107 protein-coding genes and 3 pseudogenes (2 of these 110 cut by a window edge) are annotated in these 115,343 nt (G+C 68.6%); 77 read left to right on the plus strand and 33 right to left on the minus strand.

From position 1 onward, the window contains the following. The 24 genes from M2283_RS06860 to M2283_RS06975 form a co-directional block, all read left to right on the plus strand. Window positions 1-874, plus strand: partial view of a hypothetical protein gene (locus M2283_RS06860; RefSeq protein WP_280875182.1) — the 3' portion only. The gene continues 254 nt to the left of window position 1, outside the view; the window shows 874 of its 1,128 coding nt (coding positions 255-1,128); its start codon lies beyond the left edge, outside the window; it ends in the stop codon at window positions 872-874. 229 nt (window positions 875-1,103) lie between these two features. Further along, complete coding sequence (locus M2283_RS06865) at window positions 1,104-1,598, plus strand: NUDIX hydrolase (protein ID WP_280875183.1); 495 nt, start codon at window positions 1,104-1,106, stop codon at window positions 1,596-1,598. A 318-nt stretch (window positions 1,599-1,916) separates the two neighbouring features. Then, entirely contained in the window at window positions 1,917-2,084 is a 168-nt protein-coding gene (locus M2283_RS06870) for an FxLD family lanthipeptide (RefSeq protein ID WP_280875184.1), read from the plus strand. 84 nt (window positions 2,085-2,168) lie between these two features. Beyond that, on the plus strand, window positions 2,169-5,240 hold the full coding sequence (locus tag M2283_RS06875) for a lantibiotic dehydratase (protein ID WP_280875185.1): 3,072 nt from the start codon (window positions 2,169-2,171) through the stop codon (window positions 5,238-5,240). Next, on the plus strand, window positions 5,237-6,511 hold the full coding sequence (locus M2283_RS06880; RefSeq protein ID WP_280875186.1) for a lanthionine synthetase C family protein: 1,275 nt from the start codon (window positions 5,237-5,239) through the stop codon (window positions 6,509-6,511). Before M2283_RS06875 ends, M2283_RS06880 begins: the two co-directional genes overlap by 4 nt. A gap of 24 nt (window positions 6,512-6,535) precedes the next feature. Continuing rightward, on the plus strand, window positions 6,536-8,617 hold the full coding sequence (fxlM, locus tag M2283_RS06885; RefSeq protein WP_280875187.1) for a methyltransferase, FxLD system: 2,082 nt from the start codon (window positions 6,536-6,538) through the stop codon (window positions 8,615-8,617). A 92-nt stretch (window positions 8,618-8,709) separates the two neighbouring features. Further along, window positions 8,710-9,846: a hypothetical protein gene (locus tag M2283_RS06890; protein ID WP_280875188.1), complete on the plus strand. Its 1,137-nt coding sequence runs from the start codon at window positions 8,710-8,712 to the stop codon at window positions 9,844-9,846. Window positions 9,847-9,908: 62 nt separating this feature from the next. Continuing rightward, window positions 9,909-10,577 (plus strand): class I SAM-dependent methyltransferase, encoded by a 669-nt coding sequence (locus M2283_RS06895; RefSeq protein WP_280875189.1) that lies wholly within the window; start codon window positions 9,909-9,911, stop codon window positions 10,575-10,577. Between the two features lie 566 nt (window positions 10,578-11,143). Then, window positions 11,144-11,857, plus strand: a complete 714-nt coding sequence (locus M2283_RS06900) for a restriction endonuclease (protein WP_280875190.1) — start codon at window positions 11,144-11,146, stop codon at window positions 11,855-11,857. Window positions 11,858-11,862: 5 nt separating this feature from the next. Next, the gene (locus M2283_RS06905) at window positions 11,863-12,417 is read left to right on the plus strand and encodes a hypothetical protein (RefSeq protein WP_280875191.1); all 555 of its coding nucleotides are present in this window, start codon (window positions 11,863-11,865) and stop codon (window positions 12,415-12,417) included. A gap of 378 nt (window positions 12,418-12,795) precedes the next feature. Continuing rightward, the gene (locus tag M2283_RS06910) at window positions 12,796-13,731 is read left to right on the plus strand and encodes a hypothetical protein (RefSeq protein ID WP_280875192.1); all 936 of its coding nucleotides are present in this window, start codon (window positions 12,796-12,798) and stop codon (window positions 13,729-13,731) included. A gap of 163 nt (window positions 13,732-13,894) precedes the next feature. Then, window positions 13,895-14,338 carry a DUF6093 family protein gene (locus M2283_RS06915; protein WP_280875193.1) on the plus strand — a complete coding sequence of 148 codons (444 nt, stop codon included), beginning with the start codon at window positions 13,895-13,897 and terminating at the stop codon, window positions 14,336-14,338. Then, the gene (locus tag M2283_RS06920) at window positions 14,335-14,757 is read left to right on the plus strand and encodes a DUF6093 family protein (RefSeq protein ID WP_220648986.1); all 423 of its coding nucleotides are present in this window, start codon (window positions 14,335-14,337) and stop codon (window positions 14,755-14,757) included. Before M2283_RS06915 ends, M2283_RS06920 begins: the two co-directional genes overlap by 4 nt. Before the next feature lie 101 nt (window positions 14,758-14,858). Beyond that, complete coding sequence (locus M2283_RS06925) at window positions 14,859-15,236, plus strand: hypothetical protein (RefSeq protein WP_280875196.1); 378 nt, start codon at window positions 14,859-14,861, stop codon at window positions 15,234-15,236. 4 nt (window positions 15,237-15,240) lie between these two features. Continuing rightward, a complete protein-coding gene (locus M2283_RS06930) occupies window positions 15,241-15,678 on the plus strand; it encodes an HK97 gp10 family phage protein (protein ID WP_280875197.1) in 438 nt (145 codons plus the stop codon). Between the two features lie 58 nt (window positions 15,679-15,736). Beyond that, window positions 15,737-16,171: a hypothetical protein gene (locus M2283_RS06935; RefSeq protein WP_043684336.1), complete on the plus strand. Its 435-nt coding sequence runs from the start codon at window positions 15,737-15,739 to the stop codon at window positions 16,169-16,171. Window positions 16,172-16,303: 132 nt separating this feature from the next. After that, entirely contained in the window at window positions 16,304-16,789 is a 486-nt protein-coding gene (locus tag M2283_RS06940; RefSeq protein ID WP_266856262.1) for a hypothetical protein, read from the plus strand. A 16-nt stretch (window positions 16,790-16,805) separates the two neighbouring features. Continuing rightward, window positions 16,806-17,387 (plus strand): hypothetical protein, encoded by a 582-nt coding sequence (locus tag M2283_RS06945; RefSeq protein WP_280875198.1) that lies wholly within the window; start codon window positions 16,806-16,808, stop codon window positions 17,385-17,387. Window positions 17,388-17,413: 26 nt separating this feature from the next. Beyond that, entirely contained in the window at window positions 17,414-17,719 is a 306-nt protein-coding gene (locus M2283_RS06950; protein WP_043684329.1) for a hypothetical protein, read from the plus strand. Window position 17,720: 1 nt separating this feature from the next. After that, window positions 17,721-22,550: a phage tail tape measure protein gene (locus tag M2283_RS06955; RefSeq protein ID WP_280875199.1), complete on the plus strand. Its 4,830-nt coding sequence runs from the start codon at window positions 17,721-17,723 to the stop codon at window positions 22,548-22,550. After that, complete coding sequence (locus tag M2283_RS06960; RefSeq protein ID WP_280875200.1) at window positions 22,550-23,449, plus strand: phage distal tail protein; 900 nt, start codon at window positions 22,550-22,552, stop codon at window positions 23,447-23,449. Before M2283_RS06955 ends, M2283_RS06960 begins: the two co-directional genes overlap by 1 nt. Before the next feature lie 15 nt (window positions 23,450-23,464). Continuing rightward, window positions 23,465-24,394 carry a hypothetical protein gene (locus M2283_RS06965; RefSeq protein WP_280875201.1) on the plus strand — a complete coding sequence of 310 codons (930 nt, stop codon included), beginning with the start codon at window positions 23,465-23,467 and terminating at the stop codon, window positions 24,392-24,394. Between the two features lie 54 nt (window positions 24,395-24,448). Beyond that, the gene (locus tag M2283_RS06970) at window positions 24,449-25,552 is read left to right on the plus strand and encodes a hypothetical protein (RefSeq protein WP_280875202.1); all 1,104 of its coding nucleotides are present in this window, start codon (window positions 24,449-24,451) and stop codon (window positions 25,550-25,552) included. After that, window positions 25,549-28,698: a hypothetical protein gene (locus M2283_RS06975; RefSeq protein ID WP_280875203.1), complete on the plus strand. Its 3,150-nt coding sequence runs from the start codon at window positions 25,549-25,551 to the stop codon at window positions 28,696-28,698. Before M2283_RS06970 ends, M2283_RS06975 begins: the two co-directional genes overlap by 4 nt. A 205-nt stretch (window positions 28,699-28,903) precedes the next feature. On the opposite strand, the gene M2283_RS06980 is transcribed toward M2283_RS06975, so the two are convergent. Next, entirely contained in the window at window positions 28,904-29,515 is a 612-nt protein-coding gene (locus M2283_RS06980; RefSeq protein WP_280875204.1) for a hypothetical protein, read from the minus strand. A 900-nt stretch (window positions 29,516-30,415) separates the two neighbouring features. Here M2283_RS06980 and M2283_RS06985 point away from each other — a divergent pair. The 29 genes from M2283_RS06985 (at window position 30,416) to M2283_RS07125 (ending at window position 49,055) form a co-directional block, all read left to right on the plus strand. Next, complete coding sequence (locus M2283_RS06985; RefSeq protein ID WP_280875205.1) at window positions 30,416-31,180, plus strand: AAA family ATPase; 765 nt, start codon at window positions 30,416-30,418, stop codon at window positions 31,178-31,180. Between the two features lie 238 nt (window positions 31,181-31,418). Beyond that, entirely contained in the window at window positions 31,419-31,742 is a 324-nt protein-coding gene (locus M2283_RS06990; RefSeq protein ID WP_280875206.1) for a hypothetical protein, read from the plus strand. 40 nt (window positions 31,743-31,782) lie between these two features. Then, window positions 31,783-32,631: a peptidoglycan-binding protein gene (locus tag M2283_RS06995; protein ID WP_280875207.1), complete on the plus strand. Its 849-nt coding sequence runs from the start codon at window positions 31,783-31,785 to the stop codon at window positions 32,629-32,631. 31 nt (window positions 32,632-32,662) lie between these two features. After that, window positions 32,663-32,917, plus strand: a complete 255-nt coding sequence (locus M2283_RS07000; RefSeq protein WP_280875208.1) for a hypothetical protein — start codon at window positions 32,663-32,665, stop codon at window positions 32,915-32,917. Window positions 32,918-33,097: 180 nt separating this feature from the next. After that, window positions 33,098-33,685: a hypothetical protein gene (locus M2283_RS07005; protein WP_266856236.1), complete on the plus strand. Its 588-nt coding sequence runs from the start codon at window positions 33,098-33,100 to the stop codon at window positions 33,683-33,685. A gap of 217 nt (window positions 33,686-33,902) precedes the next feature. Next, window positions 33,903-34,247 (plus strand): hypothetical protein, encoded by a 345-nt coding sequence (locus M2283_RS07010; RefSeq protein ID WP_232838217.1) that lies wholly within the window; start codon window positions 33,903-33,905, stop codon window positions 34,245-34,247. 23 nt (window positions 34,248-34,270) lie between these two features. Beyond that, window positions 34,271-35,362, plus strand: coding sequence for an AAA family ATPase (locus M2283_RS07015; protein WP_280875209.1), 1,092 nt, complete (start codon window positions 34,271-34,273; stop codon window positions 35,360-35,362). A gap of 32 nt (window positions 35,363-35,394) precedes the next feature. Continuing rightward, a complete protein-coding gene (locus M2283_RS07020) occupies window positions 35,395-36,522 on the plus strand; it encodes a PD-(D/E)XK nuclease family protein (protein WP_266856230.1) in 1,128 nt (375 codons plus the stop codon). Window positions 36,523-36,611: 89 nt separating this feature from the next. Beyond that, window positions 36,612-37,592, plus strand: coding sequence for a helix-turn-helix domain-containing protein (locus M2283_RS07025; RefSeq protein WP_280875210.1), 981 nt, complete (start codon window positions 36,612-36,614; stop codon window positions 37,590-37,592). Between the two features lie 104 nt (window positions 37,593-37,696). Then, on the plus strand, window positions 37,697-38,146 hold the full coding sequence (locus M2283_RS07030; protein WP_280875211.1) for a hypothetical protein: 450 nt from the start codon (window positions 37,697-37,699) through the stop codon (window positions 38,144-38,146). A gap of 85 nt (window positions 38,147-38,231) precedes the next feature. Next, window positions 38,232-38,882: a hypothetical protein gene (locus M2283_RS07035; RefSeq protein WP_280875212.1), complete on the plus strand. Its 651-nt coding sequence runs from the start codon at window positions 38,232-38,234 to the stop codon at window positions 38,880-38,882. Then, entirely contained in the window at window positions 38,882-39,100 is a 219-nt protein-coding gene (locus tag M2283_RS07040) for a hypothetical protein (RefSeq protein WP_280875213.1), read from the plus strand. The genes M2283_RS07035 and M2283_RS07040 overlap by 1 nt, the downstream gene beginning before the upstream one ends. Further along, complete coding sequence (locus M2283_RS07045; protein ID WP_266856220.1) at window positions 39,097-39,261, plus strand: hypothetical protein; 165 nt, start codon at window positions 39,097-39,099, stop codon at window positions 39,259-39,261. Before M2283_RS07040 ends, M2283_RS07045 begins: the two co-directional genes overlap by 4 nt. Window positions 39,262-39,319: 58 nt before the next feature. Further along, the gene (locus M2283_RS07050) at window positions 39,320-39,802 is read left to right on the plus strand and encodes a hypothetical protein (protein WP_280875214.1); all 483 of its coding nucleotides are present in this window, start codon (window positions 39,320-39,322) and stop codon (window positions 39,800-39,802) included. A 69-nt stretch (window positions 39,803-39,871) separates the two neighbouring features. Next, the gene (locus M2283_RS07055) at window positions 39,872-41,377 is read left to right on the plus strand and encodes a DNA cytosine methyltransferase (protein ID WP_280875215.1); all 1,506 of its coding nucleotides are present in this window, start codon (window positions 39,872-39,874) and stop codon (window positions 41,375-41,377) included. Further along, entirely contained in the window at window positions 41,374-41,826 is a 453-nt protein-coding gene (locus M2283_RS07060; RefSeq protein ID WP_280875216.1) for a hypothetical protein, read from the plus strand. Before M2283_RS07055 ends, M2283_RS07060 begins: the two co-directional genes overlap by 4 nt. 19 nt (window positions 41,827-41,845) lie before the next feature. Further along, window positions 41,846-42,550 (plus strand): hypothetical protein, encoded by a 705-nt coding sequence (locus M2283_RS07065; protein WP_280875217.1) that lies wholly within the window; start codon window positions 41,846-41,848, stop codon window positions 42,548-42,550. Next, entirely contained in the window at window positions 42,547-42,894 is a 348-nt protein-coding gene (locus M2283_RS07070; RefSeq protein WP_280875218.1) for a hypothetical protein, read from the plus strand. Before M2283_RS07065 ends, M2283_RS07070 begins: the two co-directional genes overlap by 4 nt. Then, window positions 42,891-43,115 carry a hypothetical protein gene (locus M2283_RS07075; RefSeq protein WP_280875219.1) on the plus strand — a complete coding sequence of 75 codons (225 nt, stop codon included), beginning with the start codon at window positions 42,891-42,893 and terminating at the stop codon, window positions 43,113-43,115. Before M2283_RS07070 ends, M2283_RS07075 begins: the two co-directional genes overlap by 4 nt. Then, the gene (locus M2283_RS07080; RefSeq protein WP_280875220.1) at window positions 43,112-43,795 is read left to right on the plus strand and encodes a hypothetical protein; all 684 of its coding nucleotides are present in this window, start codon (window positions 43,112-43,114) and stop codon (window positions 43,793-43,795) included. Before M2283_RS07075 ends, M2283_RS07080 begins: the two co-directional genes overlap by 4 nt. 134 nt (window positions 43,796-43,929) lie before the next feature. Further along, window positions 43,930-44,238, plus strand: coding sequence for a hypothetical protein (locus tag M2283_RS07085; protein WP_280875221.1), 309 nt, complete (start codon window positions 43,930-43,932; stop codon window positions 44,236-44,238). A 15-nt stretch (window positions 44,239-44,253) separates the two neighbouring features. Continuing rightward, window positions 44,254-44,577 (plus strand): hypothetical protein, encoded by a 324-nt coding sequence (locus M2283_RS07090; RefSeq protein ID WP_280875222.1) that lies wholly within the window; start codon window positions 44,254-44,256, stop codon window positions 44,575-44,577. Between the two features lie 72 nt (window positions 44,578-44,649). Beyond that, entirely contained in the window at window positions 44,650-45,054 is a 405-nt protein-coding gene (locus tag M2283_RS07095; RefSeq protein WP_280875223.1) for a hypothetical protein, read from the plus strand. Window positions 45,055-45,216: 162 nt separating this feature from the next. Further along, a complete protein-coding gene (locus M2283_RS07100; RefSeq protein ID WP_280875224.1) occupies window positions 45,217-45,564 on the plus strand; it encodes a hypothetical protein in 348 nt (115 codons plus the stop codon). A gap of 29 nt (window positions 45,565-45,593) precedes the next feature. Next, window positions 45,594-45,878, plus strand: a complete 285-nt coding sequence (locus M2283_RS07105; protein WP_280875225.1) for a hypothetical protein — start codon at window positions 45,594-45,596, stop codon at window positions 45,876-45,878. 17 nt (window positions 45,879-45,895) lie between these two features. After that, window positions 45,896-46,495, plus strand: coding sequence for a hypothetical protein (locus M2283_RS07110; RefSeq protein WP_280875226.1), 600 nt, complete (start codon window positions 45,896-45,898; stop codon window positions 46,493-46,495). Window positions 46,496-46,565: 70 nt separating this feature from the next. Then, window positions 46,566-47,627 (plus strand): hypothetical protein, encoded by a 1,062-nt coding sequence (locus M2283_RS07115; protein ID WP_280875227.1) that lies wholly within the window; start codon window positions 46,566-46,568, stop codon window positions 47,625-47,627. Window positions 47,628-47,931: 304 nt separating this feature from the next. Continuing rightward, window positions 47,932-48,120, plus strand: a complete 189-nt coding sequence (locus M2283_RS07120; protein WP_280875228.1) for a DUF4314 domain-containing protein — start codon at window positions 47,932-47,934, stop codon at window positions 48,118-48,120. Between the two features lie 68 nt (window positions 48,121-48,188). Further along, entirely contained in the window at window positions 48,189-49,055 is an 867-nt protein-coding gene (locus tag M2283_RS07125; RefSeq protein WP_280875229.1) for a hypothetical protein, read from the plus strand. Between the two features lie 468 nt (window positions 49,056-49,523). On the opposite strand, the gene M2283_RS07130 is transcribed toward M2283_RS07125, so the two are convergent. The 4 genes from M2283_RS07130 to M2283_RS07145 form a co-directional block, all read right to left on the minus strand. Next, window positions 49,524-52,085 (minus strand): tetratricopeptide repeat protein, encoded by a 2,562-nt coding sequence (locus M2283_RS07130; protein WP_280875230.1) that lies wholly within the window; start codon window positions 52,083-52,085, stop codon window positions 49,524-49,526. Next, window positions 52,082-52,531 carry a hypothetical protein gene (locus tag M2283_RS07135; protein ID WP_280875231.1) on the minus strand — a complete coding sequence of 150 codons (450 nt, stop codon included), beginning with the start codon at window positions 52,529-52,531 and terminating at the stop codon, window positions 52,082-52,084. The genes M2283_RS07130 and M2283_RS07135 overlap by 4 nt, the downstream gene beginning before the upstream one ends. A 1,212-nt stretch (window positions 52,532-53,743) precedes the next feature. Beyond that, entirely contained in the window at window positions 53,744-54,874 is a 1,131-nt protein-coding gene (locus M2283_RS07140; protein WP_280875232.1) for an ABC transporter substrate-binding protein, read from the minus strand. Window positions 54,875-55,056: 182 nt separating this feature from the next. Beyond that, a complete protein-coding gene (locus M2283_RS07145) occupies window positions 55,057-56,094 on the minus strand; it encodes a LacI family DNA-binding transcriptional regulator (protein ID WP_280875233.1) in 1,038 nt (345 codons plus the stop codon). A 345-nt stretch (window positions 56,095-56,439) separates the two neighbouring features. Between M2283_RS07145 and M2283_RS07150 the strand changes: the two genes are divergently transcribed. The 4 genes from M2283_RS07150 (at window position 56,440) to M2283_RS07165 (ending at window position 62,736) form a co-directional block, all read left to right on the plus strand. Further along, window positions 56,440-57,387, plus strand: a complete 948-nt coding sequence (locus M2283_RS07150) for a carbohydrate ABC transporter permease (protein ID WP_280875234.1) — start codon at window positions 56,440-56,442, stop codon at window positions 57,385-57,387. Next, window positions 57,384-58,205, plus strand: a complete 822-nt coding sequence (locus M2283_RS07155; protein ID WP_280875235.1) for a carbohydrate ABC transporter permease — start codon at window positions 57,384-57,386, stop codon at window positions 58,203-58,205. The genes M2283_RS07150 and M2283_RS07155 overlap by 4 nt, the downstream gene beginning before the upstream one ends. A 55-nt stretch (window positions 58,206-58,260) precedes the next feature. Next, on the plus strand, window positions 58,261-59,526 hold the full coding sequence (locus M2283_RS07160; protein WP_280875236.1) for an ABC transporter substrate-binding protein: 1,266 nt from the start codon (window positions 58,261-58,263) through the stop codon (window positions 59,524-59,526). 153 nt (window positions 59,527-59,679) lie between these two features. Continuing rightward, window positions 59,680-62,736, plus strand: a complete 3,057-nt coding sequence (locus M2283_RS07165; RefSeq protein WP_280875569.1) for an alpha-L-rhamnosidase — start codon at window positions 59,680-59,682, stop codon at window positions 62,734-62,736. Window positions 62,737-64,240: 1,504 nt separating this feature from the next. On the opposite strand, the gene M2283_RS07170 is transcribed toward M2283_RS07165, so the two are convergent. The 3 genes from M2283_RS07170 to M2283_RS07180 are packed head-to-tail and all read right to left on the minus strand — an operon-like array spanning window position 64,241 to window position 67,571. Beyond that, window positions 64,241-65,557, minus strand: a complete 1,317-nt coding sequence (locus M2283_RS07170) for an MFS transporter (protein WP_280875237.1) — start codon at window positions 65,555-65,557, stop codon at window positions 64,241-64,243. A 41-nt stretch (window positions 65,558-65,598) separates the two neighbouring features. After that, window positions 65,599-66,366, minus strand: a complete 768-nt coding sequence (locus tag M2283_RS07175) for an enoyl-CoA hydratase/isomerase family protein (protein WP_280875238.1) — start codon at window positions 66,364-66,366, stop codon at window positions 65,599-65,601. Continuing rightward, window positions 66,363-67,571 (minus strand): CaiB/BaiF CoA transferase family protein, encoded by a 1,209-nt coding sequence (locus tag M2283_RS07180; RefSeq protein ID WP_280875239.1) that lies wholly within the window; start codon window positions 67,569-67,571, stop codon window positions 66,363-66,365. The genes M2283_RS07175 and M2283_RS07180 overlap by 4 nt, the downstream gene beginning before the upstream one ends. Window positions 67,572-67,730: 159 nt before the next feature. On the opposite strand from M2283_RS07180, the gene M2283_RS07185 reads away from it, so the two are divergent. Continuing rightward, window positions 67,731-68,444 (plus strand): FadR/GntR family transcriptional regulator, encoded by a 714-nt coding sequence (locus tag M2283_RS07185; protein ID WP_280875240.1) that lies wholly within the window; start codon window positions 67,731-67,733, stop codon window positions 68,442-68,444. 431 nt (window positions 68,445-68,875) lie between these two features. Then, window positions 68,876-68,974 (plus strand): annotated as a pseudogene (locus M2283_RS07190) (MerR family transcriptional regulator); the annotation flags it as partial. A 317-nt stretch (window positions 68,975-69,291) separates the two neighbouring features. Here the strand turns inward: M2283_RS07190 and M2283_RS07195 are convergent. The 4 genes and pseudogenes from M2283_RS07195 to M2283_RS51605 all read right to left on the minus strand — a co-directional run. Next, a pseudogene (locus tag M2283_RS07195) lies at window positions 69,292-69,483 on the minus strand (YceI family protein); the annotation flags it as partial. A gap of 143 nt (window positions 69,484-69,626) precedes the next feature. Then, a complete protein-coding gene (locus tag M2283_RS07200) occupies window positions 69,627-71,333 on the minus strand; it encodes an LPXTG cell wall anchor domain-containing protein (protein WP_280875241.1) in 1,707 nt (568 codons plus the stop codon). A gap of 438 nt (window positions 71,334-71,771) precedes the next feature. Continuing rightward, window positions 71,772-72,575: a S8 family serine peptidase gene (locus M2283_RS07205; protein WP_280875242.1), complete on the minus strand. Its 804-nt coding sequence runs from the start codon at window positions 72,573-72,575 to the stop codon at window positions 71,772-71,774. Between the two features lie 496 nt (window positions 72,576-73,071). Next, the gene (locus tag M2283_RS51605) at window positions 73,072-73,779 is read right to left on the minus strand and encodes an NAD(P)-binding domain-containing protein (RefSeq protein WP_348538900.1); all 708 of its coding nucleotides are present in this window, start codon (window positions 73,777-73,779) and stop codon (window positions 73,072-73,074) included. Window positions 73,780-74,311: 532 nt separating this feature from the next. On the opposite strand from M2283_RS51605, the gene M2283_RS07215 reads away from it, so the two are divergent. Beyond that, window positions 74,312-75,748, plus strand: a complete 1,437-nt coding sequence (locus tag M2283_RS07215) for a carboxylesterase family protein (RefSeq protein WP_280875243.1) — start codon at window positions 74,312-74,314, stop codon at window positions 75,746-75,748. Between the two features lie 59 nt (window positions 75,749-75,807). Then, window positions 75,808-76,830: an alcohol dehydrogenase catalytic domain-containing protein gene (locus M2283_RS07220; protein WP_280875244.1), complete on the plus strand. Its 1,023-nt coding sequence runs from the start codon at window positions 75,808-75,810 to the stop codon at window positions 76,828-76,830. A gap of 247 nt (window positions 76,831-77,077) precedes the next feature. Here M2283_RS07220 and M2283_RS07225 read toward each other — a convergent pair whose 3' ends face one another. Beyond that, on the minus strand, window positions 77,078-77,695 hold the full coding sequence (locus M2283_RS07225; RefSeq protein ID WP_280875245.1) for a TetR family transcriptional regulator: 618 nt from the start codon (window positions 77,693-77,695) through the stop codon (window positions 77,078-77,080). A gap of 124 nt (window positions 77,696-77,819) precedes the next feature. On the opposite strand from M2283_RS07225, the gene M2283_RS07230 reads away from it, so the two are divergent. Beyond that, on the plus strand, window positions 77,820-78,812 hold the full coding sequence (locus M2283_RS07230; RefSeq protein ID WP_280875246.1) for an aldo/keto reductase: 993 nt from the start codon (window positions 77,820-77,822) through the stop codon (window positions 78,810-78,812). Between the two features lie 246 nt (window positions 78,813-79,058). Next, complete coding sequence (locus M2283_RS07235; RefSeq protein ID WP_280875247.1) at window positions 79,059-79,421, plus strand: cyclophilin-like fold protein; 363 nt, start codon at window positions 79,059-79,061, stop codon at window positions 79,419-79,421. Between the two features lie 28 nt (window positions 79,422-79,449). On the opposite strand, the gene M2283_RS07240 is transcribed toward M2283_RS07235, so the two are convergent. Continuing rightward, on the minus strand, window positions 79,450-80,295 hold the full coding sequence (locus tag M2283_RS07240; RefSeq protein WP_280875248.1) for a helix-turn-helix domain-containing protein: 846 nt from the start codon (window positions 80,293-80,295) through the stop codon (window positions 79,450-79,452). A 237-nt stretch (window positions 80,296-80,532) separates the two neighbouring features. On the opposite strand from M2283_RS07240, the gene M2283_RS07245 reads away from it, so the two are divergent. Further along, complete coding sequence (locus M2283_RS07245) at window positions 80,533-80,928, plus strand: MmcQ/YjbR family DNA-binding protein (protein ID WP_280875249.1); 396 nt, start codon at window positions 80,533-80,535, stop codon at window positions 80,926-80,928. After that, the gene (locus M2283_RS07250) at window positions 80,925-81,293 is read left to right on the plus strand and encodes an MmcQ/YjbR family DNA-binding protein (RefSeq protein ID WP_280875250.1); all 369 of its coding nucleotides are present in this window, start codon (window positions 80,925-80,927) and stop codon (window positions 81,291-81,293) included. Before M2283_RS07245 ends, M2283_RS07250 begins: the two co-directional genes overlap by 4 nt. 822 nt (window positions 81,294-82,115) lie before the next feature. Here the strand turns inward: M2283_RS07250 and M2283_RS07255 are convergent. The 5 genes from M2283_RS07255 to M2283_RS07275 all read right to left on the minus strand — a co-directional run bounded on the left by M2283_RS07255 (window position 82,116) and on the right by M2283_RS07275 (window position 87,259). Then, the gene (locus M2283_RS07255) at window positions 82,116-82,757 is read right to left on the minus strand and encodes a CoA transferase subunit B (protein ID WP_280875251.1); all 642 of its coding nucleotides are present in this window, start codon (window positions 82,755-82,757) and stop codon (window positions 82,116-82,118) included. After that, complete coding sequence (locus M2283_RS07260) at window positions 82,757-83,521, minus strand: CoA transferase subunit A (protein WP_280875570.1); 765 nt, start codon at window positions 83,519-83,521, stop codon at window positions 82,757-82,759. The genes M2283_RS07255 and M2283_RS07260 overlap by 1 nt, the downstream gene beginning before the upstream one ends. A 133-nt stretch (window positions 83,522-83,654) precedes the next feature. Beyond that, window positions 83,655-84,599 carry a fumarylacetoacetate hydrolase family protein gene (locus M2283_RS07265; protein WP_280875252.1) on the minus strand — a complete coding sequence of 315 codons (945 nt, stop codon included), beginning with the start codon at window positions 84,597-84,599 and terminating at the stop codon, window positions 83,655-83,657. Beyond that, a complete protein-coding gene (locus M2283_RS07270; protein WP_280875253.1) occupies window positions 84,596-86,200 on the minus strand; it encodes an MFS transporter in 1,605 nt (534 codons plus the stop codon). The genes M2283_RS07265 and M2283_RS07270 overlap by 4 nt, the downstream gene beginning before the upstream one ends. Window positions 86,201-86,329: 129 nt before the next feature. Further along, complete coding sequence (locus M2283_RS07275) at window positions 86,330-87,259, minus strand: MBL fold metallo-hydrolase (RefSeq protein WP_280875254.1); 930 nt, start codon at window positions 87,257-87,259, stop codon at window positions 86,330-86,332. Between the two features lie 146 nt (window positions 87,260-87,405). On the opposite strand from M2283_RS07275, the gene M2283_RS07280 reads away from it, so the two are divergent. Together M2283_RS07280 and M2283_RS07285 are read left to right on the plus strand one after the other, a co-directional pair. After that, on the plus strand, window positions 87,406-88,044 hold the full coding sequence (locus M2283_RS07280; RefSeq protein ID WP_280875255.1) for a TetR/AcrR family transcriptional regulator: 639 nt from the start codon (window positions 87,406-87,408) through the stop codon (window positions 88,042-88,044). A 27-nt stretch (window positions 88,045-88,071) separates the two neighbouring features. After that, the gene (locus M2283_RS07285) at window positions 88,072-88,434 is read left to right on the plus strand and encodes a hypothetical protein (RefSeq protein WP_280875256.1); all 363 of its coding nucleotides are present in this window, start codon (window positions 88,072-88,074) and stop codon (window positions 88,432-88,434) included. A 25-nt stretch (window positions 88,435-88,459) separates the two neighbouring features. Here M2283_RS07285 and M2283_RS07290 read toward each other — a convergent pair whose 3' ends face one another. The 4 genes from M2283_RS07290 to M2283_RS07305 form a co-directional block, all read right to left on the minus strand. Beyond that, window positions 88,460-88,930 (minus strand): hypothetical protein, encoded by a 471-nt coding sequence (locus tag M2283_RS07290; RefSeq protein ID WP_280875257.1) that lies wholly within the window; start codon window positions 88,928-88,930, stop codon window positions 88,460-88,462. 598 nt (window positions 88,931-89,528) lie between these two features. Beyond that, window positions 89,529-90,041, minus strand: coding sequence for a hypothetical protein (locus M2283_RS07295; protein ID WP_280875258.1), 513 nt, complete (start codon window positions 90,039-90,041; stop codon window positions 89,529-89,531). Beyond that, entirely contained in the window at window positions 90,038-94,474 is a 4,437-nt protein-coding gene (locus M2283_RS07300; protein ID WP_280875259.1) for a DUF6531 domain-containing protein, read from the minus strand. Before M2283_RS07300 ends, M2283_RS07295 begins: the two co-directional genes overlap by 4 nt. A 10-nt stretch (window positions 94,475-94,484) precedes the next feature. Further along, complete coding sequence (locus M2283_RS07305; RefSeq protein ID WP_280875260.1) at window positions 94,485-94,796, minus strand: hypothetical protein; 312 nt, start codon at window positions 94,794-94,796, stop codon at window positions 94,485-94,487. Window positions 94,797-95,025: 229 nt separating this feature from the next. On the opposite strand from M2283_RS07305, the gene M2283_RS07310 reads away from it, so the two are divergent. Together M2283_RS07310 and M2283_RS07315 are read left to right on the plus strand one after the other, a co-directional pair. Beyond that, window positions 95,026-95,469 carry a GNAT family N-acetyltransferase gene (locus M2283_RS07310; protein ID WP_280875261.1) on the plus strand — a complete coding sequence of 148 codons (444 nt, stop codon included), beginning with the start codon at window positions 95,026-95,028 and terminating at the stop codon, window positions 95,467-95,469. Between the two features lie 20 nt (window positions 95,470-95,489). Next, a pseudogene (locus M2283_RS07315) lies at window positions 95,490-96,000 on the plus strand (hypothetical protein). A 27-nt stretch (window positions 96,001-96,027) separates the two neighbouring features. On the opposite strand, the gene M2283_RS07320 reads toward M2283_RS07315, so the two are convergent. Beyond that, window positions 96,028-96,399: a winged helix-turn-helix transcriptional regulator gene (locus M2283_RS07320; protein WP_280875262.1), complete on the minus strand. Its 372-nt coding sequence runs from the start codon at window positions 96,397-96,399 to the stop codon at window positions 96,028-96,030. A gap of 91 nt (window positions 96,400-96,490) precedes the next feature. Here M2283_RS07320 and M2283_RS07325 point away from each other — a divergent pair, with 91 nt between their 5' ends. The 4 genes from M2283_RS07325 (at window position 96,491) to M2283_RS07340 (ending at window position 100,377) form a co-directional block, all read left to right on the plus strand. Beyond that, window positions 96,491-97,330 (plus strand): SDR family oxidoreductase, encoded by an 840-nt coding sequence (locus M2283_RS07325; RefSeq protein WP_280875263.1) that lies wholly within the window; start codon window positions 96,491-96,493, stop codon window positions 97,328-97,330. A gap of 188 nt (window positions 97,331-97,518) precedes the next feature. After that, on the plus strand, window positions 97,519-97,938 hold the full coding sequence (locus tag M2283_RS07330; protein ID WP_280875264.1) for a YciI family protein: 420 nt from the start codon (window positions 97,519-97,521) through the stop codon (window positions 97,936-97,938). Beyond that, entirely contained in the window at window positions 97,935-99,080 is a 1,146-nt protein-coding gene (locus M2283_RS07335) for an RNA polymerase sigma factor (protein WP_280875571.1), read from the plus strand. The genes M2283_RS07330 and M2283_RS07335 overlap by 4 nt, the downstream gene beginning before the upstream one ends. A gap of 91 nt (window positions 99,081-99,171) precedes the next feature. Further along, window positions 99,172-100,377: a 4-hydroxybenzoate 3-monooxygenase gene (locus tag M2283_RS07340; protein ID WP_280875265.1), complete on the plus strand. Its 1,206-nt coding sequence runs from the start codon at window positions 99,172-99,174 to the stop codon at window positions 100,375-100,377. Between the two features lie 27 nt (window positions 100,378-100,404). On the opposite strand, the gene M2283_RS07345 is transcribed toward M2283_RS07340, so the two are convergent. The 5 genes from M2283_RS07345 to M2283_RS07365 all read right to left on the minus strand — a co-directional run bounded on the left by M2283_RS07345 (window position 100,405) and on the right by M2283_RS07365 (window position 107,580). After that, entirely contained in the window at window positions 100,405-102,519 is a 2,115-nt protein-coding gene (locus M2283_RS07345; protein ID WP_280875266.1) for a bifunctional serine/threonine-protein kinase/ABC transporter substrate-binding protein, read from the minus strand. Between the two features lie 5 nt (window positions 102,520-102,524). Beyond that, complete coding sequence (locus tag M2283_RS07350) at window positions 102,525-104,699, minus strand: bifunctional serine/threonine-protein kinase/ABC transporter substrate-binding protein (RefSeq protein ID WP_280875267.1); 2,175 nt, start codon at window positions 104,697-104,699, stop codon at window positions 102,525-102,527. Then, on the minus strand, window positions 104,692-105,552 hold the full coding sequence (locus M2283_RS07355; RefSeq protein ID WP_280875268.1) for a hypothetical protein: 861 nt from the start codon (window positions 105,550-105,552) through the stop codon (window positions 104,692-104,694). The genes M2283_RS07350 and M2283_RS07355 overlap by 8 nt, the downstream gene beginning before the upstream one ends. A gap of 151 nt (window positions 105,553-105,703) precedes the next feature. Then, window positions 105,704-106,480: a polysaccharide lyase family 7 protein gene (locus M2283_RS07360; protein ID WP_280875269.1), complete on the minus strand. Its 777-nt coding sequence runs from the start codon at window positions 106,478-106,480 to the stop codon at window positions 105,704-105,706. A 305-nt stretch (window positions 106,481-106,785) separates the two neighbouring features. Further along, the gene (locus M2283_RS07365; protein ID WP_280875270.1) at window positions 106,786-107,580 is read right to left on the minus strand and encodes an SAM-dependent methyltransferase; all 795 of its coding nucleotides are present in this window, start codon (window positions 107,578-107,580) and stop codon (window positions 106,786-106,788) included. Between the two features lie 111 nt (window positions 107,581-107,691). Between M2283_RS07365 and M2283_RS07370 the strand changes: the two genes are divergently transcribed. The 3 genes from M2283_RS07370 (at window position 107,692) to M2283_RS07380 (ending at window position 110,801) form a co-directional block, all read left to right on the plus strand. Beyond that, complete coding sequence (locus M2283_RS07370) at window positions 107,692-107,928, plus strand: hypothetical protein (RefSeq protein ID WP_280875271.1); 237 nt, start codon at window positions 107,692-107,694, stop codon at window positions 107,926-107,928. A 251-nt stretch (window positions 107,929-108,179) separates the two neighbouring features. Continuing rightward, window positions 108,180-110,165: a discoidin domain-containing protein gene (locus M2283_RS07375; RefSeq protein ID WP_432423039.1), complete on the plus strand. Its 1,986-nt coding sequence runs from the start codon at window positions 108,180-108,182 to the stop codon at window positions 110,163-110,165. A 27-nt stretch (window positions 110,166-110,192) separates the two neighbouring features. Beyond that, window positions 110,193-110,801 (plus strand): TetR/AcrR family transcriptional regulator, encoded by a 609-nt coding sequence (locus tag M2283_RS07380; protein WP_280875273.1) that lies wholly within the window; start codon window positions 110,193-110,195, stop codon window positions 110,799-110,801. A gap of 26 nt (window positions 110,802-110,827) precedes the next feature. Here M2283_RS07380 and M2283_RS07385 read toward each other — a convergent pair whose 3' ends face one another. After that, window positions 110,828-111,304: an RrF2 family transcriptional regulator gene (locus M2283_RS07385; RefSeq protein WP_280875572.1), complete on the minus strand. Its 477-nt coding sequence runs from the start codon at window positions 111,302-111,304 to the stop codon at window positions 110,828-110,830. Window positions 111,305-111,459: 155 nt separating this feature from the next. On the opposite strand from M2283_RS07385, the gene M2283_RS07390 reads away from it, so the two are divergent. After that, window positions 111,460-112,194: an SDR family oxidoreductase gene (locus M2283_RS07390; RefSeq protein ID WP_280875274.1), complete on the plus strand. Its 735-nt coding sequence runs from the start codon at window positions 111,460-111,462 to the stop codon at window positions 112,192-112,194. An 86-nt stretch (window positions 112,195-112,280) separates the two neighbouring features. Here the strand turns inward: M2283_RS07390 and M2283_RS07395 are convergent, their stop codons facing one another. The 3 genes from M2283_RS07395 to M2283_RS07405 form a co-directional block, all read right to left on the minus strand. Next, window positions 112,281-114,350, minus strand: a complete 2,070-nt coding sequence (locus M2283_RS07395) for a SpoIIE family protein phosphatase (RefSeq protein WP_348538896.1) — start codon at window positions 114,348-114,350, stop codon at window positions 112,281-112,283. After that, window positions 114,343-114,792: a hypothetical protein gene (locus M2283_RS07400; protein WP_280875275.1), complete on the minus strand. Its 450-nt coding sequence runs from the start codon at window positions 114,790-114,792 to the stop codon at window positions 114,343-114,345. Before M2283_RS07400 ends, M2283_RS07395 begins: the two co-directional genes overlap by 8 nt. 245 nt (window positions 114,793-115,037) lie before the next feature. Continuing rightward, window positions 115,038-115,343 carry the 3' portion of a flavin reductase family protein gene (locus M2283_RS07405; RefSeq protein WP_280875276.1) on the minus strand. Its footprint extends 195 nt past the window's final position, so the window shows 306 of its 501 coding nt (coding positions 196-501); its start codon lies beyond the right edge, outside the window; it ends in the stop codon at window positions 115,038-115,040.

Here is a 115,343-nt window from a genome sequence, read left to right on the forward strand (position 1 = left end):
GCTGTGCTGGCTGGTCTTCACCCGGACCCTGCTCAGCCGGGTCACCCCCCGACAGCGCCTCCTCCAGCGCGGCGCCGCCGTCCTGGCCGGAGCGGCGGGCATGTATTCAGCCGCGCCGTTCTCCATCGCGCTCGCACAGGTCGTCGGTCACGACGTGTTCGACTGCGTCCTGGCGTGGCTGGCCCTCGAAGTGTGCCGGACGCACCGGGTCTCCTTGCGAACCACCCTGCCCCGTACGGCAGTTGAGCGGTTGCGTGACTGGCAGATCACGATCACGGTCCTCTACGTATGCGTCGGCGGCGGCGTTCTCTCCTTCCTCCTGGTCCACCTCATCCGCTGGACCGGGGCCGGCGTGCCGGTCATGAAGGGCGGCCAGATGGCCACCCTCGGCGTCGACAACTTCGGGACCCTCGCCATCGGACTGGTGTCGACGGTGGCGCTGGAGGACGTGGTGATCGTCGCCACCACGACCGCCCTGCTGACCGCGGTACGCCGGCCCGCGTGGCAGATCTACACCCTGGTCTGCGTACCCGAAGTACTCCTGCACGCCTACCTCGGGCTCCCCGCCATCGGCATGCTCGTGTTCGCCGCCGGCCGTGTCTGGCTGTACCGGCAGTACGGACGCCTTCTCCCCTTCATGGCCGCCCACTTCACCTTCGACCTCGTCGGCGGCGGCCTCATGCTCATGCAGGGGCTCCCCTTCTGGTACCGGCCCGCCCTGGGTCTCCTCTTCAGCCTGGTCGTCTCGTGGGCCGAGAACCGGCTGAAGAAGGCGGCGAAGTCGGCTCGTGCAGATGAACAGCCCCCGCCCGTCACGCCCGACGGTGACACGCCGAGGCCGACGGACCGTCCAGACCCGGTGAGCATCCAATGACCTCCGCCTTCGTGCCGCGTGCGAGGTCTGGCCGCCTCTGCAACCGGATGCGCACTGGTGACTGGGATGCCGAACGGGCCATCAACTCCGGCCCTGCCGCCGAGTGTGAGTCTCTGCGGCAAAAGGCCGGAAGCACCACCGGCGGGCCACCACACCGCGTGAAGCCCGTTGGGCAACGCACGTGCTCCAGCCGGGATTCGAAGATCCACCTCGACCAAGGAGGAGAACCATGACCGCGCGAGACCACTTCACCGATCCGCCCCCGCGCCGCCTCGGGGCGCTGGGCATCATCCGCACCTCCGCCGGTGCAGTACTGATGACCGAGAAGGGGCAGGACGCCCTCAGGGGCGTGGAGCGCAAACCCTGGTTCCACCCGGGCGGCTGCGTGGAGGAGAACGAGCCGATCCTCGACGGCCTGGTACGCACCATCAGCGCGAAGCTCGGCATCACGGTGAAGCCGGGCCGCTTACTGGCCGTGCACCACATGTACGACCAGCAGCACAAGACGCACCTGTCGAAGGAAGGAATCAACTTCCTCTTCGACTGCGGGGTCATCGACGAGGACACGCCGTTCGTGTTCGGCGGCAGTATCCAGGGCGCGCAGTGGATGCTCCCGGACGAGCTGGATGAGCACCTGACTCCGTTCACAGCGGCGCGTACGCACGCGGCGCTGCGGGCGCTGTCCGGCGGCGATGTGGAAGTGCTCGCCGGCCACCCCCTGTAGTGCCGGTCGACCGGCGCTGGTGGTCCGAAGACGACTCACCACCACATCTTCCGCGTCACGCTCGATGGCGACTGCTTCTCGGACGTTCTCAACCAGCAAGTCGCGAAGTTTGCCGCCTAGTTGACGTCCGCTCTGGTGAGCTGGCTGCTTCGAGCCAGGCTCATTGGGGCGGCACGCCGGCCCGAGGTTAGCGGTCCATAGCGCCTCAGGCCGGTGGCCGGGAACTGCCTCCGTGGCGTAGCTGCCTCAATACGCTCCGCACGCAGGCACCCGGTCGTACCACCGTTCACAACTCGCATTCGACGAACAGGAGTTGGCATGAACCCCAACATCAACCACACCACCACGGCGATCCCGGTGACCGCCTCGGACGGTTTCGACCTCGACGTGAGGCTGGTCGAGGTCGGCGACTCCGCCGGTCTGGTCAACCTGACGGACGACGGGTGCGGCGAGACCTGCGGCGCCTGCACCACCAACGTGGCCTGACCTAAGGCACACGGTACCCAGGCCGGTGTCTTTGTGACCCGCAGTGCGAAGGCACCGGCCGCCCGTCTGGACCAGGAGATTGTGATGGCTTCGAGCACCGCGTTCCGTGCTGGTACGACCGCGCTCGTCCGTGCGGTCGCTCGGCCGGAGCTTCCTGTCTCTCCGTGTCCCGACCTCGACGACCTTTCCCCCGATGGCGAGGCAGCCCGGCTCGCATGGTTGCGGGAGGTGTGGTCCGACGAAGACGTAGCCGAGGCACTGGAGCACGCCAGCCCTGTCCTCGCCTCCCGGGTGCTTGCCCTGTGTTCCTCCAGCACTCCCGCCGCGCGTGACGTGCGGCGCGCTGTCTCCTCCGTGGCGCGCTACGTGTTGCGTGCCGAACAACGGGCCACGCCGTTCGGCCTGTTCGCCGGTGTGGCCTCGGCCATGATCGGTCCGCAGGCGCGCGCGAAGTGGGGCTCGGACCATGTTGTCATCGGCCGGGCGAGCGCGGAGTGGCTGAGGGCCGTTGTCGAACGGCTGGAGTCGTGCCCCGAACTCCTGGAGCGCCTTCCGGTGATCGTCAACAACACCGCGACGCGACGCGGTGACCGCCTCATCGTGCCGTACCAGGCCGACGCGCAAAGTGACCGGCGGCGTGCGGTTGAGGCATCCGTGGCGCTGACCGAACCGGTGCGGGCGGTTCTGGAGGCGGCCCGCGAGTCCATTTGCGCCGGAGATCTTGCGGACAAGCTGGTTGCGGACTTCCCCGGAGCAGGCCCGGGAAGGGCACCACGGCTCGTGGAGAGGCTGATCCGGAACGAGGTCCTGATCACCAGCCTGCACGCACCAAGTACCGAGACCGACGCCCTGGACTACCTGTTGGCGCAGCTCAACGCCGTGGAGGCCGACACCGTCACCCAGGTCGTCGATACGATTCGCGAACTCCGGGCTGTCCAGACCGACTTGCGTGGCTGCGGCTCTCGCGGCGGTAGGGGCCGCGCCGCCGCGCGGATGCGGGCTCTGGTTCCTGCCCTGCGCCGTCACCCCCTCGCTCTCGACCTGCGTCTGGACGCCGAGGTAGAGCTGCCGCACGAGGTTGCGCGCGAGGTCGAGCGGGCAGTGGGCGTCCTGGCCCGGGTCGGCGCACTGCCGTACGGGACCGCGGCGTGGAAGGCGTACCAGCGACGCTTCTACGAGCGGTACGGCATCGGCACGATGGTGCCGCTCACCGAAGTCGTCGCCGACAGCGGCACGGGTTTCCCCGACGGGTATCCCGGTGCCCACTCCGACGGACTCCGCTCCCGCCTTTCTGCACGCGACGACACCCTGGTGCGGCTGGCGCAGGCCGCCGTCCTCGACGGCCGCGACGAAGTGGTTCTCACCGATGAACTGATCGCGGCGATGGATCTGGGACCCGAGAACCCCAGGGTGCCGCCGCACCTGGAGGTCGGGGTCCGGGTGCACGCAGCCGGCATCGAAGAACTGCAGCGCGGGCACTTCCGGCTGGAGGTCGCGAGCGTGTCCCGCGGCATCGGGGTCACCACCGGCCGGTTCCTCGCCGTGCTGGCCCCCGAGAACCGCAGTCGCCTGTCGGCGGAACTGGCCGACCTCCCGACCGCGGACGACAACACCGTCCCCGCCCAGCTGTCGTTCCCGCCACTACTGCCCACGAGCGCCCACGTCGCCCGCGCTCCGCAGGTCCTGTCCACCGTGATCAGCGTGCAGGAGCACCGTTCCACCAGCAGCGACGTCCTCACGCCCGACGACCTGGCGGTGGCCTGCGACGGCCGCCGCATGTATCTGGCCGCCCCCGAGCGCGGGCAGCGGATCGAGCCCGTGGGGATGCACGCCCTGAATCTCAAGGACCACACCCCGCCGCTGGTCCGCTTCCTCACCGAACTCCCGCGCGCCCAGTGCGCCCAGGTCACCCAGTTCAACTGGGGCGCCGCGACCGCGATGCCGTTCCTGCCCCGGCTGCGCTACGGCCGTACGATCCTCGCCGCCGCACAGTGGCGCCTGGAAGCCTCCGAACTCCCCGGCCGCGACCGTCCCCAGGCCCTGTGGGACACCGCTCTTGAGGAGTGGCGGACCCGGCGGCGGATGCCTCAGCGGGTCGCCCTGGCCGAGGAGGACCGTCGTCTGCTCCTCGACCTCGACCAGGCCGCCCACCGCACCCTGCTGCGCCAGCACCTCGACCGCACCCGCCTCGCCGTCCTCGTCGAGGGCCCGGACGCCGACGCCTACAGCTGGTGCGAGGGCCGCGCGCACGAGGTCGTCGTCCCCCTCAGGGCCACACGGCCCCCGGCATGGCCGCTCCTGCCGACCCCCGCACCGGCCCGCACGTTCTCTCCAGCGCAGATCCAGACTCCCGGCGTCTCGGCCCTGCTGCTGGCCACCCTGTACGGCGACCGGCGCCGTCAAGACACGCTCCTCGCCCAGCACATCCCCGGCTTGCTGGACCAACTCGGCAGCCCACCATGGTGGTTCATCCGCTTCCGCGACCCCGGCCATCACCTCCGGGTACGCATCGCCCTGCCTGATCCCGGAGCCTTCGCCGCGACCGCCTACGCCGTCGGCACCTGGGCCAACGAACTGCGCACCGCCGGGCTGCTGTCGGACGTGCGCTTCCCCACCTCCTACCGCGAGATGGGCCGTTGGGGCTCCGGCACTGCCTGGGACGCCGCCGAGAATGTGTTCCGCGCTGACTCGCGAGCCGTCGTCACTCAGCTCTCCCAATCCCTCCGGCCGCATCCGCGTGCGCTGGTCGCGGCGCACACCATCTCCATCGCCACCGCGTTCCTCGGTAGCCACGAGGCCGGGATGCGCTGGCTGATCGACCACATTCCGCCCAACGCGCCCGCGCCGGTGGCGCGTCCACAGTTCACCGAGACAGTACGGCTGGCCGACCCGTCCGGCGACTGGGCGGCACTGCGCGACGTTCCCGGTGGACAGGCCATCGTGGAGGCGTGGGCCGAACGGGACGTGGCGCTTGCCGCCTACCACCCCCACCTCCTAGGCCCGGGGACTCAAGGCATCCGCCTGGACGACGTTCTCTCCTCTCTCCTGCACGTCCACTTCGTGCGGCACCTGGCGGTCGACTTCCCCGAGGAAGCGATCTGCCTGTATCTCGCCCGCGCCGCTGCCCTGGCCTGGATCTCTCGGAGGACACGGTGACCCACCCTCCCGCGCTGAAGATGGCGGACGCCGTCGCCGACCTCCTGGCCGCCCCCGCCACAGCCCCATTGAGTCTCCGCACGACCACGGCCGAACGGCAGCAACTCGCTTACGGGCCGCTGGGAATCGCGCTGTTGCACATTGAACGGGCCGCGCGGGGCATCGGACCGTGGCAACGCGCCCACGACTGGCTCACCGCCGCTACTCGGCAACCGTTCACCAGCGGCCCGGACAGCCACCCGTTCTACGGCGCCCCCGCCCTCGCCCACACCGTGGCCTGCGCGGCCGACCACCTCCCCGGTACCTACCAGCGCGCACTGGACACCCTCGACGCGCAGATCGCCAGCGACATCCGCACACGCCTTGACGCCGCGCACCGCCGCATCGACGCCGGCCGCCTGCCGCACCTGGCGGAGTTCGACGCGATCCGTGGACTCACCGGCTACGGGGCCTACCTGCTGCGCCGGGACCCGTCCAGCGCCGACCTGCACGCGGTGCTCGGCTACTGCGTACGTCTCACCGAACCGCTCAGCTCCGGCGGCGAGTCTCTGCCGGGCTGGTGGACGGCCAGCGGGCCATCCGGCCGACTGGACGAGCGGTTTCCCGGCGGGCACGCCAACAGCGGTCTCGCGCACGGAATCAGCGGGGTGCTCGCGCTGCTGGCGCTCGCCGTCCGATACGGTGCCGCGCCCGCCGGACACCACCACGCCATGCGCACCATCCTGGCGTGGCTGGACCGCTGGCAGGAGAAGACCGACCTCGGCGTCGCCTGGCCGTACTGGGTCACGCGCGCCGAACTCGCGGACGGGCACCTCATCCCGTCGGTGCCGCGCCGCCCGTCATGGTGCTACGGCACCGCCGGCCTCGCCCGCGCCCAGCAGCTCGCTGCCTTGGTCCTCGGTGACTCCACCCGCCAAGTCGAGGCGGAGCGCGCGCTCGTGGCAGCCCTCACCGAGCGCACACAGCTCGCGGCCACCACCGACAACGGCCTGTGCCACGGCTTCGCCGGTCTCGCCCACATCGCCGCCCGCACCAGCACGGACGCGTACCCCACGACCGCCGGTCAGCTCCAGTCGACGATCCCGGCACTCCTGGCCGCAGTGTGCCCACCGGGCACCGACCCGGCAAACGCAGCCGCGGCCCTGGTGCGGGACGAGGAAGCCGGGCCCGGATTCCTCAACGGCGCCGCCGGCATAGCCCTCGCGCTCCTCGCCCCCGCCACCACCACACCGCCCCTGTCCGCCTGGGATTCCTGCCTCCTCCTCGCCTGACCCCCTGATCGAAGGACCACCGCCATGCCCCCGGACCGCTGGCACCAGCACAACATCACCTTCGCCGACCGCGCGACCGCGCAGCGCGCCATCGCCGAACGCCTCGGCCCCACCCTGCTCGCAGCCCAGGAAGAGGGCCAGCTCACCGGCTGGTGGTTCATGAATAAGCAGCCCTGGCCCCTGCGATACCGTGCCGCAACACCATCCCCGCTGGTCGAGTCGCTGCTGAGCGAGCTGGCCGACGACGGCACAGTCCGGTCGTGGACGTACGGCATCTACGAGTCGGAAACCACTGCCTTCGGCGGCACGGCGGCCATGGAAGCTGCCCACGGCCTCTTCCACCAGGACAGTCGGTACCTGCTCACCTATCAACCCGGCCCCGACCAACTGGGGCGCCGGGAGACCGCCGTCCTCCTCTTCAGCTCGCTGATGCGGGCCGCCAAGCTCGACTGGTTCGAGCAAGGCGACGTGTGGGCGAAAGCCGCCCTGCTGCGACCGGCAGCCGAGGTTCTCGCCCCGGAGCGGACCGCCGCCCTGATACCGGCCATGCGCACGCTGATGACCGTCGACGCGCGCAGTCTCTGCCGAACGGACGGCCCGCTCGACGGGCACGCCGAGTGGGTGGCCGCCTTCGAGCAAGCCGGTGCCACGCTCGCCCACCTCGCCGCCGGGGGCGGACTCTCGCGCGGACTGCGAGCCGTCATCGCCCACCACGTGATCTTCCACGCCAACCGCGCCGGTCTCCGCCCGGACGACCAAAGCGCCCTGTTCAACACCGCACGAGAGGCAGTCATGGGATCGAGTGACAACACCGCGTCGCCCGCCGAGGGCACGTCGGACACCACTAGCGTCAGGACGGTGAACACCGACACGATCGCCACCCACGGGGCCGAGGCCGAACGACTCCGCAACGCCCTGGTCGACCAGATCCGCGAAGCCGGAGACGCCCGCACACCCGCCGTCGAGACCGCTCTGCGCACCGTGCCCCGCCACCTGTTCGTGCCCGACGCCCCGCTCGCAGACGCGTACGCCAACGCGCCGGTCAACATCAAGTACGACACCGACGGCACGTCGATCTCCTGCGCCTCCCAGCCCGCAATCGTCGCCCTCATGCTCGACCAGCTGGAGGCCCAGCCCGGCGAACGCATCCTCGAACTCGGCGCCGGCACCGGCTACAACGCCGCCCTCCTCGCCCACCTGGTCGGCGAGCGCGGTCACGTGACCACGATCGACGTCGACGACGACCTCGTGGAAGGCGCCCGCGCCCACCTCGACGCGGCAGGGTTCACCAACGTCGAGGCGCTGACCCGGGACGGCGCCGTCGGCCACGCGGAGGGCGCCCCGTACGACCGGATCATCGCCACCGTCGGCGCGCACGGCGTCCCCCACGCCTGGCTCGACCAACTCGCCCCCGGCGGACGGCTCGTCGTTCCCCAGCGACTCAAAGGCAGCGTGTCCCGCTCCATCGCCTACGAGCAGCGCGACGGCCGCTGGACCAGCATCGGCAGCAGGATGAACACCTTCATGCCGCTGCGCCGCGGCATCGCCGACGACGACCGCCGCGTCATCCCCCTCAGCAAGGACGGCACCGTACGGATCCAGGCCCCCGCCGGGCAGCCCATCGACGCCGACGCCCTGACCGGAGTACTGGAGCAGCCCCGCACCGAGGAGTGGACCGGCATGACGGTCCGCGCCATGGAGTCCCCGGAGTGGATGGAGCTGTTCGTCTCCTGCTCCCTGCCCAGCGGCCTGATCCGCATGCTGTTCCCACAGGACGCCAAGGGCACGCTGCTCACCGAGGACCCCTACCCCTCCTCCACCGCGGCCGTCGACAAGGGCGCCGTCACCTACCTCGCCCGCCGCCTCTCGCAGCAGAAGACCCCCGAAGGCGGCAAGCTCTGGGAGTTCGGCGTCATCGGCCACGGTCCCGGCAGCGACGAACTGGCCGCGAAGGTCGCCGAGGCGATCCGCACCTGGGACCGCGACTACCGGGGACGCGAAGCCTCCTTCGCCATCCAGCCTCTCGACGCACCTGCGATCGAGGAGCAGCCCGGCCTCTTCTCTCTCGACACGCCGCTGAATCGCATCGTCGTCGACTGGCGTTGATGCCAGCCCGGACGTGAAAGGGGGTGGAGCCCGTGGGCGTTGCCGACAGGCTCCACCAGTCCCTACCCATACCGTCACTCCCAGGGGGCCCCATGGACCCGCACGGCCCGATAGCAAGGCGCTTCCCACTCGTTGCCCGATTCCGGCCCGCCTGCCTCCCGCTGCCCGACCGGGTACAGGCACTGGCTGACCTGGCCGACCGGGCGCTACAGCAGGGCGAACAAGGACTGGCCTCCACGGTCTTCAACCAGTCCGCGCTCCTGGCCTCCGACCTCGGCCTTCCCGACCTCGCCCGGTCGATGTGCCACCGCCACGCCAACGCCTACCTGCGGGCATGCCCGCTGTCCGCGACGAGCACCATCCGGGGCCTGGAACCCCTGGTCAACCTCGCCCGCTTGCAGATCCGCGCCGGCAACACCGACGACGGCCGCCGTCGGCTCCTGGACCTGTACGAAGCCGTCGGCACCGGAGACGAGGTCACCTTCGAAGGCATCACCGTGCCTGCCGACCTCACCCGCACCAACCAGGACCGGCACGACGTCCGAGCGTGGCTGTGGCGCGTCCTGCTCGCCGACGGCACGCGCACCCTCACGACCACGGGCCGCTGGCGTGAGGCCCTGGCTCACATCGAGGAGCATCGGGGCGTCGGCGCACGCATGCTGGACGGACGCCAAGTCGCCGTCGTCGCGGCCCTTACCGTCGGTGACACAAGACGGGCTATGGGCCTGCTCACCACGACATCGCCGGGTGACCCGTGGGAGCAGGCCGTCACCGACTGCCTGACCGCGATGTGCTGCCGGGCCGCAGGGCAGGATGTGAACGTCCGCCTCGCTGGTCTCGTGAACATGTACCTAGGGCACGATGCCAAGCGAGGGCTGACCATCTTCGACATCCATCTCGGCCTCACTGTCCTCGATGTGATCGACTCTGCCGATCAACCTGCGGCCGGCCTTCTCGTCGAGGATCTGGTCCGACGAACTACGCAAGCCCGCAACGGGTATGCGGCCCGCGAGGTCCTGGCACACCCTCTGTTCCTCGCGTTCGCCACCGATAGCCAGGCACGAGACTGCAAGGACTTGGTTCGGGCCTGTGCGCTCGGCGCGAGGACGTTGCCAGAAGAAGCGTTTCGAGACCTCTCCACCGCGCTGGACCGCAGTGAGACGGTGCTCAACTCCTCGATGACCAGCACGACTCCAAGGGCCCTGTTCCAACCCCGGGAAGTGGATTGATGTCGCAGCTCCCCAGCTCGGACGATCCGGGATCACGCACCGGACGCAATTCCTTGGAGTCCATGAATCGTCAGGCGTGGACGGTCTACGGACGATTCCAGCTCGACCGGGGATTCCGGACTCCAGATCCCGTTCAGATCCACTGGGGCGCACCCGGTGATGCGGGACCGGGCACCGGTGTGCTCGGCGCCATCGCCGGCAAGAGGCTGCTCGACCTCGGCTCCGGTGGCGGCCACTACGCTGCCCACCTTGCCCGCGACCACCGCGCTGTCGTCGACGCCATCGACGTCGCGCCCACTCAGCACCAGCGGGCCCTACTCCAGTACGCCGACGTCCCTGGGGTCCGCTTTCTGCTCGGGGACGCCATCGACCACCTGGACCGATGCGAGCCGTACGACCTGGTCTACTCGGTCCACGGCCTCGGCTACCTCCACCCCCACCGCAGCCTGCCCGCCCTGTACCGCGGGCTGCGGCCAGGCGGACGGCTCGTCTTCTCCGTCCTGCACACCGACCTCCACCGCAGACCGCCTTCCAGCCGACTCGAACCACGACAGCTGAAGGTGCAACTCAAGGGTCTTGAGCCGCAGGACGTCCATCTGTGGGTTCTCACTCCCCAGTTGTGGGAGGACGTGCTCACCGACCACGACTTCACCGTCGAGGCGATCGACGTTCTCCATCGACACGAGGACGACCCGGTCGTCGACCAGCTCATTCAGGCCCGCCGTGCCTGAACAGCCTCCATATCCTGGACGTCGGGCTCGAAGGCACTGCACGAGTCCGGAGTATTTGAGCAGTCTGACTTGGATATTGCAGTAGTTGGGCACAATTAGGCAGCCCTGCGGCGCCGGTATTTGAGCAGCGACTCAGACTGATGGTGCCTGGGCGCCAGGCTCCCGGATTCCGTCCCTACTGGTCGGTCGGCCTGAAGCTCCCTGAGGATGGCTCTGCCCGCAACTCCGCAGCCAGTCTTACCGGGCCTGCCCCGCTGCACGGCGGCCGGTGCCACCATCATGACGTCGCTGCGGCCACCTACCGCCCGATGACGATCTATCGCCCTGGCCACCGTGCGGAGTTCTACAGTGAAGGGCCCACCAAGGGACGCCACTCGAAGGGGAGTGAGCGTCAGCACGAACCGGGAATGGAGGACGCCTTGGCACACGAGAGCGGGTCACACTCCGTATTGATGTGGCACTCGTCGACTGACCGGCCTTGGGCCAAGGAGATCGTTTCCGGTCTGGCCCGACACGGCTTCGCTGTACGGAGAATGGAGCAGTACGTAGGGCCGGGGGAGCAAACGATGGATCTAGGAGAGAGCAAGCAGATGGGGCTCCTTTCGAGTCTCAAAGGTGCTGACTCACTACTCCTTCTGATCTCTCCGGCCGTGCCTCCGAATGATGAGCAACTGCGCAGTCTCGACAGCAGCATGGACCAGCGTGGTGTTGACGTCGTCCCAGCCATTCTTGGGCAAGGGCCAGTGCCTGAACCACTAAGGGGACGCGCCGGGGTGACCATGACGCACGGCGAAGCATCGATCGAGGAACTCAGCCAGAGAATCGAGAACGGGAGGGCGCTTGACCTCCTGGATCTCCGGCCGGTGGATTTCGAGAACTTGGTAGAGGATCTTCTTCGCAGCGAGGGATTCGACGTCATCGCCTTCAGTGGAGCGGGAGACCGTGGATACGATTTCGTAGCGAGCTTGCCCGGAACCGACAACACGCCGCCGATCGAATACGTCGTAGAAGCCAAGGCGTATCGACACTCCCGGGTGTCAGTGGCAAGCGTGCATGAAATCGCACAGAAGGTCGCCAGCGCGGGAGGTGGCCGAGTCGGCATGATCGTGACGAATGGTCAGCTCACTTCAGTGGCAAAGAGCGCGCTTGCGGACCTTGCCTCGCTTCCGGAGTCCCCTGAGATTCGCGTTTTGGACGGCGCCCAAGTCAGGTATCTCCTACTCAAACATCCTGACCTGGTGCGCAAGTACGGGCGATCGCACTACGAACGAGGCCGGTGAGGGCGGTGACCACCCGAGCCGCGCTGACAGCTGCCCAACTGCGTGCTGACCTTGACTCGTGCCCGGCAGGGGCATCCGGGTGGAAGAGGTTTGAGGAAATCGCGCTCGATACACTCAGCTACCTTTTCGTCCCGCCGCTCAGGCCGCCCACCCCCCAGGCCCACACCTACTCCAATGTGGAACGCAGGGATGCCGTCTTCCCCAACCGACACCTCGATCTGTCGAGTAACTGGGGAATCTTCCGACAGGATCTTGACGCTCGCATGATCGCAGTGGAGTTCAAGAACTACGACAAGACAGGGATCGGACGGGAGGAAGTCGATCAGACTGCCAATTATCTGCGCCGGGCCTGGGGGCGCCTTGCCCTGCTTTGCACGAATGTCGAGCCGGGGAAATCGGCGCATATTCGCCGAAATTCAATCTTCAGTGATGACAAGAAAGTCATCCTCTTCATCACCAAGGCCGATCTCAGTGAGATGCTGGACATGAAAGATCGAGGCGAAGACCCCTCAGACTTGATCATGGACATCTATGAGGCATTCCTAATTCAGCACGAGTGATTCCGGGGTGAGGCTGCGGAAAGCGTCGGCGACCTCACTGGGCCGATTCAGAGGATGTCAACGTTGGTGGATCGTCGAGTGCTCGCCTATTGCTGAGATGTGCGCTCGATTGCTGAAGCCGATTGGATCCCCGCAGGCACCTCCCCTTGCCAGCCATCTGTATAAGGTCAGGAGCCGGCGGGTAGGTGGCGGTGGGACCGAAGTCCCATGCCAGGGAAGGATGAGGGCGCGCCATCGAACCTCGACCAACCTCGATCCGACCCGCGGTCTATGGCGGCCCTGGATGCGGTGGGACAGTGCACGAAGACCGTTGGCGTGACGTGGCCGTCAGCACGCCCAGCTGTAGTGCCGGTTGGTCGACACGAGGAGGGGCTCTCGGTGGGGGACGTCGAGCTGCTGGCCGCGCTCACCAAGGCAAGGGTGGCCGTCGACCAATCGATGGCTTTCTGGGTGATGGTGAATGGTCGTTGGGACGAAGAACCCGCGACGGTGATTCTCTGCCAGAACGCAGCGCCGTACGTGAAACCCATCACCTTCAATAGGACGCATGAGGGAATCGTGGGAGCTGACTGGCTGTGGTGGTGGGTGGATCCATCGGGCGTCTGCTTCGGCATGCTGGTCCAGGCAAAGAACCTCAACCGTGAGAGGAACGCATGGTCCATCGGATTCGGGCATGCGAACAGGAGCGGATCGCAATTGCCCGACTTACTCCGGACGGCCGACCATTTCGAGGTGCCTCCGGTCTATGTCCTGTACTGCGGTGACACCTCTTACCGGGCGGGTCTGACCTGCGGCGACGACCACACCGAACCGACCTGCACCCGCTGTACGCGAGCTGGCGTATCGGTCCTCAGCGCCCTGGCTGCACACGAGCTGCTGAGCACGGGCCCGGAATCCGTTGCCGTCGACGCTTTCCACCTCGCCTCGCCCCTCGAAGACCTCGCTGACCCTGAGCTCCCGAGGACTCGTTTCTGGGACCTGAACTTCCCAAACTGCGGCCCTGAACTGCGCCGTCTACTAGTGGCCCCCGAATATGGGGCACCCCAGGTTGCCTCGATTATTTGGAAACAGATGTCACAGCTCCGAACGCGGAGCTATAGCTTGGCTGTTTCCGAAGAGACCGACATCGGGCACTCGAAGATTTTCGAAAATCTCCCCGCAGATCGCGGACACTTCCCGGTACCGTACTTCCCGCACGTCCTGCGCGGACTGCGTTCCGAACTCCCTTCGTATGTCCGGGAGGCCGAGGCTGGGAGAAGCCTCCCGTCGTCCCTGACGGACCGCATTGCGGGGATCGTAATCTTCTACCTGTAGTGCGCGATGGTCATCGAGGGTGCGCCCAACACATCAGGCGGCCCTTGACCCAGATCGCGGGTGGTCAGGGCTCGATGGCACGTGGTCAAGCTCCGCTGACACGGGATCAGACGCAGCCAGCGGAGAACCCGGACTGTCGGTCGACGCGGCTACGCTCGAACATATGAGCACCCCCACTGAAGGATTGACCCTCGGGGCCGTCAGCGCCCTGGTCGAACGCAAGATCCTCACCGACATCGTTCGTATCAGCAGAGCCGGCGAGCCGGTCTTCAACCCGGACACAGGTCAGTACGAGCCCGGCCCGCCCGTCATTATCTACGAAGGGCACGGCGGGGTCTTTCCGAACGGCGATCCGGGGATCGTGCTGCACCTGGAAGGCCAGGCGTACGTCGACGACTCCACGTCGAAGTACAAGTTGATCACGCCTCTGGATGCCCCGGTGGCTTCGCGCGAGGACACGGTGAGCGTCGTCAACGCCGCCGACCCGGCAGCGATCGGCCGCACGTGGCGGGTCCTCGATGTCGGGCAGACCTCCACTCTGGCCGTAGTCCGCACGACGTTCCTGGACCAGAACACCCAGTCGAGCACGTCGGGCAGCACATCGTGAGCACGCCGATCGATACCGAGGCTGAGCGGGAGAAGCTGGAATCGACGCTGTTGGTGGACACGGTGCGGATCACGCGCCCAACGGGAACTCCCCAACTCGACCTCTCGACCGGCCTCCTGGGGTCTGTGCCGGCGGAGTCGGTCTACGAGGGGCCGGGAGCTGTCCTGTCCGGCCATGGTCAGGTCACCGCGCAGCATGTTCTCGGGCGGGAATGGCTGGACGACACGGTCAGCTGGTATCGGCTCCTCACGCCGATCTCGGCGCCCGTTCCCGTGCGGTACGACCGTGTGGAAGTTGTCGCCGCAGCGGGTGAGCACGCGGCGACAGCGAACCGGGTGTGGCAGGTCCTCGATCCGTCGGAGGCGTCCACAGTGGAGATCGTTCGGGTGACCCGTCTCGACGAGATCACCCCTCCGTAGACGCCGGGCGAGCTGGACTGTCAGCGGATACCCGTAACCTCAGATAGGTGCCAACACATCAGAGTAAGGAACCTATCTCTCCCGAGGGTGAGCCCCTGTCGGTGCGCGTCACCGGGCAGGGGCGTACCGCCGTCGTGGAGATCGGCGGTCACGACGTCTCCCGGGACCTCGCTGCCTACTCACTGGCCCACCGCGCGGGCGACATACCGCAGATGGTCATCGAACTCTCCCCGAGATCTACGGCGACCGGTGTGTTCGAGGGCCTGGCGCACGTCGTCATCGGTGACCCGCCGGACCCTGGCCCGGCAGCCGCCGCGTTCCTGTCCGCGATCAGTCCCGCCGAACTGGAGAAGGCGGCGCTCGACCGTCACGACCTCATGGACGGCCGCCCACACGAGCTGACCCGCGCCATGCTCGCCTTGATGCGGGAATGGGCCCTTGGTCAGTGGGGCGAGCCGGAACCGGAAGACGGGCAGTGAGCCAGTGGCTTCCTCGCCGAACCCGCACCCCAACGCCCACCCACTTGCGGGCGCCTACTCCAACGCGTTCCAGATCGCCGCGCAGCTCGACGCCAGGGCGGCGCGCACTCTGCCCGAGGTCACGGCCACCGTCCAGCACTACGCGATGCTGCTGGAGACCAGGATCAAGGCCAAGGCCAGCGGCAGGCCGGGCCCCAACGCGCCCACGGGCGACTACCGGCGCTCCTGGACGCACGAGGTGTCCACGGACGGGCTCTCCGTCACGGCCGTCGTCGGCACGAACAAGCCCCAGGCCCGACGCCTGGAGTACGGCTTCGTCGGCGCAGACAGCCTGGGGCGCATCTACAACCAGCCCCCTTACCCGCACGTCGGGCCAGCTGTCGAGGAAATCCGGCCGCTGTTCATCGCCGCGCTCGGCGACACGATCGACGACGACTCGTGAGCGACCGCCACGCCGCCCGGCGACAGACCACCACCCCCGGAGAAGGAGAGGAGGAGTAGTGCCCGTCTCCGGCAGAGAAGTGTCCCTCGCGATCCAGAAGACACTGGCCACAGCAACCGCCCGAAGCTGCGGGTACGGGACCGCCCCCACGGCATCAAGTACGCCCACCGGCGCCACGATCCCCTACAGCGTCCTCTACCCGCTGGGCGTGACTACGAGCGGCCCGCCGTACGGTGACGGCGACGCTGACGCACGCGTGCTCGTCCAGGTCACCTCGGTCGCCTCAACCGCCGAACAGGTCGAGTGGATGGCCGACAAGGTCCGCACCGCGCTCCTCGCACGCTTGAGCGGGACCTACGTCAACACCATCACCATCACCGGCTACATCGTGATCGACCGCGAGCTGGACAAGGAGGAAGGGATGTCTGTCAGCGGTGGCGTATACAGTTATGTGCAGCGGTACGTCCTCACTGTGACCACTCTCGGGTCCTGACGTTTCCAGCTACCTCACCGCGGAGGCATCTCGCGGACGCCCGGCCACCCGGCACGGGCCGATTCCCCCTTCATGGGGACCGGCCCGGCGTGTGCGCGCTCCGGAACACCGGTTCCCGGAGAGCGAGAATCAGTGTCACAGCAGCGGTTCACCCGTCGCGGCACCACGAAGTTCTTCTTCCTGAAGGACATCGTCTCGAAGGAACTGATCCCGATCCGTCCGGAGCTCGGCGGCACCAACGGGACCGACCTGTCCCCGGCCATCAGCGACATCGAGGGCTTCGCCGTCGAGAACACCCCCATCGACACCCCGGACTTGGCCACCGAGTTCACCGGCAACATCCCCGGTGAGGACAAGGCCGACAACAGCAGCCTCACCTTCTACGAGGACAAGGTCGACAACGCCCTGGAGACGCTCCTCGCCAAGGGGACCGAGGGCTACGTGGTCATCCTCCGCAAGGGCGACATCCCGGCGTCGCAGTCCATGGACATCTTCCCGGTACGCGTCGGCTCCCGGTCGAGCACGTACACGACCGCCTCCGAGCCAGCGAAGTTCAAGGTCAGCTTCAACGTGACCGGCAAGCCCGTCCAGGACGTAGCCGTCCCGGCCGCGGCCTGATCGGCGGGGGTGCCGCATGACTACGACCTTCGTTGAACCGCCGGCCGATGCCGTCGCCCGCGATCCGCACTGGGCGGCCAAGATGGCCCGTCTGCGGGCTCGTCGACTTCCTGAGCGCGCCGTGTCCTTCCTCGACGACCAGGACCTGAAGCAGCGCGTGACCGATGCGGCGCTCGACATGGCCAAGGCCCGCACCAGCGCCGTTGGCCGAGCCTCCGAGATGGAGGTACCAGCCGACGAGCGTGAGAAGTGGGCGCTCGCACAGCCGGAAGTGCTGGCCGCCCAAGCCGCGCTGGACGAGGCCCGGCGAGCCCTGGCAGCCGGGACCCTCACACTCACCTTCCGGGCTCTGCCGCGACCCGCCTGGGAGCAACTGCTTCGCGAGCACGCCCCCACGGAGGAACAGGCGGATCTCGGCCACGAGTACAACGTCGAGACCTTCCCCGCCGCTCTCGTCTCGGCCTCCTCGGTGGACGGCATGAGCGAGGCGGAGGCGCAGGAACTCCTCGACAACTGGAGCGACGCGGACGCCAAGGCCCTGTTCACGGCCGCGCTGCTGGTCAACCAGACCATGAGGGCCGACCTGGGAAAAGGCTGATCGCCGACGCCCAGTTCAGGTCCGAGATGGAGCTGTGCCACGCCTACGGACTCCCGCACTCGCAGTTCACGGGTGCGGGGGACGGCCGGTGGACGGCTTTGGACCGGGCGAAGGCGATGGCCTACCTCGCGTACCAGCGCAGCGTCTGCGAGACCTGCGGGACCCGGGCGGCGGAGTGGGACGAGAGCCAGGGCGGCGACCGCTTCGCCTACGTGGCCGAGCCCTACCGCTGTGTGGGCTGCGAGGTCATCGAGATGGAGCGCGAACACATTCCTGATGGACCAGATGCGCGGGGGCTCAAGATCGGGCTGAGGCCCAGAGAGGCATCCTGACGTGGCTGGTGCCTACACCCTGTACGTCAACCTGCTCGCGTCCACCGGTGGTCTGTCCACCGGTCTGCGGCAGGGAGCCACCCAACTCCGAGCATTTGATGGGCAGTTGGACGGAACGGCCGCCCGGCTAAACCAGGTACGCGTGGCCGGTGACAATCTGGCCCGCGCCCAAGTGGCCGCGTCCGCACAGATGGTTCGCTCCCAGGCGCAGGTGGCTCAGGCCGTGCAGCGGACCACCGTGCTCCAGGAACGCGCCAGCCGCGCACAGGCGGTGGCGGCGACAGCGGCCCGCCGTACAGCAGCGGAACAGGCTGCGGCCGCCGCGACGGGAGAACGAGCCGCACGGGCGCAGGCCCTGGCACAGACGATGAACGCCCGCGCCCAGGCCACGGCGGGCGCCGGGGCCGCAGCCGCCGCACGCACCGCCGCGGCGGCTGACACAGCCGCCGCCCGCGCCGCCCAGGAACACGCCGAAGCCCAACGGCGCGCGGCTGCGGCCCAGGCCACGGCGACGCGCGCCACTGGCCTCGCAGCCTCGGCCGACGCCCGTGCCCTGTCCGCAGTCCGGATGCGGGACGAGGTACAGACCACCGCCGCGCGCAACGCGCAGCGCCAAGCACAGCAAGTCGCGCGGGCCGAAGCCCAGTTGGCCGCCGCGCGGAGCGCCCAGGCTGCGCGGACCGCGAAGAACGGCCTGCTCATCGGTGCCGCTCTCGGTGTCGGCGTGGCTCAGGCGATCTCGCTGGAGCGGGCGATGGCCAACGTGCTGACGATCTCCCAGCAGATCACCTCCGAGAACGTCGGAGCCTTCACCGATCAGATCGTCGAGCTGTCCACCGAGCTGCCACAGACCGCCGACCAGCTCGCCGACGGCCTCTATCAGATCGTCTCGTCCGGCTTCGACGGCGCGGAGGCCATGGAGATCCTCCAGATCGCGGCTCGGGGCGCGTCGGCGGGCCTGACTACGACGGAGACTTCTGCCCGCGCTGTTCTCGGGGTGCTGAACGCGTACGGCATGTCGGCGTCCGACGCCAGCGACGTCATGGACGTGATGTTCCAGACCGTCAACTACGGTGTCATCTCCTTCGAGGAACTCGCGCAACAGCTCGGCGACGTCGTACCGATGGCGGCGGCGGCCGGCGTCGAGTTCGACGACATGAGCGCCGCGCTCGCCGCGATCACGCTGACCGGCATCCCCGCGGCCGAGGCCGTGACGGCCCTGAACATGCTCCTCACCCGCGTCATGAAGCCGACGCAGGACCTCAAGCAGGCCATCAAGGACCTGGGCTACGAGTCGGCCGCCTCCGCCGTCGAACAGGACGGCCTGTACGTGGTCGTGAACAAGCTCAACGGGGCGGCGGGCAACACCGCCGAGGGCATCTCGAACATGTGGAAGGACATCCGCGCCACACGTGCCGCCCTTGCCCTGGCCTCCGCCGGGGGAGAGAACTACGCCAACACCTACGCGGGCATCGCGAACGAAGTGTCACGCGCCGAAGCCACGCAGAAGGCGTACGCCCTCCAGACCGACACCGTCACCGGCCAGTGGCAGCTGGCCTCCAACCAGGCCCGTGCGCTCGCCATCGACGTCGGCCGAGCCCTGCTGCCGGCACTCAAGGCCGTTGGGTCCGTCGTCCACACCGTCGTCGGCAGCATCGAGGACCTCCCAGGACCGATGAAGTCCGTCCTCACGATGGTGACCGCGTCCATCGTGGGACTGCTGCTGCTCCGGTCCGCCTACACGAAGGTCACCGTACAGATCGCCGCGTTCCGTACCGCCCTGGCCGCCGCTCAGGCGGGCGGGGCCGTGATGCCCGCAGTGCTGGCGGGTACCAGCCTCGCGGTCACCGGCCTGGCCGCTGTCCTCACCCTCGGCATCGCCGGATACGCCGCCTACACCGCCTCCAAGCAGAAGGCGAAGGACGCGACCAACGAACTGGTCCAGGCCTTGCAGCAGGAGCGCGAAGAGGCGACGACCGGCGCCAGCATCAACAAGCTGTACGACCAGCTCACCGCCGACGGCGCGCTGAAGGACCTTGAGAAGGTCGGCATCGGTACCACCGAAGCGATCGACGCGATCACCTCCGGCGGGGCCAAGCTCGCCATCCTCCAGAGCCGCCTTCAGCAGGACTCCTACGAGTACTCGCGTAAGGCGAAGTCCGGTGATGCACCCGGCGACTACGAGAGCATCACCCAGTACTCCAAAGCGGAGAAGACCCTCGAAGACCGCCACAAGATGTGGTCCGAGGCGGTCAAGAAGGAAGCCGAGATCGCCCAGCAGAAGGCGATCGTCGAGGCGAAGATCAAGCAGCAGGCAAAGACCAGCGGCGGCATCTTCGACCTGTTCTCCCTCGCGGACATCGACCGTACCGGTGCGCCCGAGATCACCGACGAGATGAAGGCACTCGCCGAGGCCGTCGGCGATGCCGTCGACCCGTCCCGAGCCTTCAGGGATGCGCAGACCGCTGCGGCCGAGGCGATGCGCAAAGCCGGGAAGGACGCCGACAACGCCAAGGTCAAGCTGTCCGACTACATGAAGGAGCTGCACAAGCAGCTCCAGGCGCAACGCGACTTCCAGGGCAACCTGTCCGAACTCGCGGTGTTCGGCTACGACGACCTGGCCGACCACTTCGCGGAACTCGGCGTGGACGCCGCACCGATGCTCAACGAACTCGTCGGACAGCTGAAGAAAGGCAAGACGAAGGTCGCCGACGAACTGCGCGACATCGTGACCGAGGACGCGGAACGGTCGACGGAGGCGTACCGGCTCGGCCTTCAGAAGACCGCCGAGATCACTGAGAAGTACGGCAAGGAGATCGGCCGCGCCTGGGCCAAGGCATCGGAGCGCAACGACCCGGCCGCCTTCCAGAAGGTCACCGAGCAGATGGCCCTGATCGATCTGCGCAAGGCCGTGAAGAAGTCCGTCGGCGACGCGCGCAGCGAGTTCGACCGTGGCATGGACCTCCTCGCAGAGGTCGCCAAGAGGAAGGGGAAGGACGCAGCCGGAGCCTTCCAAGACGCCCTTCTGTCAGGCGACACCGAACGAGCCATGGACACCCTGAAGAGCATCTGGGGAGCGGACGTACCGATCGACGCCCCCGACCTGTCGAAGGTCGTGGCCGCGTTCTCCAAGGCAGGAAAGGACGCGAACGCCGAATGGTCCGGGGCCCTGGACCTCATCCGGCAAGTCGCGGACACCAAGGGCACCGACGCCGCCGCGGCGTTGACGTCCGCCCTGCTCTCCGGCGACATGGCCGCAGTCAAGGCGCAGCTCGACGCCATCGGGCTGTCGGTCCAGAACATCCCCGGCACCAAGTCGGTCACCGTCAGCGTGTCCACGAACCAACCGCCGCCCGTGGTCATCCCCCTCGTGCTCAAACGGCAGCCCACTTCCTGGGACCGCGACGGCAACGGCGTCCCCGACTCCATCCAGGCGCCAAGCAAGCAAGCCAACGGCTCCGTGCTGGAGTTCTACGCTGGCGGAGGTGTCCGTGAGCGCGAGAGACACGTCGCACAGATCGCGCGGCAGGGAACATGGCGAGTATGGGCCGAAGAGGCCGCAGGCCCCGAGGCGTACATACCGCTCGCCCACAACAAGCGCACCCGGTCACGCGCCATCACCGAGGAGGTCGTCCGGCGCCTCGGCGGCAAGAACGTCGACTGGTACGCAGACGGAGGACTGACCGGCTGGTCCTACAGCTCCTCGGGCTCGACAGAGCTGGTCTCGATCTCGTCGGTCCGCGCGGACTCCATGCGGACGGTGAAGAAGGGCGGCAAGGAGACCGAGGTCTTCGACCTGAAGCTCTTCGAGAAGAACCTCGACAAGGCGGTCAAGAGCGCCCAGCGGTGGCGCAAGGACCTCGCCACCGTCGCCCGGCGCGCTGGCCAGGATGTCGCCGATGCCCTGAAGGACATGGGCGAGGACGGCGTGGAGCTCACCCACAAGATGGCCACGGGCAGCTCCAAGTACGTCACGGAGATGACCAAGGACCTGGAGAAGCTGGGCGTGGTCGCGCGAGCCACGCTGTCCGACTACACCGCTCAGCTCAAGCAGGCCGTCAAGGACCAGGCCGCGTTCGAGAAGAACCTCTCCAAGCTCGCAGCCCTGGGCTACAGCGACCTGGCGACGATGCTCGCCGAGCAGGGAGACAAGGACGCGGAGGACCTGGCCGCCGAAGCCGCCAAGTCCCCGAGCAAAGCCAAGAAGGCCAACAGCCAGGCCAAGGCCGCCTCGAAGGCCATCCCGGACGACGACCTTCCGGATCTCGTGGCGATCATCTCCGCGATCACCTCCAGCACGACCGGTATCCACAATGTCGCCGAGAAGACAGAACTCGATGAGGACCGAATCATCGAGATCGCCACGCTCGGCCGGACCCGCATCAAGGACGCGCTGGGGAAGAAGGCCACGCGCTTCCTGTCCGACCTGGACAAGGCCAACAAGCAACTCGCGTACGAGGACGGCGGCATCCGTACCGGCCTGTACGGCACCAGCAACGGGATCATCCGCTTCGCCGAACCGTCCACCGGGGGAGAGGCGTACGTGCCGCTCGGCGTGAACAAGCGGCGATCGGCGACGGCCGTCCTGGCGGACGTGGCGAACAGGTTCGGCTACCAGCTCGCCCCCGCAGGCGACAGCGGCCTCGTACGACTGGTCGACGCCCGGCCCGCCCCGGTCCAAGTCGTCGTCGTCCGGGAAGAGCGGCCCGCCGCGCTCGTTGGGTCCATGCCCGTGACCGTCAACGGCGGCGCCGACACCAAAACGGCCGACCGTGTCGGCACAGAGATCATGCGGCGCCTTCGGAACGCCCAGCGAGGAGGCCGTCTCTGATGGCGACGATCACCCAAGAGTGGCAAGTCGACTTCGCCGGTGTCCTCCTGGGCCCCGGAACGCCATACCCCGTCGGCGACATCACCGGCTTCGGCACGCCCAAAGTCCGCTCCCAGGACGTCGAGTTGCCGACCGAGGACGGTGCGTTCCCCGGTGTGGACTACTACGGCACGCAGACGGTGACGGTCGAGGCCGGCATCCGGACTCCGGGTGATCCGGCCGCCGCTGTCGATGCCCTGGCTGAGCTGAAGCGTGCCGCGTCGGACCCCACCACGCGCAAGACCGCAGGGGCCTTGCAGACGCTTCGCGTGTTCTGGCCGGGCCGTGACGGGCCCAAGCGCGTCCTGGGAAGGATTCGCGACGTCGAGCCGGTGTCCATGGCACAGGCCGTCTTCGGCTGGATCCCGCTGAACCTGGTGTTCGAAGTCACCGACCCGGTATGGCAGGGGGAACCCGAGCAGCAGGTCACCCTTCCCCTCGCTCGCGGCGACGACGACGGAGGGTTCACCGCTCCGGTGACCGCGCCGATCACGACCGGCGTATCCAATCCCGTGGAGCGCCCCGGATGGGCGACCAACGCAGGCGACTTGCCCGCCTGGCCCTCCCTGAAAATCAAGGGCCCGGTCGTGAACCCCCGCATCTGGATCACGGAGACAGGCCGCGTCCTCGACCTTGCGCTGACCCTCGGCGAGAGCGACACCCTCCAGATCGACACGCGCCCCGGAACGCGCTGGGTCCTGCGCAACGGCGGCAACGTCGCGACCGCCCTGTCCGCTGCGTCCCGCCTGGACCTGTTTCAGATCCCGCCCGGAACGAGCGAAATTCGGTGGACCGGCGCGGACTACACCAACTCCACCCGCCTCGCGGTGTCGTGGCGCGACGCCCACACCGCCCTGTAAGGAGAGCACTCACAGATGGCACTGATCCAGCCGCCCATGCTGACCCACGGCGGCACCCACCCCGCACGCGCCTTCCGGATGATGGTGCGAGACCTCGCGTCCGGGAACCAGGGCGTGACCGAAGGCAACGACTTGAAGGTCAGAGAGTGGTCTACCCCTGGCGCCGGCGTCCGCGTCGGCGACGGCTCGGCGGTCGTGTCGGGAGCTGCGTGGGGCCAGGGTTCCTACACCCAGTACAACGTGGGCGACGCCATCGTGCCGATCGCCCCCACCGGTTCGTCAGCCCGATCCGACCTCGTGTGCCTGCGAGTTGAGGACCCGGAGTACGAGGGCAACCGCGATCCGGCGGCCGACGAGATCGGCTACTTCCACGTCGTGTCCGGCGTCTCCGCCACCGCGAAGGCAGTCCCGGCCGGGATGACGGCGATCCCGCTGGCCCGCCTCGACATCCCGGCGAACACGGCCACCATCACCAACGCCATGGTCACGGACCTGCGGCTGATCGCGAACCCGCGACGCGAACGGACGCTGTACACCGCCTACCCCAGCGCGCTGAACCGGCTGGTCGCGCAGAACGGCCAGTGGTACAACTGGCCCGCCGCCGCCCGCTGGAAGGTCCCGATCCCGAGCTGGGCGACGAGCGCCAAGCTGCTGGTGACGCTCGCGGGCCTGCGTCTTTCGGAGTCCGACGTGTTCGCCAACATGCAGACTTCCTTGGGCACCGACACGGGGCAGACCACCGCCATCGACGACGACCAGGGCGCCAACATCCGCCGCAACACCGTCGTCCTCGCCGACACCATCACCGTCGCGGCGGCTCTGCGCGGCACCACCCAGGACCTCTTCGTGCGCACCCAGCCGTCCAAATCCGAGTGGGGCAACCTCGGCGTCGACGCCGCGACGTCCCTGATCGCCGACGTGGAGTTCACCGAAGGCGTCGTCTGACACGACACCGGCACCACCACACCACGGCGCGGGGGAGAAGCAGGAACGCGCCTGATGGCGTCGCCGTCGTACCGCTACCTCACCACCGACGCACTCACCAACAAGGTCCTCGCCTGGGACCTGCCCCTGACCGGCGTCGAGTTCGGGCCCGCACTGTCCGCGACCGGCAGCCTCACCGGCGCGGTCGAACCCCGCCTGGCCCACCTCGTCCGCTCCCAGCTCGACCCCGGCAACACCAAGATCTACGCCGAGCGTGACGGGCGGCTGCTGTGGGGCGGCCTGATCTGGCGAGCCGACCCCCAGGGCCAGCAGCTCAACATCGAGGCATCCGGCTGGGGCTCCTACCCCTACCGGCGCTACGACCTCCACGGCCAGCTCAACGCGCGCGGCCCCTACACCTACGCGGACCCGTGCAAGGTCATCCGCGACGTGTGGGCGTACTGCCAGGAGACGCCGGACGGCCAGCTCGGTATCCAGGTCGACGACACCACCTCGAAGGTCACCGTCGGGACTCCGGAGGACCCCTACCGGATCGACTGGTGGGACACCCCCTCGCTCGGCGACGTCGTCTCGGACATGGTCGCCGTCGAAGGCGGCCCCGAGTGGACCGAGGAAGCCACCTGGCACAACGGCACGCCGCAGGGCCGCGTCCGCATCGGCTGGCCCCGCCTCGGCCGCCGCCGCACGGACATCCACTTCGAGTCCGGCGTGAACGTCGTCAAGGCGGTCCCCGTCGAGTACGACGCCGACAATGTCGCCCAGGTCGTCATCGCGCTCGGCGCCGGCGAGGGCCGCAACCGGCGCCGCGCCGTCGACGCGGTACGGGACGGTCGGCTGCGCCTGGAGCACCTCCTCGAGGTACCGGAGGAGAAGGCGAACGACCGGCTGGCCGCTCGCGCCCGTACGGAGCGCATCTCCCGCCAAGTCATCGGCGAAGTCACCGAGATCACCCTCCGAGACCACCCCGCGGCCCGCTTCGGTTCCTGGCAGATCGGCGACGACGTACGGGCCCGGGTCCACGACCAGTGGACCGACTTCGACGCCTGGTCCCGCATCGTCGGCTGGCAGATCCAGCCCGCCTCCGGCGACACCCCCGAACAGGCCGTCATCCAACTCCAGCGCGCAGACCGCTTCACCTACGGGGGAGGCACCGCGTGAGCAGCGACATCGCCCGCCTGGCCGCCCGAGTCGCCGTCCTGGAACGGCAGTTGGCCCACACCACCCGCACCGCCCGCATGGCGTACTCGTCCGTCGAGGACGGCGCGATCGAGGTCTACGACCAGGACGGCACCCTGCGCGGCAGCATGGGCCTCCAGGACGACGGCACCGTCGGTTTCGTCGCCCACAACGGACCCCCGCCACCCACCCCCACGCCGCCCGTGGTCGAGTCCGCGCTGGCCGGACTCACCGTGACCTGGCCCGGAACGTGGACGGACGCCGAGACCGCTCCGCTCGACCTGGCCGAAGTCCAGGTCCACCTGTCGACGACCGCCGACGCCGAACCGGATACCACCAGCCCCGTGGCCGCCTTCCACACGGCCGCCGGCGGAAGCATCACCCTCGCCACCGACACCTACACCCCGATGTGGGTGCGCCTGATCGCGGTCAACACCTCCGGAACGGCCGGAGGGCCCTCGACCGCTGTACAGGGCCAGGCCCGCAAGGCCGTCCCCGACGACCTCGTCAACGCGATCATCGACGAAACCAAGCTCGCACGCGGCGCGGTCACCGACGCGGCACTCGCCCGCGGAGCCGTCAACTCCACCGCGCTCGCGGACGGCGCGGTGCTCGCCGAGAAGCTAGCCGCCAACTCCGTGACGCTGGGCAAGGTCGCGAGCGGCGCGATCACCCTCAGCTCGCTCGGCGGCGCGCTCGCGGACGCCACCAACCAGCGCCTCGTCGACACCATGGGCGACGCCGCCGCCTGGCAGACCACCGACCAGGGCAGCGACGCCACATGGGCGCACCTCACCGGAGTACCGGACGCTCCCACCGGCCAGAACGTCGGCGAGGCCCGCGGCTTCATCCGGCTCCGTGGCACGACCCTCGTCCCCTACGAGCCCGGTGTCCTGTACCGGATCAGCGCCCGCATCCGGGCCACGGCCCAACTCGCCACCGGCCCGGACGCGTTCTACGTCGGCGTGCTCGGCGTGGGCGCGGACCAGACCACCCTGGTCAACCGGACCGGAGCGAACACCCCGAACAGCCACTACTACATCGCGGCGTCGTACCGCTCACTGCCGACCACGGACGGCTGGGTCACGGTCGTCGGCTACCTCAAGGACCGCGCGGCCGCGGGTTCCGCCGGTCCCAACAACGACCCGCGCACGCCCGGCACCGTGCACGACGCCGTCCGTTACATCACCCCCTACTTGTGGCTCAACTACGCCTCGCTGGGCGTCCCCGGCTCCCCGGCCGTCATGCAGGTCGACGCCGTTGCCGTAGAGGCGCTGAAGACCGGGGTCGTCGACGCAACCAACCTCGTGAGCGGTTCGGTGACCGCCGCTGCACTCGCGGCCGACTCGGTGATCGCCGGGAAGGTCGCGGCCGACGCCATCACGGGCCGCGAGATCGCCGCGAACTCGGTCACGGCTACCGAGATCGCGGCGGCCTCGATCTCCACGGACAAGCTGGTGGTCGCGGGCGGTACGAACGTGCTCGGGGACCCTTCGTTCGAGGGCGCCTACACCGCGGCGATCGCCACGACCGTATGGTCCGTCGTCTCCGGCGGCAACGGCTCCGCGAAGGCACTGCGCGTCGATGCCACGGCGACGGCCGCCACGACACGGTCCCTGAACCTCACGGCAATGCCGATCCTGAGCGGAGAGCAGCTCTACCTCGCCATCGACGCCAACGCGTCCGCCGACTGGGCGGGAGGCGCGCTCAAGTTCTACGCCCGGTGGTTGGACGGCACAGGCGTCACCGTCGGCTTCGGCGTCGCCCAGGTGGACGTACCGGCCCGCGGCTCGTGGCAGCGGCTTGCCGCCACGGTCACTGCGCCGGCGAACACCACCGCGGCCACGGTCTGGGTGGAGACGTACCAGTCGACCGCCGGAGCCGTCCTGTGGGACAACGCAGTCGTCCGCCCGGTGATACCGGGCGTGCAGATCGCCGACGGCGCAGTCACCGCACCCAAGATCCTCGCCGGAGCGGTGACCGCAGAGAAGATCGCGGCCCTGGCCATCACGGCCGAGAAGATCGCCGGACTGTCCATCACCACGGACAAGCTGAACGCCCTGTCTGTCACCACGGACAAGATCGCGGCCAACGCTGTGACGGCAACGAAGATCTCGGCGGGCGCGATCGAAGCGACCCACATCAAAGCCGGGGCAATCACGGCGGACAAACTCGACGCGGACGCCATCAACGGCAAGACGATCAACGGAGCAGTCCTCACTGGCAGCACCCTCCAAACTGCCGCGAGTGGACAGCGCGTTGTCATCAGCCCCGGAAACACCAATCCGGAAACCGGCTCGATCGAGTTCTATTCCGGAAGCGCCGATGAGTCAGCACCGGCAGAACTCAACACCGCCATCGGCTACGCCTCAGACTCCTCCGGTACCTACGAAGTTCCGAGCGTTTCACTCAGTGCGCCCAAGGTGACGGGTTCGAGCCAGGAAACAGGGGTTTTCCTGCAAAGCCACGTGCCGGGCTATTCGGGAGGAGTGTTCAACCTCTACGCAAACGAGCTGAGCGGCAACGGAGTTGCCTACATCAACGGGTACGGCGCTGATACATCGGCCGCCGGATCGTCCATCGAGCTGCACGTCCGCGACGCTCCGTCCGCATCGGCCCAAGCCACTGCCAAGCTCACATCCAGCGGATTCGCGATCGACCGAGACCTCAGCGTCTACGGAAAATCCCAAGGGCGCGGATTCGTCGCACAGAAGACTCTCACCGCGAACGTCACCTTCTCCAGCACGGAGACGGCCCTCATCACCACCAGCAGCATCACGTTCAAGACCGGCCGCGCCTACCGTGTCTCCCTCTGGGCGCTGCACAACGCGGCCAGCGACAGCTACGCACTATACCGAATCCGCAAGAACACCGTGTCCGGGACGATTTACAAGGACCAGATACGAGTCAACAACCTGCAAGCCTCCACAGCGAACGCAGCCGTTTCCGTCCAGACCATCCTGACCAACACCACCGGCAGCGACGTCACAACTGCACTGTGCTGGACCGGAGTTCAGGGCGGAGTCGCACAGACGTGGACGCTCGCCGCCAGCAGCAGCAACGTCGCCTATCTCCTGGTGGAGGACTGCGGCTCCGCCGACGACTACACCGGCCAGGCCGTTACCTGACCAACAATGGATACCTATAAGGCGTCATGGGCGGGGTGACTTGCTTGACCAGGGCGTGGGCAGGTCGTGTGAAGCAAGATGGGAACTGAACCGAGCTCCTGCGCTGGCGAGCTGGGACATCGAACACCTCGCTCTACGGTCTGGGAGCCTTGTCCGTTGCAGACGCCTAAGTTGTCACCCGATCAGTGACCAGACTGAAAAAGCCTCAGTCACCGTTGCCGCATGACGCGGCTTTCTTTACTTCGGGTACACCATCAACACCGAAGAACGACTGTCCGTCTTTACCCGGAAACTCAAGTTCATCAATCTGTTGAGCGAGATGCCCGTTACTTGAACGCCACCATTGCATTCCATCACGGTCCTGGAAAGTAAAGCCGTAAAGCTCATTTACCCATGCCGTTCCTTCGGTTCCCCCATAGTCCCCTCGTGCTGGAGCCCAAGACGTTACGCTTTTCCGCGAGAAGACGAGTTCCGTGCAGGGCGCTAGCCGCGATGTACTCAAATAAATGTAGGCGCCGATGCCTTCATTGGGATTTTTGAAGTACAGTACGCCCTTTAGTGCTACGCGCGCAAATGGCACCGGATCTGGAGATCGATTCAAGATGTGCACTTTCCAGTTACTTCCGTCTTCGACGCGGTCTTCGACCCAGGCGGAGACCGTTTTTGCCTGGGCGCTTGCTTCTCTCCTGCTCTCCTCTTGGGATTGCTGGAGCTGGTCCTTCGCGGTCTGCTGGCTCCAATAAGTGGTGACGGCCTGGGCCCACAGCCCGCCGATTGCAGCGAGGGCAGCAAGAGCGGTAGCCGTCACGGTAATCATGTGCGACCATCTGGCGCGCCGGACACGGGTCCAAATTCTCCGTGCCCGGGACAATTCTGCGTCTGGCTCCGGCGTCGGCTCCGGCTCCGGCGCCGGAGCCGGGGGGTCTTCACGGACCCGGGCCCGCACTTGGGCGGGCGCGGTGCGCCGCCTGGCCAGCCGTAGCCGTACGTGCCTCTGTGGCCCCTCTGACATCTGTCCCCCAGACGTAGCTTCTGGGGGCATAGACGCCAGCGCAAGCCATCCGGCTCCAGTCACCTCACGATCCTTCGCCCAGGCGCTGCTGCCGCGCCGGGCGCCTCCGTACAGCGTGACCTCTCTCAATCACCGCGTGATGGATTCCAGGGCCCTCGCGGCCTCGCACAGCGCATTCAGGTCGTCCAGGAGGTACCCCATCATTCGCCTGCAACGTCGAAGTGCGTGCTGTACTTGAGGGCGGCAGGAGCTGTAGACGAGTGGGAGTGTTCGGTGCCAGCGATGGGAAGCGGCAGCGGTCGTGGTCAGGCCGACTTCAACGATAAGACCCGACTGCTCCTAGCCCGGCGTGCGGCGTTTCGCTGCTCGAACCCGAGGTGCAGGGCGCTCACAATCGGGCCGGGTATCGGTTCGGAGGATTTCACCGATACAGGCACAGCTGCTCACATCTTTTCCGCTGCGGAACGAGGGCCGCGGGGGACTGGTGGTCTGTCGGACGCAGAGCGATCCCATATCTCGAATGGGATTTGGCTATGTGCGAGCTGCGGTCGCCTAGTTGATGCAAATTCAGGTGTCGAATATTCGGGACCACTACTCCGGAGCTGGAAGGATCTTCATGAACATCGAACTCGTCTGGAGCAGGGCGGGCAAGCTCAGCCTTTCGGATGGGTCCAAAGCCTGGAGATTGTCAGCCACTACATCCTGATGCCCGGTGTGTTGCGGCTTTCTAAGCTGAACCTCCTCTTCGGGATGAATGATTCGGGCAAGACGAAACTTTTGCACCTTCTTCGATCGCTCAGTTCACCGCATTTACTGATGGAGTTTCCGGCGGATCTTTCGTGCGCCATCACTTGGTTCGATCCGGAACTCCGGAAGGCGATCGTGGATGTCCGAGGTCAGTGGCTGGAGTACCGGGTCGATGACCGACGGGTGGCTCTGCCTCCTCGCCCGTACAGGGTTCTATCGTTCGGTCCCGGAACTTACAAAGGTCTGAGGGCGTCTTCGGTCCCAGGAATTGCCGAATTTCTCGGAGTTGATTTCTGGACCGCGCGAACCGTAATCGCCAACATGCCCGTCCTGTTGCCTGATGTGGTGTCTAGGGTTCGCTTCTACGGGGATGATGTCAAGGTTTCATATCGAGAGGAGGCGTTCGGAGAGGAAAAGCTTGGAGAGGTAGTCGTGTGGTTCTACGCGCTAGCCGTCTTTGCGGAACTGCAAGCGCGGGCGGAGCCAACAATCCTTGTGTTGGATGAACCCTTCAATTTCCTGCACCCCATAGCGCAACGGCATGTGCTGGAGCTGTTCGAGTCGGCGACGTGGACTTTCCAGGTCATCCTGGCTGAGCACAGTCCGACCGCCTACGAGCGTCGGCATCACGGCTGGAGCGCCACGGTGCTGCTACCTGAAGGGGGACGCCGGTCCCGCATCTCCCAGGAGGATGTTGACCTGGAACGCATCGGAGGCGGCTGAGCGTTTACGCAGAGGTCGTGCTGCGGTAGTCGCTGGTCGGCATGACGGCGTTCCACTGTGCGATCGACCGGTGAACACGCGGGCCCTGAAAGGGCCAAGTCCTACTGCCGGGGGCGCACTTGGGTCGAGGCTCGGGAAGGGCTTGAGGGCTGTCCCCCGAAACAGTGCGGCCGGTCCGGGCTTGCGCTGAGTCTCATAGACTGATCTTCAGCGGCGCGGGGCTGCCGAAGGGAGCGCCGTGACCGCGCCGCCGGGACAGGACCCTACGCCGTGGGAACTGCTGCGGGCCATGCAGCAGATGCGCGATGACCTGCGGGCCGACTTCGCTGCCTTTAGTGCGCGGCTCGCGGAGATGGTGACGAAGATCCAGTACGACGCCGACCGGCGGACCGACGAGGTGCGGATCAAAGCCGTCGAGGACGACATCGCCCAGATGCGGCGCGAGCGCGAGACGGAACGTCAAGAGGCCCGTGGCGTAAGGCGGTTGGCTCTGACCGCCCTGGTGGCGCCGGTTGTGGTGGGAGTGATCGTCGCGATCGTGACCGGCAAGCTCGGACTGTAGGCTCAGAACAGCAGGCGCGGGGGAGAACAAGGAACGCGCCATGCCTGATCTCTGGCTGCCTGGAGCTGAGCGGCACCCGCTCAGCGACACCGCACCCACCGACACGCAGTACGACCCACGCGTCATCTGGCACATCACGTGGGACAAGAACGCCACGGCGGCCAAGCCCGCCGATCTCGTGGTGTTCGACAAGCTCGTGCAGTACTTCACCGGCGGCGGCAAGGGCGTCGCGCCGCATCTGCTCTGGGATCCCTTCACGGGCAGAACCGCTCAGTTCTACCCGGCGAACAGCCGGTCCAAGTCGGTCGTCGACACCACCGGCGGCACCAGGACCAACCGCACCGGACGGGTGTGTCTCCAAGTCGAGACGCTGTTCTTCCCGTACTGCCGCGTGAACGGGAAGGCGTACGCGACCGTCCGGGACACTCCGGCCAAGGGACTCGACAAGATCCTTACCTGGGCGCGGAGTTGGGGAGTGCCGGACGTCTGGCCGATGGGCACACCGACCTGGAAGTCGAACCGAAGCGAGCACGTCTGGGAGACGGAGGGCGGGCACTACGGCCACGGCCAGACGCCCGAGAACACGCACACGGACCCGGGCCCGATGCCGACGTGGCCGACCGCGACGTCGACGACGCCCAAGCCGGGCCCGCCGGCGTTCCCTGGCCGAAGCGCCTTCGGACCGGGCAAGTCGAACGCTTCGATCCTCCTGCTGGGCCAGCAGCTCGTGCGCAAGGGCTACGGCAAGCACTACCGCGTCGGCCCGTCCCGCGACTGGGGTGAGGCGGACCGCCTCAACGTCATCGACTTCCAGCACGCCCAGAAGTGGAGCGGCTCCGACGCCGACGGCTACCCCGGCCCGGAGACCTGGCGCCGTCTCTTCGCCTGATCCTCCTCAACAGCTCAAGGAGCACATCCCCATGAACCTCTACGCCTCGCTGCTGCGTACGGGAGTCCCTGCCGCGGTCGGCTGGCTCGTCGCGGTCGCCCTTCGGCACGGAGTCGATCTCGACGCCACGGCCGTCACGGGAGTCCTGACCCCGGTCGCCACCTTCTCCTACTACGGCGTCTTCCGGCTCGCGGAGGAGCATCTGTCGCCACAGTTCGGCTGGCTGCTCGGATATGCCCGTCCCCCGAAGTACGAGAACACGACGCTCACCCTGCCGCGTACCTGACCCACGGTGAGGTGACGTCGAGCAGTCCGAGAGCCCAGCATGGAAGAAGACCCCCGCCTTGCGACGGGGGTCTTCGACCTCTTGGAGACTCCAGCCTATCGTCTCTTTGGCGGGGTCGGACTCTGCTTCTACGGTGGTTACAATCTATATGCAGACGTCACGTGAGCTGGAGGCGATGGAGTGGCAGAGGGCAAAGCGCCGGCGGGAAGGAAGCCGTACCTGGCCGGCAGGGTCGAGTTCGCCGCGCTGTACGACGTGAGGCCGCTCCAGGTAAGCCAGTGGATCAGCCGGGATCACACCCTCGATTACCGCTACGCCAAGATCATCAGCGGGTCGCCGTACTGGCTGCTCCAGTTCGTGAAGGGTTTCGGAGAGACGACCCCGCGCCCGAAGCACCTCAATCAGACGGAGCTTGAGCGGCTGACCAAGGAGCAGGACCCGGGCTACTGGGTGAGGGAGGTTGAGCAACTCCCCCCGCTGGTGGGCCAGGCCGAGTTGGTGGCCCTGTTCCAGCTGCCGTCCGGCGAGCTCTTGCGCAGGGCGATCAGCACAGGCCGGTTCCGACCCGCCGACTACAACCTGTCCGGATCGCCGATCTGGCTCTTGGAGCCGGTCGTTGCAGATGCACCCGCGCTACAGGCGGGAGCGCGGGCGGTGGACTGGGCGATCGACGGCAAGGTCTTGGCTGCCCTGCGTGACCGCACATACAACGGGCCCGGATCCAGGATCGTGCCGCGCGGCAAGGCGGCGAACAAGGTCGCTGAATAATCGCAGGTCAGAGGCTTGCGATTCTTGATTCAACCCCTGTTTGCATATAGAATAGAAGCGCACTCGAGGGGGTGCGCCTCATTCATCCAGGGGGAATCATGTGCCGACCCAGGGGGCCGCCGAGGGGGACTTGGCGGTGTTGTCGATCGACAATCCCTCTGTCCGGAGATAGATTCCAACACTCCAGTGTGTTAGGTCTATCTCTGAGGGGGGAGCCTTGCTGATCGAACAGCCGCCGTTGTTCGGCACCATCCAGCCCGTTCGCCACCCCGCCGACGTCGGCAGCCTGACCATCCAGCAGCGATTCGAGGCGTTCCACGCGCTCAATCCCTGGGTTCTCAGGGCGCTGATCCGGATGACCGCCGACTGCGCGGAGAAGGGGTTCGGCCGCATCGGCATCGGGATGCTCTTCGAGCTCCTGCGCTACCAGTACGGCGCGGCGACCCGAGGCGACGAGTTCGCGCTGAACAACGACTACCGCTCCCGGTACGTACGGCTCCTGCTGGCCGAACACCCGGAGTGGGCAGCCCTCTTCGAAGTCCGGGCCCTGCGCACGGACTGACCACGACCTCTTGGAGCCAGATCGTGAACGCACCGGCGGGCACCGCAAAGCCGCCCGCAGTCCAACTGAAAACACGCAAGCCGACGGGGATCGTCCCCTGGCCCCTCCTCCTCATCGAGGGCGAGGAGGGCGCTGGCAAGACCTACTCGGCCGCACAGTTCTCCAGCAGCGACCGCATCGGCCAGATGTACTGGATCGACCTCGACGAGGGATCGGCCGACGAGTACGCGGCCATCGAGGGCGCCAACTACCTGATCATCGAGCACGACGGCACCTACCGAGACATTCTCGAACAGGTTGAGGCCGTGCACGCCGAGGCCAGGCGCGCGGCGGCGGCCGGAGAGCCCCCTGTGGTCCTGACCATCGACTCGGGATCCGCGCTGTGGCGGATGCTCACCAACTGGACCTACGAACGCGGTCGCCGGACGCGCAAGAACCGTGCGCTGCTCCAGGAGGACCCGGACGCCGCGTTCGACATCGGCCGGAACCTGTGGAACGACGCCACGGAGCGGTGGAACAGGATCATCTACCTGCTGCGCACACTGCCCGGCATCGCCATCGTGCTGGCACGCGGCAAGCAGGTCAGCGCCACGGACGACAACGGCCAGCCGATCCAGAACAAGAGCGAGTGGAAGGTCTCGGCCCAGAAGGACTTGGGCTTCGACTCGTCGTGCTGGGTGCGCATGAAGCGCAACGCCGACCCGCAGGTCATCAAGGTCCGATCGCTGCGGATGCGCGTCGAGCGGAACAAGCCGCTGCCGCTCCGGGACTTCAGCATCGAGGACCTGGTCTTCAACAAGCTGGGCTGCTCCCTTGAGTCCCAGCCGCGCATCATGCCCGCGCTCGTCGGCGATCTCGTGCAGCCCTGGCTCGCCCGCATCGCCGGCCTGACGGACAAGAAGCTCCTTGAGGCGCTGTGGCGGGCTGTCCCAGATCCGGTGAACCGCCTGAGCCACGACGAAATCCTCACCATCCGGAGCGCCGCCGAGCAGCGCGCCGCGGAACTCGACAACCCCCGGCGGGAGATGGGGGAGGGCCCACTGTCCGACGCCGACAAGCTCCGTGCCGCCGCCCAGCGCAAGGCCGACGAGCAGGACGCGGACGCCGAGCAGTGACCGCCCACGCTGACCTCTTGGAGAACTCCCCTATGTCCGTAGCCACCGTCGACGGCATCGCACCTTCCATCTGGGATGCCGCGCACGACGTGGACGCCCGCCGCCCCCGCTCTCGTCAGACCCAACTCGGCGCGTCCGACACCGTATGCGGCCGACGCGCCGCCTACATCCTGCACGGCGTCACGCCGACCGATCACCCCGACAAGCGAGCGGCGATCCTCGGAACGTTCATCCATCACGGGCTGCTGGAGTCGGCACGCACGGAGTACGGATGGCTGGTGGAACGCAGCGTCCAGGACTCCCTGATCCGGGGGCACGTCGACGTCGTCCAGCTCGACGCGGCGACCGCCGCTCGCCTGCCCGCTCGTCACAGACCAGCGATACCCGCCGACGTCCTCACCGTGGAGGACGTGAAGACCAAGTCCACGTATCTGTGGGACCGCGTTCTTCGCTACGGGGCCACGGCCGCCGAACTGCGGCAGGTCCTGCTGTACGCGGGCGCGCTGTTCGAGGTCGGGTTCGAGGACGTGCCCGGCCAGCGGTACCTGTCCCGCCTGGGGCCACTGAACATCGGTCGTATCCGCTTCCGTTTCATCAACCGGGACTCCGGCGCGGAGCACGTCCAGGAGATCGACTTCGACCCTCAGCGGGCGGCAGAGGCCCAGTGGTGGGTGGAACGTGTGCGCGAGACCGGAGACCCAGAGGAGATGCCCCGCGACTTCAACGGCCCCGGTCTGGACGCCATCTGCGACTACTGCCCGTTCCGCTCCCTGTGCTGGCCTGGGACGGCTCCGGGCGTGCCCGAGCAGACGGCGCTCATCCGCAACGACGCCGACCGCGAACAGGCGCTCATCGACTACGTGAACGGACACAAGCTCTACAGCGAGGGCGACCGGATCAAGAAATTCGCACGCAAGAAGCTCGACCGATCCCCGGAGGGGATCTACGGCCCCAACAAGCTGTCCTGGGGCGGAGGCAACGACGAGGAGAAGGACGACGTGGAGGCGATGGTCGACCTGCACGAGGTCGCCGGAATTCCGGTCCCGATGACGCCGGACGTCAACCGCATGGTCAAGAACCTCAAGGACGCAGGACTGCCGATTCCCCGGCGGAAGACCGGTAAGAAGACACCCGCGGTCATCAGCATCGCGCCGGCCTGACCCGGACCCCATGAGCCCCAGCCCCGCCCGGAAGCGACCGGGCGGGGCACCCCGTCCTGCCGCTGTGCCTGCACCGCCCAAGGGGAACCGTGTCCATCCAACTGATGATCGCTGCGGCGTACTTGCCGCCCGACGTGCTCAACCAGAGCCAGAAACTCGCGCTCATGAAGATCGCGGACAGCGCCGACGACGAGACGCGACTCGCGCGCCCCGGCCTTACCCGCCTCGCGGCCTGGGTCGGCGTGACCGACAAGCGCGCCATCACCATCGTCACGGAGCTGATAGCCAAAGGGCTTGTCGAGCGCGTGGAGACCGGCAAGGCGGGACGCTCGGCGGTTTACCGGGTCTTCCCCCTCGGCATACCGCCCACACCGACCACGCAGGAGCTCAAAGAGCGCCTGGAGGCCCGCAAGGCGGCACCGAAGAACGCCAACAAGGCCCGCTCCGGAGTCACACGTTCGGCCCCCGCAAAGCCTGCGATGACCTATCAGGACGTCGAAGACCGCGAGGCCGCCCGCCGAGAGAAGGCCGAATCACCGCAGGTCGAAGCTGGGTTCCACGCGGGGAACCCAGGCGAGGAGGCAGGGTTCCACGGGGGGAACCCTGACGGGCAGGACAGCCGGGTTCCACCGGTGGAACCCGGTGAGTTTCACGGGGGGAACCCACTGGGTTCCACCGATGGAACCCCTTCCTTTCCTGGTTCTTCCTCTGCCCTTCCTTCCCCCCCTACCCCCACGGCTGACGCCGCAGGGGAGCCCGTGTCCGCTCCGCCAGGCGACCTTGCCCCGGAGCGCGGGGAGCTGCCTAGGGGCTGCACCAAGCACCGGGGGCACCCCGCTGCCTCCTGCCGTGGGTGCGGCACCAACCCGCGCGCAGGACGCCGGAGGGAGCAGGAGGAGGCCAAGAACGAGGAACACCGGGAGCACGGGCGCTTCTGGGACGAGTGGCACGAGGGCGCAGCCAGGCGCCGCCAACGGGTCGAGGAGAACCCGGACGCGACCGAAGAGGCACGCAGAGCTGCGCGCGAGGCCGTACGAGCACGGAAGGGCGGCAGCCAGCGAAAAACTTAGGCACCCGAAAGAAAATTTCACCAGGAATATAGACATCCCTGGCGATGCATATAGAATAGAACCAGAAAGAGGGGGAGGAGCCCCCTCTTGACCGGAAGGACGACATGGACTACCTGCCCATTCTTCGCCACTGCCACAAGGGCGCGATCGTGCTCGACAGCGGCGCTGCCGCCCGCGAGCAGATCCACAGCCTCGCCGACCTCTACCGCCAAGACCCCGAGGGCGTCGGCGACATGCTCATCCAGATCGCCGACCTGAAGGACCTGGTCGACTGTGAGCGCCACCTCGGCGGGCTCGGGCGCGCCAAGCCGGTGCGGGACGAGATCGTCGGCGAACTCCTCGACGAGATCGGCGGCGCCGAGATCCACCTCGACCACCGCGATAATCACAGGGCGCTCATGCAGGCCCGCGATCTTGCCCACCAGGCGCAGGACATCGCCGACGTCGCCGGTCATCGCGTCGACGAGCTGGAGGCCCTGACTGCGCGGGCGCGGCAGGTGCGAGAGGGGCGGCGTGCGGCGCCCCGCCTGGTGTTCGTCACCCGCCCTTGGTGAGAGCGTCCGCGCGCATCAATTTTGGCCTGAGATAGATCCCAACTCTGTACTGTTGGATGGCACGCGACCTCTTGGAGAAGGAACTGTGAGCAACGAATTGGCGCCCCTGGCCCCGATGCCCGTGCACAACAACACCGAAGACTCGCTCTGGCTGGCCCTGTGGAGCGCGTACGAGCCGGTCATCACCGCGCTGCGCCGCATCCCGCTCGTGACCAACGTCGAGTCCGGGAACATGTTCGCCATCACCGCCGAGCTCACCGACGGCTCGTATCTGTGGATCTCCTCGGTCGAGGACCTGCCCATGGACCCGGCCGCGCTGGAGGGCTTCCAGGTCAAGCGCCTCCACGACGACAACCCGAACATCGACGAGGTGTTCTACGACTCCACCGACAGCGGAGAGCAGTCGGAGCACGGCAACAACGTCGTCCCGCTCGTCCAAGCCATCACGGCCTTCGTCACCGAGCGGAGCCTCGCGCCGCGCGTCATCGACCTGGTCTCCGTCCGGCTTCGGGGCGTGACGGCGCAGCGTCAGCCGGTGTCCAAGCTGCTCCACGGCCCCCTCGCCGACAACGACGCGGCCATCAGGGAGTACGGCAACGTCGTGCGCGCCATGGCGGAGAAGGGCTGGACGTGCGTCCACGCGCAAGGCGGTACGGACTGGCCGCTCACCGTGTGGGAGCTGAACGACGAGGTCGGCATTGTCTACCTCGCGTCCACCGGGCAGGTGATCGTCTGATGGCGGGCACCGAAGCAGCCCCGCCGAATCCGGCGGACGAGACCGGCAAGCGCCGCTGCACCTGCGTCATCGCCCACCCGCAGAGCGAAGACGAACAGGCCCGAGCCCAGGCCGCGTTGGACAACGGACTCGCGACCAACGACGCCCACGGTGTGTTCGTCGCGTGCATGCAGCTCCTTCAGCCCTGCCCGGCTCGCTACGAGGTGGTGGCGTGGTGACCGTGCTGCACGTGCTGTACGCGCTGCTCGTGCTCGCCCTCGGTGTCGGTGCCGGCCTCACCGTGATCGTCATCGAACAGCTCCGCTGGGAGGCCCGCAGCCGGGTCCCGCGCCGCACGACATACGGCGAAGTCCACCGCCGCCACGCCGCCCACCGCTGATCGCGCTGCCCGGCCCGACTCCGGGCCGGGCAGCCGCAGACCTCTTGGAGAACACCCCGTGGGAAACGACGTCTATATCCAGACCTCTGACGGCAAGAGAGCCGAAGGGGGCGGGAACTACTTCCGGTTCGCCTACACCGCACTGCCGCGCACCCTCGACGCGATGAAGAACTTCGGGATGCTCGTCCAGCTGCCCGTCCCGTCATACCCGGAGCTGTCCACCTACGGGCTGGCGGGCGTGGACCTCCGGCCCGGCACCAAGTACGACGAGAGCACGGCGAACCGCGTCGCCGAATTCCGGACCGCCTATCAGGCCGTCAAGGACGCCTCCGAGACAGTGCCGACCGGCATACCCAGGTACAAGATCGACTCGAACGACGGCTTCCTCGTGACGGTCGCCGAGATCACCGCCGCCCTCGCCACCTATGACGCCCACCCAGGCGTGGCCATCGCAGAGATGCCCGTGGGTGACCCGAGGTGGGGGATATGGATCGCCTTCCTGCGCCAGGCGCAGGCCCACGGCGGCCTCCGCACTCACTGATCTCGGCCGTTGCCCGGCCCCGCGATGCGGGGCCGGGCGCGCAGGACCTCTTGGAGAACAACTACCCACATGGCCACCTGGATTGACCTTTTGTGTGGCGCGGGCGGCAGCAGCACTGGACTTGTCGAAGCCGGGCACGAGCTGTTGCTCGGCATCAACCACTGGCGGCTCGCGATCGAAACGCACGCCGCCAACCATCCCAACTGTGAGCACGTCGTCATGACGCTCAGCGACGGCTTCCCCATGCGCATGCTGCCCAAGGCCGACGCCCTGTGGGCATCCGTCATTTGCACCGAGATCAGCCCCGCGGGCGGCAAGGCCCGAGAGACCAACCAACTCGATCTCCTCGACCTGCTCGAAGAGGAACGCGACGACTGGGAGTCCCTCACCAAGGACGCCTTCGAGGCGACCCGGGTCACCGCCTGGTGCGTGGTGCGAGCCGCTGAAGCCAAGCGGTTCAAGGCCATCGTCGTCGAGAACGTCGTCGAATTCGGCCTGGACTGGATCCTGTTCGCGACCTGGCTCCAAGCCATGGAACTGCTCGGATACCAGTACCAGATCGTGTCCGTCAGCAGCGCCCACGTCGGCGACGAGGTCAACCTGCGCGCCCCGCAGTGGCGTGACCGGATGTACGTGGTCTTCACCCTCAAGACCATGCGCAAGCCCGACCTGGAGCCCAGGCCGCTCGCACCCTGCGTCGACTGCGGTGAGGACGTACACGCCGTCCAGTCGTGGACCAAGACCGATGGCCTGCGCATCGGGAAGTACCGGCGCGACTACATCTACCGCTGCCCCAACACCCGTTGCCGCCACGCCATGGTCGAGCCGTACGTACGTCCGGCCAGCGACATCATCGACTTCAGCGACCTCGGGAAGCGGATCGGCGACCGCAAGAAGCCCCTCGCGGATACCACCATGGACCGCATCCGTGCGGGCCGCCTCAAGTTCCCCTGGCGCCCCTATTCGATCTCGCTCACCCACGGCAAGGACGGTGGGGACAGGGCGTACGCCGTCGAGGACCGGCCGATGCCCGTCCGGACGGTGAAGCAGGGCGACGCGCTTCTGGTACCGACCGGCGGCTCGTGGAACACCGACGCCGTCCCCGTCGACGTGCCGATGCGTACTCGCACCACCCGCGAGAGCGAAGCCCTGCTGACGATGGACCCGTTCATCATCGAGTACCGCAACCACGCCACCGCCAGCCCCGCGAGCGACCCGCTCAGCGTCGTCACCGCCCAGGGCAACCACCACGGCCTTGTCACGCACGCCGGCACTGTGCCCGACCACGTGCGGAACACCCTCGTCGTGCCGTACCGCAAGGCCGCGGTGAAGACGGCCGCCGAACCCGTCCACACCCTCACCACCCGCGACTCGGCCGCCCTGGTGCAAAACGCCCCGGACATCAACGACTGCTACTTCCGGATGCTCAAGCCCCGCGAACAGCTCGAAGGGCAGCGGTTCCCCAAGAAGTACGTCGTCTACGGCAACCAGGCCGAGCAGACCGCGCAGGCAGGCAACGCGGTCTCGGTCAACGTCGCCCGGTGGATAGGCCAGCGATTGGAGCTCGTCCTGTGACCGGATCACGAACCCTGATCGGCACCCACGTCACCGACCACGCCCCGTGCTTCGGCGACGAGGACTTCGCCATTGCCGACGACAGATGGAAGAACGGCACCGAGCTGGTCGCCATCTGCGAACCCGTCCTCTACGTCTGCGGCGGCTGCCCCTACCGGGCCGCCTGCATCCGGCAAGTCGTTCCCGCCAAAAGCCTGTTCACCGGCATCTGCGGCGGCCGGATCTGGCTCAACGGCGCGATCATCCACGAGCTGCCGGAGGCCGACTCCAGTGAGTTGCCAGTCCCGGTCATCCGCAAGTCGTGCGGCACGGCGGCCGGATCACGCGCTCACCGCCGGGCCGTGGAGCAGCAGTGCCCCCGGTGCCTGCCCCACTACCGCCCCGGACCGAACCCGCTGGACGCGGAGGAGCAGGCCGCGCAGCAGCTCCAACTCCCCGACGCTCCCTGACCAACCGAGAGGAACCGCAGTGAAGCACCTGACCGCAATATGCACCGGTACGCCGGACGGCTACCGGATTCGAGTTCTGGACGAGGACCACGGCGTCTACTTGGTGCACCTCTTCTTCGACTGGGACAGCTTCCGCCCGGCCAGCGCCGGTCACCGGCTGATCGAGCACGGCTACATGATCCGACCCGACGCCCGAACCCCGGACGTGGTGAGCGGCTGGAGAGAGGTCCCGGGCCAACCCGGAACCTGGTCCGTGCCAGTCATGCCGACGAACGGGGGTGCCCCAGTGGCGCACCCGATGGTCAGTGACCGCCTCGTCGAGGCGGTCACCCACTGGACGGAAGGGCGCCACGACGAGGCCCAGGAGATCCTGGCGGACCTGGCGCGGAACGGGACGCCCTCGCTGATGTACGGCGTCGCGACGGGGCTCGCAGTTATGGCGAAGGCAGCCTTGGCGAAGATGCAGGGACTCGATGCCGACACGGCGTTCTGGATCATTCTGACTTCCGACGGCAGTCGTCCCGAGGACATCGTCCCGCAGCCGCACCTCTTCGCAGCTCGGTTCATCACCGCGTTCGCCAACGGGGACACCGCGATGACGCTTGCCCTCTACGGGGCCGCTTTCACCGCGCCTGACCCTGAACTGTTCTCCCGCTGCCTGGAGATGCTGCTGGCGGCGACCGGTGAAGCAGTTCGCGCCGCCACTCCGGGGGCCGATCGATGACCGGCTCTGCCACCTACTCGCCCGACGGACTGCGCCACGACGTTGCCGACCCGGCGACATGGAGTGTCCGGATCTGCGCGGGGCGGTGCGGCACGTGCATCTTCCGGCCGGGGAACCTGATGCGCCTGGAAGAGGGGCGCGTGGCAGAGATGATCGCCAACGCCATCGCTGAGGAAGGGCACATCGTCTGCCACGCCACGCTCGGCACCGATGCCCCCGCCATCTGCGCGGGCTTCGCCGCGCACCGGAACGGCCGTGCCGCTTCGCTCGCTCTGCGCCTGGCCCGAGCCCGTGTCCTCCGCACTGTCTGGGTTCACGTCGATCCCAGAAAGGCGGAGTCGTGACCAGCATGCTCGTCCTGCTTGTCCTCCTCGCGTGGGCAGCGGGAGCCGTGATCCTGACGGACGCCTTCCGGAGGCTGCTCGCCCACGACCCGATCCTGCGACTGGTGTACCAACTGCGGCCGGGTGCGGTCGCCTTGTACCTCGCGGTGGTCATCGTCGCGTGGCCGGCGGCGGTGGCGGCGAAGGCACTGTTGGATCTCGTCGACCGGGGCCGCAGGTGACCCACATCAAGCCGGGACGGATCTTCGCGGCCTGCGACCCGCGGGACGACATCCGCATACGGATCGAGCAGTACAAGCCGGGGGACATGCGCGCCCTGGTCGTGGACGCCGTGACCGGCCAGAGGCGTCGCCTCATGCTGGTCTCGGCCTTGCACGCGTCGGCCTTCACCAACGCCGGCGTGCCGCGTCGGAGCGGATACGCCCCCGACGCAACGGAGTTGGCAACGCCCAAAGTAGTTCCCCCGGTCGGAGTTCCGGGCGAGGAGGAACCGGACTGGTTCGAGGGGATGCCCGGCCGCCAGTTCAGGGTCGCGCTGCCACCCCGGCTGACGCTCCTGAACGCCAACCAGCGGCTCCACCACCACAAGCGCGCGGAGATCACCAGAGTGTTGCGGCGCGCGGCCTGGGCCGCCTCGCGCACAGTGCCACCCCTGGAACGGGTCCACATCATCGGCGTCCTGCATCCCGAGGACAGACAGAGGAGAGACCCCGCCAACTGGTACCCCAGCTTCAAGGCTTGTGTCGACGGGCTGGTGGACCAAGGCGTCCTGGCCGACGACGACCACACGCGCGTCGTCGGCCCGGACATGCGCATGGGGCACATGGTCGAGGGAGCGCGGCTCGTCCTCCACATACGCGACCTCACCTTCGCAGACATAGCTACTGACCTGCGGAAATAAAGCTCTCCGGTGATCAAGAAAATTCGCCGGAAATCTTGCCTCCCTCCCGAATGCATATAGAATAGAACTAGAAAGAAGGGGGAGCGGCCCCCTTCTTGAACCGTCAGGAGACAACCGTGTTGAACCGTCAGGAGATGAACGCGACAGACCCCTTCAGTCCCGAGGGCATCCGCCAGCGCCTGAGTGCCGAGCAGATCAGCCCCGCCCAGGCGGACCGGCTGGCCGAGGCCATCGCGGGCGCCCTCCGGCGGACCTGTAAGGAGTGGTTCCCCGGTACCGACTACGACGACTGGCGGCAGATGCTCCCCGAGCCGCTGCTCGACGTCGTGATCCAACTCCTCACTTGGGACGAGGACGGTCGGATCGTGGCCGACCACCTGCCCGCCGCCGCGGTCGCCTGCATCTTCCTGGACTTGCAGCACTCCGCCATCCCCGTCGGCTGAGGGGGGAGGGCTTCTGTGAACCGTGACGAGCAACTGAACAGCCGCCGTTGGAAGATCAGCTACACCTATCGCTGCACCTGCAACCCCCAGTGCTACTGGACCATGCTTCCCGGCCGTCACGCGGGAGGGTCGGGGACCTTCCTGAACGACGGCGAGGAAGCCCTCGGTGCGGAGGCCGCCGCCGCGATCGTCGCCGATCAGTACGGGCACGTGGACATCGCCGACATCGGCATGTGGCAGGAGGGCGACGAGGAGCGCGACGCGCGCCTCGCGCTGAACCGCCGCCAGGAGGCAGACGAGAGGCAGGGCGTCCACTGGGCCATGGGCGGAGCCAACTAGCCCAACGATTTCGCCCGGCGGCTGGTGATCATCACATCCCGGCCGCCGGGCGACCCTACGTCAAGGAGGCACATGCAAGCGCAAGACCCCTGCTCGCTCGCGGACCGGCGGGTGTGTGAGGCCACCCGCAACCTCGCTCGCGCCGTGCTGAGACGCATGGCTGTGACGGCGGTAGCGATCGAGCCGCGCATCAGGACTCTCGTCGCCACCCGCGACGACCCCGGATATGCCCTGTTGAGTCTGCATGGCGACGACGGGCGACTCCTTCTCCGGTTCGACCTGCGAAAGCAGCCGGACCCGATTTGGGGCAAGCTCACTGCCGATCTGTGCTTCCTTGCTGGGATCGCGGACCTGCGCACGCATCCGCCCGGCTACTACTTCGTCCACCCCTTGGTCGACGAGCGCGATATCGCCGTCCCTCTCCCTGCCAACCCCCGCGGCCTCCCTCCGCGCGAGATCGGCCACCTTCGGTGGTAGCCGTCGGCGAGGGTGACCGCCCCATCAGCGGGGCGCTGCCCGTGGGTGACATCAGTCAGGACTGACCCCCTCCGTGCTCGCTCACGGCAGGGCCGCAACATCCCCTGAATGCATATAGAAAAGAAGCATCCGGGGCCCGTTCATCCTCAACCGGAGGCATCCGTGCCACCTCGCCCCTCGATACCGGTCATCAACACGCCGGACCACCACGTCGCTGCGATGTTCCTCGTCCTTCTCGCCCGCGCGCCCGACACCGCCACGCTCCGCGCCGCCACGCGCCTCGCCGAGAGCGCAGCCGTCGCCTCCTGGGCGCTGCGTCCCGACGACCTCGAACCCCTCACCGTCGAGCAGTACCGGGATCTGCTCGCCTATGCCGCCGCTCCCGAAGTCCTCGACCTGGCTCTCTACCTGCGCGGCGACCGGAAGCACATCCGCACGCTCATGGACCACATCGGCCGAGAGATCGCGGAACTCCTCACCCACTACTCCGCGCCGGACCCCCAAGTCTGACGCCCGCCCCTAAGCACCAAAGGAGACCTATGACCAGTCCACCCGCACGGCAGTGGTGGGTCATCTACCGGGAGCCGAACCCCGCACAGATGGACATCGTTGCCGTCGAAGCCCTTCCCGAGGACGACACCGCCCACGACAAACGGTGCGCCGAACTGGAGGCATCCGGCCAGCTCGCCTATGTCGTCGCTGCGCCCGACCAGGACGCCGCCGCAGAGATCGCCGGCCGGATCTGGGCCGAGGAACTCATCACCAACCCGGCGCGCCACGCCGCCGCAGAGGCCTACCTCGCCGCCAACCAGCGGCCCAACTAACCCCATTGGAGAATGACATGAACCCCGACATGCTGAAGGACCTGTGCGCGAGCGTCGTGCACCGCTTGAGCCTCCGCCCCACCACAGTCGAGGCCGCGCTACTGGTCACCCTTCACCACTTCAGCGGTGAATCCCGCAACCCCGCGGTGGCCTACATCGGACTCACGCCCGATCAGTACGTCCTGCGGTCCCTCTCGACCCCCCGCTTCGAGGCCACCCTCGCGAGTGCCGCCCTCAAGGCCGAGGGCCGAGAAGCCGACGCCCGCCTGAACTGGGAGGCGTTCGTTCAGCGGGAGCAGGAAGCGGCCAGGCTTGCCCACGAGGCCATACCGAAGACGGCTCTCCTCACCGACGCCGACGCTATCCACCGGATCGGTCGTCAGCTGGGTCTCTGCGATGAATGCACGGACCAGCTCGTCTCCGGTGTCGTGCTCACCCTGGCGCTTGGATACCCCTACCGCTTGGCTGATCAATGGCACCTCAGCCTCACCGATCTGCTCGCCCAGGTCACCACCGAGGAACTGACCGAGCTGTTGCGGCACGCCGCGCACTCGGAGGCGGGTCGCACGGAAGAGGCCGCCGCCGCGCTCCGGCGCATGCAGCGCGCAGTGCGCTGACCTTCCCCCCCCCGTGGCGGCCTGCGGGCCGCCACGGGATGCCTCGATCGGACCGAATCCAGGAGACCGCATGAGCCAACTCGATCTGTTCGCCGACCCCGACGAGCCTGACGAGCCACCCGCGCCGCCCACCCTTGCCGCCCCGACCCGCAGGTATCTCACCGATCTGCCGCCGGCCCCCGCGCCCGTGACCATGCCCGCCGCCACGCCTGGCCCCTCGCTCGCGGTCGTCAAGCGCAAGCTGGGTCACTACCGCCCGGCGCAGAGCAACCCGCACGCGCACGCCTTCCAGATCGCGGAAGCCGTCAGCTACGCCTGGCACCACGCGCACGGGGGGAGCAGCATCGAAATCCCCATCGGTACGGTCGCCGCGCTCGCCCTCTGGCCCCTGCGCGGCCCGGACGCATACCTCGCCGCCGACTTGTGGCTCAGTCTCGATGACTCCGAGCTGCTGGCCGCCTTCCGCGAGTGCTGGGCCCGCATGTGGATCATGCGACCCGACCTCATCGACCGGGCCACGCCCTTGCACAAGTGGGTCGACGACGAGAAGCCCGACGCTCGGCGAGCCGCTGCCGTACGTGCCGTCGTCGAGGCCGCGCTCACCAACGGACTCCTGCACCTGACCGCAAGCGATGACCCCGATCTCCGTTCAACCACCGACGTGATCGGAACCCTCCTTGCCGTCATGCGCTCCGAAGGCGCTCACGATGCACTCGCGGAGGTCCACACGCCGCCAGAAGTCGCATACCTGATGGCCAGGATGCTGTTCGACGACATGACGCTTGAGCCTGGCATGAAGTTCGACGAGCCCACGGGCGGGACTGGTGGCATGTACCGCGCCGCCGTACAGGTCATGCGTGAACGCGGCGTCGACCCGCACCAGTTCGGATGGTCGCTGACGGACATCGACCCCCTCGCGGCGGCGGGCGCCGCCGTCAATGCGATCCTCTGGGACCTCGGCCCGCACGTACTCATCGGGTGTGGCGACACCCTGCACGAAGGCAACGTGTACGCCAGGGCTGCCCGGGAGGCACTGGAGTCCCTGGAGCGGCGCGATCGACTGCACTCGCAGGCGGTCTTCCTCGCGGCGATCCAGAAGGTCGAAGCTCTGGTACGCGATATAGCGGCCTGACCTGCGGAAACTGTCTTCTGTGATCTTGAACTCCCCCCTGAATGCATATAGAATAGAACCAGCAGGGAGGGGGAGTCATGGAAGAGCCGCCGTTCACATTCCCGTACTGCCGCAGCCACGACGTCCGGTGCCAGGAACCGGGCTGCGAGGCCTGCGCCTGCGACCACTGCTTCGACTGCGGAGCCTGCCCCACCCAGGCATGCGAACACGACGCCTAGCAGGCGGCCAACGGTGGCTCCGTCAATCGGCGGGGCCACCGGCGGCCCAACCGTGACCCTCACAACCCATTACGACTGGAGCGCAGATGACCTACAAGAAGGGCGACCGCATCGCCCTCGTACACACCACCGACTCGCACACCGGGCTCAAGCCCGACGACGAAGGCACCGTCCATCAGTTCGACGCGAGCCTCTCCATGCTCTCCGTGGACTGGGACAGCGGCTCCACCCTCTCGATGCTCCTCGACGACGGCGACGAAGTACGCCCCGCGTAGCGCCACCGGGCCCGCCCCGGTCGGGGGCGGGCCCCTGCTTCCCCCGCAGACCTCTTGGAGAACCACAGATGCTCATCACCGACGCCGCAGTCCGAGAAGCCGCGGCCAACCTCGCCCAAAGCCTCGGCGGCGACTGGGCGATCGACACCGCAGCGCCCGCCGACGGCGCAGCCCACCTCGTCTACAGCGACGGACGAGGCATCAGCTTCCGCCCCATCTTCGGCGGAACAACCGTCCAACTCTGGATCACCGGCGGCGCCGTACTCCCGCTCCCCGACGACGCCACCCTGGCCGACCATGCCCTACGCGAAGCGCAACTCACGGCACGCCTGGCCGAAGGGCACCGCTACAACAAGGCGACCACCCTCGTCACCGAAGCTGACGAAGATCCGGAACTCATCATCCTGCGCACCCTCCAAGACGACCTCCTTCCCGCCTTCGACTACAAGCCCCGCTACGCCGGCCACCGGCCCTGGATAGACCTCTTCGACAGCGCACTCTCACAAGTGATGGATGAAGCCCCGCCGGCCACGGGCACCTCGCTGCGCGACTGCGGCCCCGAAGCCCACATGACGCCGCCCGGCGTCGGCGAAGACTCCGAGCCCACGGCAGACACCGAATCTGACCCTGTCGCCGACAACGACCCGGCGATCGAGCCCGATCCAACCCCAGCGCACGACGGTGACCAGCAGGCCGACAACCCCACATCTGACGAGGTCCAGGAGGAAGGCCCGTCACCCGCCGAAGAACCCGACCCCGAAGTCACGCAGCCCCCGAGGTCCGGGCCCGAAACGGACCCCGCCTCGGAGCCGGGACCCTCCGGCGAGATCAGCGGCGAAGCGGACGCCCAACCGGCAGCCGAGACCAGCCCCAGCGCAAAACGGCGTCCCCGCGGCCGCACCCCCAAGCGCCGCCCGAAGACCAGCTCCACCTGACCACGTACGACCGACCAGGGAGCGCGGCCCGTGCCGCGCTCCCTCTGGAGCGCCATGAATAACGATGATGAGGCTCCCCTGGATCTCTCCATCCGGTGCTCGGGGGCCCTTGACGGGCTCGACTTGATTCGACCTACCGAGGGACAGCGGGGGCATGGGGCGCGAACCAGCAGATTCCTTGAACGGCGACCTTGGGCCCTGGGGAGAGCGAAAGTCTCGCTGCCTGGTGTCGAGATGGACTTCTGGCACAGGGTCCTGGCACCAGCTTCTGAGACACGCTGACCTGCGGACACCCGGTCGCGCCACCTGATACGCCATCTGTGTCTCAACAATGCTTCTGCGACAGCACCGCGAAGGTCAGCCCAAACCACGCCTGTTGCCCTCGGAGATAGCGGCCGCGAGGTTGCTTCGGAGCGACCCCGTCCACGAATGGTCGCCGCCCAGCACCCGCACCCGGTCGGCCGGGATCTATTCGATCAGCGGGGCCGCCCGTTTCAGGTCCCCCGCCAACAGGTAGGTGTAGGCGAGGTTGCTGCGGGTGATCAGGGTGTCGGGGTGGTCGGCGCCCTGCACCCGCACCCGGTCGGTCAGGGTCTGCTCGAACAGCGCGATGGCCCGTCCCAGGTCCCCCGCCGACCGGTAGGCGCTCGCGAGGTTGCTGCGGGTGATCAGGGTGTCGGGGTGGTCGGTGCCCAGCACCCGCACCTTGTCGGTCAGGGTCTGCTCGAACAGTGGGAAGGCCCGTCCCAGGTCCCCGGCCAACCGGTAGGCCAAGGCGAGGTTGCTGCGGGAGGCCAGGGTGTCGGGGTGGTCGGTGCCCAGCACCCGCACGCTATCGGTCAGGGTCTGCTCGAGCAGCGCGATGGCCCGTCCCAGGTCCCCCGCCGACCGGTAGGCGCTCGCGAGAGCGTTGCGGGAGGTCAGGGTACTTGGGTGGTCGGCGCCCAGCACCCGCACCTCGTCGGCCAGGGTCTGCTCAAGCAGTGGCACCGCCCGCCCCGGGTCCCCCGCCGACTCGTAGGCGCTCGCGAGGTTGCCGCGGGAGGTCAGGGTGCTTGGGTGGTCGGCGCCCAGCACCCGCACCCGGTCGGCCAGGGTCTGCTCGAACAGCGGGACCGCCCGTCCCAGGTCCCCCGCCAACTGGTAGGTGTAGGCGAGATTGTTGCGGGATTCCAGGGTGCTTGGGTGGTCGGCGCCCTGCACCCGCACCCGGTCGGTCAGGGTCTGCTCGAACAGCGCGATGGCCCGTCCCAGGTCCCCCGCCGACCGGTAGGCGTAGGCGAGGTTGTGGCGAGAGGCCAGGGTGTCGGGGTGGTCGGCGCCCAGCACCCGCACGAAGTCGGCCAGGGTCTGCTCGAGCAGCGGCACCGCCCGTCCGAGGTCCCCCGCCGACTGGTAGGCGTAGGCGAGGTTGTGGCGAGAGGCCAGGGTGTTTGGGTGGTCGGCGCCCAGCACCCGCACCAAGTCTGCCAGGGTCTGCTCGTACAGCGGCACCGCCCGTCCGAGGTCCCCCGCCGACCAGTAGGAGCTCGCGAGGGTGCCGCGGGAGACCAGGGTATCGGGGTGGTCAGCGCCCAGCACCCGCGCGGAACCGGCCAGAGCGCGTTGGAGGTGGCTAATCGCGCGGGTGAGCTGGCCCTGACTGTCGAGAAATTGCCCGGTGAGGGTGAGGATGTATGCGGTGGTTTCGGTGTCGGTGTCGGCGGGTGCGTGGTCGGCCAGGGCGTCGATGTGAGGGAGCAGGGCGCGCCAGTTGGGCCACTCGCCGGGGGTGTCCCAGGTGTCAGGCAGGGCGTCGTTCAGCTGGGTGGTGGCGTGGGTACGGGCTTGATTGATGAGGTGGGGGGTGCGGTGAGGGTCGTCGGGGTCGGGGGTGCGGGCGAGGGCCTGGACGAGGCGGTGGACGGCCAGGGTGTTGGTGGCGGGGTCGGGGGTGATCATGCTGTAGGCGGTCAGGAGGCCGATCGCTTTGTTCAGTGCGGGCGGGTTGGTGAGGCCGTCCAGGAGGGTGGCGGGAATCTGGTCGGGCGCGTACCAGGCCAACAGGCGCAGCAGGTCGGCGGCTTGAGGCCGGAGAGTGGTGATCTGGTTCAGGGTGACGTTCCAGATCTTGGCGATGGTGCGCTCGTGCGGGGTGACGACGCCGCCATCGCCGTACATCTCCACCGGGTACTCATCGAGCAGCGCGAGGTAAGCGCGGGGGGTGATGAGCGGATTCTGCGTGAGGTAGGCGGCTGCCTGTTCGATGGCCAGGGGGAGGTGGCCCAGTTCGGCGCACAGTTCGGCGGCGCCGTCCAGGTCCCGGGGGCCGGCGTGGCTGGCAATGCGGGTGAGCAGGTCCAGGGACTCGGCTTCATCCAGAACGTCCAGGCGCACGACCGTGTTGACGTTGTGCCAGGCGGTGGCGAGCCTGCTGGTGATCAGGAAGCGGCCGCTGGTGGGCCGCGCGAGCAGAGGGGCGATGTCGGCGGGGTCGTTGACGTTGTCCAGGATCAGCAGCCAGCCGGTGTGGCTGGCCAGCCACTGCAGGGCACGCTCGGCCAATGCCTCCGGCGAGAGCGCATCGGGCAGGCCCGATTCCAGAGCGGTGGCCAGTTCGACCAAGCCCTCCTGGACGCTGGTGGCACTGTAGGCGTTGATCCATCGGACCGGGACACAGCCGTGGGTGCGGGTGGCAGCCCAGTGAGCGGCCAGGGTGCTCTTGCCGATCCCGCCCAGCCCGTGCACCGCCTGCACCACCACCCCGCCCGGAGCTGCCAGCGCGGCATCCAACCGGTCCAGTTCGGTCGTGCGCCCGACGAACAGCCTTGGCCGCACCGGCAGGTTGTCCAGTCCGGCCGGAGCCTCCACCTCGGCGGGTGGCCGAACCGCCCCGGGTGGCAGGTACACCACCCTGGCACCATCTCCGGTCAGCACTGGGGCGTTGTTGTCACCCTCGATGGCGGCGGACCGCTCGGCGCTTGCCTCCACCCGTGAGCTGGTGGCGGGTGGTTCCGGTTGCGTACCGGTGCGCTGGAACGGCCACTTCACGGGTGGGCACCGCCACGCTGGTCGCCGGTGGACAGCGGGCCGGAGTTGGTTCCGCCGATGGCGATCCCACGGTTCCCGGACGCGGACACCGTATCCGGGGCTGGCGGAGAGGCGGGGTGCGGTCCGGCAGGAGGCTGGGAGGTTGTGGTGGCGTCGCCGGTGGAGACGGGGGCCCGGTTGTCCCCGCCGATGGCGACGGCGCGCTCGGCTGTGGCCACCACCGAGTGGCCGGAGGTTCCGGTCGACGGGGCCCGGGTAGCGAAGCCCTGGCCCCACAGCACGGCCAGCGAGCCCAGCACCGCGCCGAGCGCAGCGGCCAACGACCAGCGGATCGCGGGATCCTTCAGCAGAGGCGGCAGCACGATGGCCCCGCACAGCCATGCTGGCACGGCGAAGGCCGCGGCCGTCATCAGCCCCGCCACCGCCCATCTGGCGTTCCGTCCCATGCCGCCCCCAACCGCGCTGAATGTCCGTGTTCACCACCACGATGGCAGCAACTCCTCGACTCTGACCCGCCCTTGCACGCACAGAGCGCATCGACCCTGGCCCGTGGCGCTCAGGGCTTCCCACGGCGGGAGCGCAGCGGCCGTAGCTGGAGGGGGCAAGCTCGGTGTCAACCTCGACCTTGATCGTGGTGTGGTAGTTGACGCTCATACAGCGCGCCGGGGAGATGTGTGCCGGCGGTTCGTCGTCCATCGCCCGCTCTGGAAGAAGGAGAGCGAGCCGGATAACCTGACGAGGCGACGTCTGGCCTGTGAATACGGCCACAGAGGCTCCGCCCCGACATCCGGGGCCGAGCCTCTGCGCATTGGAAGGGGAATCCGCTGCGCGCGAGTTCGAGGCCCTTTCCTGAGCTGGCACAACCGGCTCTGCGTCAGCCAAGCCCGTCCATCCGGGGCGCCTCCAGGACGCGTTCTGGACGCAGGTTGGACACAAGGATCGGGAAAGACTGACAAGGGCCGAGAAGTGCTGAGGTGCCAAACCGCATCTGACCTGGGAAAACGACCAGGACGAGCATGGATCGACAAGGGTCGCCAAGATCCTCAAAGGACTCATAATCCGCCGGCCGTGGGTTCGAGTCCCACCCGCCCCACCTGTGCAGGCCTCTGAACTGCGGAAACGTTCATTTTGGCCTGTCGGATCGTCAACTTCGCCTGGACGGACTGAATCCGCTGCTCGTGAGTTTGGAGTCCGGAGACGGCCTGGGGAGCTGCAAACCGTCTGACCTGCAGCTGAGTGGATGATCGAGGTCCTGGCTCGCGGTCCGGGCGACTGACTTGAGGGCCAATGCCAAGACCCAGGGGCCGTACAGGGGGCCGGGAGGGCGTAGCCGTGTCCAGGCCGACGGTGTCTCGGGGGCGATCCGTTGTCCCATTTGGTGGTGGCGCTGCTGGGGCAGCCATCCACAGCGCGGCCAATGGAGCGCCCAGAAGAGTGGGGCGAGCTGCAGCATTGTGAGTTCGTCCTGTCCTGGACGAGGCTGAGCGCAGGCAGCTGGCGCAGTGGGCGCGGCGGGCCAAGACCGCCCATTTCCTCGCGCTGCGAGTCCGGGGCGGCAGAGTGTCAGGTCTGGCGGGTGCGGGTGCGGGTGCGGGTGCGGGTGCGGGTGCGGGTGCGGGTGCGGGTGCGGTGCGCCGGCCGACGCACCCGCCCCACGTCTATACCCCTGGGTGCAGTCCCAACCAGCCGGGTGTTGGGTCGCCCTTGACCTCGCCGAAGTAGAGGGCGAAGGTCTGCTTCCAGCGTTCGACCGCGGCACGGTCGGCCATGAAGCGGGGGAAACCGTCCACGTGGGCGTTCGGGTACTCCCAGATCGGCTTCAGTCCCGCCGGGGGAGTGACGTCGGTGCGGACGGACCAGCCGTTGAACGACCCGTTCTGCATCTCGGCCGACAGCTGCCAGTTGAGGAAGAGTTTGGCGGCCGTGGAGTTCCTGGCCTGCTTGAGGATCGCGGCGCGCTGGCCCCAGGCCATGAACGGGTGCCCGGCGCCGATGGCGAACGTTACGGGAGAAGTGCTGACCGCAGATCCGGCAGTGCCGACACCGATCGCCTTCTGCCCGCCGAAGACGGCGTCGCCCGGGGAGTTGCTGCCCCGCCCGAACCGCACGTCCTGCTCGGCGAACTTGGCCACCCAGTCCCAGCCGTACTTCTGGGCGTACAGCGAGAAGAGGTAGAGGACCGCGTCGTCGTCGTGCGGGTAGGCGGAGGCGATCTTCCCCTTCCACTTCGGGTCGACCAGGTCGCGCGGGGTGAGCGGCGTCGTCCCGCCGACTGTCGCCGTGTCGTACATGAAGCTGAAGGCGAGCGCCCCGGTGGCCACCCATGCGCCCTGCGGGTCCTTGAACTTGTCGTAGACCTTGGAGAACCCGGCGGGCTTGTAGTGCAGGAGGCGGCCCTGCTGCTTCCAGCGGTCGAAGTCCTGGAGGGTCTGGAACTGGACGACGTCCGTGACGAGGGTGTCGGTGGCGAACTGGTTGTCGACGCGGACGTCGTGGTACTTGCTGTAGTCGACGATCAGCGTGAGGTCTATCTCCGGGAAGCGGTCCTTGAAGGCCGCCTTGGTGGCGTCCTGCTGGGTGGGGGTGTCGCCGCCGGCGTAGACGACGAGCTTGCCGCCCTCCACGAGCGCGGCCTGGTAGAGCTCGTCGAGCGTCCGCGTCTCCTCGCGCCCGCCCGCACCGCGGTAACCCGCCGGGGCGCCCGTGGCCGGAGTCGCGGTGGCGCCGAGGGCTCCGACGCCGAGGGCGGCACTGGTGGCCAGGACATGTCGTCTGCTGAAGGTGGGCACGCTGAAGAGGCCTCTCTCATGGGGGGTGGAGTGGTGAAGCCCCGGCGCCTGGGCACGGCCATGGTCGTCGGGCGCCCTTCATCCTTGCCTCACCCCACCCGGATGGGCAACGTTTCCCAAAGACCAAATTCAACTTTCAATCGAACGATTGAACGCCCGCTGCACAACTCGGAGCTGACGCCCTACTCCGTCAGCCGCGCAGTGGACCGGCGCGGTACGAGCGTGGGGGAGAGGGTGACCTGGGCCGATCGGCGGCCACGGTCGGCGATCCGCTCCAGGAGGAGGCGTACGGCGTTCTGGCCCATCTCGCGACCGCCCTGGTCGACGCTGGTGAGGGAGATCGGGCCGAACGCGGCGAACGTGGTGTTGTCGTAGCCGGCCACCGAGAGGTCGCCGGGCACGGACAGCCCGGCCTCGGCGACTGCTTCGAGCACGCCCATGGCGACGATGTCCGCTCCGGCGAAGACGGCCGTGGGCCGGACGGGCCGGGCCAGCAGCTCCTTCGTGCCCCGGTAACCGCCGTCCTGGGTGTAGCTGGTGGAGACGACGTCGGTCCACTCCTCCAGGCCGTGCTGCCGCATGGCCTGGCGATAACCGTCGGCGCGGCGGGCGTTGGGCATCTCCGTGAGGCGCGTCGGATCGGTCTCGTGATGCTCGATGTGGGCGATCCGGCGATGCCCGAGGCCGGCCAGGTGGCCGACGACCAGCGCGGCGCCCTCGACGTCGTCGTCGGCCACCGTGTCGTACGCAGGAGACGAGCCGTGGCGGCCGATGACGACGGTCGGCACCGCGCTGCCGACCCGCTCCATATGGGCGCGTGAAGAGATCGGTGCAACCAGGATGATGCCGTCCATGCCGCGGTCGATCATTGCCTCGGTGACGCGGGCCTCTTCCTTCTCCCCGTTGCAGCCCGGGCCGAGGAGCACCTGGTACTCGGTGTCCGCGAGCGAGGTGGTGATGCCGTCGAGGATCTCGGGGAAGAAGGGGTTGCGGATGTCGGGCAGCGTGACACCGATGGTGTACGTCTGTCCGCGCAGGCCCCTGGCGCCGGCGTTCGGCCGGTAGCCCAGTTCGTCGATCGCGCGGCGCACCTTGGCGCGCATCTCGGGGCTGGCACCGTACGCGTTGCGCAGCACCTTGGAAACGGCGGTCGTGGACACCTCTGCGTGACGGGCGACGTCGACGATGGTGACGCGTCGAGGCCGGGCCTGCGGCTCCATCCGGTTCCTGTCCCTTCGGGAAACGTTGTCGGCGAGTGTAGGACGGAATGCGTGGTTCGGTGGAGCCGCCGCAGACCCTGAGCCGCGTCGCCGTCGTAACAATTGCGCAGCTTGCGCAGCATCTTGACGTCACGCAGGACGCTCTCTAGGGTCTGGCAACACCTATGGGAAACGTTACCCATCGGACCCCGGGCCATCCGACCCCGCATCCGACCACCGGACCATCCGACACCTGGACCGCATCACCCACCACGACAACCGGTCGGCGCCCCCACACGCAGTCCGCAGTGCTGGAGCCCCGATTCAACACTCTGTTTGAAACGTTTCATGAGAGGAGGTGCGTCGATGACCCTCGCCCCGCACGAGCAGCTGCCGGACCATGACCGGCCTCCCGATGCGAAGCGGGCGCCGAAGGTCCGGCGGGCGCGCACCACCCCGCCCTGGTGGTTCGCGCTGCCCGCGCTGCTGCTGTTCGCCTTCGTGGTTCTGGTGCCGAGTGTCCGCGGTGTCTACTACGCCTTCACCGACTGGGACGGTCTCGACCCCGACTTCTCGTTCATCGGCCTGGACAACTTCTCCGACATACTCGACGACCCCGACGCAATGCAGGCCATCTGGCACACCCTGCTGATCGCCGTGTCGATCACGGTCGTCCAGAACGCCGTGGGTCTGCTGCTGGCCCTCGGCGTCAACTCGGCGATCAAGTCCCGCAACGCGCTCCGGGTGTTCCTGTTCGCCCCGGCCGTGATCACCCCGATCGTCACCGCCTACCTCTGGCGCAACCTGCTCGGCCCGGACGGCGCGGTCAACAGCCTGCTCGGCGCCGCGGGGCTGGACGGCTGGCAGCAGGACTGGCTGGGCAGTCCGCAGGTCGCTCTGTGGTCGGTGATCGGAGTGATCGTCTGGCAGTACGCCGGCTACTCGATGGTCATCTTCCTGGCCGGACTCCAGTCCGTGCCCAAGGAGATCCACGAGGCGGCCGCCATCGACGGGGCGGGCCCCGTGCGCCGCTTCTGGTCGGTCACGCGCCCGCTGCTGGCCCCGGCCCTCACCATCAACCTGATGCTGTCGATCATCGGCGGCATCAAACTCTTCGACCAGGTCTACGCGTTGACCGGCGGCGGCCCCGGCCACGCCACCGACACCCTCTCCACCCTGATCTACAAGGACGCCTTCACGCTCGGCGAGTTCGGCTACAGCATCGCGCTCGCGGTCGTCCTCACGATCATCGTGGCAGTCGTCTCGACCGGTCAGTACCTGGTGCTGTCCCGCAACGAGAGGGCCGTCTCATGATCCGCTACCGCCGCCGCACCCTCGCGCTGGAACTGGCGATGATCGCCGCGGCCCTGGTCGTGGGCTTCCCGGTGTACGTCCTGGTCAACCTGGCCGTACGCCCGGCGTCGGACACCTCCTCACCGATCAGCCCGACTACCTCACCCACCCTCGCCAACTTCACCCAGGCCTGGCAGCAGGGCGCGCTGGGCGGGGCGTTGGTCAACAGCGTGCTGGTGACGGTGTGCAGTGTCGTCATCGTGCTGGCCGTCTCGTCGCTCGCGGCGTACCCCCTGGCCCGGGTGGCGGCCCGCTGGTCCCGGGGAACGTATCTGACCTTCCTCCTGGGCCTGGTCCTGCCGTTCCAACTGGCGGCCCTGCCGCTCTACCAGACCATGCGGGACATGGGGCTCCTCGGCACCCCCTGGGCGTTGGTCCTCTTCTACTCCGGTCTGCAGGTGCCCTTCACCGTCTTCCTGTACGTCGGCTTTCTGCGCGCCTTGCCCCGGGACTTCGAGGACGCGGCACTGATCGACGGCTGCACCTCGCTGCAGGGCTTCCGGTACGTCGTCCTGCCGATGCTCAAACCGATCACGGTGACCGCTCTGGTGCTCAACACGGTCGCCATCTGGAACGACTTCTTCACCCCGTTGCTGTACCTCAGCGGCAGCGCGCAGCAGACCATGCCGGTCTCCATCGCTGGTTTCGTCGGCCAGTACGTCACCGACTGGAACCTCATCTTCGCCGCACTGGTGATCAGCATCCTGCCCGTCCTGCTCGTCTACTTCCTGCTCCAGCGCAGCATCATCAACGGCTTCGCGGGTGGGCTGCGCGGATGACACACGCCGCCCACCCGTCCCTCATGTTCGGTGGCTCTTCCTCGAGGGGGACTTCATGAAGACACGCACACTCCCGGCCCTGATCGCCGCGGTGACATCCGTGGCGGTGTTGGCCGCCTGCAGCGGCGGTACCAGGGCAGGAGACTCCGGCGGGGGATCGAAGACCCTGACGCTCGCCTCGGTCGACCAGGGCTCCGTCGAGGACGTCGTCAAGGCCTTCGAGAAGGCCAACCCCGGCGTCAAGGTCCGCTACACCACCAGCGGCGCCGACCAGTACCAGCAGCAGATCCGCACCCAGCTGTCCTCGGGCACCGCACCCGACGTGATGTCGGTCTGGCCCGGCAACGGCAACCCGGGCGCCACGGTCGTCCTGGCCAAGCCCGGCTATCTGCGCGACCTTTCGGACCAGTCCTGGGCCGCCAAGATGCCGGACGCCATCAAGACCGTCGCGCAGTACGAGGGCAAGACGTACAACGCGATCTTCGGCCAGAACGGCATCGGCGCCGTCTACAACGAGCAGGCCATGCAGAAGGCCGGGCTCACCGCGCCGGACACCTGGACCGACCTGCTGGCCTTCTGCAAGGCCGCGAAGGCCAAGGGAACCCCTGCCTTCGCCCTCGGCAACCAGGACAACTGGGTGACCCAACTCGTCCTGTACGCACTGGTCGCCACCACCGTCTACGGCCCGGACCGCGACTTCGACCAGCAGATGCAGGCGGGCCAGGCCACCTTCGCCCAGTCGCAGTGGGCCACCGCCCTGGACAAGTACGTCACGATGGAGAAGACCGGCTGCTTCCAGAAGAACCCGCTGGGCACCAACTACGAAGCCAGCCAAGCCCTCGCCGCCTCCGGAAAGACCCTAGGCATCATCCAGGGCAACTGGGTGATCGCCCTCCTGAAGGGCAAGAACCCGAAGGGCACGTTCACGCTCAAGGCGCTCCCCGCCACCGATGACCCGTCCCAGACCCTCATCCCGGCGGCTGCGGGCGCCGGCTACGGCGTCAACGCCAAGGCGAAGAACAAGGAACTCGCCCTGAAGTTCGTGAACTTCGTGATGTCGCACGAGGGCATGAACCTGTTCGTCAAGAAGCAGGGCGGTCTGCCCTCCCTGCCGGACACGGGGTACGTGGCGGATCCGTCCCTGGCCGAACTGTCCAAGTTCATCACGTCGGACCGCACCGTGCCGTTCATGGACCAGCTGTGGCCCAACGCCAAGGTCCAGCAGACCATGCTCAGCGGCCTTCAGGAGATCTTCAGCGGCCAGTCCACGCCCGAAAAGCTCCTCGCCGAGATGGACACCGACTACAAGTCCGGCTCCTGACCACCCCCCCCCAACACCCGAAGGGATGACGGTGTGAGCAATGCACCCCACCATGCGGACGGCACGGACCGTGACCTCGACAAGAGCGATGCCCCCGGCGGAGGCAACGCGGGAATCCGCCGTAGAACCACGCTCGTGGCGACGGCCGGCGCGGTGCCGGTAGTGGCCGGCGCCGTGGGCGGCTCGGCCACCGCGCAGGCGGCACCGTCCCGCCGTCCGGACGCCGCGGTGACCGGACTGACCGTGGAACACCGCACCGACCCCCTGGGCGTGGACGCCGAGCGGCCGCGCTTCGGCTGGCGCATGCGGTCCGCGTCGCGCGGGCGGAGCCAGGGGGCCTACCAGATCCTGGTGGCGAGCTCACGGGACAGGCTGACGGCCAGTCGCGCGGACGTCTGGGACAGCGGCCGCGTACGCTCCGCCGATTCTGTGGCTGTCCGCTACGCGGGCAGGGCGCTGAACACCTCGACCCGCTACCACTGGACCGTCACCGTCTGGGACGCCGAAGGCCGTCCGGTCGGTACGGCGCCCCCCGCCTTCTTCGAGACCGGCCTCATGAGCACCGACGGCGTCGGCGGATGGGAGGGCTCGCAGTGGATCGGGATGAAGGGGAAGGTCCCCAACTCGGCTGGGGCGCCGATGCTTCGGAGGCAAGTGGTTCTGAAGAAGGGGATCCGCGAGGCGCGGCTGTACGTCTCGGCCCTCGGCGTGTACGAGGCCTATGTCAACGGACGCCACGTGACCGTCCCGCAGGACGACGGCACCGCGATCGAACTGCTCCCCCCGGGCTCGACGAACTACGACGCGCGCGTCAACTACATGACGTATGACGTCACGGACCTCGTGACGCGAGAGCGCGCGGACGTCACCCTCGGGTTCGTCCTGGGTAACGGCTGGTACAACGGCCGTATATCCGACGGCAGTACGTACTACTCGGCGGACGGCAACGCCTTGGCCGTCAAGGCCAAGCTACTGATCCGGTACGCCGACGGGACGTCGCAGACGGTCGTCACCGGGCCGGACGGCGGCTGGAAGGCCACCGACACCGGCCCCTACCGCGCCGACGACATCTACGACGGCCAGACCTACGACGCCCGGATGGAGCTGCCGGGCTGGACAGCGCACGGGTTCGACGACTCCGCCTGGTCGGACGTGGAGCGAGTCGCCTTCGAGGACAAGTTCCCGGACGCGCAGCTCCTCGTCTACCCGGGCGAGACCGCGCGCTTCATGGACCGTTGGGATCGGCGACCGCGGTCGATCACCGTCGCCACGGGGGTGACCGGGCAGGACGGCAGCCCCAACGGCAGGGGCCGCATCGTCGTGGACCCCGCCCGGACGGTGACCGACACCGTGAAGGCGGCCTCCGCCTCGGCCACGATCGGCAGTGGCGAGACGGCCGTCTTCGACCTCGGTCAGAACATGGTCGGTGTGGCCCGCTACAGCCTGCGCGGCCCCGCCGGAGCCAAGGTCGAGTTCAGGTTCGGCGAGATGCTCAATGACGACAGCACCGGCGCGGACGGCCCCGAGGGCTCCCTCTACCGGGCCAGTCTCCGAAGCGCCAAGGCCACTAGCACCTACATCCTCAAGGGCGACCGGCACGGCGAGACCCACCAGGACTGCCTGACCTTCTATGGCTTCCGTTATGTGTCCGTCACCACGACGGACACCGTCACGATCGCCGGCCTAACCGGAAAGGTCGCCACCTCCGCGATCCGCGAGATCGGTACCTTCACCACCAACGATCCCGACATCAACCAGCTTGCGAGCAACATCCGTTGGGGTCAGCGCGGCAACTACCTCTGGGTGCCCACCGACTGCCCGCAGCGCGACGAACGCCTCGGCTGGACCGGCGACGCCCAGGTCTTCTCCACGACGGGTCTGTACAACGTGGACGCCGGGGTCTTCCTCAGTCACTTCCAGGACACGGTCGTCGACTCCCAGGCCATCTACGGTACGGACAAAGCCCAGTTCACCGGGGTCGCCCCCACCGCACGTTTCAACTTCCCTGGCGGCGGCAGCGGTTGGGCGGACGCCGGTGTCATCGTGCCCTGGGCCGTGTGGCAGATGACCGGGGACGCGACCATCGTCAAGGACAACTGGCCGGCGATGACCCGCTACCTGGACTGGATCCAGGAGCAGACCGGCGACACCTATGCCGGACAGGGCTCCCTCACCGGCGACTGGCTGGGGCCCCAGAAGACCAGCGCCCAGCTGATGAGCGACGTCTACTACGGCTACAGCACCCGGCTGATGGCACAGATGGCCCGCGCGATCGGCGGGACGGCGGAGGGAGAGGTGTACGACCGGCTCTTCGGACGCATCAGGCAGGCGTTCATCACCAAGTACCTGAGCACCGAGGGCGGCGCGGTCACGGTCAAGTCCAGCCTCGGCGACGCCTCCCCGATCGAACCGGGCTCCGACCCCAACCAGAAGACGGAGGACAACAGCCAGACGGCGCTGCTCTGGGTCCTCAAGCTCGGTTTCTACGAGACGGAGGCCCAACGCCGCACACTCGTCGGGCATCTCGCCGACAACATCGGCAACGACGAAGCCTACAAGGCGGCGCACCCGAACAGCAGCCGGGTCAGGTACGCCGAGAACACGCTGTCCGTCGGCTTCCTCGGCGTCAACGTCCTCGCCCCCATCCTCACCGATGAGGGGCGCGCGGACCTGGCGTACAAGCTGCTCCACCAGGACGCCTTGCCGTCCTGGCTGTTCTCCGTGAAGAACGGCGCCACCACCGTCTGGGAGCGATGGAACTCCTACTCCAAGGAGGACGGGTTCGGGCCGGTAAGCATGAACTCCTTCAACCACTACGCCTACGGCGCGATCATGGAGTGGATGTACGCCTACATGGCCGGCATCGCCCGCGACCCGGACAGCCCCGGCTTCAAGCACTTCGTCCTGCAACCCCACATCGATCCCACCGCCAGGATCACGCAGGTGTCGGGCTCGCACGAGTCGCCGTACGGCGAGATCAGGAGCGAGTGGAAGATGGAGGACGGAGGCGGGAGCCTTGTGTACGACGCGCTCGTGCCCGCCAACAGCGAGGCGACGCTGCGCCTTTCAGCCATCTCCGCCGATGCCGTCCGCGAAGGACGGACTCCGCTGGCCCGAGTGGACGGGGTGCGTCTCCTCGGCCACAAGGACGGTGTGGCCTCGTACAGGTTGCCCTCGGGCCGATATCACCTGACCGCCCGGCTCCGCTGACCTGCCGCCAGACGCCTGTCAGGCAGGTGCCGACATCACGAAGCGGCCGTGTTCGCGGCGCCGAGGGGGCATCGCGGACGCGGTCATCGACAGCACCCGGCGAGCGGGGGCGCGACCAGTGCACGCCGGGCGCTGCCCCGCTGAACTCGTCGCAGACCAGGCGCTGGAGTGCTGGACGAGATTTTCCGAACGGGCTTAACGACGCGCTAGTCTGCGATCAGGCGGCTCACCTGCGAAAACGCTGTGCGGCTCCACCTCGGGCGAGGAGGGCGGTGGCCAGCTCCCCCGGTAAGGGACTCCACTGTGCGAGGGTTCTGTCCCCTTGGCTGAACTGGGCGGGCACGGCGGCTGCTGTGGCAGGCGCCCAACTCATCGGCTCCCAGGGGCCATTGAGGGGCCACAAGGACAGGAACAGATCGACAAGCACCACACAGGACTGACATTGATCGGCACGTCTGACCTGGGAAAATGACAAAGATGAGCGTTGATCGGCAAGGGCCGCCAAGCCCCCCAAGGGACTCATAATCCGTCGGCCGTGGGTTCGAGTCCCACCCGCCCCACCTGTGCAGGCTTCTGACCTGCGGAAACGTTCATTTTGTCCTGTCGGATCGTCAACTTTGCCTGAACGGACTGAATCCGCTGCTCGTGAGTTCGTACCTCGTTGCTCTGCATAGGTTGATGTCCTTCTGACCTGCGTGGATGTGCATCAACCGAGAGATGTTCTGCCCGGCTTTCTGTGACTGGGCGTGCGTTGAGGCCGTCCTGAGGCCGGAGGTATCCGCGAACTGGGCCGGATGTGTTGTCCGGCGACTCGTCTGCCGGTTGCTCAGGGCGTTCCGTGTGGCGGGTGGGGCCTGTGGGCTGCTGGCAGTACGTCTGGCGAGGGTCCAAGGAAACTGCCCCAACAGGAAACGGCCCGGAACGCAGGCGTAGCGGCCTCTGAGTGGCCCCGACCTCTCCCGCAGGAACGTGACGGCGGGCGATGGTGAGCCAGCCTGCCCGAGCGTCGATTGGCCCCCGCGCCGCATGGCGGCCTTGCCCTTAGCTGCCTTGCAGGGAGTTGGCCGGGGTCGGGCACGCGCTGCGTGCCCGACCTCAGTGCTCACGAGGGGGTATCAGTGAGGTGTAGTAACCGCTGGAGTCGATGACGAGGTCGGTGGTGCCGGTGCTGTCGTTGTAGAGGGTGATGGATCCGCTGGTGTCGGTGCGGGTGAGGGTGAGGTTGGGCTTTGCCCCGCTACGTAGATATCTACGACCTATGCAGCCAGATTCAGGCTACGTGATGCGATGGGCGAGGTCCTGCTGGGATTGCGCCCAGGAGGTGAACCACGGTCTCCCGCCCTGGTGTTCGGCGGCCGAGACCGAGGTGGAGCCTGCGGTCCCGGCCGCGGCGAGAGCAAGTGCCAGTGCAACGGCGGCCGTACGACACGTTGCGGGTCTGCGGAACGAGCGCATGCGGGTGCTGCCTCTCTGACGTGGGACGGCCGGGGGTCAGGTGTCGGGATCAGTCGGGCAGGATTTCGCCACGGGTCTCGGGTGCCAGTGGCACCAGGACCATTCCGATGACGAAGACCACCGCGGTGAGGCTGAGCGGAAGCGCCAGGGAGCCGGAGGCGTGGATGCCGTACCCGATGAGGAAGGTGCCTGCGGCGGCGAACCAGCGGGAGAACGTGGTGGTGAATGCGAAGGCGGTGGCGCGCATCCGGGTCGGGTACTGCTCGGGCAGCCAGATGGTGAACACCGCGAAACTCGCCCCGCCGAGCCCGAGTACCGGCAGGAAGGCGAAGGTCAGGGCGATGGAGTGCAGCGGATAGGCCACGCCGTACGTGCCCACCGTGCCCACGGTCATCAGCGCGAAGAGTGCGGCCAGTGCCTTGCGGCGGCCGAGCCGGCCGGCGAGGCGGGGCACGCAGAAGCAGCCCAGGATGGTGAAGGCGGCGACCGTCATGGTGGAGAGGCCGGCCAGGCGCACGGTGGTGAGGTGGCTGTAACCGGCGCGCTTGGAGAGGTTGTTCATGGCGGTGGGGACGTAGGTGGACCCGGCCCACAGGCCGATGACGCACACCACAAGCAGGATCAGGTTGCCGATGGTCCGGGCCCGGTACTGCCCGCTCAGCACCTCCTTGACCGGCTGCCAGAAGGACCGTTGCGCGCGTTCGGCGGCCTGCTCCTTCCAGCGTTCGGGCTCGGGCGTGGTGCGGCGGATGAGGAAGATGGCGAAGGCGGGGATGCCGCCGAGGAAGAACATGCCGCGCCAGCCGAGTGCGGTGCCGAAGAGGAGGTACACGGCGGCGACGAGCAGGACGCCGAAGTACGCGGCCGAGTGCATCAGGCCGCCGAAGCGTATCCGTACGCGCTCCGGCATGACCTCGGCCAACAGGGTGCCGGCCATGGCCCATTCGCCGCCGACGCCGATGGCGGCCAGGAAGCGGAAGGCGTTCCACTCCCAGAGGTTGGTGGAGACGCCGGCCAGGGCGGTGAACACCGCGTACGTCAGGATCGAGACCATCATGGCCGGCTTGCGTCCGAATCGGTCGGCGACGGGACCCCAGATGAAGGAGCAGCCCCAGCCGAGGAGGAACAGGGCGGCGCTGATCTGGCCGTACCAGCCGACGTTGTCGGGGGTGTCCGCGATGCCGGCCCGGGGCAGCAGGTCGGCCATGGTGGGGGCGAGGACAAGACCGAAAATGGTCCAGTTGAATCCGTCCATGGCCCAGCCGCCGAACGAGCCCCAGAACGCGTGACGTTGGGCCTTGGTGAGACGGTCGGTTCCGGGGAGTGGGTGCGTGGTGCTCGTCGCGGGTTGCTCGTTGATCGTCACGGGGACCTCGATTCGGCTCGAAAGGTGACGAGAAGTGCGGTTCAGCCGGTGTGGGAGACGCGTGCGAGAAACATGCTGAGGCCGGCCTGCATGGAGTCGTAGTCGGCGGCAGGACCGGTCGGGGAGGTGCGCAGGCGGTCTCTTACGGGGGCCAGGAGTGCGTCGACGGAGCGTTTCGCGGCGCGGATCGCCGCCGCGGGCTGGGCGGTGATCGAGCTGGTGAGGGCGGCCACGGCGTCGTCGAGTTCGGACGCGGGGACGCAGGCGGTGGCAAGGCCGAGCTGCAGGGCTTCGTGGCCGTCGACCAGCCGTCCGGTGAAGAGCAGGTCGCGGGCCGTCGCGGGCCCGGTGAGCAGGGAGAGACGGGCGGCGAAGGCGGGCGGCACCAGGATTCCCCAGCGCGCGACGGGCATCCCGAGCTGTGCGTCCTCGGAGACGATGCGCAGGTCGCAGGCGCAGGCGAGTTGACAGCCCGCGCCCGCGGCGGTACCGCGGACGGACGCGACGACGGGGACCGGCAGGCGCTCGATGGCCGTCAGCGCGCTCTCCATGGCTGCGAAGCTCGCATCGATCTCGCCGGGCGCCACCGAGAGCCATTCGCGCATGTCGGATCCTGAGCTGAAGGAGCCGCTGCCGGAACCGGAGATGACGACGGTCCGGAGCGTACGGTCCTTCGCCAGGTCTTCGAAGAGACCGGCCAGTGCCTTCCAGTCGTGGGTGCCCAGAGCGTTGGCCCGGCGTCCGGTGCCCACACGCACGGTGGCGAGGACGCCGTCACGGCGGACGCCGATCGCCGCCGAGCCGCTCACCGTACGGCCCCCGCGGTGTGCAACTCCGCGATCTCGGCCGCGCTGTAGCCGGACTCGGCGAGCACCTCGTCGGTGTGTTGTCCGAGCAGTGGGGGCGCGGTGCGGATGGACGCGGGCGTGCCGCTCAGCTTCAACGGGGAGGCGACTGTGCGTAGTTGGCCGGCCGTGGGGTGGTGCAGTTCCTGGACCATCGCGCGGGCCACGGCCTGCTCGCTGGTCAGCGCCTCCTCGACGGTACTGATGGGCGCGCAGGGCACCCCCGCGGAGTTGAGTGCTTCGGCCCACTGGGCGCAGTCGCGACGGGCGAGCGCGGACTCCAGGAGCGGGATGAGTTCCGTGCGGTGGCGTACCCGGTCGGGGTTGGTTGCGAATCGAGGGTCGTGGGCGAGGTCCGGAAGGCCGACGGTCTCAGTGAGCCTGCGCCACAGCCGGTCGTTTCCGGCGGCGATCATCACGTGCCCGTCGGCCGCGGCCAGTGCCTCGTACGGGACGATCGTCGGATGCGCCGTGCCGTGCGGTCCCGGTGCGACACCGGTGGTGAAGTATCCGCCGGCCACGTAGGTGAGCCAGGCCAACTGCCCGTCGAGCAGCGAGATGTCGATGTGCTGGCCGCGACCGCTGGACCGGCGTGCGTACAGGGCGGTCAGGATGCCGATCGTCGCCCACATGCCGGCACCGATGTCGGCGGTGGCGATGCCGGGGCGCATGGGTGGGCCTCCTGCTTCGCCGGTGATGCTCATCATGCCGCTCTGGGCCTGGGCGATGGCGTCGTAGCCGGGCCTGGAAGCCCAGGGTCCGGTCTGGCCGTAACCGGAGATGGAGGCGTACACCAGACCCGGGTTGCGTAAGGAGAGTTCCGGGTAGCCCAGGCCCAGACGATCGGCGCTGCCGGGGCGGAAGTTCTCGACCAGGACGTCTGCGCGGTCGGCGAGGCGCAGTACGAACTCGCGTCCCTGAGCCGTCTTGAGGTCGACGCTGACACCGCGCTTGTTGCGGTTCGCGGCCAGGAAGTAGGAGGCCTCGGTGCCTTGGAACGGCGGGCCCCAATGGCGGGTGTCGTCGCCGCCCTTGGTGTCCTCGACCTTGATGACGTCGGCGCCCAGATCGGCCAGGACCATCGTGGCGAGCGGGCCGGAGAGGATGCGGGACAGGTCCAGGACGCGGATCCCAGTGAGGGCTCCGTCGGGCGATTCGGTCGAATTCATACCTGGATGGGCCTTTCTGGAGCAGGTGTTGCCTGATCGAGAAATTGGATGGACCACTGGACCACTGGACCGATGGGCTAGAGTGTCAGACCCGCACCAATCGCTGTCAAGGGGTCGCGTTGAACCCCAACAGCTTTACGGGGAAGGGAATTTGCGCCTGTGCCCGATGCGATGCGCCCGCTGCCACGGCCCCGTCTGTATGAGCAAGTGGTGGAGCGGCTGCGGGAGTACGTACAGAGCGAAGGGCTGCACGCGGGCGACCGGCTGCCTCCCGAACGCGACCTCGCCGAGTGGCTCGGCGTGAGCCGCACCTCCGTACGGCAGGCGATCGTGGCCCTCGAGGTCCAGGGCCTCGTGGACACCCGGCACGGCGGCGGCACCTATCTGTTGCGCGACCGGCTCGACGCGGAACCGCTGGAGACGATGATCGACCGGCGGCGTCGGCTGCCGGATGTCCTGGACGCCCGGGACGCGCTGGAGACCAAACTCGCGGCGCTCGCGGCCATGCGCCGTACGGACGAGGACCTGGCGGAGATCGATGCGGCGCTCACCGCGATGAGCAAGGCAGTTGAGCGCGGCGAACTGGGAGCTCCCGAGGACCAGCGCTTCCATGCGGCCGTGACCGCGGCTGGCCACAGCGCACTGCTCGGCGACTTCATGGCGGAGATCTCACTGTCCATCGCGGAAAGCCGGACAGAGTCGCTGCGTCAGCCCGGCCGTCCGACGCAGTCCCTCGCACAGCACCGGCTCATCGCCGATGCGATACGCGCGGGCGACGCCGAAGCCGCCGCCCGTGCCATGCACCATCACGTCGTCACCGTCGGCCACGTCAAACTGCTGGGCTGGACAACGGACGACGAGAACGGCTCCTGATCCGGGGCACGGGAAGTTCAGTGGAGCGCACTGCGGCCCTGAACCTGGGGAAACCCCTCCTGGACCCTCACCCCACAAGACAGACGACCCAACCGCCTCGTACCCCGTCATCGGCCTCGCCGGTTGCGCGGCCCTCGCCTTCGCCCTGCCCCTGAGCACCGTCATCTCCGGCACCGGCTGAAGCCCGTGCCACAGCGGCGGTAGACGACGACCTCGGCTGCGGCGTCGTTGGGCGCAGGCCAGGCCGGGAGTGTGGCCAGGCCCAGGCTCGTGAGGTAAGTCGAGCGGGTAGGACTCCGTCAGGTGACGTGCGGGAACGCAGACCCCGCGACTGTCGGCCCGGCGAACCGCCGGGTGGGCTCGCGCAGGTCGACGCTGTGGCCCTTGCCGCCGGTCGGTGAGACCGGCGGCGAGGGTCCGCGAACAACGCTGACTGGGAGCGGTACCTTCAGCTGCTCGCAGTGATCAACGGCTGGTCGCCCCCGGAAAGCCTGGCACCGGTACTCGACTGGTTCATCCAGGCCCTGCGTGCCCCGGATATCGGGGTAGCGACGCGGTGTGGCCGGGCCGGTTCACGTCACGCTGCCTTCGCCTGGACGGCGGGTTCCGGGCTGGACCGCGCCCTGGCGGCAACTTCCGAGGGTCGGCGCGGCCGCCGGTACCGCGGGAGGCGATGCCGCGCGGCTTGACGTCGACCGGCCCACCGCAGCCGCCGGACTCTTCCCGGTATCACGCTGCACGGCAGCCAGGACGGTGTCGACATCCTGCTCAGCCACCAGGAGGTACAGGCCACAGACGGCTCGGCCCCTGCTTCCCGAGTGAGGCAGAGGGCCGAGCCGTCTCCCCGTCAGGCGAGCGGCGGAAGCTGTTCGCCCTGGACGGCCTGGAGGTCGATCCCGACGCGGAGCGTGGTGCCGATGGCGGCCATGCCGGCCTGGACGACCTGGTTGTGGTTCGTCGCGAAGTCCTCGCGCGGCAGTTCCACGGTGGCCCGGAACGCGGCCCATGGGCCGCCCCACGGGTCGGGACCGGTGCCGAGGCCAGGTCCAGGTCAACGACCCGGGCCTTGTTTGTTTCCTGACCGCCGACGCCGACGCCGACGCCGGCGCGGGGGCCGACGGCCCGGCGCGCACGCCACGGGTGGGTGGCGTTGCTGCCGGGCCGTCGGTCACTCACGCGGTCTCACTTCCTGTGCGAAGCCCTGCGGCGGCGTCCGCGAAGCGCCAGCATGCCGCCGGCAGCGATGACCAGCAGGCCACCGAGGGCGCTGTACGTGACAGTGGTGCTCACCCCGGTGGAAGCCAGGCCGCCGGACGTGCTGCTCGGGGTCGTCCCGTCGACGGGTGCGCCGATCTCCCCCTGCGCGCGGGTGCCGGTCGTGCCGGAGACGACCGGCGCGGCGGCGGTCGGCGTGGGGGCGGGTGTCGGCTTGGCGACGCCGGCGGTCCCCGACGCGGACTTCATCTGGAGAGTCGTGATCGAGTACGGCGGCAGCGTCTGTGCGGCCGCCGTGCCCCGCTTCGCCGTGGTCAGGGCGGTGCCGCCCTGGGCGTACGAAACGGTCGTGACCGCGCCTGCGGCCGGGGTGAATCCGGCGTACGAGAGCGACACCTGCGCCGCTTTCTGCGGGCTCTTGTTGATCAGCATGACGTTCAGACCGCCGTTGCTGCTCCGTACCGCGTGCACAGCAACCGACGCGTTGCCCGAGGACGACTTGACCATGGTGTCGCCGGGCTGCGCCAGTGCGGTCAGCGAGCGGATGCCCCAGTAGGTGGGAAAGGGCGTATCGCGCGGCGGTTCGCACTTCCCCCCGGCGCAGGTGCCGGCGGAGAGCACGCCCCCGTCCTGGTAGTCGGTCTGGCCGTTGACGGTGGTGGGTGCTTGGTCCGTGCCGTTGTGCAGGTTCCACCAGTCCACGTGGGTGGCACCTTGCTCGAACCAGGTCATGTAGGTGTCCGGCGCGAACAAGGCCGCGGCCTGGCTGGTCTGGGCGGGCGAGCCGACCGCACCGTTCTCGGTGACCGCGATCTCCACCGAAGCGGCACGCGAGCCCGCGTACTGGGCGATCAGCGAGCGCAGCGTGGACCTGACACCGGCGATCCGGGAGGGGGTGTTCAGCAGGTCGGCAGTGGTGGTGCCGCCCGGATACCAGTGGACGATGACGAAGTCGATCGAGCGTCCCGCGATGGAGAGCACCGTGTGGTTCCAGTCGGCGCTGTCACCGGGAGCCTTCTCCGTATCCGGCCAGCCGCCGGGGGTGGTGAGCACCGCTCCGATCTTCACCTTCGGGTCCACGGCCTTCATCGCCTTCGCGTAGGCGACCAGGTTCTTCGCGTACGCCGTCGGGCTTTTGTCGGCGTGCTTGTCAAGTTCCCAGCCCTTGCCGTTGCCGTAGTGCCCGTTGCCGTAGACCTCGTTGCCGATCTCCCAGTACTTCACGCCGTAGCCTTTGTCGACGTTGGCGTACTTGACCCAGTCGGCGGCCTCCTGGGGGGTGCCGGAACCGTAGTTCGCGGTCAGGATCGGCTGGGCGCTGACCTTCTTCGCAGTGGCCATGAAGTGGTCGAAGTCGGTGTTGGGCGCGATCCAGCCGCCGTCGTCCATGGTGTGGGTCTTCCAGTGGTAGGCGTCCGCGCCGGAGCCGCCGGGAAAGCGCAGTTGCCGAACTCCCGCGGCTTTCATCAGCGATGTCACCTTGGCGGTGCCCATGTTCTCGTCGCCGACGCCCGTGTTGAGGCCGGCGCCGCTGCTGGGCACCGTGCCCAAGGAGGTACCGGCATCCACACGGATGCCGACCGTCGACGCGGCGCCCGCGCTGGGCGCCAGGGCGCCGACACCGGCCGAGGCGGCGAGCACCGCCACCGCCCCCACGACACAATGCCGGAGCATCCGGCTACGGCGGCGGGGCGTGCGACCCCGAGGCATCGGCTGCTCGGCGGATCTCGGGTCGTCTGATGACACGTGGGGCTCCGATCGGATGTTGACACAGAGGGCATAGCGCCGCTGACCACGGCTCGCCCTCGTCGGTACACCCCTTAGTGGCCACTCAGAGCGGAAAGGTTGCCATCTCAATTACTTTTTCGACTTTACCGACCGCAGGAGCTCAGATACCGGCTCTGAACTGCGACGATTCATAGACTGCATGTTCGCGACGGCGAGTTGGGGGCATTGTTGTTGCTCGCGCGTGTGGTGGTCGTGCCTCGAGCGGAGATGTGATGCGGGTGCGCTCAGAAGATCCGGGCCGACTGGCCAACCCCGACAAAGCGAGTCTGGTGGAGGCTTTGTAGGAGCCAGTTTCACGGACGGAGAGCATCCAACCCAGTGGCCTCAGCCGCCGGAATGGGTCCAGTGGCCGCGGCGCAGGGCGGCGATGAAGGCGGCGCCGTTGGGGGTGCCGATGCCGGTCATGGTGTCGTAGCCCTTGGCGGTCACCTGCTGGGTGTCGGGGCGTTTCTGGGCGTCGAAGACGTCGACGTTCGCGCTGGTGGAGGTGTCGTCGGGCGCGATGTACGCGGCCCGGTCGCGCTGCGGCGTGGACGTGCTAATCGGTAGGGCGTCGTGGAACGCATGGGTGCGGGCCAGGCGGTAGAGCAGCGGGTTGATGAAGCCGTAGGGCGACTTCCGTCCTTGCTGGGCGTCGGCGACGAGGCCCGCGACCAGCGGGGTGGCCAGGCTGGTGCCGGCACTCGACACGGTGCGGTAGCGCCCTGGGTTCCCGTGGCTGTCCGTGTCGGTGTAGCCGGTCAGTATGCCGGTGTCGGGGTCGGCGGCGATGTCGGGCACGGCCCGGCCGAGCACCGTCTTGTGGGCCACCTTGCCCCGAGCCATCGACGCCGGGACGACGCCCTTCTGGTACGACGGCTGCCGGTATACGTCGCTGACGCCCCCGCCCCCGCCCCCGCCGCCTCCGCTGACGCCGAGGTCGGTCCGCTTGCCGCTGCTCAGCGAACCGAGGTCGTCGGACCAGCCGGTCTCGAACACGCGGTTCTTCGCGGCCCCGATGCCCAGGGTGGTGCCACCGACCACCACCGCGTACGGGTCGGAGTCGGTGACGGTGAGGCCCGGGGTGTCGCCGGAGGCGAAGCACATGCTGACCCCCTCGGCTGCGGCCCGCACGTCGATGGCGTACACGATCCGCGCGCGCCCGAAACCGCAGCCCGCCCGATCCCTTCAGCTCACCCTGGAAGAAGGCGACTGAGCCGGATGGGCTGACGAGACAATGTCTGGCCTGCGAAAACGGCCACAGAGGCTCCGCCCCGGAACTCGGGGCGGAGCCTCTGCACGGTGGAAGGGAAATCTGCTGCGGGCGAGTTCGAGGCGCACTCCTGAGTTGGGGCGATCGTCTCGGAAGCTGGTTGAGCCTGCCCTTCCAGGACGCGTTCTGGACGCAGGTTGGACACAGGGATAGGAAAAGACTGACACGGGCCGAGAAGGACTGAGGTACCTAACCGCGTCTGACCTGGGAAAACGGCCAAGATGAGCATTGATCGACAAGGGCCGCCAAGATCCTCAAGGACTCATAATCCGTCGGCCGTGGGTTCGAGTCCCACCCGCCCCACTATGCACCCCTGTGACCTGCGGAAACGTCTCATCTGGGGTGCGGATTCAGGGCGTTGGCCCACGGGGCTCAATCCGCTGCTCGTGAGTTCGACTCCGTTGCCATCAGCATTGGTTGAGGTCGCTTTGACCTGCGCAGACGTATCAGCCCACGGCTGGAGGATGGCGTCGTGGGCGGGCTGTGCGAGCGTCTGGACGTCGAATTCTGGACGCTGGCTGGACACGAGGATCCGGAAGTGCTGCCCAGGGACCTTCGAGTGGGCGGCCTGCCGGGCCGGCGGGGCACGGACGCAGCCCGAATGGCGTGCGGTCCGAGTTGGGACGCGAAAGCAGCCCGTACTGGAAACGGCCCAGAGAGGACCGACAGGCGGGGCGGGAGCGGCCGGGCTGGGCGGCTCCCGCACATACAGCCGCCGGTCTTCCTGCTCATCCCGTTCCTCCCGGGGCAGCGACGGCTATCGCTCAGGCGGGACGTGGTCCGCTGCCCGGGGCCGCCGAGCGCGTGCTGCTGCTGATCGCCGACGACGTGGCGTGGCTCGACGAGGCCGACGCGGCCGTCCTCGGGTTCGTCGTACGGCGCGTCACGGACGCTCCGATGTCGAGCACGACTTTGCCCGACAGCGCGGCGGCGGGAAAGCTCCCGGTAGGGAGCCGGCGGGATACTCACCACGACCCGGTCACCGGCGCGGGCCGCCTCCTCGGGTGTCGCGGCGCGGGCTCGCCGGCCGAGCTCGGCGGCCGTCTCTGCCAGGGTCTGGAGACCGCGGGATTTGGACAGGAGGACGTCGGCCGACCGCGATCGCGAGCCGGGCGAGGCTCGTGACGAACGACGGCCTGCTGTGCCCCGATCTCACCGCCGAGGTCTGGTTCTGTTCAGCAGGTCCCTGAGCCAGGCCGCCCTGACGACCGGCGACAGCCATCCGGGCCAGGAGCGCCGCCTCCTCCTGCGCATCTCCCTCGACCGCCTCAGCAGCCGCAACACCGCACCCCTACGGGTCTCGGTGGCAGGGAGTACAGCTCTCACCGCAGCGGGCGCTGTTCGCGCGAAGACGCCGGATCAAGAAGAAGAGACCGACCTCTTGCGGGAGGTCAGGCTGGCCCGTTGGCCAACGATCCGGCCGTCGGCCATGTAGGAGAAGCTCATGGCCTGCACCGAGATCTTGTTGCCCAAGTGTCACCTGATGACCACCGGGTGACCGCCACCCGCCGGGCGGTTTGTCGGATCCCGGGAAACGATGAGAGACGTCACCGCGAGCAACCAGCCGCCGAAGCACCGCGCGAACGCCCGAACCGCGCTGGAAGGACATGACATGACCGCTACCGCTCCCAAGGCTCCGACTGCACCAGGGGTGCGGTCCTGGTGGGGAATCCCATACGCCACCGCCGAGCGGTACCGCCGCCCCGTGGTCGCGGACTTCGATCCAGACCGACCCTATGACCGCAAGGGCGTCGTCTCCGTCCAGCCCGACAGCGGCGACTGGCTCGAAGCGGACAGCGGGATGGGCGAGGACTGTCTGAACCTGAACGTGTGGGCTCCCGAGCAGCCGGCCGGGACGGCGCTTCCGGTGGCCGTGTACATCCACGGCGGCGGATTCGAGTACGGCGCGAACACGCAGATCACCTCGAACGCCTCCGGCCTCGCCGCGTCGGGGCGCGTGGTGGGTGTGTCGGTCAACTACCGGCTCGGCGCGCTGGGTGCGCTCTCGCTGTCGCAGTACGGCGGGCGGCTCGCCGAGGCCAGTAACCTCTGCCTACAGGATGTCATCGCCGCACTGACCTGGATCAAGCGGAACATCGCCCACTTCGGTGGCGACCCCGACAACGTCAGCGTCTACGGCCACAGCGGCGGCGCCTATGCCACCTTCGGGCTGCTCGGCGCCGCCTCCGCAGGCGGCCTGTACCGGCGATTGGCCGGCTTCTCCGCCGGGCCCTCGCGTCTCCAGCCGGCCTGGTGGGCCGAGGAACTCGCCCACCGGTTCGTCACCGAGCTCGGCGTCGCGGACAACCCGGAGAAGCTGCTCGACCTTGATACGGCCTCCCTGGTGGCTGCCCTGCACAAGGTCACCCCGACGGACCTCGGAGTCCGTGGCGGGATGGACAGCAAGAGCCTCGGCGTCGTCCTGGACGCCGGACAGCCCGGCGCGGTGCTGCACGCCCACCCCATGGACGAACTCGCCTCGGGCGCACACCGTGATGTCGACGTGCTGCTGAGCATGGCCAGTGACGACATGGGCTGGTGGGTGGCGAACGACCTCGACCGGTTCGCCCCGCACACCGTCGACCGCATCGTCGACGAGGTCGCCGGGTGGCGCATTCCCCGCTCCCGCGCCAAGAAGATCGTCGACGCCTACGACCAGGGCGGCCGCACCCCTGCCGAAGTCCGCGCCGCACTCCTGTCGGACTACATCTTCGGGCTCCCCGCAGCCCGCGGCGCCCTGGCGCACACCGCGGCGGGCGGCAACGCCCGTCTCCTTCTGATCGGGCCCGCCGAGGGCGCGCCCGCCGTGCACGGCACCGAGATGTACGCGCTGGTCGGCCAGGAGCGGCCGGGCCGCAGCGCGGAACAGGCCGAGCGTGACAAGCGTATCCGCGACATCGTGCTCGACTTCGCCACAGGCGAGCAGCCCCGGCTGTGGCCCGCCGTCACGAACCGGCCCACCTCGGAAAGCGTCGGCAACCCTCCCTTCGAGGCCACCACCCACTACCAGCAGGCCCTCGACCTGTGGGAGGGCATCGACCGCCCCTGACGGTCATCGGGCGATACCCAACCGCGCACCACGGGGGCGAACAGAGTAAGGAACCCGACATGAGCCAACCGACAGCAGCCGGCGACGCCGCACGGGCGACGATGCGGGCCGTCGTCGTCACCAGGCCCGGCGGCCTCGACGCGCTGGAGATCCAGGATGTGCCGGTGCCCGCACGCAAGCCCGGCTGGGTGCGGATCAGGGTGAAGGCGTTCGGCGTCAACGAGTCCGAGGTCACCACCCGCAAGGGCGAGTCGGATGCGGAGGTCAGCTACCCGCGTGTGCCCGGCATCGAGGGCGTCGGCGTGGTCGATGAGGCCGATGAGGACAGCGGGCTGCGGCCGGGACAGCGGGTGGCCACGATGATGGGCGGCATGGGCCGCTCCTACGACGGCACGTACGCCCAGTACGTGAGCGTCCCAGCCGGGCAGGTCATCCCGTTCGAGTCCGGTCTGCCGTGGGAGGTCGTCGGTGCGCTGCCGGAGATGTTCCAGACCGCCTACGGATCGCTGACCACCGGCCTGGACCTCAAGGCCGGGCAGACGCTGCTGATCCGCGGCGGCACCTCCACGGTCGGGCTGAGCGCGGCCACCATCGCGAAGGACCTCGGAGCCACCGTGCTGTCCACCACCCGCAGCCCCGGTCGGGCCGGGGAATTGCGGGCCGCAGGCGTCGACCATCCCCTCGTCGACAGCGGCACGATCGCCGACCAGGTGCGCGAGCTGATGCCGGAGGGTGTCGACGCCGTACTGGAGCTGGTGGGCTGCTCGGTCCTCGCCGACACCCTCCGCACCGTTCGCCGGCACGGCACTGTCTGCTTCACCGGAGCCCTGGCGGGCCAGTGGACGATCCCCGATTTCAGCCCGTTCATGATCCCGGGCGGGGTGCGGCTGACGTCCTATGGCGGTCAGGCAGCCGACCTCCCGGCCGACGTCTTCGCCCACCAGCTCCAGGCCATCGCCGCAGGACGCCTCAACGTCCCGGTCGCGAAGGTCTACCACGGCCTGGAACAGGTCCGTGACGCCCAGGCCGACGTCGAGTCCGGCACCACGCCGGGCAAGCACGTCGTCGTCCTGGACGACTGAGACCCGGGCAACCGAGAAGCGACAACCAACCACTCCCGATGCGCGAGGGCCGACAACGTAAGCGCCGGTGAGCACGAAATCCTGACACCGCGTGAGGCGCAAGGGGCGCCCGTGCCTGCCCCACCAGGCGCCTGTTCCCCTGGCCAGGAGCTCTGATTCGTCAGCAGGATGCGCCCATGGGCAGCGGTAACGGCGGCCGGCACCGTTTCGGTAATGTTCGAGCAGGCTGCCGCCGGTCCGGGCGACCTCAGCGTGCTCGAGGGAAAAGCCGCTCGACAGCGGTCACCACCGCGGCGCGGCGGGCGGCGGTGGTGGGGTCCACGGCGTGTGCGGCGGCGGCCTCGCTGAGTTCGGGTTGTGACGCCCAGGTCGTGGCGATCTGGTTGACCAGGGCGAGGACGTCGGCCGGGTCCCAGGCGGGGTCGAGCTGTCCGGCCTGCTGCACCTGGCGGAGCAGGTCGATTTTGCGGGTGATCGCTGCCTGGGTGGGATCGTCGGCACCGGTAGCGGTGCCCGGCAGCTCGAGGCGGCCCCAGGTGATCAGGCGGTGGTGGTCTGGACGGGCGACGAAGTAGTCGAACAGGCGGCCCGCGTAGCCAGGGAGGTCGGTCGGGTCTATCTGGGTGGCCTCGGCGATGACGTCATACTCCCGTGCAGCGACAGCGGCATAGAGCGCGTCTTTGCTGCGGAAGTAGGCGTAGACGCGTTCTTTGCTGGTCTTGGCGAGCTTGGCGATGCGGTCCACGCGGGCGCCGGCGATGCCGTGGCGGGCGAACTCCTCCATGGCAGCGGCAAGGATGCGCTCGCGCGTGGTGTCGGCGGCGGCGGGAGCTGCGGTCTGGCCGGAGTCGCGGGACTGGGACATGGGCCCAGGATAGAGCACCGAACCGTTTGGTTTGGCATCCGGCTGATCGGCGCGTAGGGTCAAACGGAACAGTTCGGTTTGGCCTCTGCGGGTGAAGCCGGCGAACCACTGAGGGAGTGAACTCATGCAGCACCGCAATCTGGGCTCTCAGGGCCTGCGCGTCTCGGCGCTCGGTCTGGGGACCATGGGCATGTCCATGGCCTACGGCGCCTCGAACGACGACGAGGGCCTCGCGACCATTCGCCGCGCCCACGAACTCGGGATCGACTTCTTCGACACCGCCGAGCTGTACGGCGCCGGTACCGGCAGCAACGAGATCCTCCTGGGCAAGGCGGTCAAAGACTTCCGCGACGAGGTGGTCCTCGCGACCAAGTTCGGCTTCGACATGACCGCCCCGGCGCTCAGCCCCGGCTTCAACAGCCGCCCGGAAAACATCCGCAAGGTCGCCGAGAACAGCCTGCGCTACCTGCAGAGCGACCGCATCGACCTCTTCTACCAGCACATCTCCGACCCGGACGTTCCGGTCGAGGAGGTCGCCGGCGTGGTCGGCGAACTGATCACCGAAGGCAAGGTGAAGTACTTCGGCCTGAGCAACGTCGGCCCCCAGTACATCCGCCGCGCCCACGCCGTCACCCCGGTCTCCGTGCTCCAGTACGAGTACTCGCTCTTCGAGCGGGAGGTCGAGGAGAAGATCCTTCCCGTTCTGCGGGAACTCGGCGTCGGCCTGGTGCCCTACTCCCCGCTCGGTCGCGGCTTCCTCACCGGCCAGGTCAAGCCCGCCGGCGAATACCCCGCGGACGACATGCGCAGCTGGGACGAGCGTTGGCAGGGCGAGAACTACACGTACAACCTGCACGCCACCGAGCAGCTCAAGGACCTGGCCGACACCGCGGGTATCACCGTCGCCCAGCTCGCGCTGGCCTGGCTGCTCGCCCAGGGCGAGGACGTCGCGCCCATTCCCGGCACTCGCAGCACCAAGCGCCTCAAGGAGAACGCTGGCGCCACCGACGTCCAGCTCTCCGTCGCTGATCTGGCCCGCATCACTGAGATCCTTCCCCACGGCTCGGCAGGCAGCCGCCTCCCGGCCGCGATGCTGTCCAGCTTCACCACCGACTGAACCGCCCCTCCACGCGGCCCGCACGCGCCGGTCGACAGCAGCCGGTGACGCCGCACAGGTGACGTGCGGGTCATCATCGTCAACCGGCCCGGCGGCCGAGAATGATAAGTCAACCGACTTGCCATCGCGGTGACGTCGAAGTTGCCTTCACGCGGTCCGTGCCGAAGTGAAGCTCGTACCCGATGAACGCGGCGTCCGAGTCGGCCTGACGATCACTGCAACTACACCCCGAAGAGCGGAACCCCTATGAGAATCCGACTGACCGCCGGAGCGACCGTCCTCAACGCAACCCTCGACGACAACGCGACGGCACGCGACTTCGCCTCGCTGCTTCCGCTGACTCTGCGGATGGATGACCTGTTCAAGCGCGAGAAGTACGGTCACCTGTCCCGGTCTCTCGCCGTGGGAGGCGAGCCGCGGTTCAGCTACGAGATCGGCGACATCGCCTACTGGTCACCTGGTCCCGACATCGCCGTCTTCTATGACAACGACGGCGAGTCCATCCCCGACCCCGGCATCGTGATCCTCGGGAAAATCGACCACTTGGGGGCCGATGCCCTCAAGAAGTACGACGGCGCGGTCGACGTCGCCATCGAGGCCATCGACTGAGACCCAGCCGGAAACCACCGAGATCTCGTCAACCAAGGGAGCGAGGGGGGAGAATCGGGGATTCGCCGGCCGCGAAGGCGGCCGGGGTGAGGCCGGTGCGGTCGCGGAAGTAGCGGCCGAAGTTCGCGGGATCGGTGAAGCCGAGGTGCACGGCCACGGTCCGGGCATCCCATTGGGCGCCTCTCAGCAGGCGCCGGGCTTCGAGGAGGCGCCGCTCGTCGATGAGTTCACGTACTCCCTTGCCGGTGGCGTCTTGGGCGGCGCGGCTGAGGGTGCGGACGGAGCAGCCGAGCAACTCGGCGTAGTCTGCGGCTTGGTGGAGTTCGCGGAAGTGCAGCTCCAAGGCGTCCAGGAAGCGCCGGTACCGGTCGGCGCGGCCCGCGTGGGCCGTGGCCGTGCCGATGGGGGCGATGCCCGGGGAGTCGGCCAGGCGCAGCAGCAGTGATTCGAGCAGGCTGCGCCGCAGGGCGTGGTGGATGTCGAGGGGGCGGCGCCCCAGTGCGCGGTGTTCGTCCAGGAGCTGGAGTGCCGTCTGCTGGAGCCAGGCGGTGTCGTCGGGATGCGGGCTGAGCACGGCAGGGGCCTCGTGCGCAGTGAGCGGGGCCAGGAGACGGGCGAGGTCGGGCCGCAGTACGTCCGGTTCGAACAGGATGAACGGGCCGCGGGCCGCGCCGGGCGGATGCCAGCACTGCGCGTGCCCGGGACGCACCCACAGCCACTGGCCGGCGGCGACCGTCCGCGTGACGTGATCGACGTCATGCAGCAGCTCACCCTCGGTGACCGCGATGAGGTAGTGGAAGGTGGCACGGCCCGGACGTGGAGGGTTCCACGGCCAGTCGTCGTGCTGGGCGAAGAAATCCTCGACGGTACTCACCTCAAGGCCGTACGGCGTACCGACCGGGGGCTGGAAACCGTACAGCCGAACCGCAGCCAGACCGGCCGCGGTTTCGCTCGGGTGTGGGTGTCGCTTGTCGACCATCACGTGTCCGCAGCCTACCGCCCTTCCGGTCGGTTTCGACGGAAGGATGGAACGTGCCACCGCGCCCGCGCGGCGCGCCCTCCACCTCCTGCGATGCCGCAGCCCGTCACCACCTGAGAGGGCCCACAGCCCATGAACGCATCGACCCTGCACAAGACCGCCGCCGACTGCGCGGAGGAACTCCCCGGAGCACAGCTGGAGCACCCCTTCGGCCCCGACTGGGAGGTCTACAAGGTGCGCGGCAAGGTGTTCATGCTGATGACCGACGTCCCCGGGCGGCCCGTCGTGATCCTCAAGGCGGACCCCGGAGAGGCCCACGCCCTGCGGGAGCAGTACAGCCACATCACTCCCGGCTACCACATGAACAAGAAGCACTGGATCACCCTGGAGAGCGGAGAAGGCGTCGACGAGGAACTCGTCAGGGAGCTCGTCACCGACTCCTACCGGCTCGTCGTCGCCCACCTGCCCAAGGCCGAGCGGCCTGTCGACCCGCACACCTACGGCACCGGCACGCGGGGGGTCCGGTGAGCGCGGCGGGTGAGCGGCTCCAGGGCACCGCCCGCCGGGCGGCCCTGGCCCTCCCCGGCGTCAGCCACGGCTACCCCTTCACCCCGGGACTCGACGTGTACAAGGTCGCGGGGGAAGTGTTCCTGATCGTCACCGAAGACCCGGACGAACAGATCATCACGGTCAAGTGCGAACCCGAACACGCCCGCGCGCATGTAAGCGGCTACCCCTCGATCTCACCGGGCCGCTACCTCGACAAACGCCACTGGATCTCGCTCGGGACTGGCCCCGGCATCACCGAGCGGCTGGTCACCGACGCGGTCGAAGATTCCTACGACCTGGTCGCCCAGCGGCTGCCGCGACGCGACCGCCCCAGTGCCCGATGAGCACCGCGAGCTTCCCCACGAGTGGCTGAGCCACACCTGTCAGTGCCCAGTGCACGGCTCACCCCGTCCGCTTCCGACCCGAGAGACCAATGGAACCGACCCTGCCGCTCTTCGACGAGGGGTGAGCGTGCCCATCCGGGACGCGTTCTGGACGCAGGTTGGACACAAGGATCGGAAAAGACTGACAAGGGCCGAGAAGCGCTGAGGCGCCATACCGCGTCTGAGCTGGGGAAACGGCCAAGATTGCCATTGATCGACATGGGTCGCCAAGATCCTCAAGGGACTCATAATCCGTCGGCCGTGGGTTCGAGTCCCACCGGCCCCACTTGCGCAGGCTTCTGACCTGCGGAAACGTTCCTTTTTGGGTGTCGGACCGTCAACTTTTCCTGAACGGACTGAATCCGTTGCTCGCGAGTTCTGTGGTGTTGCCCTCGATGGTAGTTAGAACGTCGCTGACCTGCAGGTATGCGTTCGGTTGAAGGTGGTGAGGCAGCCAAGGGTGGCGTGTGCGCATGGCTGGGCACCGAATTCGGGACGCTCGCAGGACGCAGGGAATTGGAAGTGGCTGCGTTGGGCTGTCCTGTCGGCGCTGCGGAAGTGCTTTCTGGTGCAGGCGGTGCGGTGTGACTGCAGGCGACCAGGGCGTCGCCTGACCTCGGGTCTCGTGGTTGCCCCCGCAGCTGTGGACGCGCGGAACGATCCCCACGGCAGCCTTCATTTCGACCTGCGGTTTCCGGTGCCGTATGGGGAGGCGCCCGCAGCTGCCTGGGAGCCGACCCCTGACGGGGCGGGGGTCGGCCTCCGCTTGCGCGGTCGAGGGGGTCAGGGCCAGGCAGGTATCAGGATCGGTGGGCCCGTACGCTCGCGGACGTCCGCGAGGGTCACTCCGGGGGCGAGTTCCACCAGGGACAGGCCGTCGGCCGTGATGTCGAGGACGGCCAGGTCGGTGATGATGCGGTGGACGCATGCCTGCCCGGTCAGCGGGAGGGTGCACCTGTCGACGATCTTCGGCGAGCCGTCCTTGGCGGTGTGCTCCATGAGGACGACGACCTTGCGGGCGCCGTGCACCAGGTCCATGGCGCCGCCCATACCCTTGATCATCTTTCCGGGTACGGTCCAGTTGGCAAGGTCACCCGCTGCGGAAACCTGCATGCCGCCCAGCACGGCGACGTCGATGCGGCCGCCGCGGATCATCCCGAAGGACTGCGCGGAGTCGAAGAACGCGGCGCCGGGCAGCACGGTGACGGTCTCCTTGCCCGCGTTGATCAGGTCGGGGTCGATCTCGTCGTCGTACGGGTAGGGGCCGGTGCCCAGGATGCCGTTCTCCGAGTGCAGCACCACGTGCACGCCGGGCGGGAGGTGGCCCGGGATGAGGGTCGGCAGTCCGATGCCCAGGTTGGCGTAGGAGCCGTCGGGCAGTTCGCGTGCGGCGCGTGCGGCCATCTGGTCGCGGGTCCAGGCCATCAGTGCCGCTCCTCACGCGTGCGGACGGTGCGCTTCTCGATGCCCTTGTCGTCAGCTGGGACCGGGCCCAGGACCCGGTCGACGTAGATGCCGGGCAGGTGGACGGCGTCGGGGTCGATGGTGCCGGGTTCGACGAGCTTCTCGACCTCGGCGATGGTGATCCGGCCCGCCATGGCCGCCAGGGGGTTGAAGTTGGCGGCGCTGCGGTGGAAGACGAGGTTGCCGTGTCGGTCGCCGCGGGCGGCCCGTACGAGGGAGAAGTCGGTGGTGACGGCTTCTTCCAGGAGGTACGTCCGGCCGCGGAACTCCCGCGTCTCCTTCGGCGGGGAGGCCACGGAGACGCTGCCGTCGGGGCCGTAGCGCCAGGGCAGTCCGCCATCGGCGACCTGGGTGCCGACCCCGGCCGGGGTGTAGAAGGCGGGGATGCCGGCACCACCGGCGCGCAGCCGTTCGGCGAGGGTGCCCTGTGGGGTGAGCTCCACTTCCAGTTCACCGGCGAGGTACTGGCGGGCGAACTCCTTGTTCTCGCCCACGTAGGAGCCGGTCACCCGGGCGATGCGGCCGGCCGCCAGCAGGATGCCGAGCCCCTGGCCGTCCACGCCGCAGTTGTTGGAGACCACGCGCAGGCCGTCGGCGCCCTGCGCGAGCAGGGCGCCGACGAGCACGGTGGGGATACCGCACAGCCCGAAGCCGCCCACCGCCAGCGAGGCCCCTTCCGGTATGTCGGCGACCGCATCGGCAGCCGAGGCCATGACCTTGTCCACGTTGTTCATGCCTTTCTCCCGGTGCCGGACGCTGTATCGGGCACCGGGGTCTGCCAGAGGCAGGTTGTTCAGGGAGCGGAGCCTTCGGGCTCGGGAGAGCCCTCGCTCCGGGTCGATTCCAGCCGGTACGGGGTCACTGCCTGCGGCGGGCGGATGGTACGGGCACCGGGGCGACGCCCTCGATGACGGTGTTGCTGATGGTGCCGATGCCCTCGACCGTCATGGTGACGATGTCGCCGGGGACGAGCGGCGGGGGTTCGAAGGTGCCGCTGTGGCCCCAGAGTTCGGCCAGGCAGCCGCCGTTGCCGCAGGTGCCGGAGCCCAGGACGTCGCCGGGGCGGATCCAGGTGCCGCGGGAGGCGTACGCCGCCATCTCCTCGAACGTCCAGGCCATGTTGGCCAGTCGGTCATGGCCGACGGTCTCGCCGTTGACCTGGACGGTCAGGGCGAGGTCGAGGAAGCCTTCCGGGTTGCGGTGGGGTTCGAGTTCGTCGGCGGTGACGAGCCAGGGGCCGAGGGTGGTTGCCGTGTCCTTGGCCTTGGCCGGGCCGAGTTTGACCCTCATCTCGCGGCCTTGCAGGTCGCGGGCGGACCAGTCGTTGAGGATCGTGTAGCCGAGGATGTGCTCGCGCGCCTGGTCGGGGGTCAGGTCCCGGCCGGGCTTGCCGATGACGGCGGCCACTTCGAGTTCGAAGTCGAAGCGTGCGCAACCCGGCGGCACCGGCACGTCGTCGTGGGCGCCGATCACCGAGTACGGGTTGGTGAAGTAGAACGCGGGGGCTTCGTACCACTCGTCGGGCACGGTGTCGCCGTATCCCTGGGCGATGCCCGCGACATGGCTCTCGAAGGTCATGTAGTCACGTACGGTCGGCGGTCGCAGCGGTGGCAGCAGCCGTACGTCGGCCAGGGGCAGCGGCAGGGAGCCGGTCAGGGCGCGTTCGCCCGCCCCGCGCAGGGACTGCTCGCCCTCCACGATCAGATCCAGCAGTTCGACGGGGTACTCGAACGGGTGGACCTGGTCGTCGGCGACAACTCCCGGCTGCCGTTTCCCGTCGTGGACGAAGGTCGCGAACCTCATGCCGCGCTCCCCTCCGACTCGGCCGGCCGCGTGCCGCTGGGCCCGAAGCCGACGAAGACGGCGGCGATCACAGCGGCGGCCAGACAGGCGACGGCGGTGAGGATCAGTCCGTTGTTGTAGCCGCGGGCAAGTGCCTCCGTGGTGTACGGGGCGAGCTTGGCGCTGAGCGGACCGAGGTCGGCGGTGTGCAGCGCGAGCGGGCCGCCCTCGTGCAGGACGGCGGAGGCGATGCCGTGCTCCTTGGGGGTCAGGCCCGCGTCGGCGAGGCTGCCGGTGATTTGACGTGCGGCCATGCCGAGGGCGACGGCGCCGACGATGGCGGGGCCGAGGGTCTGGCCGAGGTCGCGGACCAGGCTGGTGGTGGCGCCCGCCATGCCGGTCAGCTTGGGCGGTACGACGTTCACGGCGGCGGCGGTGAGGGCGGCGACGACCAGACCGAAGCCGACACCGTTGAGCACCAGCGGCCCGAGCAGGGGGATCAGGCCGCTTTCGTGGATCGGCACCGCCCGCAGCCACAGTTGGGCGCCGGCCAGTGAGACGAACCCGGTGACGAGCATGGGGCCGGGGCCCACCCGGTGCAGCATCCGGACCAGCAGCGGCCAGATGAGCGGGGTGACGCCCTGGACGATCAGGAAGGGCACTGCGGCCTGGAAGGGGCCCTGGTGCTGGATGACGCCGAGGCGGATGCTCAGGTCGTACGCGCCGCCGAGGAAGCCGAACATGCCGATCACCGCCATCGCGGCCGACGCGGCGAAGGCCGGGATACGGAACAGCTCCAGGCGCAGCATCGGGGCCGTGCTGCGGCTCTCCACCAGCACGAACGCGACGATGAACACGGCGAAGGCGACGAAGGACGCGACGACGGGAGTCGAACTCCAGCCGTCGGAGGGGCCCTGGATGATGCCGTACAGCAGGGCGAGCATGGCCACGGCGATGGCGATCTGGCCCGGCCAGTCGAGCGAGCGGCCCTCGGGGGCGCTGGACTCGGTGGCCAGCAGCCAGGCACCCAACGCGGTGATCACGGCGAGCACGCCGGTCACGCCGAACGCCCACTGGAAGGAGGCGTGTTCGACGATCCCGCCGGACATCAGCGGGGCGAGGAAGGCGCCGAGCGACAGGGCCGTGGTCCAGGAGGCCAGCCCCTTGGCCCGTGCGGCCGGGGTGGTCGTGACCGCGGTGATCATGGACAAGGAGGCGGGGAAGAGCGCGGCGGCTCCGATGCCGGAGATCGCCTGCCCGGTGATCAGCTGGGCTGCCGAGTCCGAGGTGGCGGACACCAGGTAGCCGACGGCGGACACCAGTGCCGCGCCCACCACCAGTTTCTTACGGCCGTACAGGTCGCCCACGACGCCGAAGGTCAGCGCGAGGACGGCGGCGGGCACCAGGAAGGCGTCACTGATCCAGGTCAGTTCTCCGCCGGACGCATGGAGGGTTCGCTGCATGACGCCGTTGATCGCGGCGGGCAGGACCAGTCCGATCTGGGCCAGGCAGACGGCCAGACAACCGGCGATGATCGTGCGGGTGTGGCGTGCCGTGGCGGCCGGTGGGGTGTCGGACGACGACGGGGCGGCGGATGGGTCGTAGGCGGGGACGGAGACCATGTCTCCTCCTTGGCAGGGTTGGCGGGACGTACGGCCCGAAGGGGGAATGCGGGGAGTTGGGCGCACCGGAGGGGGCGGTGCGCCGGTTGCGGAGGGCGGGGCCTCGGCAGGGCGAGCGGGGGAGCGTCGTCAGACGCGGGGGCAGAGCTCGGCCATGCAGCCGAACAGCCCGGGGCCGTCGAGTGGGGGCAGCGCGGGGTCGAGCTCCCGGTAGACGGTGTGCACGTTGACGGCGAGGCGTTCACTCTCGTCAAGGTCGGCGAAGCGGCCGAGGCGGATGTCGCGTGCCGCGTCCATGACCGGCATGCCGGTGGTGAACCGCGCGGCGGCCTGCTCATGGACGTATTCGAGATAGTCGCGGATCTCACGGACCGTCTGTTTGGTGGTGACAGGGCCGTGGCCGGGTACGACGATGTCCGCGTCGAGGCCGAGCAACAGGTCGCAGGCGGCGAGCCAGCGGGTGAAGGGGCCGTGCCAGACGACCGGCGCCGCCCCGGCGAAGGCGATGTCGCCGGTGTAGACCGTCCGGGCCTGCGGCACGTGCACGATCGTGTCCCCGGCGCTGTGCGCGGGGCCCACGTCGATGAGGCGGACCTCGGTGCCGCCGATGTCCAGAACCGTCTCGCCGTCGAAGATCCGGTTCGGCAGTGCGGGTTCGATGCCGGCGTAGTCGAAGCGGCCGAAGATCCGTCGCGCGAAGTGTCCGGCGGGACTGTCCATGTTGGTCAGCGCCAGCATCTCGGCCGGACCCACCTGGCGCATGTCCGCCACGGACCCGCGGGCCGCGATGATCTCGGCGTGGGTCACGAGCTGGTTGCCGAACCAGTGGTCGCCGTTGCCATGGGTGTTGACCACGGTGGCGATCGGCGCGGTGGCGGTCAGCGGCGTCAGCGCGTCGAGCATGGTCCTGGTCAGCCGCAGGTCGTAGAGGGTGTCGACGAGCAGTGACTCGCCCCGGCCGGTGATCAGCCCGGCGTTGCTCATGCCCCATCCGGCATCGCCCGCGATCCAGGCGTAACAGCCGTGTCCGAGTTCGACACAGCCTGTTCGGGATGCCACGGAAGCCACGTTGCCTCCTGTCTCGTCCCGCATCAGAGAGCGAGACCTCAGTGTATTTTTGGACTGGAGTCCATCAATGGAGGACAATCTAAGAAGGTGGTATGGCGGCGTCAATACCCGTGCAGCCCTGTGCTGTACTGGAGGCCATGAAGATCCCGGAGGCGGGAGTCGAAGTCGTGCCCGCAGCGCCACCCGTCGGACGCCGGGAACGCAAGCGACAGCAGGTGCGCGACCAGCTCTACGCCGCGGCGCTGCACTTGTTCGTCACCCAGGGGTACGAGGCGACGACCATGGACCAGATCGCCGAAACCGCCGACGTCGCCCGGGCCACCGTCTTCAACTACTTCTCACAGAAGGTCGGGTTCCTCGAGGAATGGGGAGCCCGCCGCCGCGTCCGCGTCAACGAGATCCTCGGCTCCCAGCGCGCCGAGGACCTGCCGGTCGGAGACCGGCTGCGCCGTTACCTGAAGGAGATGGCCGACCTCAACGTCGCCTCCCGCGCCGAGACCACCGTCCTGATGGATGCCTCCGCGCGGTATGGCAGCCTCCTTCAGGATCCGTCTCTGGAGATCGAACTCGCCAGGATCGTCGAACAGGGTCAGCAGCGCAGGGAGATCAGGGCGGACGTCGGCTGCGACCAGGCCGGACAACTGCTGGCCGCCTGCTACTTCACGACAATCCTGCGCTGGATCCGAGAAGAGCCAGCCCCTTTCGACCTCCACGAGCGACTCACGGGGGCGCTCGACATCATCCTGCCGGGTCTCCTCGTCGGCGAAGCGGCCTGACGCGGCACGTCACCTTCATCCAGCCGCTTGCGCAGAGGTGGACCCACCCTTCAGCCGCCCTGTGCCCGCTGGTGGGCCGCTGGGGCACTGCCTTCTTCGCCCCTGGCCGCCATCGTCTCGCGGTGGCCGGCGCCGAGGCGCTCTACGCGGACATGGGCCGCGACCCTGCTCACGGGGGTCGGCCGCCGTGACTCCGAGGGGCTGGACTGGCTGGACTGGCTCTTCGCGCGTACGGACCTCGCGCCCGGCATCAAGTACGCGATCGCCGACGCGGTCCTGGACATCGACGGCAGGCGGCGCGAGGGACGGGCCGCGGGATTGCTCGCCCTGCCCGGTTGTCCGGACGACGTAGCCGACCACATCCGCAACGAGCTGCGCCACTGCGACTAGCAACCACCTTCGGAGAGGCGGCATTTCAGGAGGTGATCTGCTGTCCGGCGGCGTGTGCGAAGTCCTCGACGGCCCGGCGGGCGTCGTGACCGCTGCGATGGCACGCCTGCTCGTCATGAGCCTCGTGGATCGCGCTCACCTGGTGCAGCGCCTCCTCGGCCAGCCGGACGAGGTCGGGCGCCTGGGCGACCAGGCGGATCCGGAAGAGTTCCTGACGCGCCACTCCGCGTAGCCGGTAGGACTCAAGACGCGCGTCCGTGGCCTCCGCACTGCCGGGGTTTTCCTGGGCCCGGTGCCAGCGGTCAAGTTCGCTGCGGCGACACTGCGCCAGTGAGGCCGCGTACGCGCTGTAGGCGGCCATGCGTTCCTCCTGCAGGAACCGCCAGCGGGAGAACCGCTCGTTACGGGTGGTCATCCGGTGCTGTACGAGGTAGCTGAAGCCCACGCCGAGCAGGGTCCCGACGATGGCTACGGCGCTTGTGAGGACCGCTTCCATCCCTGGATGACAGCACGTCGGCCGAGCCGCTGAGAAGACCGCCTGTCGGGAGGCCAGCCGGATCGCCCCGCCAGGAGCCAGAGCTGGTTGTGCCAGCTCAGGAAAGAGTCGCGAACCGTGCGCAGCGGATACCCGTTCCAACGCGCAGAGGCTCCGCCCCGGATGCCGGGGTCGGGCCCAGGTCAGCGAGCGCCGTAGCTGCTCGGGCAGCGTGGTGATCAACCAGGATCACGACGGCCGGCGTCCACCGCGAGCACCGCCATCACGCTCCGCCGCTGCGGAGGATCCACGTCGACCGGGCCGCGGCCCACCACCTCGACGGGCCCGAGAAGTCTGAACGTCACCACGACAACCCCCGGCGATCAGAGCGCACACCGTCCGCACTCTTCCCCTGGCCTGGCTGGTCAGCCCCTTCGCCGACGTCGCCGTGGCCACACCACTCTGGCACCAGGCCACAACACACGCTACGCACGCGTAATTCAGCCCGACAAGATCCAGGCCAGCCAGTCTTCTCCAAGGACCGGGCAGGGCCACGGGCGTGGCGTCGGCCGAGCACCGTAGGGTCCGCGCCCGCCGGCAAAGGGATATTTCGGCCCGGCTAAGAAATGCGATCCAGCTGCCGCAGAACCGTTGGCCACGAATCGTCGGGGTCCTCTCCGGTGATCTCCTGATATCCGCTGCCGAAGGCCTTGTCGAGGAGAAAGCGGTTGAGGTCGTCGGCGAGCTTTTCGAAGACCTCGCTCTGCCACCAGATCACACCGGTGTCGGGGAAGCCCCAGACTTCGCCGGTCGGGCGGTGGAGAAAGACGGGGTCCTCGTTGATTTTGCCGATGCAGAACCATTCTTCCCGGTTCAGCTGTACCGGAGTGCCTTCCCTGGGGTCTGCGTAGAACTGCGAGTCGACCACGACCTTCGCCTCGAAGAGCACCAGGGAGCCGAAGATCCCCCCGTCCGCCTTGCCCAGGAAGTCCACGTAGTCGGCGGGGACGTCAGAGGGGAGGGGGCGCCCGGAGTACCCGGCGGAGACGCTGTTCATCATGCCCAGTTCGAAATCGTCGACGAGCAGGGAACGTGCCGTCGCCAGGAGTTCTTCCAGTTCCCGGGAGATCATTCGGGGCCCTCGATTCTAATCTTCAGGGGAGTGTGGTCGGGAAGTTTTCTGATTTGATTCCAGATCTGGTTCCCGATCCGCTGGTTGGTGAACGCGTCAAGGATGTGCAGGTTGGTCGCGGCATCGGGTCCTCCCAACTGCAGTTCCCACACGTGATCGGGGTTCATCCTCTGGAGGATTCTACTGCGCAGCGTGTCCGCGAACTCGCGGTTGGTCTTTCCGAACTGATCGTAAACGCGGCGTATCAGGTCTCGCTTGTAGTTGTTGGTGATCGATGTATCACGGGCCACGGGGTTGGGCGCTTTGAACAGAACTCCCGCATCGCTCAGCTTCAGAAGCGCGTCGGCCTTCATCCTGAATTGCTGTTTGGGCATCCCCTCAAGCCACTGGACGGTGACCTCGACGGGGCCGCCCTCCGTGCATTGCAGCCCCAGGGGATCCAGGAAGGCCAGCGGGTTGGGCACGTACCCGTAGTTGTCCGGACCCGCCTCCAGTCCGAGAGGATCCGGGCTGATGTAGCGGCCCGCGTCGGGGGCGTAGTAGCGCTGACAGTTGTAGTTGAGACCGGTTTCGGCGTCGTGGTACTGGCCGGGGAAACGAAGTGGGCAGTCGGCGGACCGCGGGGGCACCGCCGACGTCACCACGGAGGTCCCCCACAGCGTGGCGCGCCCCGACCAGGCGATGTTTCCGTCCGGGCCGATGAGCTCCGTGGGCGTGCCCACGGGGTCGGTGAGCACAGCGTGGAAGCGGGGTGAGCCGCCTCGCGCGGAGGGTTCCGCCTGTGAGGTCGTGCGGTCGCTCTGGGCCAGCGGCCGGTGCGAGTCGGGAGCGTAGTCCCACGTGGTGACACCGCCGTCCGGACCGGTCTGTTCGGCGACACGGGAGCCGTCCCAGCTGAACCGCGTCTCCTCGACGACCGATCCGTCCTCCGACAGCCGTTGCTTCGCGGTCCGCCGGCCCAGGGGGTCGTACCGGTACCGCCAGGTCTGGCCTTGCGGTGTGGTGGCGTGGGTCAGCCGGTTCTCGGGGTTCCACTCGTAGGTCCAGATCCGGCGCCGGCCGTCGAGCAGCTTGCGGGACATGCGGACGACGCGGCCCTCGGCGTCGTAGTGCAGGGTGGTGCGCCCGGATGTGCGCAGTTGGTTCCCGCTGTACTCGTGCCCCTGGGGAGCGGGGTCGTCGGGCAGCACTGCCTGAGTGAGGCGTCCGGTGCTGTCGTAGGTGTAGTGCTCGCGCCAGTTGTCGGCGTGGGCGCTGGTGACCCGGCCTGCCGGGTCCAGTTCGAAGCGCCGTGTTCCGGAGAGGAGGTCGTTGATCTCCGTCACATAGCCGTCCGGGCGGTAGGCATAGGTGCGGCTGTGGACCAGGTGCTCGGTGCCAGCGGCGAGTTGTGTGACGTTCTGGGCGGTCAGGCGGTCGGTGGCGTCCCAGGCCTGGGTGAGGGTGAGTCCCTCGCCCAGGCTTCGTGAGGTTTCGCGCCCTGCGGCGTCGTAGGCGAAGGCCAGGTCGCCCGCGTCGGTGGCGAGTGCGGTGGGCAGGCCCTGCGCGTTGTACGACCAGACCGACGTGTGGCCGACCGGGGTGACACGACGTACGCAGCGGCCGAGTTCGTCGTAGGAGTAGCGGGTCACGTCGCCGCTCACGTCTTCCGAGACCGTGCGGCCCATCGGGTCGCGTTCGAAGGTGATCTCGGCGTCCGCGTTGGCCGTTCGCACGAGATGACCGCTCGGGTCGTAGGCGAAGGTGGTGACGTCGTCTGTGCTGCGCTGCTGCGTGACGTGGCCTCTTGGGTCACGCGTGTAGTGAATCGCCTCGCCCAGCCCGTTCGTTCGCGTGACGAGTTGGCCGGCTCTGTCGTGGTCGTAGGTCAGGGTGCGGCCGTTGAAGTCCGTCTCTGTGACCAGTCGGCCGGCGGCGTCGTAGGTGTAACGCCACGCTAGTCCGGCGGGGTTGGTGACCTCGGTCAGGCGGAGTTCGGTGTCGTAGGCGAAGGTGTACGTGGCACCGCCGGGATCGGTTCGGGTGCCGGCCAGGCCGAAGTGCGTGCGGGAGTAGGAGGTCGCGGTGCCGTTCCCGTCCGTGTGCGACAGGAGATTTCCCTCCGCGTCCCATGACCAGGTTTCGCGGGTGCCGTCGGCCTGCTCGCGCAGAGTGGGCCGGCCTTCGGTCGTCCATGCCAGACGCACGCTGCGTTCGAGGGGGGCGACGGCCTCGACGACTCGGCCGAACGTGTCTCTGACGATCCGGGTGGTGTGGCCGAGAGCGTCGGTGATGCGGAGAGGGAGGCCGGCTTTGTCGTTGGTGATGCGTCGGGAGTTCCCGAGCGCGTCGGTGATCTCGACCAGGTGGCCCGACTCGTTGTACCGGTAGCGGGTCTCGCCGCCCATCGGGTCCCGGGTCGCCAGCGGACGGCCGTGGCGGTCGTACTCGTGGACCCATGCGGCCCCGTTGGGTTCGGTGACACGGACCGGGAGGCGCAGGTCGTTGTACTCCGAGGTGCCGGTCGATCCGTCGGGAAGGACGACGGACGTGACGTTCCCGGCCTCGTCGTAGGAGTAGCGGGTGGTGTGGCCGAGCGCGTCCGTGGACGCTGTGAGGCGGTGCTCCGTGTCCCACTGGTACTCGGTGACGTTGCCGAGTGGATCTGTCTCGCGTGTGAGGCGCAGCGCCTCGTTGTGGTCGTAGACACGGGTCTGACCGAGGGAGTCGGTCACTCGGGTGGTGCGGGTGGAGTCGTCGTAGGTGAGAGTTGAGGCCAGCGCGTCGCCGGTACCGCCGGTGGCCACCACGCGACCGCGTTCGTCGTACGTGTACCAGTAGGTGGTGTCGTTGCGGTCGGTCCAGGAGGTGATGCGGCCCGCGGCGTCGTAGGTGTAACGCGTCGGCAGGCCGGAGGAGTTGCGTTCCTCCGTGAGGTGGCCCTGCTCGTCGTAGGCGAAGGTGAGCAGGGTGGTGCCGGGCCGGTCGGGGCGGGCGGGGTCGAGAAGGCGCAGGCCGGTGACGCGGGAACGGGACCGGTCGTGATCGATCGCGATGCGGTAGCCGCCGGAGTGCGCCACGGCGCCGGGGATGTCGCCCTGTGCGTACTCGATGGTGACGCGGTTTCCGTTGCGGTCCTGGATGTACTGCAGGGGCAGGTCGACGGCCGTGTCACCGGCCGCGGTGACCGGGCTGTGGAAGACGTGGACCAGGCCGGTGTCGGGGTCGGTGACTCGGACCGCGCCGTCGACCTCGTCGTCCCATGACAGGGCCAGGCATGAGCCCGGGGTCAGCGGACGGACCGATGTAGTGGCCTGCGGGTCCAGTGGCGGGAAGCAGAGGCGGGCGCCGTCCGCGGTGGCGTAGACGAAGCCCTCGTCGTCGGCCTGGACGCGCTGGTCGAGCGTGGAGGCCCAACTGGGGCCGAACCAGCCGCCGAAGCGGTAGGACGAGACGTGGGTGCGCTCCAGGATCAGTGGCAGCACGCCGGGCAACTCGACATCGACCCGCGGCAGGGCCATGTCGCCGGTGGCCACGTCTATCGGGTCCCGCACAAACGTCTTGACCACGTTGCGGATCGAGGCGGGCAGTTTGTCGAAACCCGGGTTGAGCCTGAGGCGTTCGAAGGCGGCGCAGTCCAGGCCCATGCTCTTGCTGAGCCTGGCCAGAGCCGCCGGCCCCAACGCCTTGAGGCCTTTGCCGAGTGCCTTGCCCAGCATGCCGAAACCGACACCCATCAACGCGCCCTCGGTGAGCAGGCCCGCCAGCTTCTCCGGGTCCTTGAACGCGCCCGGGTCCTCCAGCAGCGTCTGGAACGCGGTGAACTCCATGCCGCCCTTGGCCATCCTGGCCACCTCGGCGACCCCGCGGATCTCCTTGAGCGCCTTCAGCGCCCGTTCCACCCCCCGGATGACCTCCATGATCCCGCGGACCACGGAGCCCAGCGCGGTGCCCTCCTCCTCGATCCGGCCGATCAGCGCGACGACCTTCAGCGCGCGCTCGCCCGCTATCAGCGTCGAGGCCACCTCGGAGGCGCCGGCGGTGAGGATGGACAGCGCAAGTCCGGCGATCTCGAACTCGACGATCTCCGCCAGCATCACGCCGATCTCGGACAGCAACTCATGTGCCTTGTCCGCGAAGTCGTCCAGCGCCTTCGCACCCTCCCGCAGCGAGTGCGCCATCTCCGTGGCCTGCTTGCGAGCGGCCTTGGCCCGCTTGTTGTAGGCCTTGGCCGCCTTGCCCTCCCACTCCACGTCCGCCAGCGCCTTGCGCGATGCCTCCGCCGCGTCGTCCAGACCGGTGGCCAGGCGCCGCCACTTCTTCGCGATCTCGCGTACGCCGTCCGGGTCCACCGCCGGGTCGGTGATGCCGAGGAACTCCAGACCGCTGGCGACGGAGTCGCCGAACATGTGGTTGAACTTGTTGATGTAGTGGAACGGGTTGAGGTCGACCATGCCCCGCGCCTCAGCCCTTCTTGGCCTGTGCCTCGGCCGCGATCAGCACGTCCAGCAGGTCGAAGGCGTCGGAGACCTCGACGATCAGTTCGGCCTCCGCCTGCCACTCCTGGTCCAGGTCCTTGGCCAGCTTGGCCAGGGTGGTCATCCCTTCGCGTATCTCGTCCGTCGCGCTGAGCAGCGAGCCGAGCGCGCCCAGCGCCGACAGGTCATCGGACTGCGCCTTGAACTCCTGCAACGGCTTCGCGGTGTGATGCCCCACCGCCCGCAGCCCGGACGCCGCCTTGTGCATGGACGTCGCCTGCTTCTTCAGGTCCGACATGTCGCCCCACCCCCGGTACTTCACTCTGTGCACATGCCAACCCCAGGACACTATTGAGACCGGTTAAGTACGAGGTATGGCAGCCGTCAAGCAGGAGTAAAGATCGCCATGCGGGCTTGTGTTGATCCACGTGTGCGTCGCGGTCACCTGGACTTCTACCGCGCCGCCGTGGATTCGGATCTCAGTGGAAGGGGTCCGGCCGGAAACCCGGGGCGGTAGCGTGCCGATCATGGCGGACTGGAGTATTCGGCCGGCGCAGGCGTCGGACGTCGAGGAAGTGGCCGAGCTGCGTGCCGTCGTGATGCGGGCGGATCTGGAACGGCTCGGACGCTACGACGAGCAGCGGGTACGGCAGCGACTCCGAGACGGCTTCGACCCGACACACACCTGGACGATCGAGGTGGCCGGCGCCTTCGCCGGCTGCGTGGCCCTGCGACCGGCCGAGGACGCCCACTGGCTGGAGCACTTCTACCTGGCCCTGCATCTCCAGGGCAGCGGCATCGGTTCGGGAGTGCTGAGCGTCCTGCTGGAGCGGTGCGACCGCGACGGTGTCCTGGTCCGACTGAACGTCCTGCAGGGCAGTCCGGCACGGCGGTTGTACGAGCGCCACGGGTTCACCGTCGAGACCGAGGACCCGGTGGACGTGTTCATGGTGCGCAAGCCGCCGGGGTGAGGAGTCGCTACCGTGTGGCCATGACCGACCGCGCGGAGCGCCCGCTGCTCTTCCTGGACGTCGACGGAACGCTCCTGCCCTATGACGGAGTACGACTTCCGTCGACCCCCGAGGGATGGCAGGCCTGGCAGCGCACGTCGAATCCTCACCTGGTCAAGATCGACCTTGCCCACGGTCCGCGTCTGCTGGCGTTGCCCTGCGTACTGACATGGGCCACCGCATGGATGGACGACGCCAATGAAGTGATCGGTCCGCTGCTCGGGCTGCCGGAGCTTCCGGTGGCCGGTCTGCCAAAGGCGCCTGAGGAGAACGAGGCCGGCGTTCCGCACTGGAAGACGCGAGCCCTTGTTCCGAGCCGCGGCAGGACGCCCGTTCGTCTGGGTCGACGACGAGATCACCGATCTCGACCGGGCGTGGGTGTCGACGCACCATCGGGGGCACGCCCTCCTCCACCGCGTCGATTCCACCGTCGGCCTCACCGACACGGACTTGGCGGCCGTCGATGGTTGGCTGCGTGACCTGCGTACGTAGGAGATCGGATCGACCGGGCTCGCCACGTCATTCCGCGTCGCGCGGCGGCAGTCGCCGTGTGATCCGGTCGAACAGTTCCTTCAGCGGCTCGCCGACGTCCCGGCCGAACTCGGTCAGCCCGTAGGTGACTTGGGGCGGCGTCGTCGGCTCGACCTCCCGCCAGATCAGGCCGTCCTGGACCAGTGCGCGCAGGGTCTGGGCGAGCATCTTCTCGCTGATGCCCTGGATGCTCTCGCGCAGCTCGTAGAACCTGAGGCTGTTGCTCCGCAAGGAGATCAACACCCAGATGCCCCACCTGCTGGTCACGTGGTCGACCACATCGCGTGCGAGGCAGTCCGTGTGAAACACCTCATACCGCTCGGCCGTCTCGGCCCGTCTGTGCTGCACGCCTTCCGTCACGTGAGGAGCTTACTCCGAGGTATGCCCTTACTGAAAGTTAGCCCTACTCCTAGCGTGCAGGCCACAGCAAACAGGCGACAAGGAGCTGAACATGATCGTGGTGACCGGAGCTACCGGGAATATCGGCAGGCCGTTGACGCTCGCCTTGGCCGAGGCGGGCCGGCAGGTGACGGCGGTGTCACGGCACACGGCGGCGGTGCCGGACGGCGTCCGCCACCTGGTTGCCGACCTGGCGGAGCCGGCCGGCCTTGAGCCCGCGCTGGCCGGAGCGAAAGCGCTGTTCCTGCTGCTCTCCGGCGACCTGCACGCCGCCGGAGCCAGCCCGGCCGACATCATCGGCGCGGCCGACGCCGCAGGGGTCCGCCGGGTCGTCCTGCTCTCCACACAAGGCGTGGCGACCAGGCCCTTCGGCGAGACGCGGATCGCGATGCGCGCGCTGGAGGACGTGCTGCGGGAGTCCGGCCTGGAGTGGGCCGTCCTGCGGCCGGGCGGCTTCGCCTCCAACGCCCTGTGGTGGGCCGAATCCATCCGCGAGCGAGGGATCGTAGCCGCACCCTTCGGTGACATCGGGGTGCCGATCATCGACCCGGCGGACATCGCCGAGGTCGCGGCGGCCTGTCTGCTGGACGGCCAACACACCGGCTCCGTGTACGAGTTGACCGGTCCGGAGGTGATCACGCCACGCGGGCAGGCGGAGGCCATCGCCGCCGCGCTGGGCTCGCCGGTACGGTTCCACGACCTCACCCGCGACGAGGCCAAGGCCGCCATGTCCCAGAGCATGCCGGCGGAACTCGCCGAGGACACCCTGACCATCCTCGGTTCCCCGAGCCCGGCCGAGCTGCGCATCAGCCCGGACGTCGAGCGGGTACTCGGCCGCGCCCCTCGCCCGTTCGCCGACTGGGCCGCCCGCAATATCGCAGCGTTCCGCTGAGACCGGCCGGCGCCGCGGGAACTTCTCCGCTCGCTCGGTGATCCACTGCTGACGACCGCCGGCACGGGTACTCCGGTGATCACAGGGAGACAGAAAACTTGGACGGCGATGTCGAGAACCCCTGCCCGGCTCCGTCCCCGCAGTGAACGCGTCCACAATGGGTGGCACCAGTACGGAGGAGAACCACGATGGCCAAGTACCTGCTGCTGAAGCACTACCGAGGTGCCCCGGCATCGGTCAACGACGTGCCCATGGACCAGTGGACGCCCGAGGAGATCTCGGCGCACGTGCAGTACATGAGCGACTTCGCGGCCCGGCTGGAGAAGGGCGGCGAGTTGGTCGACAGCCAGGCGCTGGCTCCGGAGGGCACGTTCGTCCAGTACGGCGGCGAGGGGCGTCCGCCGGTCACCGACGGGCCGTTCGCGGAGACCAAGGACCTCATCGCCGGCTGGATGATCATCGACGTGGACAGCTACGAGCGTGCCGTCGAGCTGGCGGGGGAACTGTCGGCCGCCCCCGGCGCGGGTGGCCGGCCGATCCACGAGTGGTTGGAGCTGCGTCCGCTCTACGACGCGCAGCCCACGCTCACGGATTGCCCCTGGAAGTGAACGAGAGCCTGCTGCGGAGCCTCACGCCGGGTGTGCTCGGCGTCCTCGTCCGCCGCGGAGCCGACTTCGTCGCGGCCGAGGACGCCGTGCAGGACGCGCTCATCGAGGCGGTCCGCGTGTGGCCCGCCGACCCGCCGCGCGATGCGAAGGGCTGGCTGGTCACCGTCGCCTGGCGCAAGTTCCTCGACGCGACCCGGGCGGACACCGCCCGCCGCCGGCGTGAGGGCCTCGTCGAGGAGGAACCGGAGCCCGGGCCCGCACCGGCGACGGACGACACGCTCCAGCTGTACTTCCTGTGCGCTCACCCGTCGCTGACCCCGTCGTCGGCGGTCGCGCTCACGCTGCGCGCCGTCGGCGGGCTCACCACCCGGCAGATCGCCCAGGCCTACCTGGTGCCGGAGGCGACGATGGCCCAGCGCATCAGCCGGGCCAAACGCACCGTCTCCCTCGTGCGCTTCGACCAGCCCGGCGACGTCGCGACCGTGCTGCGCGTCCTCTACCTGGTCTTCAACGAGGGCTACTCCGGCGACGTCGACCTCGCCGCCGAGGCCATCCGGCTCACCCGGCAACTCGCCGCCTCGATCGACCACCCCGAGGTGGCGGGACTGCTCGCCCTCATGCTGCTCCATCACGCCCGGCGTACGGCTCGTACCGCGCCGGACGGCAGCCTCGTACCGCTCGCCGAGCAGGACCGCGGCCGGTGGGACACCTCGGCGATCGCCGAGGGCGTCGCGATCCTCCAAGTCGCCCTCGCCCGCGACCGGTTGGGCGAGTTCCAGGCGCAGGCCGCGATCGCGGCACTCCACGCCGACGCGCCCACCGCCGAGGAGACCGACTGGGTGCAGATCGTCGAGTGGTACGACGAACTCGCGGGCCTGACCGACAACCCGGTCGTCCGGCTCAACCGCGCGGTCGCCGTCGGCGAGGCCGACGGCCCGCGCGCCGGCCTGGCAGCCCTCACGGCACTGGACGACTCACTGCCCCGCCACACCGCGGTGGCGGCCCACCTCCATGAACGCGACGGCGACCTGGAGTTGGCGGCGCGGCTGTACGCCGAGGCGGCCCACAAGGCACCCAACCTCGCCGAACGCGCCCACCTGACGCGCCAGGCCGCCCGGCTCAACACCCGACGCAGTCACTGACGGGGCGTTCCGGGACTCGCCGCCGCCCGCACAGATGGCCTTCACCCTGCTCCGCGTGGAATGCCGCTACCCTGCCACAGGGGGTGGTCAAGTGGCCGAAACGGCAGGGGAGTTGGGTGAGGCGTCGGAGTCCACGACCGTCGTGGTGATCGGCGCGGGACCGGCCGGGCTGACGGTCGGCAACCTGTTGCGGCGCAGCGGTGTCGACTGTGTCGTCCTGGAGCGTCAGACCCGCGATCACGTGGCGCAACGCCAGCGTGCCGGGATCGTCGAGACCCGTGCGGTGCGGATGTTCGACGCCTGGGGGCTGGCCGACCGGGTCCTCGGCGGCGTCCCGTCCGAAGGGATCCTGGAATTCCGGGTGGACGGCGAGAGCCACCTCGTCTCCGACGGTGACGGGTCCGAAGGCCTTGGCGCTCGCATCTGCCCGCAACAGGTCCTGGTCCAGAAGCTCACGGACACGTTCCTCGCTGACGGTGGCGACCTGCGCTTCGAGGCCGCCGACATCTCCCTCAACGACCTGACCGGCGAGCGCCCGACCGTCCGGTACCGCACCGCCGACGGCGGCCTCCGGAGCATCAGTTGCGCCTTCGTCGCCGGTTGCGACGGGGATCACGGCATCAGCCGTACCGCCGTACCCGACGGCGTCCTCACCGCGCACGCCTTCGACCACGACATCGGCTGGCTCACCGTTCTCGCCGACGCGCCGCCACCGACGTATCCGCTGCTGGCCATCAGCGAGCAGGGCTTCGCCGCGCACTTCCCCCGAGGCCCGTACACCAGTCGCTACTACCTTCAGTGCCCGCCCGACGACGATCCCGAGGCCTGGTCCGACGAGCGTGTCTGGGACGCCCTGCGTACCCGGCTCGGCGACCCCGTCCTCGGCTCCGGGCCGATCACCGACCGGGAGATCTTCCGGCTCCGCAGCCTGGTCCACGACCCGATGCAGTACGGCCGTCTCTTCCTCGTCGGCGACGCGGCGCACATCGTCTCCCCGATGGGCGGCAAGGGTATGAACCTCGCTCTTTACGACGCCGATGTCTTCGCGCGAGCGGTGGCGGACTTCGTTCGGGACGGCGACGAAAGCGCCCTGCGCGGCTACTCGGAGCGGTGTCTGCGCCGGGTCTGGAACGACCAGGAGTTCTCCCACTGGCTGACCCGGACCGTCCATGACGCCGGGGACGACAGCCGCTGCGGACCCTTCGAGCGCAATCTGGCCCGTGCTCGGCTCGACCGTCTCTTCACCTCTCCGGCCGCCGCCCGGTCCTTCGCCGAACTGATGACGGGAATGGACTGAGCGGCGGGCGCCAGGGGTTCGGTGGTGTCACACGCCCTTGCGGATGTCGTCGTGGCGTGCGGCGAACCGCAGTCTGCCGTCCGCGACTTGGTACAGGAACCAGCCGCCGTCCTTGTCGGTCTGCAGATACTGGGACTGGCTCTCGTAGCTGAACCGGCGGGTGATGCCCTGCCAGGGCGCGCGCAGGAGTTCGGCGCGCAGCGATTCGCGCCCGGTGCCTTCCTGGGCGGCGAGGCCATGGGCGGCGTAGCGGACGGCGTCGTACGCCTCGGCGGCCCATGGCGGTGGTGCGGTGCGGTGGCGCGCGCGGTAGGCGGTGGCGAAGGACCGGGTGCGGGGGTCCGTGGCCGCGGCGCAGTAGCCCGTGCTGATCCACCAGCCGTCGCCCGCTTTGAGGAAGGGCGTGGACAGGATGTGCTCGTCGGCTCCCCGTACGCCTCGGTACCCCGCGTCGTTCAGAGCCCGGGCACAGGCGGCGGCGCGGGCCGGGGTGGCGCCGGCGAAGATCATGGCGTCGTACGAGTGGGAGGCGACGTTCTGGGCGACGGCGGTGAAGTCGTCGGCGGCGGCCACGTCCAACTGGTCCACCGTGCCGTCGAGTTTGCCGTACACGGTGACCATGCGGACGATGGGGAGGGTCTCCTCGTCGTCGGTGAGGTCGTGGACGACGACGCTGCGGGTGGGCTTGATGACCCGGTTGAGATAGCGCAGCACGGAGCCGGGACCGGAGGTGCGGGTGGAGCGCAGGACAAGGGCGCTGGTCGCGTTGACGGCGGTGAGGTCTTCGGTGTCGGCGCGGGTCACCAGCAGGGTCAGCCCGGCCTCGGTGCACACCGGTACCGCGGCGGGCACGGCCGCGTTGCCGCCCGCGCCGATCACCGCGTGCACGTCGGTGTCGGCGACGAACCTGGCGGCGCCGGCGGCGGAACCGGCCGCCGTACCTCCGTCGTCGACGGCACGCAGCGCCAGGTCGAAGGCCCGGTCGGCGCGCGCGTTGTGCTGGGCCACCGCGAGCTGTGCCCCGAGTTGCTGAGACCGGACCTCGGCGGTCGACAGATCGCCCAGCAGGCCGATCACGCGGCGCGGAAGGGTGGGCTTCCCGGCGCCGGGCGGCGTACCGGACCGCCCCCAGCGCCACCAGGCCGTGCCGCCGCCGATCGCACTGACGCCGACCGCGGCCGACGCGACGAGCAGCCGCCGGCGGGACGGCGAGGGCGGGGCGTCCGTGGGAGGGGAGTCGGCGAAGGACAGGGCCGTGGGCTCGGGTACCGGCAGGTCGAGGACGGTCGCGGCGCGGTCCGCGACCAGTGCGGGCAGTCCCTCCGGCAGCCATGAGTGCGTGCTGAACTCGCCGAAGGACGCCCGCAGTTGGGCCACGGTAGGCCGCGCGGACGACTCCTTCGCGAGACAGGCCCGCAGCGTCACGTCGAGTTCGTGGGGTAGTCCGGTCAGGTCCGGCTCTTCGTTCACGGTCCGGTACAGCACGGTCGCGGCGCCCCCGGTGCCGAACGGGGGCCGCCCGGTGGCGGTGTGGGCCAGTACGCAGCCCAGGGAGAAGACGTCACTGGGTGCTCCGACCGGCGTACCGCGTGCCTGTTCGGGGGAGAGGTAGCCGGGGGAGCCGATGACCGAGCCGTCCGTGGTGAGGGCCGTCGCGCCCACGGCCCGGGCGATGCCGAAGTCGATCAGGCGGGGCCCGTCGGCGGCGAGCAGCACGTTCGCCGGCTTCACGTCACGGTGGACGAGCCCGGCCCGGTGTACGTCGTCCAGCGCGGCGGCGAGTGCGGCGCCGAGCGCGCGGACCTGGGCCGACGGCCATGGCCCGCGGAGCCCGAGAGCCTCGGAGAGGGGCAGGCCCGGCACGTAGGCGGTGGCCAGCCAGGGCGAGCGGGCGTCCGCGTCGGCCGTGAGGACGGGCACGGTCCACCGGCTCGACAGCCGGGACGCCAGCTCCGTCTCACGGCGGAACCGCGCCAGGAAGCCGGGGTCCTCGGCGTACTCCTCGCGGATCACCTTCAGCGCGACCCAGGCACCGTGCGGCGAGCGCGCCAGATAGACCACGCCCATACCGCCGGCCCCGAGCCGCCCCACGAGCCGGTGCCCGCCGACGGAGGCCGGGTCGGAGGGCAGGAGCCGCTCCAAAACCCCTACTCCGTCTCCTGCTTCGGCATGACCGGACCCACCTGCTGGAATCGCCCGTCATGGACCTGGTGGACGTAGGTCTCCGCTCCCATGTTCTGGCTGGTGGTCGCGAACTGGTTGTAGTCGCTGAAGGAGTACGTGTGCGAGATGCCGTGGTACGTGGCTTTGTGCAGCCGCGTGGCGAGCGAGACCCGGTTGGGACGCCCGCCCCCGGAGGGCACGGTACGAGCGAACTCCCGCAGCACCATGCGGACGCTGTCGTAGGCTTCCGTGCCGTACGGATCCGGGGCGTCGCCGAAGCGCTTGCGCCAGGCGGCGGTGAAGCGTTCGGCCTCCTTGGTCTTGAGCGCAGTGGGGTCGACGACGGACGTCACGAGGAGCCAGCCCTCGCTCGCCGCCCCCGCCAGCTTCGGGAAGTCGGTCCCGTACAGGAGGTGCGACATCCACCGTGAACCCGTGAAGCCGGTCGCGGACACCTGCCGTGCCGCACGGACCGTCGCGTCCAGCGGTCCGAGGTACGCGAAGTCGTCGACGCCCTGCGAGAGTACGTAACTCACCGCGCCCGGTGCGTCGTCGGTGTCCTCGGCGACGATGCGCGGCACCACCTGACCTTTGAGGGCGCTCCGCCACTGGACGACGAGGATGCTGCCCTGGTCGTGCATGACGGACCCGCCGGACCTGTCGATGACGACGCCGAGCCGGCGGCCCGTCTTCCCGGCGAAGAGCGCCTGCAGCGCGATCCCGGTGCCCTGCGCCGGCTCGGCCGCACCGGTCTGGAAGGTGACGGTCGGGGACCAGATGTAGTAGTCGTTCTGCCCGGTCGCGCTGGAGACGTTGGTCAGCTTCGCCGCCGCGTAGACGCGCGAGGCGGAGCGCATCGTCAGCTCGGTGACCGGTCCCAGCACCGCCACCACGTCCTTGTCTGCGGCGAGTTGGTGGGCGACCTCGGTGGCCCGGTCGAGCTCGCCGCGGTCGTCGAGCACCCGCACCCGCAGGTCGAAGGCGCGGCCGGCGGTGGCGTTGTGCTCGGCGACGGCGAGCCGCGCGGCCCGCTCGCAGGCCCGGCTCACCGCGGTCCTGTCGCCGGTGCGGCTGACCTGTACTCCGAGCACGTACGAGGGCCGGGTGGCCGCCTTGTTCTGCTTGCCGTCGTCGTCCCTCCCCGACGCCCACACCGCCGCCCCGGTGCCGCCGCCCGCCAGCAGCAGCGCGCCCCCGACCACCAGCAGGCGCCGGCGGGACGTGTGCGATGGCTGTGGCTGTTCGGGGTCGTCCACCACCGTGGGCTCGATGTCCGGCAGGGCGAGGCTCTCCGCCGAGCGGGTCGCGACGGTACGGGCGACCGGGTCGGGCAGCCAGGCGGAAGGGGACTCGGGGACGTCCGCGGCGAGCCGCAGCCGTAACTCCTCGGGGCTCGGCCGGAGTTCGGGCTCACTGGCCAGGCAGGCGTCCAGTGTTTCGCGCAACTCACCGGTGACGCCGCCGAGATCGGGGTCGTCGTGGACGGTGCGGTACAGCAGCGCGTCCGGGGTGCCCGTGCCGAACGGGGGGCGCCCGGTGGCGGCGTAGGCCAGTACGCAGCCCAGCGCGAAGACGTCGCTCGCGGGCGAGGCGTCCTCGCCGCGCGCCTGTTCGGGCGCGAGGAAGCCCGGGGTGCCGACCACCATGCCCGAGGCGGTCAGGGCCGTGTCGTCGGCGGCCCGCGCGATGCCGAAGTCGATAAGGCGGGGGCCGTTCACGGCCAGCAGGACGTTGCCCGGCTTCACATCGCGGTGCACCAGGCCCGCCGCGTGCACGGCGGCCAGCGCCTCACCGAGGAGCGAACCCAGCACGCGTACGGCGGACTCGGGCAGCGGTCCGTGCTCGCCGACCGCTTCCGCGAGCGAGGGTCCGGCCACGAAACCGGTCGCCAGCCATGGATCGTGGGCGGTGGCGTCCGCGCCGAGCACCGGAACCACCCAGGGGCTGTCGACGCGGCCCGCGAGCTCCGCCTCCCGCGCGAACCGGGCGCGGAAGCCGTCGTCGGCCGCGCTCTCCGCGCGGATCACCTTCACGGCGGCCAACGCACCCGCCTCGGAACGGCCCAGGTAGACCATCCCCATGCCGCCGGCACCGAGTCGGCGCAGCAACCTGAAACCCCCGACCGAGGACGGGTCGGACGGACGCAGCGCCTCACTCATCGCCCGATCCCTTCGCCTCGCCGGACGCGTCGGCGTCGGTCCCGTCCTCGCTCTTGCCGATACGGTCAACGTCGGCCGTCACGAAGTCGACGCCCCCCAACGCCGCCTCGGTCACCGTCGTCTGTTCCGTCTCCTTCGCGCCGGCGGGATGCCGCACGGTCGCGGCCACCGTCACCGGGCCGAGCCGGTGCTTGTACCAGTCGAAGCGCCGTGCCTTCCCGGCGCCGTCCACGACGTACTGGCCGTACTCGGAGAGGTCGTCGTCCGAGGTGCCCGTCCGCTGCTCGCCGAACGGGTCACCCCGTGAGGTCATGTCCTGCACCACGTCCGTCGCGTTCAGCCGCTGCTGCGGGCAGCGCAACGGCTCCTCCAGGGACATCGCCATGTCCCGGCGGGCTTCGCGCGTGGAGGTGTGCACGGTCACGGTGAGGGACACGTACACCGCGCCCTCGCCGCCCGTGCCCGGTCGTATGAAGGACCGCGTGAGGCTCGCGAGGACGGTGTTCGGGATCGCCTCGCGCCGCCACAGACAGTCGTCGCCCAGCACCGCCCAGGTGAAGGGGCCGGCCTCGTACGGGTCACGTTTGCGGTATCCGGAACCGAAGTAGTCCGGCCGCACGGTCAGTCCACGGACGAAGGCCGTCGCCTCGGTGCGGGTCTTCGGCGCGTCGGCCTCGGCGAGCGTGTACGGCTCGTTGAGCGTCGTCGCCGACGGCGAAGGGCTCGCACTGCTCCCCCCGGCCGCGCTCGTATCGCTCTCTCGCGTCGCGTCCTCGTCCGCCTGTCCGTTCGTGCATCCGGCCAACAGCAGAGTCACCGCTGCCGCGGACAGGACGGGTCCACGTCCTCTCACGCTTACCCCCAGCGCATTCGGCCAACGGTCCCTCCCCTCGGGACCGATGGCCGACCGTAGCGCCATGGGAGGTCAACTGGGCCTGCCGGGAGATGAGTTGGGGTAAACGGTAACCCCTTGGCCATCGCTTGGTGACACTTCGTCGGAAGTGTCAGCTGTGGGCGACCGTCAGCCCGTAGAAGGCGACGCGCGCGCCCTTGGTGGTGCTGTCGGAGGACGACTGGTTGTAGGAACCGGCCTTGAAGTACTGCTTGTAGGGGAAGAAGGACGACGGGATCGAGTAGTGCGTGGTGGAGCCGTTGACCGTGAGGTCGACGGTGTTCCCGCCGGAGACGGCGATGGAGTACGTCCAGGTCTTGCCGATGGCGACATGGCCGACGGTGTGCGCGGTCTGGCCGCCGGAGGGGGAGTTCTCCGTGCCGAGGACGATGTCGCCGTTGGAGTGGTAGTACAGCTCCACGAGGGGCTTGGTGGAGGTGCCGCCGGTGCCGAGGTGGATCTGGCCGACGCACACGTTGGACGTCACCGACACGACGCGCAGCGTGGCGCTCAGCTTGTGGCTTCCGCTCAGCGACCAGTTGGCGGCGCTGCCGCTGCGGTTCATCTCCCGCAGTTCGGAGCGCGCGTAGTTGGAGTTGGGGGTCGTGACGCCCTTCTCGGGCGCCCAGAAGGTCATCGCTCCGTCACGCGTGTCGGTGTAGAAGTACGAGTCCTGGAACCCGCTCGCGCCCTGGAGGCGGGCCGAGGAGATGGTGGTCGGCGAGCCCGGGGAGCCGACGGGCTCCTGGAGCTGCCATATCCCGAGGTCGAAGTTGCCGCCGGGGGCTTTGGTGGGGTCGGCGGCGCCGGCCGTGCCGGTGCTCAGGACGACGAGGGTGCCGATGACGGCCGTGAGGGTCATGCCGGCCCGGACTTTGGGACGGATCATGGGCGTGCCTTTCGACGAGGTGGGGGAAGAAGGCGAGCCGAGCGGCGCTTGTTCACGTAGCTGAACACAAAGTTCATTCGTGAACAACGCATGCAGGAGAAGTTAAAGGTCTGAACCATACGCGTCAAGGGGTGAAACGGAGTTGGCGTCTCAGCTCCGATACGCGACGCGGCCGCCCGGCAACGAGCCGCTGATCACACGGCAGCGAGCCGCCGATCACCCGGCGCTTTCGCGCTCGTTCGGGTGGTCGGCGGCTCGCTCTTCGCCGTCGTGTGTCCTTGTGCTCGGTGTCGGCTGGGTCGCCGTCAGCCGATGACGCGGGCCACTCCCGCGTAGATCCCGCTGCCTTCCGGCTCCGACGTCGAGGAGGCCGACGGGTCCCACTCCGTCGCCGTCACCAGCCCCGGAGGGACGAGGGCGAGGCCGTCGAAGAAGCGCTCCACCTCCGGCCGGGTGCGGAAGCCGAGCTTGATGCCGCCCTTGGCGTACTCGGCGGTGACCTGCGCGGCGAGTTCCGGATACAGGTCGGACGCGGCGTGCGACAGCACCAGATAGCTGCCGACAGGCAGCGTGGCGACCAGGTTGCGGACCAGGCCGTGGGCGTCCTGCTCGTCGGGGACGAAGTGCATCAGCGCAATCAGCGACAGGGCGATGGGGCGGTCGAAGTCCAGTATGCGCCGGGCGTGTTCGACGATCAGCTCCGGCCGGCGCACATCGGCCTCGATGTAGTCGGTTTCCCCCTCGGTACGGCTGACCAGCAGGGCCTCGGCGTGCCGCAGGACGATCGGGTCGTTGTCGGCGTAGACGACCTTCGCCGTCGGCACGATGTCCTGGACGACCTGGTGGAGATTGGGCTCGGTGGGGATCCCCGTGCCGATGTCCAGGAACTGGTCGACGTCCTGCGCGGCCAGCCAGGCCGCCGCCCGGTGCATGAACTGCCGGTTCTGTCGGGCCGCGTCCTTCGCCTCGGGCGGCAGCTTCTCGCCCACGGCCTCGTCCACCGGGTAGTTGTCCTTGCCGCCCAGCAACCAGTCGTAGACCCGCGCGGGATGCGCCTTGCTGGTGTCGATCGACGGGGGCGGCTGGGGGTCGGTCGTCATGGCAACTCCATCGCGCCGGGGGGCGGGGCAGGTTCGATGACGATCACTTTACTGCTCGACTCCACGGGGCAATTCCTGGGGGAGAATCTGTCTGTGCGAGGGGGTGAGGGGATGTCGGACTCCGACAAGATGCTCGTGTTCGCGGTCGTTCTCCTGGCCATCGGCTGGATCGTCCTCATCGTCGTGGAGCTCGTGCTCCTCGGCATCCTCCGTGGTGTGCGCGCAGTGGTCCGTGCGCTCACCGGCCGGGCTCGCCCGGCGCTGGAACCTGCCGAGCCCGAGCCCGAGCCCGAGCCCGAGCCCGAGGACGCGGTTCCGCCGGGTTACGACCTCGACGGCAGCGGCTGAGCGTCACAGTCGCAATCTTCCAACTGCCGCAAGGCATCACACAGTTATCAGGTCAAGCGTCCCGGACTCTTGACTCGGAAGGCGCCCGCCCCGATCCTCAAGCCATATCTTGCGCAGGTCATGACAACCTCATGGGTTGGTCAACCTCGCCATCCCACCGACCGAGGGACGTGGCCGTGACGCTGATCGCCCGTTCGCACCGCAGACGCAAGCACGTCACCGTGGTGTCGCTGCTGCTCCTCTTCCTGGCCATGGCCCTTGGCCCCACGCCGAGTTCGGCGGCCGGCAACGACTGGTGGATCCCGACCTCACCGCCCACCCCGGACGCCCAGATCAACGTCACCGGCGAACCCTTCACCGGCACCAACTCGGCAGGTGACGTACAGGGGTTCGTCGACGCGCACAACCACCTGTTCGGCAACGAGGCCTTCGGCGGGCGGCTGATCTGCGGCAAGGTGTTCTCCGAGGCCGGAGTCGCCGACGCGCTCAAGGACTGCCCCGAGCACTACCCCGACGGCACGCTCGCGATCTTCGACTACATCACCCACGGCGGCGACGGCAAGCACGACCCGGTCGGCTGGCCCACGTTCAAGGACTGGCCGGCGTACGACTCGATGACCCATCAGGCCAACTACTACGCCTGGGTCGAGCGGGCCTGGCGCGGCGGGCAGCGGGTGCTGGTAAACGACCTCGTCACCAACGGCATGATCTGCTCGGTCTACCCCTTCAAGGACCGCAGTTGCGACGAGATGACGTCGATCCGGCTGCAGGCGAAGCTGACTTACCAGCTGCAGGCCTACATCGACGCGCAGTACGGCGGCACCGGCAAGGGCTGGTTCCGGATCGTCACCGACAGCGCGCAGGCCCGACAGGTCATCGAGCAGGGCAAGTTGGCGGTGATCCTGGGCGTCGAGACCTCCGAGCCGTTCGGCTGCAAGCAGATCCTCGACATCGGGCAGTGCAGCAAGGCCGACATCGACAAGGGACTGGACGAGCTGTACGCGCTCGGTGTGCGCTCGATGTTCCTGTGCCACAAGTTCGACAACGCGCTGTGCGGCGTCCGCTTCGACGAGGGCGGCCTCGGAACGGCCATCAACGTCGGGCAGTTCCTGTCGACCGGCACCTTCTGGCAGACGGAGACGTGCAAGGGCCCGCAGCACGACAACCCCATCGGCACCGCCGCCTCCGCGGCGGAGGACGACCTGCCGGCCGGCGTGGCCGTCCCCTCGTACGCCGACGACGCCCAGTGCAACACCAGAGGGCTCACCAGCCTCGGCGAGTACGCCGTGCAGGGCATGATGAAACGCAAGATGATGCTGGAGATCGACCACATGAGCGTCAAGGCCGTCGGCCAGGCGCTGGACATCTTCGAGGCCGCCTCCTACCCCGGCGTCATCTCCTCGCACAGCTGGATGGACCTGAACTGGACCGAGCGCGTCTACTCGCTCGGCGGGTTCGTCGCCCAGTACATGCACGGCTCGGAAGGGTTCGCCGCGGAGGCGGCGCGGACGGACGCGCTGCGCGACAAGTACGACGTGGGCTACGGCTTCGGCACCGACTTCAACGGCATCGGCGACCACCCCGCCCCGCGCGGCGCCGACGCCACGAACAAGGTGACGTACCCCTTCAGAAGCGTCGACGGCGGCTCCGTCATCGACAAGCAGACCACCGGCTCACGCACCTTCGACCTCAACACCGACGGCGCGGCCCATGTCGGCCTGATCCCCGACTGGATCGAGGATATCCGACTCGTCGGCGGCCAGGACGTGGTGAACGACCTGTTCCGCGGCGCCGAGACCTACCTCGGCACCTGGGGTGCGACCGAACAGCACCAGGCTTCGGTCAATCTGGCCAACGGCGCCTCGGCCACGGCCAGTTCGTCCGAGTCCAACCCCTTCACCAGCTACCAGCCGGGCCGGGCCGTCGACGGTGACGACGACTCGCGCTGGGCCAGCGACTGGAGCGACGACCAGTCGTGGCAGGTCGACCTGGGCTCCACCCACCTGGTCAGCCGGGTCACGCTGGACTGGGAACGCGCGTACGGGAAGTCGTACCGCATCGAACTCTCCACCGATGGCACCACCTGGCAGACCGCCTGGTCCACCACCTCGGGAGACGGCGGCCTGGACACCGCCCGCTTCACCGGCACCCCGGCCCGCTACGTGCGGGTCCACGGCCTCGACCGCGGCACCGACTGGGGATACTCGCTCTACGAAGTGGGCGTCCACAGCGCCTGAGCCACGTCACCCCAACCGAGGACACACATGGCACGCATGCCGTCGGCCGAGCGACGCAGACAGCTGACGGAAGCGGCGATCAGGGCGATGGCTCGGGACGGCGTCGGAAAGACGACGACCCGGTCCATCGCCGCCGAGGCGGGCGTGTCCCTGAGCGTCTTCCACTACTGCTTCGACTCCAAGCAGGCCCTGATCGAGTCCGTCATCACCACCCTCACCGACGACTCGGTGAGGGTGGTGAAGCAGGCCCTGCGCCCCAGGGCCACGCTCGTGGAAACCGTCCGCGCCGGCTTCCAGGCGTACTGGGACCACGTCCGCGCCCACCCCGACGAGCACATGCTCACCTACGAACTCACCCAATACGCCCTGCGCGAGCCGGGGTTCGAGCATCTGGCCCGCCGGCAGTACGAGCTGTACGGCGCCGCCTACGCCGAACTCATCGACCAGCTGCGCAGCGGCATGGACCTCCAACTGGCGGTCCCCGTCTCCGTGTTGGCCCGCTATCTGGCCGCGATGACCGACGGCCTGACCCTCAACTACCTTGTCCTCGGCGACGAATCGGCCTGGGCCGACATCCTGGACACGGTCACCGCGCACATCGCGGGCCTGGTACACGACGAGGCCGGCCGCACCTGAGCAGTGTGCGTGTGCTCGACCGACGGTCAGGCGCCCGTCGTGCGCAGCCAGGCGCCGATGCCGTTCAGGGCGCCCGCGCCGTAGTCGGACTCCACGTCGTTCGCCAGGTCGGCGATGGTGATCGTCCTGAGGGCCTCGCGGCGCGCGGCCTCGGCGGTGGCCATGGCGCGTGAGATCGCGCAGGGCGTGGTGCAGGCCTCGGCCGGGGTGGCCATCGGGCCGCGCTGGCGGATCTCCGTACAGACGAAGGCGGCGCTCGGACCGTCCACGGCGTCGACCACCTCGAGGACGGTGATCAGTTCCGGGGAGCGGGTGAGTGCGTAGCCCCCCGACTTGCCCTGGGTCGAGTGGACGAGTCCGGCCCGGGAGAGGGCCTGGAGCTGCTTGGCGAGGTAGGTGGGGGAGACGTCGTGCAGCTCGGCCAGGCGGGCGGCGGGCACGGGCTCGCGCACCGATGTCAGCACGACACAGCAGTGCAGCGCCCACTCGACCCCACCCGACATTTTCACGCTGATCACCTTACCCAGGTGCTTGACTCGGACACTTACTGTCCGAGTATAGTTCCGGATAGGAAATGTCCGAGTATTGCGGCTGCAAGGTGATCCGAGCCGACCTACGGTCTGGACATGGTGGTGCACAAGTGACGAAAGGAACGGTCATGAAGATCGCGGTTGTCGGTGGTACGGGCCTGATTGGCTCACAGGTGGTCAGCCGGCTGAACGAGCAGGGCCATGAGGCGACGCCGCACGCCCTGTCGACGGGTGTGGACGTCATCACGGGCGCGGGGCTCGACGAAGCGCTCGCCGGCGCGGAGGTGGTCGTCAACCTCACGAACTCGCCGACCTTCGACGAGGCCTCCCCGGCGTTCTTCCAGACGTCGATGGACAACCTGCTGGAGGCGAGCCGCAAGGCAGGCGTCGGACATGCGGTGATCCTGTCCATCGTGGGCGTCGACGAGGTGCCCGAGCTGGACTACTACCGGGCGAAGGTCCTCCAGGAGGACCTGCTCAGGGCCGGCCGCGTGCCGTACTCCATCGTGCGGGCCACCCAGTTCATGGAGTTCATGGGCGCGGTCATGTCCTGGACCTCGGACGACGACACCGTCCGGCTGCCCAGCACCCCCATCCAGCCCATCGCCGCCGCCGACGTCGCGGCCACGGTCGCCGACGTCGCCGCGGGCGCGCCCGTGGGCGGCGTCGTGAACGTCGGTGGCCCCGATGTCTTCACCCTGGACGAGGTGGGCCGCATCGCTCTTGCGGCCAAGGGGGACAACCGCAAGGTCGTCGTCGACGAGACCGCCGGCATGTTCGGCGCCGTCAAGGGCGACGTCCTGACCGCGCCGAGCGACGCCCGCATCGCCCCCACCCACTACCGGGACTGGCTGGCGTCCTGAGCGGATGATCGGACGGGACGGGGTGCCCGCTTCGCTCCGGCTGGAAGAGCGTCCGGGCAGGCGCACACCGACGACAGCTGATCACCTCAGCTGTCGTCGCCCGTTGCCCCTCCTGACGGGACGGCGGACGCGGGCTGGATGCGCGGGAACTCGAACCAGACGATCTTGCCGGTGTTCAGGCGGGTCGCGCCCCATCGCCTGGCGAGCCGGTTCACCAGATACAGACCGCGTCCGTTCTCGTCGGTGGTCCCGGCCTGCCTGAGCCTCGGCAGCTGCGGCACGTCGTCGCCGACCTCGCAGCGCAGCACGTCGGTGCGCAGCAGCCGCAGGGTGATGGGGCGGGTGGTGTACCGGACGGCGTTCGTGACGACCTCGCTGACCAGCAGTTCGACGGAGTCGCTGAGCTCCTCCATGCCCCAACGGGCGAGGGTGCGGCGGGTGAGCCGTCGGGCGCGGGCCGGAGCCGTGTCCTCGGGTTCGAGGAGCCAGTAGGCCACGTCGTTGGCGGCGATGCCGTCGAAGCGGGCGGCGAGCATCGCGATGTCGTCGTCCCGGTCGCCGGCACCGGGCATGGTGAGCGCCTCGTCGCACAGGGCTTCGAGGGACGGCGGATTGCCCGGGCCGGTCGCCTGCGCGGCCGCGGTCAGTTTCTCCCGCAGTTGCTCGATGCCGGTGACCACGTCCCGCAGCCGGGACTCGACAAGGCCGTCGGTGTAGAAGAGCAGGGTCGCTCCGGCGGGCGCCTCAATTTCTACGGTCTCGAAGTCGACGCCGCCGACGCCGATCGGGGCGCCCGGCGGGACCTGCAGTACCTCGGTGTGGCCGTCGGGGTGGAGCAGCAGGGGCGGCGGGTGGCCCGCGTTGGCGATGGTGAGGCGGTGCGAGATGGGGTCGTAGACCGCGTAGAGGCAGGTGGCCATGCGGTCGGTGCCCATTCGTTGGGTCTGTTCGTTGAGGTGATGCAGGATCTCCTGCGGGGGCAGGTCGAGGCCGGCCAAGGTCTGGACGGTGGTGCGCAGTTGGCCCATCACCGCGGCCGAGGTCATGGAGTGGCCCATGACGTCACCGATCACCAGGGCGATGCGGCTGCCGGGCAGCGGGATGGCGTCGTACCAGTCGCCGCCGACCCGTGCGGTCTCGGCCGCGGGGAGATAGCGGAAGGCGAGGCGGACACCGGCGCTGGTCGGCAGGGTCTGCGGCAGCATCGTGCGCTGCAACTCGTCGGCGATGAACGCCTCGCGACCGTAGAGCACGGCCTTGTCGATGGCGAGCGCGGTGTGGGTGGCGAGCTGGGCGGCGACCAGGAGGTCCTCGTGTTCGTACGAGGGCTGGTCGGCGCGGCGCACGAAGAGCGCGGCGCCGGTCACCCGGCGTCGGCCGCGCAGCGGCGCCAGGATCGCGCGCTGCCCGGCGGGTACGGGGAACTCGTCGCCCTCGCCGAGGAGTTCGGGCAGGGCGGCGTGGGCCGCGGGTGTGTCGGTGAACACGGGGCGCACCGCGCGCAGCACCTCGGCGAGCGGACCGCCGGGCGCCACCGGGCCGCGGTGGGTACCGCGCAGCAGGGGAGCGGAGGGCGCCGGCACGGACACGGAGGTGGGCACCACCGCCTCGACCTTCTCCTGGGTGGCGCTCTCGGCGCGGTGCAGCCGTAGCACCAGGTTGTCGGGCGGGCGTTCGTCGCCGACGGGCATCGGGTCGCGCAGGTAGACCAGGACCGAGTCGCAGAAGGCCGGCACGGTGGCCCGGACCAGCCCCGTCACGATCTCCTCCAGATCCAGGCCGCGGGCGATCCGCCTGGTCGCCGAGCCCACGAAGCGCAGCCGCTCGTCGATACGACGGGGAGCCGCGGAGTCCGACTGGCGGGGCAGGGGCTGCTGGAGAGGTGCCATGGACGCATCGACGCCGGCCAGCGGAGCGAGTACATCCGCGACCGCGCCCTCGGGGGTGAGGGCGACCTGGGCGAGGGCCGCCTCGTCCGGGGTCAACGGCTCTGCGCGTGCGGGCGAGGTATCCATCGGCAGGCGCGGATCCGGGTCGGGATCCGACGAGAAGGTCGCGGGCATCGGGTCCGGGTCGGGAACCGACGTGTATGTGGCGGGTTCCTCGTGCCGTGCCGTGCCGTGGACGGCACGCACCTCGGCAGGCGTATCAGCCACGATCCCCTCCCTCCTCGTCCTCCACGACTCCGAGCTGACATAACTCGCGGCGCGGCGGCTCCACCCTGTGTCCGGCCTCCGCCGGACGAGTCTGCACGCTCGACGGCGTCATGCCCATCTCCCGTCGGTGCGAGACGTCCTTGATCCGGATCGTGATCAACACGTCCGGCACCGGCGCCACCCCATCGTGTCGGCCCAGGCCGAACGGTACCCCGGGGGTGTGGAGGCGCGGCGGCTCGGGGACCCCGGTGGTGCGTGGGGGCCGGCTCCAGCGTTCCACCGGCGGCTTCCCGCCATCGCTCGTGCGCCGGTGGTACGGGGTGCGGGCCTGCGGCGCCGCGTCCTCCGTGGCCGCGCGTCGCCTCGCGGGCACCGGGAGGGCCTTGGCCTCGGGTACGCGATACCAGCTCGGGTACAGGGAATCGACGACGTCGACACTCACTCCGGCCCGTCCCCTTCCCGCCCGCTCGAACACACCGTCCTGGTGAGCCCGCGCCTCCTCTGCCACCGGCACGCTACCCCCGCGCCGCCCCATTCCGGCCAGCACAGCCGACATTGTCTTGCGCCGGGCGCGCTCGCGCAGACAGAAAGCGAAAGCCGGCACCACCCGCTCGCCGAATGGCTCAGGATCCAGGACGAGTTCGACTGCGCCCTCGGGATCCTGTCCGACCCGGGGTGTTCACCGTCTCACCCGGCCAGCAGCTTCAGCCTCCGCCGGTGCCACACCACCGGATTGCGCTCGTCGTCGGTCATCATGGCCAGGACGCGCAACACGATGATGTCGTGATCGCCCGCCGGATAGGTGTGCTCGATCGCGCACTCCAGCAGGATCGGCGCGCCCTCCAGGAAGATGGCGCCGGATGCGGCCTCCGTCGTGCCGAGGCCGACGAAGCGGCCCTCCTTGCTGCGGGAGGCGAGCTGTCGGGCCTTGTCGCTGTGTTCCTCGCCGAGGACGGAGACTCCGATCGCCTCGGCGCCGGACAGCTCCGGCCA

The sequence above is a fragment of the Streptomyces pseudovenezuelae genome, from assembly GCF_029892565.1.
GTDB lineage: Bacteria > Actinomycetota > Actinomycetes > Streptomycetales > Streptomycetaceae > Streptomyces > Streptomyces pseudovenezuelae_A.

Bases quoted from the DNA above. Each gene is read 5' to 3' on its own strand.
- M2283_RS06865 (WP_280875183.1), top strand. From the start codon at position 1,104: ATGACCGCGCGAGACCACTTCACCGATCCGCCCCCGCGCCGCCTCGGG.
- M2283_RS06870 (WP_280875184.1), top strand. From the start codon at position 1,917: ATGAACCCCAACATCAACCACACCACCACGGCGATCCCGGTGACCGCC.
- M2283_RS06875 (WP_280875185.1), top strand. From the start codon at position 2,169: ATGGCTTCGAGCACCGCGTTCCGTGCTGGTACGACCGCGCTCGTCCGT.
- fxlM (WP_280875187.1), top strand. From the start codon at position 6,536: ATGCCCCCGGACCGCTGGCACCAGCACAACATCACCTTCGCCGACCGC.
- M2283_RS06890 (WP_280875188.1), top strand. From the start codon at position 8,710: ATGGACCCGCACGGCCCGATAGCAAGGCGCTTCCCACTCGTTGCCCGA.
- M2283_RS06895 (WP_280875189.1), top strand. From the start codon at position 9,909: ATGAATCGTCAGGCGTGGACGGTCTACGGACGATTCCAGCTCGACCGG.
- M2283_RS06900 (WP_280875190.1), top strand. From the start codon at position 11,144: ATGGATCTAGGAGAGAGCAAGCAGATGGGGCTCCTTTCGAGTCTCAAA.
- M2283_RS06915 (WP_280875193.1), top strand. From the start codon at position 13,895: ATGAGCACCCCCACTGAAGGATTGACCCTCGGGGCCGTCAGCGCCCTG.
- M2283_RS06945 (WP_280875198.1), top strand. From the start codon at position 16,806: ATGACTACGACCTTCGTTGAACCGCCGGCCGATGCCGTCGCCCGCGAT.
- M2283_RS06950 (WP_043684329.1), top strand. From the start codon at position 17,414: ATGGAGCTGTGCCACGCCTACGGACTCCCGCACTCGCAGTTCACGGGT.
- M2283_RS06960 (WP_280875200.1), top strand. From the start codon at position 22,550: ATGGCGACGATCACCCAAGAGTGGCAAGTCGACTTCGCCGGTGTCCTC.
- M2283_RS06965 (WP_280875201.1), top strand. From the start codon at position 23,465: ATGGCACTGATCCAGCCGCCCATGCTGACCCACGGCGGCACCCACCCC.
- M2283_RS06970 (WP_280875202.1), top strand. From the start codon at position 24,449: ATGGCGTCGCCGTCGTACCGCTACCTCACCACCGACGCACTCACCAAC.
- M2283_RS06980 (WP_280875204.1), bottom strand. From the start codon at position 29,515: ATGATTACCGTGACGGCTACCGCTCTTGCTGCCCTCGCTGCAATCGGC.
- M2283_RS06985 (WP_280875205.1), top strand. From the start codon at position 30,416: ATGCCCGGTGTGTTGCGGCTTTCTAAGCTGAACCTCCTCTTCGGGATG.
- M2283_RS06995 (WP_280875207.1), top strand. From the start codon at position 31,783: ATGCCTGATCTCTGGCTGCCTGGAGCTGAGCGGCACCCGCTCAGCGAC.
- M2283_RS07000 (WP_280875208.1), top strand. From the start codon at position 32,663: ATGAACCTCTACGCCTCGCTGCTGCGTACGGGAGTCCCTGCCGCGGTC.
- M2283_RS07020 (WP_266856230.1), top strand. From the start codon at position 35,395: ATGTCCGTAGCCACCGTCGACGGCATCGCACCTTCCATCTGGGATGCC.
- M2283_RS07030 (WP_280875211.1), top strand. From the start codon at position 37,697: ATGGACTACCTGCCCATTCTTCGCCACTGCCACAAGGGCGCGATCGTG.
- M2283_RS07040 (WP_280875213.1), top strand. From the start codon at position 38,882: ATGGCGGGCACCGAAGCAGCCCCGCCGAATCCGGCGGACGAGACCGGC.
- M2283_RS07055 (WP_280875215.1), top strand. From the start codon at position 39,872: ATGGCCACCTGGATTGACCTTTTGTGTGGCGCGGGCGGCAGCAGCACT.
- M2283_RS07070 (WP_280875218.1), top strand. From the start codon at position 42,547: ATGACCGGCTCTGCCACCTACTCGCCCGACGGACTGCGCCACGACGTT.
- M2283_RS07085 (WP_280875221.1), top strand. From the start codon at position 43,930: ATGAACGCGACAGACCCCTTCAGTCCCGAGGGCATCCGCCAGCGCCTG.
- M2283_RS07095 (WP_280875223.1), top strand. From the start codon at position 44,650: ATGCAAGCGCAAGACCCCTGCTCGCTCGCGGACCGGCGGGTGTGTGAG.
- M2283_RS07105 (WP_280875225.1), top strand. From the start codon at position 45,594: ATGACCAGTCCACCCGCACGGCAGTGGTGGGTCATCTACCGGGAGCCG.
- M2283_RS07110 (WP_280875226.1), top strand. From the start codon at position 45,896: ATGAACCCCGACATGCTGAAGGACCTGTGCGCGAGCGTCGTGCACCGC.
- M2283_RS07115 (WP_280875227.1), top strand. From the start codon at position 46,566: ATGAGCCAACTCGATCTGTTCGCCGACCCCGACGAGCCTGACGAGCCA.
- M2283_RS07120 (WP_280875228.1), top strand. From the start codon at position 47,932: ATGACCTACAAGAAGGGCGACCGCATCGCCCTCGTACACACCACCGAC.
- M2283_RS07125 (WP_280875229.1), top strand. From the start codon at position 48,189: ATGCTCATCACCGACGCCGCAGTCCGAGAAGCCGCGGCCAACCTCGCC.
- M2283_RS07135 (WP_280875231.1), bottom strand. From the start codon at position 52,531: ATGGGACGGAACGCCAGATGGGCGGTGGCGGGGCTGATGACGGCCGCG.
- M2283_RS07145 (WP_280875233.1), bottom strand. From the start codon at position 56,094: ATGGAGCCGCAGGCCCGGCCTCGACGCGTCACCATCGTCGACGTCGCC.
- M2283_RS07150 (WP_280875234.1), top strand. From the start codon at position 56,440: ATGACCCTCGCCCCGCACGAGCAGCTGCCGGACCATGACCGGCCTCCC.
- M2283_RS07155 (WP_280875235.1), top strand. From the start codon at position 57,384: ATGATCCGCTACCGCCGCCGCACCCTCGCGCTGGAACTGGCGATGATC.
- M2283_RS07160 (WP_280875236.1), top strand. From the start codon at position 58,261: ATGAAGACACGCACACTCCCGGCCCTGATCGCCGCGGTGACATCCGTG.
- M2283_RS07180 (WP_280875239.1), bottom strand. From the start codon at position 67,571: ATGAATTCGACCGAATCGCCCGACGGAGCCCTCACTGGGATCCGCGTC.
- M2283_RS07200 (WP_280875241.1), bottom strand. From the start codon at position 71,333: ATGCTCCGGCATTGTGTCGTGGGGGCGGTGGCGGTGCTCGCCGCCTCG.
- M2283_RS07215 (WP_280875243.1), top strand. From the start codon at position 74,312: ATGACCGCTACCGCTCCCAAGGCTCCGACTGCACCAGGGGTGCGGTCC.
- M2283_RS07220 (WP_280875244.1), top strand. From the start codon at position 75,808: ATGAGCCAACCGACAGCAGCCGGCGACGCCGCACGGGCGACGATGCGG.
- M2283_RS07225 (WP_280875245.1), bottom strand. From the start codon at position 77,695: ATGTCCCAGTCCCGCGACTCCGGCCAGACCGCAGCTCCCGCCGCCGCC.
- M2283_RS07230 (WP_280875246.1), top strand. From the start codon at position 77,820: ATGCAGCACCGCAATCTGGGCTCTCAGGGCCTGCGCGTCTCGGCGCTC.
- M2283_RS07235 (WP_280875247.1), top strand. From the start codon at position 79,059: ATGAGAATCCGACTGACCGCCGGAGCGACCGTCCTCAACGCAACCCTC.
- M2283_RS07245 (WP_280875249.1), top strand. From the start codon at position 80,533: ATGAACGCATCGACCCTGCACAAGACCGCCGCCGACTGCGCGGAGGAA.
- M2283_RS07255 (WP_280875251.1), bottom strand. From the start codon at position 82,757: ATGGCCTGGACCCGCGACCAGATGGCCGCACGCGCCGCACGCGAACTG.
- M2283_RS07265 (WP_280875252.1), bottom strand. From the start codon at position 84,599: ATGAGGTTCGCGACCTTCGTCCACGACGGGAAACGGCAGCCGGGAGTT.
- M2283_RS07270 (WP_280875253.1), bottom strand. From the start codon at position 86,200: ATGGTCTCCGTCCCCGCCTACGACCCATCCGCCGCCCCGTCGTCGTCC.
- M2283_RS07280 (WP_280875255.1), top strand. From the start codon at position 87,406: ATGAAGATCCCGGAGGCGGGAGTCGAAGTCGTGCCCGCAGCGCCACCC.
- M2283_RS07290 (WP_280875257.1), bottom strand. From the start codon at position 88,930: ATGGAAGCGGTCCTCACAAGCGCCGTAGCCATCGTCGGGACCCTGCTC.
- M2283_RS07295 (WP_280875258.1), bottom strand. From the start codon at position 90,041: ATGATCTCCCGGGAACTGGAAGAACTCCTGGCGACGGCACGTTCCCTG.
- M2283_RS07300 (WP_280875259.1), bottom strand. From the start codon at position 94,474: ATGGTCGACCTCAACCCGTTCCACTACATCAACAAGTTCAACCACATG.
- M2283_RS07305 (WP_280875260.1), bottom strand. From the start codon at position 94,796: ATGTCGGACCTGAAGAAGCAGGCGACGTCCATGCACAAGGCGGCGTCC.
- M2283_RS07310 (WP_280875261.1), top strand. From the start codon at position 95,026: ATGGCGGACTGGAGTATTCGGCCGGCGCAGGCGTCGGACGTCGAGGAA.
- M2283_RS07325 (WP_280875263.1), top strand. From the start codon at position 96,491: ATGATCGTGGTGACCGGAGCTACCGGGAATATCGGCAGGCCGTTGACG.
- M2283_RS07330 (WP_280875264.1), top strand. From the start codon at position 97,519: ATGGCCAAGTACCTGCTGCTGAAGCACTACCGAGGTGCCCCGGCATCG.
- M2283_RS07350 (WP_280875267.1), bottom strand. From the start codon at position 104,699: ATGAGTGAGGCGCTGCGTCCGTCCGACCCGTCCTCGGTCGGGGGTTTC.
- M2283_RS07360 (WP_280875269.1), bottom strand. From the start codon at position 106,480: ATGATCCGTCCCAAAGTCCGGGCCGGCATGACCCTCACGGCCGTCATC.
- M2283_RS07365 (WP_280875270.1), bottom strand. From the start codon at position 107,580: ATGACGACCGACCCCCAGCCGCCCCCGTCGATCGACACCAGCAAGGCG.
- M2283_RS07370 (WP_280875271.1), top strand. From the start codon at position 107,692: ATGTCGGACTCCGACAAGATGCTCGTGTTCGCGGTCGTTCTCCTGGCC.
- M2283_RS07375 (WP_432423039.1), top strand. From the start codon at position 108,180: ATGGCCCTTGGCCCCACGCCGAGTTCGGCGGCCGGCAACGACTGGTGG.
- M2283_RS07380 (WP_280875273.1), top strand. From the start codon at position 110,193: ATGGCACGCATGCCGTCGGCCGAGCGACGCAGACAGCTGACGGAAGCG.
- M2283_RS07385 (WP_280875572.1), bottom strand. From the start codon at position 111,304: ATGTCGGGTGGGGTCGAGTGGGCGCTGCACTGCTGTGTCGTGCTGACA.
- M2283_RS07390 (WP_280875274.1), top strand. From the start codon at position 111,460: ATGAAGATCGCGGTTGTCGGTGGTACGGGCCTGATTGGCTCACAGGTG.